The sequence below is a fragment of the Paenibacillus profundus genome (genome assembly GCF_021369635.1).
GTDB lineage: Bacteria > Bacillota > Bacilli > Paenibacillales > Paenibacillaceae > Paenibacillus_B > Paenibacillus_B profundus.
Genome location: NZ_JAJNBZ010000018.1, coordinates 1 through 105,951, shown reverse-complemented (window position 1 = coordinate 105,951; position 105,951 = coordinate 1). Strand labels below are relative to the sequence as shown.

Below are 105,951 nucleotides of genomic sequence, written 5' to 3'. Positions count from 1 at the left end.
AAGAAAATATATAGTTGGTCATGCGGGTAATGCTCCTTAGCTTCAATCTCCCATTCGATCAGAAAAGAAAATATATAGTTGGTCATGCGGGTAATGCTCCTTAGCTTCAATCTCCCATTCAGTCAGAAGAAAGAGCATGTAGTTATACGTGTAATGTCCCTTGCCTCCATTCCCCCATACAGTCCGGCTGGATAGAGGTATAAGGTATTACATGAAGTTCTATGTAGATAACAGCTAATTACAATGGTATTGAATCAGAGACGTCTTATGGGCATGCCGCGTTCTGATGGAGAGGGAGAACGAAGCAAAGGGGGTACAAGGCCTTCCTTTGCTTGCAAAGGAGAACATGTAGATGGGCATCATAGGTACAATGTCCCTTAGCCTCATTCTCCCGTAAAGTCAGAATGGATGGATAACGTCGAAGATAAGGTTCCAGTGCCGTTCCGTAAAGATATTAGTCAAGAAGTGGCCAATTACGATGGGAATGAAACTAGAGACATCTCTGGTTATGCCGTGACCTGATGGATTGGGAGAACAAAGCAAAGAGGCCTATGAAGCAAATCCCCGTCAGATTGATCGTTCCCCCGGCACGTACGGCACACTTCGTGTAATTATAAACACTGCTGTTCATAAGCAATGCTATGGATGGAAATTCTGGTTTAGGCTCATTAGCGGCGAGCGAACAGTACTTTCGATCCAAGGAAGCTGCCAGACCGGCGACCCGACTTCATGTGGCAAGGGGCAACCGCAAGCTCTGCTATCGGGCTCAATTAGAGCACTCTGTCGCTTGCAGAGAGCTCTGTGGCGAGCCGCTTGGCGTCCGGGCCCGCACCGCACAGCAGCGCAGAGCTGCGCGCATGCTGCCATGGCATGCCGATGACGTACAGCCCGTTCACGGGGGTGCGATGCCCAGTGTACATAAGCTGGCCATGTTCGTCGAACAAGGAAGGGATCTGCAGCCAACGGTTGTCATTGCGGAAGCCGGTGGCCCAGATGACGGTGGCAGGCTTGCAGCTCGACCGATCCTTGAACAGGACGGCAGTGCCTTGTTCATTAATGCCGACGGCTTCCGGCTTGAGCTGAAGCTGGTCTGAGCGAATAGCTTCCCGCAACGCATACCCGAATATAGGGTCTCCCTTGCGTCTGAGCCAACGAGCGCGTCTCCCGTCCGCTTGCGCATGGAGCAAAGTCAGCTTATCCATCCATTCGAAGGTGCTTCGGTTAAGGATATGGAGCGGGAGCTGGCGGATAGTTCCACGTAAGGCAAGGGAGGTCGGGTGAGACTTGGACAGCTCCACCGCAATGTGTGCGCCGGAGTTACCGCCGCCCACGACGAGCACCGGACCTGACGGCAGCTGTGATGGACGCTTATATTGGCTGGAATGGAGCTGCATGACGTTGTCATGCAACGATTGAGCCCAATCTGGAATATAAGGCGTACGGAACGGCCCGGTTGCGAGCACAAGTCGTCTGCAGCGAATAGGCTCGTCTTGTCCATGCAGGTATACATGGAATGTTGCGCCGCTAGCTGAAGAGGCAGCGGCAAGAGCCGGATCGTGCTCGACTCGTTCGACTTGGCTTCCGGTCCTCACAGACAACTGCCAATGCTTGGCATAATGCTCCAGATAGTCTGCGACTTCATCACCCGCAGGAAACCCATCTGGATCTCCTGCCATGGACAGCCCGGGCAGTTCGCTATATTTTCTCGGTGTGAACAATACGAGCGAATCGTATCGTTCGCGCCAATTGTCGCCAACTCGCTGGTGGCGTTCTAACAGGAGGGTGGATAGTCTGGGCTGGAGCAAGCTCAACTGCGCGCCTAAAGCAAGTCCTGCTTGCCCTGCACCGATAATGACCACATCAATTATTGGATTTGACTGAAATGTATGCATATATGCTCACCCGCTATCTAGTCTATTTTTTAATCATTATAACATTCAAAATAATGTTTGAATATATTTTTGCGGTATCAGCTCTAAAATATCTCTATACCGGTCTGCCGAAACAAAATAGTGCAGAAATAAAATATTTATAGGTTATCGCTCATGTTGTTCGCTTTCCCCATTTATGGGCTTACCTGTTTTGTGATACAATAACAGATACGTGATTTTGTGATGAGAGGGCTAAAAATATGAGCAAATCGTTATCAGAACAATTAAAGCAAGAAGTGGAGAAACGCCGCACTTTTGCGATCATTTCCCACCCTGACGCAGGTAAGACCACGCTGACAGAGAAGCTGTTGCTGTTTGGGGGCGCTATTCGCCTGGCAGGAACGGTAAAAGCTCGTAAAGCGAACAAGCACGCGACGAGCGACTGGATGGAAATCGAGAAGCAGCGGGGAATTTCCGTTACTTCTTCGGTAATGCAGTTCGATTTCAACGGACACCGGATCAACATTCTCGATACGCCGGGTCACCAAGACTTCAGTGAAGACACATACCGTACGCTTACAGCTGCGGACAGCGCCGTCATGCTTATTGACGTGGCCAAAGGGGTCGAGGCGCAAACGATTAAGCTGTTCCAAGTGTGCGCGAAGCGAGGCATCCCGATCTTTACGTTTATTAACAAGCTGGATCGGGAAGGACGGAATCCGTTCGAGCTGATGGAAGAAATCGAGCAGGTGCTCGGCATTCGTTCGGTTCCGATGAACTGGCCGATCGGTATGGGGCGCGAGCTGTGTGGCGTCTATGATCGGATGAAGAAGCAGGTGGAGCAGTTCCAAGGGGACGACCACTCTGTCATCAAAGTAGAAAAAGTCGAGGATTACCGCGATCCGGTCATTCGGGAAATGGCGGGCGATTATTTGCATGATCAATTGTGCGAAGAGCTCGAGCTGCTCGATGTGGCGGGCGATGAATTCGATTACGAGAAAGTGAAGCGTGGCGAATTGACTCCGGTCTTTTTCGGCAGTGCGATCAATAACTTCGGCGTACAGACATTTCTGGAGAACTTCCTGCAATTGGCGCCGAAGCCGGAAATCCGTCAATCGACGGAAGGGCCGGTTGATCCGACCGATGAGAAATTTACAGGCTATATTTTCAAAATTCAAGCGAATATGAATCCGGCACACCGTGACCGTATTGCTTTTTTGCGTATTTGTTCGGGCAAATTCGAACGCGGCATGAGTGTGAAGCACGTGCGCGCGGGCAAAGAGATCAAACTGGCGCAGCCGCAGCAATTTCTGGCTCAAGACCGGGATATTGTTCAGGAAGCGTTCCCGGGAGATATCATCGGCTTGTTCGACCCGGGCATCTTCCGCATCGGAGACAGTCTGAGCCAAGGTTCGGAAGTGACGTTCGACGAAATGCCGACGTTTTCTCCGGAGATTTTTGCACGGGTTACAGTTAAAAATGCTTTGAAGCATAAACAGTATCAAAAAGGTGTAGACCAACTGACGGAAGAAGGAACCATTCAAGTGTTCCATGCGACGGGCGTATTCGACGAGACGATTCTGGGCGTCGTCGGTCAGCTCCAGTTCGAGGTGTTCGAATACCGCATGAAAGCGGAGTACGGCGTTGAAGTGCAGCTTCTGCGTCTGACGTATCAATTTGCGCGTTGGGTGGCAGGGGCATCGCTCGATCCGTCGAAGTTCCGTATTAACTCGCAATTGGTGACAGATAAGAATGGAAATTATGTCGCGCTGTTCGAGAATGAATATGCGATGCGCACGGCAATGGACAAAATGCCGGATGTGACATTTTCGGAGACCGCGCCATAAACGGAGAACTGCAATACTAGAAGTGAAGCAAGACCCGCTGTTATATCAGCGGGTCTGTTTCTCATTCTTGAATCCACATGCCTGTGAAGGATGGCAGCAAGACAGTTCCATCAGCTTCTTGCCGGAGCATACGAAGCACTTCTTTGCCGAAGAACCAATCTGAGAGCGATTCAGCCTCATGGAGATTCGGAAAGCGAAAGTCAGTTTGTAGGATGGTATGACGAAAATGATATCGTTCCTCCATAGCTTCGATATAGCCGCGTAATGCGGGGAGAACTGCGGGGGCGTCGACACCGGTGCCGAGCGTTTCCCAGATGACTATGCGCCCACCCGGCCGCAGAATGCGACGGGCCTCTTCCATGATGGACGGCAGCATATTGTTCTGATGCTCGTGCTCCTCGCTGCAGGCGTAGCATATGGTCCAGCCAGCTAGCACTAAGTCGACCGAACCAGCAGCTAGAGGGAGACGATGATGCGGTGCCGTCACGGTACGCACCATATTGGCCCGCACGCTGTTATAATGTCCATCCTTCACATCACGTCGCACATTCGCTTCCAATTGTCGCAACATGGAAGCAGAGGCGTCACAGGCGGTGTATTCCGCTAACCGAGGAGCATATTGCAGCACGAGGCGTGTCAAGCGTCCTGTGCCCGCTCCAAGCTCTGCAACGCGGCCATATGCTTCCGATTGCAGAAGCTTACTGAGCGCGTGCCTCAATTCCAGCTTATCGTCTTCGCACTCGATGAGACGATCATATTGAGCTGCTTGATGCTCATAGATGGAGACATGATCGGGAACGGCAATATGGTCCGGTGCTCGCTGCGATGCCATCGTTCACACTCCTTTCTTTTTTCGCACAACAAGCAAATGCATCAAGTGATTGAGCTGAGCGGCGGTTACCTCGTAGCGCTGCTCCAACCATGAGATTAAGCGGGAGCGATCCGCAAAAAACTCGTCGTGAATCGCTTCAACGGAACACGTATCTCCCTTTGCTTCCAGATCAGCAATAAATGCTGCCCGGTGCGCTTGATCAATGAACATTAGATCGGCAACAACGAGACGCCCCTCTGAATCTAGCAGTCGTCCCATCTCTTCAAGGGCGATTTCTTTCTGTTCATCTGTCAAGTGATGGAGCGCATAGCTTGTCACGATAAAATCGAACTTCTCGTCTGCAAGCGGCAAGGCCATCATATTGCCTTGAAGGAGCCGGATGGATGGCCATTTCTCCTGACAGCGCTCCAGCATCGCTGCAGATTGATCCACCCCTGTCATCTCTGCTTCAAGGAGCAGGCAGCGCCCCGCTAAGTTGCCTGTCCCTATACCTACTTCCAGCCCGCGCTCTCCCGGCTTCGGAGCGGCTTCTTGGCATACGCGATCCAAGATCTGTTCGTAATCGGCATGTACTCTGAGCGGGTCTGTATTCACGTACACGGCGTTATCGTATTGAGTAGCCTGCGCATCGAAATTCCAGCGATCGGTCCAATCGCTGCGCAGCTTCTGATAGCGGCGTGATTGTTCGCCAATATGATGCAGTTTTTTCACAACAACCTCTCCTTTTTGGTTATGATCCATATCGAGTAAATTATCCAGTAGACCAAGCAAGCGCTTCAGCTCCGTATATTGTAAAGCAAGTACTTGACGCTTCTCTGTTAAATAAGGACGTAATGCCTCCATTTGACCGGCTTCTGCCTCATCGATACAACAACGAATGTGCTCCAAGGACAAATTGAGTTCGCGCAATGCACTGATAGTACGCAATCGGTCGATGTCTGCTTCTCGAAACACGCGATAGCCATTATCTTCTTGCTTCATAGGGGACAGCAGCCCCTTCTGTTCATAAAAACGCAGCGCCCTTGTCGTCATGCCCAACGCCGCCGCTGCTTCTTGGATTTTCATGCATTCAACTCCTTTTGCCATCATTGTACCGCTTGACGCTGCGTCAAAGTAAAGACATCTACGATAAAAATAAAAATAATAGCTTGATAACTCGTTAAACAACGGAAAAAGACACGGAATAGGCGCCGGCTGGCACGAGCCGATCCTTTTCCGTGTCTGAGGTTCATGAGTCTGCGGTAAACAAGAAAAAAGTATAGGTTATTGTGGGCCTTGTCCTTCGTGCAGCTTATGCTGCAACGTATCGACAAGTTGTTGACGCATTGTATTGTCGCTTTCTTTCCAGATCATTTCGAACAATACGCCAAGTCCAGGAAGCGCACGTTCGTCATAATCGATAGAGCCCTCGATCATTTCGATAATGTCCGCATCTGGCTTATTCGTTACTTTTTGGACGATGGCTTGACGCAAATTAAGGGTGACGGCCATTGGGTATTCCTCCTTCCTTCACGTTCCGCATGTTCGCCGGTCTGTTCGTATACATATAGCCGAAGTCCTGTTTTATCCTTTTTCTCAAAAAATGGGGGCGTGAGTCGCACAAGATGTACGCAAGACACGGTTACACTACATACAGAAGGTTACCTTGCGGCTTCGCGTATAACGTTCCCTAAGGTTTTCGTCCTCATGCATCGATTGTCAGACAGACAAATTTCAACAAACGGGATGAGCATGGTATAATAATTGCATTGATAAGTGTCGGTATATGGGGAAGGTGAGTCTATGGCTGCAAAAAAACAATTTGCAATTATTGGTATGGGGCGATTCGGTTCCAGCATTGCGCAAAGCTTAAGCAAGATGGGCTTTGAAGTGCTTGCAATCGATTCGAGCGAACAGAAAATACAAGAAGTCGTAAATATGGTGACGCATGCCGTATCCGCAGATTGTACAGATGAGGAAGCGCTTAAAGCGTTAGGTGTCCGTAATTTTGACGTTGTCGTAGTGGCCATCGGACAGGATATTCAAGCCAGTATTTTAACGACATTAATATTGAAGGATCTCGGCGTGCCGAAAATAGTGGCGAAAGCGCAAAATGAGCTGCATGGTAAAGTGTTAAGCAAAATTGGAGCCGATAAGGTAGTGTTCCCGGAACGAGACATGGGGACACGGGTAGCGCATAATCTGATTTCTCCTAATATTTTGGATTACATCGAGCTGTCGGATGACCACAGTATCATTGAAGTGCGCGCATCTTCGCTCATGGTTGGCAAGAACTTGAAGGAATTGGACATTCGCGCCAAATACGGCTGTAACGTGATGGCGATTAAAAATAATGGTAAGACAAATATTTCTCCTTATGCGGAGGATCGCATCAAAGAGGGCGATATATTGGTCATTGTTGGCCTTAACGATCATTTGCACAATCTGGAGTTGGCATATTCCGAATCATGAGAGAACAGACAATTACATCGCTGCAAAATATAAGAGTGAAGCAATGGGCTCAGTTGAAAGAGCGCAAGCATCGAAATAAGGAAGACCGGTTCATCGTAGAGGGAATCCATCTCGTGCTTGAAGCACTTCGTTCTGACGCCAACGTCGAGACGGTAGTCTACGATTTGGAAGCCGGCATTCCGCAAGAATTGATCACATATGGGCCCAGCAATATTTATAATGCTGCCTTAGGCAAGGCTCAAGACGACAGTGCTGCCCCTGTTAACGTGGAATGGATTGCGGCTACGGACGCCATTATTCGCAAATGCTGTGATACAGATACGCCCCAGCCTGTTTTTGCCGTGGTGCAGAAACGGGAGGCAGATGGGCTGCAAGCTTTGCTTGGCGCCAAGTCTGCGCTTGTCGTAGTCGTCGATGGAGTGCAGGATCCCGGCAACTTGGGAACGATTATACGAACGGCTGATGCGGTCGGGGCGGACGGCGTGGTCATAGGTAAAGGAACGGTCGATCTATACAATGCTAAGACCGTGCGTTCTACTATGGGATCGTTATTTCATCTGCCAGTTGTGGAAGGGAATTTAACGGCACTGCTGCCGGAAGCGAAAGCCTGCGGGGCGCGGCTTGTGAGCACAAGTCTGCAGGCGTCGCATTCGTGCTATAGCTACAATTATTGCGCTGCCACCTGGATCATCGTGGGGAATGAAGGTCAAGGCGTATCTGACGCGGTGCAGGCGTTGGTGGATGACACCATCATCATACCGATGCGCGGTCAAGCCGAATCGCTGAACGTCGCGATGGCGACGACCGTGCTGCTGTACGAAGCGATGCGTCAGCGTCATTATTCTAAATAAGTGCCTCATGCGGCAAAATACTGTGCGCAAACCGACACTGGCCTTAGTATAATACGTTTAGCCCCCCCAGCATGAAACGGGCTTTTTATGATAACGAAGACGGGGACAGGAGTGGGAACGAATGCTCTTGCTCCCGTTTTTTCGCTCCATCGATACCTCTTTTTTCAAAGGAATATAGGAAGGGAGAGTATGTTGATAATGGCAGAACGAACTAGAGATATCGAGGTTGTTCCTTACGATGCGGAATGGAAAGAACAATTTAATAACATTAAAGAAATGATTACCGGTTACATCGGTGATTTCATTTTGAAAATAGAGCATGTTGGCAGCACCTCTATAGAAGGATTAGCGGCTAAGCCGATTATTGATATAGACGTAGTCATTGAGAGCTACAGCGTGTTGCCTGAAATTATTGATCGTTTAGCCAAGGAAGGATTTGAACATCAAGGAAGCTTGGGAGTGGAGGGCCGGGAAGCCTTCCAAAGAACATTTGACGACGGGTATATGAAATACCACCTTTACGTATGTCCAAAAGACGGAAAAGGATACTTGGAACATATTGCATTGCGTGATTATCTTCGCGCCAATGAAGCTGCCCGCAATGATTATCAATCGTTAAAATTACAACTGGCGCAAGTTTATCGCTATGATATTGATAAATATGTCCATGCAAAAACGAAATTTATAACAGATATTTTACATAAAACAATCTATCGCCATTAAAAAACGAAAAGAAAAAGGTATCAACAGAGTGAAATCACTCCATTGATACCTTTTATTAATTATTGCACCAACCTTGCACTTGCCAGATCTGTGTTACCCAGTCTTCGTAAAAGTCCGGCTCGTGAGAAACAAGCAGAATTGTGCCTTTATATTTTTTGAGTGCCTCTTTAAGCGCATCCTTGGCACGAACATCCAGATGATTCGTCGGCTCATCCAATACAAGCACATTGCTTGCTGTCAGCATCAGCTCACATAAACGAACCTTACTCTGCTCTCCGCCGCTTAATGAGCTTAGCGGCTGCCGTATATGCTTGTCTGTGAGGCCAGACATTGCTAATGTTTGCCGAATCTCTTTTTGCGTCAAATCAGGCCGGTATGACCATAATTGTTCGAGCGCTGTGAGGGTTGAAGCGAAATCCTCTTGTGCAAAGTAAGCTGCTTGTACTCGTTCGCCTAATTGCACAGTGCCGCTTATCGGCTGCAGATGCCCTAATAATGTTTTGAGCATTGTGGATTTTCCGATTCCGTTATAGCCAACGATCGCAATTTTTTCACCGCGTTTGATTAGTAAATCAATCGGTCCGAACAGTGGCTCTGAATAGCCAATCTGTATATTTTTTGCCTCTATAATCCGGTTCACGGGATCGGTGTTTACTTGAAACATGAAACGAGGCTGTGGCCCAGATGTCGGTCTATCGATGCGGTTTATTTTCTCGAGCACCTTTTCACGGCTTTTCGCTTGCTTAGCTTTCCGATTTCGATTTTTTTGTATAAAGCTTTCCAGCCTGTCAATTTCTCTTTGCTGCCTTTCATATCCAGCTTGAATCTGTTGTTTGCTTTGTTCGTAGCTGCTGAGAAATGCTTCATAATTCCCTGTATACCGCTTGAGCGTTAGATGCTCTAAATGGTAGATCACAGTTGTAATTTCATTTAAAAATCGTTCGTCATGCGACACAACAAGGTAAGCATGTTCGTAGCTTTTTAAATATCCGATAAGCCAATCAATGTGCGAGTCGTCCAAAAAGTTTGTCGGTTCATCAAGCAACAGCACATGCGGCTCTTCTAATAGCAGCTTACCTAATAACAGCTTCGTACGCTGGCCTCCGCTAAGCTTCTCCACATCGCGGTCTTTGCCTAGCTCTAAAATGCCCAATCCGGCAGCAATTTCTTCTATTTTCGCATCAATCTGATAAAAATCAGAATGCTCCAGTTTATTTTGCAGCTCACCATACTGTGCCAGCCATCGTTCGAGTTCATCATCCGCTTCAGCCATTTTCTCTGCGATTTGCAGCATGCTTTGTTCTATCTCATACAGATGAGCAAAGGCGCTTCGCAAATATTGCATAATGGTAGTACCCGGCTTCAAATCAATGTGCTGCTGCAAAAAGCCAATGTTAACATGAGGATGCCATTCCATCGTCCCTGCATCAGGCAGCAGTTCTCCAGTCAAAATGCGCAGCAGTGTCGATTTGCCAGCTCCGTTGCTTCCGACGAGTCCGGCGTGCTCTCCTGGAAGCAATCGAAAACTGATATCTTGAAATATTTTTTTATCGCCGTACATATGGGTAACTTGTTCAACAGTTAATATACTCATTTTATTCTCTCCTTTTCGCTTCACGTTCAAAGCCAACCGAGAGAACAGCATCTTAAAGATCGTATTCAATTTGTAACATTCAAAATAAACAAAAAATGGGTAAGGTGAACGCACACCTTACCCATTACAAAGCTATCTTGTAAGAAAGGAATATGGTTCTTTATCTACTGTTCTTCGGTTGGCTTAGATGAAAAATGGGCAGATCTCTCCCGTGCTAAGCCAAATTCCGTTTTAGAACAGTTGATAAAATCATCATTTCCTTTCCACCTCATTAGAAATTTATAGTTATACGTTAGCAAGTATACGTAGCTGCCAGCTGTTATGTCAAGATAGTTTGGGTTCCCCGACAAGCTCACGGTCCATGGACAGGACCGTTCTTCTTTTTTTGTGGCTGTCCGCATACACTGGGAACGTACAGACTGCTCATTTCAAGCCGAGCCAGAAGGGGGGGGATATGATTTGAGCAGATGGCGGCCAGGATGGCGCTCGGGATTTCGTACGCGCAGATGGCAGCTGCCCCAAATATCGTTCAGCAAAAGGCGCGCTTCCGGATGGCGTTCAACAGGCTGGCGCAAAGGTGTCCGCCCGTTGGGAAGCGGAAACGCGAACACCGCGCTGCAGTGGCAAAATCGGCCGGCTAAGCCGCGCCGCAAGCGGAGGCTATTCTTTATTGCGCTCGTAATATTTGTGCTGCTGTCGGTGCAAATGTTCGTCTATGTGGATAAAAATGTACGGGGGCCGTTAATGCATCTTGCGAAAATACGGGTGAAGCAAATTGCGACGCAGGCGATTAACAAAGCGATAACCGAGCAGGTGATGCGGGGCAGAGAGCTCAATAAATTAATCGAATGGAAGACGGATTCACGCGGCAAGGTGACCAGTGTCGCCTTAAACTACAATGAGCAAATGCGAATTACGGCTGATACGGTCGATGTCGTTCAGTCGACGCTGAATCAAGCGAATGAGCTCAAGGATCATATTCCGGTCGGTCAAGCGTTGGGCAGTCCGCTGATCGCATCGTTCGGGCCGCGCATTCCGGTGCGGATGGAGCCGCAAGGAGCAGCGAAGGTCGAGCTTAATACCCGTCCTATGGACGTCGGCATCAATATGGTAATCATTGAAGTCTATATAAAAGTAGTGGAGGAAGTGGCGATTGTCATTCCATTCGATTTGGAGCCTGAGGTGGTGGAGACGGAAATCCCGATTTCCTATCTGCTCGTCGTAGGCGATGTGCCGATGTATTATTATGACGGCAAAGGACAACCGGTTGGCACTAACCGTGAGAAGGCGCCTGCGCTGTCATTGCCGATGCAGTCCTCGCCAGGGGGGGCGATAGGCACATCTGTGCCTCAGGACGGCGTCAGCGTTCCTTCACAGACAGAGACGCATACAGAGCCTTCACAGCCAGTTGAGGCAAATACAGAGCCATCTGTGCCTGTGCAAGGACAGGGACACGAGTAAAGTGAAGGAAGCAGCCCAGAGGCCGCTTCTTTCGTTTCAATTCTCGTGCGCCAGCGCATTTATGGCTGCATGCGGCACTACTTTTTTATCTCTTTTGCAGGTTTAGCAGTAGAATCTTGCTTCACTTTTTTCGGCTGTTTCAGCTTTCGCTTGTCCGCTTGCTCCCATTGATGCAGCAGCGGGTACGGATCGAACGCGTATTCCACCAGCCCCCGATCTCGGTAGACGCCATAATGCAAATGCGGCGGGAACTTGCCTGATGTCCCCGGCTTGCCATACCCTGAGCTTCCGACCCACCCGATCGTTTGCCCTGGAGTGACAATATCACCGATTTTAATATTCTTCTCATAGCCGGATAGGTGGGCGTAGTAGTGATACAGGTTGTTCAAATCGCGGATTCCAATTCGCCAACCGCCGTAACGGTTCCAGCCTTTCACCTCAACAATGCCGTAGCAGGTGCTGCGCACGGGCACTCCATAACCAGCAAATATATCGGTGCCTTCGTGAATTCTGAATCCGCCGTAATGCCGTCCCATGCCCCAAGTGCTGCGGTATGAATAGGTGGACTTTACTGGCAGCGGGAAAGCGTGTTCGAACAGCTGCAGTTGGTCAAAATGTTCATAGATGCGTGCGAATTGTTTCACCCGCTGCACTGCTCTGGGATTGGAATAATAATTCCATAAACCCCTGCCGAAGTCGTCCTCGTGCGGCCCGTAAGACCCAATTAATGAAGCGACACTGTACAGCAGGTCGGTATCGTTGTTAGCATCGGCACGTTCATCTCCTGAACCGTCGCGCCCAACCCCTTTGAACAATGAGATCGATTTCGGATTTTGATCTTCAATATCCGGGTTCATGAGGCCTACCCATTTCGGGGGCTCGACGAAAACGCCGGTTAACCGTTTTGGATGCTCTCGTTTTTTTTGATTGGCCTTCGTCAATGTTCGTTCGTATTGATCGATAGCCGCCAGACGATACCAGGGTATACCGGTGACCACGCTCATTTTTTCATATAAGTCTCGTCGTTCCCTCCATACCTCGCCACCTGAATCGGCTGTTGCAGGCAACTCATCTGCAAAGGTGCGCACCGACATTTCGTTACGGCCCAAGGAATGCGCTGGCGATGCGCCAAGCGGTGAGCTAAAGCAAATCGATAAGGCAAGACTTGCAAGCAATACAGATGCAACTTGTCTCATACGACATTTTCCTCCTTCTTCCATATCCGAAAGGAATGATTTAATGTTAGAATGTGCGTTGATAGCCTTTTTATCCAAGGCGATGGACACGCAGGTATGGATTTTTGAGGGTTCATGGTATAATACTGAATTAGGTCAAGGTTAAGCGAACAGAGAAGGAAGGGTACACTTCATGAAAACGATAGAGCAGAAACCAGACTGGATACGCATCAAACTGACCACGGGAGAGAATTACACCGAGATTAAAGATATGATGCGCTCCAAGACGCTGCATACGGTATGTGAGGAGGCGCGTTGTCCGAACATATACGAGTGCTGGGCTAATCGCACGGCAACGTTCATGATTTTGGGTGATATTTGTACGCGTGCTTGTCGCTTCTGTGCAGTGAATACTGGTATGCCGACTGAATTGGACTTGCAAGAGCCAGAACGTGTGGCTGAAGCCGCTGAACGCATGGGCTTACGGCATTGCGTCGTTACTTCCGTCGCCAGAGATGATCTGCAAGACGGAGGAGCTTCTATCTTTGCGGAGACGATTCGCGCGGTTCGCCGCCGGATGCCATTGTGCAGTGTAGAAGTGCTTATCCCCGACTTCATGGGAAATTGGGATGCGCTCCGTATCGTGATGGACGCCAAACCAGATATTTTGAACCACAATGTGGAAACAGTAGAACGGATGTCAGATCGTGTGCGGGCCAAGGCGAAGTACGAGCGCACTCTAGAATTGCTGAAGCAAGCGAAGGCGATGCAGCCGCAAATTCCAACAAAATCAAGCATTATGCTTGGTGTTGGTGAAGAGTGGGATGAAATATTGCAGACGATGGACGATTTGCGTGCCGTAGATTGTAATATTTTGACGATTGGACAATATTTGCAGCCGACTAAGAAACATTTGAATGTTGAAAAATATTATCGTCCGGAGCAATTTGCAGAGTTGAAGGACGAAGGATTGAAGCGCGGATTCAGCCATGTCGAATCAGGACCGCTTGTACGCAGCTCCTACCATGCGCATGAACAAGTGAAATCTGCTCATCAGACGATGGCTTTATCCCAAGCCTAGGCATATCGCAAGCCGCGGCATGTGGACCCGGGGTCAAGAGGCAGCGCGCTCATCCGTTCGTGCTTGAGCCTGTCATCGACGGGGAAGGGGGAATCACGGACGTGATTCAAGTTGGAGGCAGAACGTACGAAGTAATTCAAGAACACAAAGATGCATGGAATCCGGAGGCGTTCCGAAGCCGGTATAGCGAAGTGTTGGAACGGTATGATTACATACTGGGCGATTGGGGTTACAGTCAGCTTCGCTTAAAAGGCTTCTTTAGGGACAATCATCCGAAGTCCACTAAAGAATCGGGCGTATCCAGCATGATGGATTATATTAATGAATATTGCAACTTCGGCTGTGCTTACTTCATTCTTGAGAAGGTCAGCAACAAAGATGCGCGCTTGCGTTCGGGTACTGACCAAGGGGATGAAGCGGAGCAGGAAGGCGCAGCTGCATTGGAAGATACCGGTGAAGAAGCGGCGCCGCAAGCGAAGCAAGGCATATCATTGCAGCCGAAGACGGCCGCCAACGAAACTTCAGCCGAGCAGACTCCAAAACCAGCCTCGTCGGAGCGCAAACCGCGTCAGCATCGCAATCGCCACAAGCATAGCGGTAAGGGCTCTGCAGCGCCGAATGCGCACGCACAACAGCGCAGCTCAGCGGAGTCGAAAGAGCCGCGTGAAGCGAAGGAAGTTCGTTCATAACCCATTCATCAACAAGCCTTGCCGAGCGGAAATTTGGATAAGGCTTGTTTTCAATGAATTAGAATGCCCTACATCTGAAGCGGGTACAGCTTCAGCTTGCAAAAAAAAGGTGCGTCCTTTGATAAGGTCGCACCTTTTTTCGTATGCAAATTATACATTGTAGTGTCCGTGCTCATCATAGCCGAGAAACGCCTCGCGCACGCGATTCCAGAACGGAAACGGCCGGTAGCGAATGAATGTAACGGTCTGATCAGCAACCCGGCAGCGAATCGAGCGAAAGTGATCAATTGGGATGTTCACATGATCGACCGTCAACAACAGCTTCTGCTTCTTGCGTGGATGAATGTCGAAATGGTGATGCTTAGGCAAAATAAGCGACGATCCGAGTGTGCGGAACACGCGGTTGTTGATGGATGCTATCTCGGCAAGCTGAATGGACGGGATGGAGGGGTGCACCATAGCCCCGCCAAGGCTCTTGTTATAGGCCGTGCTGCCGGACGGGGTGGATACGCATATCCCATCTCCGCGGAACATCTCAAATAGTTCGTCATTAATATCGATTTGAGCGACGAGCGTGTTCTCGACGCCCTTCAATGTAAATTCATTTAAGGCAATGTATGTTCTCTTGCCGGTATCTTCGCCATCCAATTGCAGCTCAATGAGCGGATACTTGACGATACGCGGATAAATCTGGTCCTTCGAACGGTTCTCGGCCATCAACTGAACGAGCAGTTCGATTTCATTCGGCTTCCAATCAGCGTAGAAGCCAAGATGACCGGTATGAATGCCGACGAATGCGATTCGATCAAGTTGTCCAACATAGCGGTGAAAGGCTTGGAGCATCGTTCCGTCACCGCCGATCGATAGAACAATCTCAGGCTCCTCATCATCACAAATGAGACCTTGGCCGTTAGCTAAACGGTGAAACGTCTCGGTCAAAGAGACAGAGATGTCGTCTCCTCGGTTTAATACTGCGTATTTCAAGGCGCTGACTCCTTTGTTATGCGGTAATGTAATGTATAACCGTGTTATAGAACACATCAACTCCATATTATACGTTCCGCATGAGGAATACAATCGCCATTTCGGGTAAAGTGACGATAGCGATGGAAGTTATCTGCGATTCAAGCGCATCGTCTCGATCAAGAAGGAGATAAGACACATCAAGATGAAGAAGAGCGCTGCCAGCACAAGACCGACTCTCATTGAACTCCAAGCGGTCTCCCAAGGAGACATCCATGCAGCCGAGTGCCCTTGATATGGAAGCCAGGTGGAGAGCTGCGGTTCCAATCGCATGAGGAGCGGATATAACCAATACGCGGCCACAGCAGCCCCCACACTATGGACAAGCCTGGCGAACAGAAATGGCATATACCTTAAATCGCTTTGGTTCATTATACTCGCGATTTGAGCATGGACCGATAGTCCGGCCCAAGACAGCACCCAAGCGGCTGCCACCACCTGTGCATGGGTTCCGGCAGAGACGGCTGCGCCTGCGCTCTTTGCACCTAAGGTGACTTCAAATAAACCTCCCGTGAAAGCGGGAGCCAGATCCGGAGATAAGTGAAAGGTTTGCAGCAGGAGCTGAAGCAGATGTTCCCAGAATGGCATAATTCCAATGACGGCGAGCAAATCCATGACAACGGAAAAGAAGACGACAAGTCCACCGACAACGATCATCAGCTTAAGTGAGGAATCGACTGCTTCTTTGAGCAGGGTTCCTAACGGTCTGCCATCCTGCTTCCTTGCTTCATGCATGGCATGAAAAGCTCTCCGGAAAATGAAAGTTCCCTTGATATTACCAACCCCTTTTGCAGGAGAAGTGTTGTCCATTGGGGTAAGTGGTGCATGCGGTGCGTAGAATCGCATCACAATTCCGACGAGAAGCCCAGAGCCATAATGGGCGAGTGCTAGTGTTAAGGCGAGGCCAGCATTTCCGAAGAAGCTGACCGCCACAGCCCCAATGAGAAAGATCGGATCGGACGAGGTTGTGAATGCAACGAGTCGCTCGCCTTCTTCGCGTGTAATTAAATTTTGTATGCGCAGCCGTGTCGTCAGCTTGGCACCTACCGGGTATCCGGAAGCATAGCCCATCGCGACTACGAAGCCCCCGATGCCGGGGATGCGGAACAAAGGGCGCATGACGGGATCAAGCAGCGTCCCGATAAAGTGCACAATGCCAAAGCCTAGCAGCGCTTCGGAAATAATAAAAAAAGGCAATAGTGAAGGAAACAGCACGTCCCACCAAATGGATAGGCCACGTGTGGCTGCGTCCAAGACAGTAGAGGGATGCGCTGCCATTAGGATAAGAAATAGGCCACATACACCTGCGATAAGCAGTGGTGCCAAATAAGAACGGCTTGTCCTGCGTTTCATGGGCACTCTCCTTTCACGGGGCCTGCACGAATACTCCATTCAAACATATGATGACATAAAGGCAAACATGCCACACCAAGCAGCTGCTGAAGTATCTACAGTCTGATTTTGTAATCAAAATGTAAAGTAAACGCTTGCAGAAGGACGTATATTTTTGGGTACCATTGTGATAAAATAAATATAAAGAACGATGAAACGCGTAGAAGTTCGTTAGGGGTGATGAGGATGAGTATAATCGCTGGCATCCTTGTTTGCGCTTTCGTCTATGTCATTCGAGAGTCGTTAATGGGACCGCAGGAAGAGGATTGGGAAAGATAATTCAATTACGTCACGGCGCTGATCACTATTCAGCGTTTTTTTGTGCAATTATACCCTTGTGGCGGTGAGCATTAGCGTAAATGAATTGAAAACGTAGTGCTTTTATAATAAAGTGATGAGCAGAGACTACTAATTATTATAGGGCTGAAGGAGGGGAGTCCGAAGTGTTATCCCTTCTTATGCCAAAAGACAGGAGTGCGTATGGAAAGATATAAACAGACGATATATGAAGCGATCGGGGGGGAAGCGACTGTTCGACGAATAGTAGAGGCATTTTATCCGAACGTGCAAGCTGATCCTCTAATCGGTCCGCTGTTTCCGGAAGATATTATGCCCGTCATGGAGAAGCAGTTCATGTTCCTGACACAATTTTTCGGGGGACCGTCACTCTTTTCCGATGAATACGGACATCCGATGATGCGGGCGCGTCACATGCCGTTCCCGATTACCCGCGAACGTGCAGATGCGTGGTTAGGGTGCATGCGTGAGGCGTTGATAGAGATCGGCTTGGAGCCTGCGCTGCGAGACATGGTGTTGGAACGCTTGTCGGGACCTGCTTATCATTTCATTAACACCAATTAGTTCACAGCATAAGTTCCGATAATGTGGTAAAGTTCCCTCATCACTTACATATTAATCAGCAAGAAGGAAGGGACACTTTAATGGAGGTTGAACCACTTTACCTATTACAAGTCGAATGTCCATATTGCAAGAACACATTCCAATCGTCACGCGTAAGGTCGCGTTTTAAAAAGCCGATTCATATCGACAGTGATTTTTGTCCGCATTTCGGTGAGGATAAAGTGAATCCCGACTTTTACGTCGTGCGAGTCTGTCCAGAATGCGGCTGCGCCTCGACAGAGAATTCACTGAAGCAATGGCTTCCTACCCATCGGAAAGATTTTGAAGAAGTTGTAGCTTCCCAATGGAAATCGCGGGAATACGCAGGCGAGCGTACATGGGAACAAGCGTTGGAAACTTATAAGCTCGCCTTGCTGACCGCCCAGACGATCGGAGAAAGCAAGCGCGTCGTTGCCGGTCTGCTGCATCACATTGCATGGCTGTATCGCTATCGGAACGATACGAAGAACGAGCTGCGCTATCTGCGTTTTGCCCTGGATTCGTATATTAGTGTATTCGAGCATGAATGGCGTGACCAGAACGATGCCCGCCTCATCTATATTATCGGTGAGTTGTACCGCCGGCTGGGTGATCTGAATGAAGCTGCAAAGTGCTTCGGCCGGATTATTCACGACAAGCGCATAATGGATGCGGCGATGATTCGCGCGGCACGCGAGCAGTGGGCCGCCATTCGGGAGCAGATGGCGGAGGAAGGGAATACGCCGCCTGTCGTTAGCATCGGCGGGGGATTCACACAATAATGTTCAACTGGCAAGCTGGTTCCTGAAATTATTAGGGAGCCAGCTTGCTTATTGTTGTCGAGCTCAGGAGTAAGATCCATTGGAAAACATACAGCAGGATGTGGCGATTGCGGGGCTATAAGGCGCTTGGACTGCATTTTATCCAATGGATCTGGCTTGTTTCAGCGGTTGCTGTTGAAAGAGTGCCAAAACACTGGATGAATTCCAATGGAACCTGCCGTACAGAGGGATATGTCACTATTTCACTGTACGAAATCCAATGGAGATTGAGACTAAGTGGACGTACAAGCCTTTATCCCTGCTTTATATCTGTGAAGAGAGATGTGCCGTCAGATGAATAACATCGAATACAGTCAATTATGGAAGATTATTGGTTCGGCTAATATAACTTTAATTCCCCCGTCTCCTGCTTGCCGTTCCAGTTTATTGTTAATTTAATAGGTTCCTCTATTTTTCTTTGACCTATCACTCGGGTATTCGAGATGAGTTTAAATGGGGTTGGGGCAGGTTCTCCCATGGTGCCCGATGAATGCAGGGTCTTGCTTTCGAATTGATAACTAAAATCTGTAATCGATTGCTCATTTCCTAAATACTTGACTTCATATTGAAGCTGCTCCAAATTTCCTCGTTGAATGATTGTAACTTCCCAATTTTCCGTCTTCCCCATAAACTTCGTATTGCCTGAGCATCCGAACAGGAGCAGAAAGGTACAAAAAATAAATAAAATGGTGAAAATTTTCTTTTTCATATTAATCACCTTTCATTTTTGAAAAAAGGTATAGAAAAATCCCCTTATCACATTCCAGTTGGCTTGTTACACCAAGGTGCTTTACCAATGTCTACGATAAGGGGTGTAGTTCATCAAACTTCATGTTTAACGAATCTGGCGGTCAGCCAACAAGTAATCGCTATCCACATCTACGATGACGATACGGTTCCGGCAGCATGGAAATACGAGCAGCCGTTTCTTGCCGTCGCGAATATCCGGCAGTTCTTGCGGTTTCAATGGGAGCAAGACATTATCTTTATGACAGAAGGGGCAGCTTGAAATATAAATATCTCCCATGATGTGATCGTAAGGCAGCGTATTTTCTAATGGTATCATTTCGGATTCTCCGTCGAAGCATGATCATCGGCAGCAGAAGACTCAGCTTCGGCTTGGGCCAACTCGGCAAGCTTCTTCAATAAAATATGCTGCGGCATATGCATAAGCTGCTCCATGGGGACGCCGAGCGCTTTCGATAACTTCAACGCGGTATCCGCTGAGATTTGCAAAGGTCTCATGCGCTATAATCCTCCCTGTGCGAGTAAGTTTAATTTTGGTATAGTTTAGTTATACACGGTCAAGGTGCAAAACTCAAACAGTGCGTGTTCAAAAAGAGCTTTTGAACAACCTCATATGCCTTCCGTTACCAATAATATTCGCAGAAAGGTGTGTATGGCATGAAACAACCTTTAAGCCAAACGTGGGACTTGGATGTCATTTTCTCCGGGGGCGCTGAGTCCGAAGCATTGCAGCAATCGCTTGCAGCCGCAGAACAGGATATCGCGGCACTGACTGGCAAGCTTAAGGAAATGTCTGCTCCGCAAACGTTGGAGGACACGAAGGAACTCGTACATATTACTGGACAACTGCAAGATGTAAATAAGCGCCTCCATGAAGCTGGAGCTTATGTTGGCTGCCTTACAGCGCAAAACATTAAAGACAAGAAAGCGATTCAATTGTCTGGCCGCATTCAAACACTGGGCGCGCAGCTGCTTACAGTCGATACGCTGTATGATGAACTGCTGCGCAGCATGCCGGACGAAGTGTGGGCTGCTTTTGTGAAGCTTCCTGACAACGAGGGCATCGCCTTCAACTTGAATGAGCGCCGCGAATGGGCCCGGGAGAAGATGTCCCCCGAAAAAGAAGCGCTCGTCGGCGATCTGGCTACAGACGGCTATCACGGCTGGTCGGAAATGTACAACACGGTCATTTCGCATTTCCGCATCGATTATGAAGAAGACGGCAAAAAGGTACAGCTTTCCGCGGGTCAAGCACACAACAAGCTGTCGCATCCTAACCGCGAAATCAGAGAAGAAATGTTCAAGCTATGGGAAGAAGCATGGAGTGAGAAGGCAGACTTCTGCGCAGATGCGTTGAACCGTATCGCCGGCTTCCGCTTGAAGCTGTATGAGCATCGCGGATGGGATAGCGTCTTGAAAGAGCCGCTTGCGATGAATCGCATGTCAGAAGCGACGCTGGACGCTATGTGGAATACGATTGTCCGCAATAAGCCGAAGTTCGTAGCCTATTTGGAGCGCAAAGCGAAGCTGCTGGGCGTAGAAAAGTTGACGTGGTGCGATGTGGAAGCGCCGCTTGGCGGGACGCAAGCGACCATATCGTATGACGAGGGCGCGAATACTATCGTCGAGCAGTTCGGTAAATTCAGCCCGCGCATGTCGGAGTTCGCCGTGCAGGCGTTCGAGAACCGTTGGATTGAAGCGGAAGACCGTCCTGGCAAGCGTCCAGGTGGATTCTGCACCTCGCTTCCGGTCGTTAATCAGACACGTATTTTCATGACATATGCAGGTACGCCTTCCAATGTTTCTACGCTGGCGCATGAACTGGGTCATGGCTATCATCAATACGTGATGGACGGATTGCCAGCGTTTGCGCAGCAGTATGCAATGAACGTCGCAGAGACCGCATCGACTTTTGCAGAAATGATCGTATCGGATTCTGCTGTGAAGCAGGCGAAAGACGAGCAAGAGAAGTTGGCCTTGCTTGAAGACAAGATTCAGCGCTCCATTGCTTTTTACATGAATATACATGCTCGCTTCTTGTTCGAAACGCGCTTCTTCGAAAAACGCAAAGAAGGACTTCTGTCTTCCGAACAGCTGTGCTCCTTGATGGAAGAGGCGCAAAATGAAGCATTCTGCGGTGCCCTAGATTCGCTGCACCCGCATTTTTGGGCATCGAAAATGCATTTCTACTTCACTGATGTTCCGTTCTATAACTATCCGTACACGTTCGGTTATCTGTTCAGTACTGGATTGTATGCGCGTGCTTTACAGGAAGGCGAATCATTCGCTGCCAAATACGATGCGCTGCTGCGTGATACAGGTGTCATGACAGTCGAAGAGTTGGCTGAGAAGCACCTTGGCGTCGATTTGACGAAGCCGGATTTCTGGCAAACCGCAATTGACGTTACGCTCAAGGATGTTGAATTGTTCTTGCAAATGACGGAATAAGCTAGAAGCACGGCGGCATTTCCTCATAGGCTGCAGGAGCACAATTAGAGCTACCTGGAAAGGAAAGACATCATTGTGACATCGAATCGCTTATTAAAGCTGTTTCATGCTTTGTTCTATTCCACCAATGCGTTGCTCATCCCTTATTTGCCGCTGCTGTTGCGGGAGCGGGGATTTCAATCTTTGGAAGTGGGGACGTTGCTTATGCTGGGGCCTTTCCTGGCTGTGTTCGCCCAACCCGTCGCCGGGCTGGTGAGCGACCGTATGAAAGCGATTCGACCACTCCTGCTCGGTTTATGGATTGGAAAAGGAATTGCCGCTGCCTGCTTGTTTCTGTCGACAGACCGCATTACGGCGGCAATCAGTCTGCTTGCACTGTATATCTGCTTTCTGCCGGCTGTTTCATTGCTTGATACGCTGACGGTGAAGTCGGCGACAGCGTTAGGGCAGTCTTACAGCTCGATTCGAATGTGGGGCTCGGTGGGATTCACGTTGACCGCCATCGTGATGGGGCAGATGTTTGATTTGTGGGGCGGCGTCGACGCGCTGTTCTGGATGTACTTGCCGATATGGGGCGGCTTGCTCTTGAGCATGTTCTTGCTGCAAGAACCGCCGCAAGAAGCGGCGGATACGGATACCGCTGTAAATGCAGCCGTGCTGAAGAAGGCACTCTCCGTCCCTTCGCTGCTCCTCTTCCTGGCGCTTATCTTTGTCATTGCGATGCCGCACCGCATGAATGATGCCCTGTTGTCACTTCATATGAATGACTTGGGAGCCTCGTCGATGCAGGTATCTTGGGCCTGGGCGGTGGCCGGATTTAGCGAAATTATCGGCTTTGCCCTCATGACCAGGCTAATGCAGCGCAGCCGGATGCTGACGCTCTTGACGCTGGTCAGCGCGCTATATGCGATAAGATGGCTCTTATACGCCCTTGTGACAGACCCATGGGTAGTTGTCGTGCTGCAAGGAGCGCATGCGGTGACGTATGCGGCGTTATGGGTGCTTGCAATCGAGTTCGTCGTACAGCTTCTGCCGAAGCAATTGGCCGCTACTGGTCAAGCGCTGCTCGGCATGGTGTTCCTAGGACTTGCCGGCATTGCTGGAGGAATGAGCGGGGGAGCGTTGCAGGAAGCGTATGGAGGTCAGGCGATGTACTTATACGGCTTCGTCTGCGGGGTTATAGGCACAGCTGGTTTCATGCTGTGGTTGATTAGAGAACGCAAGCGTTCCGTTCGCCCTGAGGAGCAAATGATAGGATGACCGCCGTGAGCTGGCAAAAAGCTGCAGATCTTGATGATCTGCAGCTCTTTTTTTGAACGGAAACGAAATTAATAATGTAACATAAAAACAGGCGGCCATTGGCGGCTGCCTGTTTTTATGTTGTAAACTATTCATTTTACAATTTGAATACTTGAAATGTACGCTGCAACTGCACTACTTTAAGCTGCAGTTCCTCGGTAGTCTCCACCATCGCTTGCACGGAGGAGATCTGTTCATTCATGGAAGCGGACACCTGCTCGGTTCCGGCGGCGGACTGCTGCGTAATCGCAGAAATATTCTCAATGGAGCTCGAAATCGTCTTGGCTCCGTCCAGCATGCTGTCGCTTTCATGGGCAAAGGCTGCAATCTGTTCCGTAATGAACTGGATGCTCTCTACAATATCATTAAAAATGCGTTCGGTTTCCCGAATCAATTCTGTCTGTGTATGTACAACTTCTTCATTGACATGAATATTCGTTATCGCTTGCTTGATGCCTTGTTCAATTCCTTTGACAAGCGTAAACACTTCCTTCGTGGAAGCGGTCGATTCTTCAGCAAGATTCCGCACTTCTTGAGCAACTACGGCAAAGCCTCTGCCGTGCTCGCCAGCACGCGCCGCTTCAATGGAGGCGTTCAAAGACAATAAATTCGTCTGTTCGGCGATCTCCGAGATGGTGCGGGTGATTTTGGATATCCCTTCGGTCTGGCGGGCCAACTGCGTAATTGCGGTTGCCACGTGATCAGTCGCTTCAATATTCCGCTGCATTCCTGCACTTTGCGTGTCTACGGCTGTCCGGCCTTTATCCACCAATTGCAAGGTCAGGGCGGAGCGCTCGTTCATTTCTTTGGTGGAATGAGTATAGGATTCGACTTTATGTTCGATTTGCTTGATAGAATCCGACATAGCGGATATATCTTCGGATATTTCAGCAGCGCCAATGGCAAGCTCGTTCGACGAAGAAGCCACCTGCTCCATTACCATTTTCATGTTCTGGTTCTTATGATACATATCTCGTCCAGAATCAGAGACGTGACGGGATATGTCAGTCGTCTGCTGTAAAATTTCACGCAGCTTGATGACCATCGAATTAAAGGAATGACCGAGCTCTCCTAAGGCATCGCTCGTCGTCACCTGAACGGTCTGGGAGAAATCTCCCTTCGCAATCTGCAATGCGGATCGGGACATCTCCATAATAGGTTCGGTCAGTGATTTCTCCAACATGTTAATGAACGGATAGCTGATCCCTATAAGGATGACGAGGGTAATTAGTCCTGGTATGAGCGAAGCACCACTTGTAAGCAGTACAAACGTAGTCAATGCGAACAAGCCCACGATACCATAGCAGCCAATTAACAGCTTATGCTTAAAGTTTAACGTATTGAACCAATTCATATGACCGCTCCTTTATATGTCCCAAGAGATCCATAATATAGCATGCTAGCATCATTATAGCATCGCCTCTGTACAGGGTCTATGTAAATGTTAGCAAAAAATCAAACATTTATTATACTATTGTCGTTTGAAATCAATAAAAATCTAAATATGTATATATGTGTTGAAAATAGGAAAAAGATCCCTTATAATGAGTCTTGAGAACCATTTCTTGGGATGGTGAAGCCATTTTTATAAAGGAGGGAATTTGTGAGATGAAGACTAACGGAATGCCTTTGGCTAGGCAATTAAGCCTGGTGTTTGAACAGTTGGAATCTGAGTTGATTGGACTAACTGGAGGTACAATCATTGTCTGCATTCGCAATGATGTGGTGGGAAAGTTCGGCGTGAAGCACGATGCGCTGGAGAGCAGCAACGGTGTAATCAAGCCCCTTAGACAGGGATTGACCTTACGTCATGTCGCCTCGTTTCGTCAGACTGCGATCGATGCTCTGAAGCATAAGAAGCAATGGACTCACGGTGAAATCGTATTCGACTTTGCTGTTAAGCAGGATACGCTGCATATCAGCACATGGTTCGAGTCGAATTATAATTTAATACATATGCTTGATAAGCAGGATACTCACACATATAAGCGCGCTTCCTGAACCGCATTACATAAGCCAAGAAGCTCTCTATCCTAGGAAAGAGAGCTTCTTTAACATTGGTGAGTAAGTATGCTTGCTCACCTCGCAGGCACGGTTGTGGCCGCAAATGAGAGGCCGGGCAAGCCGTAGCTGCTGTGGTTGCTTAAGTATGGACGATGCAGCGGCATAGCTGCACTGCAGCTATTAGCGAGTGCGGCCCGCCAATTGTTGCTCAGCCATTTGAACAAGACGCTTTGTAATATATCCACCGATGGAACCCATATCACGGGATGTGTAGTTTCCATAGTAACCGTCTTGTGCGATTGGAATGCCCAATTCTTGAGCAATTTCATACTTCATTTGTTGAAGAGCTGCTGTAGCTTGTGGTACTACCAAGTTGTTAGAGCGGCTTCCTTGTTGTTGATTCACTGGCATGTTGTTCACCTCCTTGTGTTTGTTAGTATGGAAAGCTAGAGTGGAAATATGCGATGAAAAAAGCTAACTCGTTCATGTAAATAATGCCAAGTCGAGGGACCGACTTGGCATCGTTAAAGTTCGTAATTATGGATGTTGAATTTCAAGATCGAGCACTAGTGTGATCGGCTCATTCGGCTTCAAGTCGATTAGACCGGTCGTGTCATTATCAAATGGAAGGTTAGGGGCATCGGTCAGCCATGTATACGGCTCGACGCACACGATTTCATCCGCAACTCCACGCGTGTAGAGCACCCAGTGCTTGAAGAACGGACGGTTGCCTGCATAACGGATGCGATAGCCGTCATCCCGTGTCAGCCAAGCCTCCGGCTTGTCCGTCCCGATGCTGAATACCGTGTCGAAGTTAGTGCCCCGCAGGTTCATTCCATTAAGAAGCTGTTCATTCTTGCCTAACGGTATGGTGTTGCCTGTAGTTATTAGCTCTTCATCAAGCTCATAAATACCGCTTACCGGAACCTGCAGCGTCCAGCGATTCGGTTCGCCGTCGATGAGGAACCAAGTATGCGTTCCGAACCCGAACGGTGCCGCTTGACCTCCTATGTTGGTCACCGTCAAGTGCTGAGATAGTGTGCTTCCTTGCAGGATGAACGTCAATTGAAATTCCAGCGGAGTCGGATATTGACGCATCCAATTATCATCGTCTGCTGTATGGAATTGTGCCGTGACCACTGCCTGCTCATCGTCCGCTTCCGCGCGAATGACGGACCATGGCTGTAAGCGGTGCAGACCATGAATATGGTTATCGTTCGCTGTATTTTGGTCAAACTGGTACGACACGCCTGCGTATTCGAATTTCCCCCGGCGAATCCGTCCCGGTGGCATCAGCATCGGGATGCCGAAATGGTATGGCTTCGTCATATAATAATCGAGATCGCTCTCCGCTGGTGCACGCAGGATGTCGCGCTGCGCCGCTTTGTCCCATAGCCGGATGACATTGCATCCAAGCTCGGGAAGCAGTGTCGCTTCCAAGGTGTCGCTGTGCATAATGAACGTGTCATAACCGTTCCATTGGCCCTTCGTAATCTGATACATATGTATTGGCTCCTTTATACAAATGAGTTTGAGCGCTTCTGCGTTAAGATTCATAATAACAAATCCGTTCCGTAAAGTCATATGACTTGATGTACACGAGACGATTGACAAATGGGGAGTTCTTCGCTATTCTAGTGGCTAATCAAGTACGCAATGCCTTGACTAAGGCGGCGTCATCTAGTTGAAAGCGATGATAAGGACAAGTAAGCGATACGTTATGCTTCAGAGAGCCGGTGGAAGCTGTGAACCGGTGCTGGCGTAGCTGCCGAATGGACCTTTGAGCGCTGAGCCGAACCGGTGCGATATTCGCACGACAGTAGGCTTGGCCGCATCCCGGCGTTATCGGGTAGAGGTTTGCGCAACCCATTATTTTTATGCTTTAGGTTGATGCAATTAAAAGAGGGTGGCACCACGGTCTTTCGTCCCTTGACGAAAGGCCTTTTTGTATTTTTTTGGCGCTGTGAAGTTGAAAGGAAAAGGAGAGTGAACAGGATGAAACGTGTATTATCGGGCATCCAACCAAGTGGTCAATTAACGATGGGCAATTACATCGGAGCGATTCAAAATTTCGTGAAGCTGCAGCATGAGCATGAATGCTTCTTCATGGTCGTAGACCTGCATGCCATTACGGTCCCTCAAGATCCAGAAGCACTGAGAGAACAGACGGAATCGGTCGCTGCACTGTATATTGCGGCAGGCATCGATCCGAATAAGGCTGCTATTTTCCTGCAATCGCAGGTGCCGCAGCATGCAGAGCTCGGATGGTTGTTGACGACGTTGACGTATATGGGTGAACTGGAACGAATGACGCAGTTCAAAGACAAATCGGAAGGAAAGGAATCGGTTGGTGCCGGGTTGTTCGTCTATCCGTCTCTAATGGCGGCAGATATTTTGCTCTACAATGCAGACCTTGTTCCTGTCGGGGACGATCAGAAGCAGCATTTGGAGCTGACTCGCGACATCGCGAACCGATTTAATCATCGCTTCGGCGATTACTTTACCGTGCCAGCGACCTACACTCCGGAAGTGGGCGCACGAATTATGTCATTGGACGATGCGTCGAAGAAGATGAGCAAGAGCAATCCGAATGCGGGAAGCTACATTGCGCTGCTGGATGACCCTGCTGTCATTCGGAAGAAAATTAGCCGAGCTAAGACCGACTCCGAGGCTGTCGTCAAATACGACCCGGTCAATAAACCGGAAGTCAGCAACCTGCTTAGTATTTATTCCCACGCTGCAGGAGTGCCGATTGCAGAGATTGAAGCGAAATATGAAGGCCAGATGTATGGACCGTTCAAGAAGGATTTGGCGGAACAAGTCGCTGCGCTTATCGAACCACTGCAAGCCCGTTATCATGAAGTGCGCCGTACGGGAGAACATCACGAGGTGCTACGCCGCGGTGCCGAACGTGCCCGGGAAGTGGCAGAGAAGACACTTGATGAAGTGAAGCGCCGTATGGGATTTGTGCTTCCTCAATAAGTAAGTCGACCAGTTGACTGAATGATAGTCGTGTGGCTACAACAATAAAGCAAGAGGCCTCTTGAAGGAGCGATTCGCTTCGGAAGAGGGACTCTTGCTTTTGTTTATTCATTCGCGGAGGATGTGGATTGGCGACGCAGTCTTGCCTTCGTCACAAAGCCAAACCCGATATTGCACACGGCCAAGACTGCAAACAAGACGACAAGCCATGCATTGTAGCTCAAGGAGATGGCGGTGGCCGTCAAGAGGCCAATAGAAGAGAAGGCGAACCATAGCGCCAAGCCTTTACTCATGGGGATCGCTCCTTTTGGATAGAAATTGAGTCGAAAACAAGTATAACATTTCGCAGGTCGGATAAAATAAGTTTGCAAGCTTGCACAACTAGAAGCGCCAATGTGAAAGGAGATTCACCCTATGTCTAATCAATCCCGTTCCAACAATTTGGTCGTTCCTCAAGCCACTGCAGCACTGCAACAAATGAAATACGAAATCGCTCAAGAATTGGGCATTCCGATTGCGCAAGACGGCTACTATGGAAACTACACATCCCGTGATATGGGTTCCATCGGTGGATATATTACAAAGCGTCTTGTGCAAATGGCTGAGCAACAATTGTCCGGCGGAAATCGCTAATAGCATGCATTGAAGTTTCGAGGCTACTCCTGCGCGCGGAGTAGCTTTTTACCATTAAGGAAAGTTCAAGTTCTGTGAAGCGTTAAAGCGACCCAAGCACTCCTTGTGGCGATTGATTCGTGATATTGGACAAATTGTTGCAAATGATGGTCATATTCCCTTAGCTTTACGGCATAATCAGTATATCACATAACGGACTTCAACAGATTTATTGCAGGACAGCATTATAGACGGAAGAGGGGCCTGCCCAAAAGTAGATTTTTAATCGAAATAGACAAACTTCTTCTTGACTAACGCAGCAAAACAGACGGGTCATCCTTGGACCGTCTGTTTGTGTTTGTTGACATCAGCCTGCGGCAAACAGCATGTAGACTGTACATTGTCCGGCGGATCCGGCTTCTTTATTCCAATCCGTATCGTTTGACGGTGCGGGTATGACTTAACCAACCGATGAAGTAGTCCAATGTTTCGTACTTCAAATTCATCATGACGATGGCCACCAATGGATACTGCTTGCGGTGGCGATACCTTACATCTACCCAACGTACGGCATAGCCGTATCCGGTATGCTCCACGGTAGCGCATGCATAGCTGGAGAAATAAAGCAGTGCCCGCACGGCAGGGTGAGACTTGGATGCTTCAACGGCGGGATGATCGTGACATACCGCTCTTTCCGTCCAATGAAGAATGCCCCGCTTCCAATGGCCGATCATAAAAGACCCGTTCGGACTCCGCTTTACTACATTCCATCTCGACAGGGCTACGGTCGGAATTATCGTGTATATTTCTCCTTTTTCATACTCCTTATCAAGCAGAGGCAATTGTCGTTCCACTTGTCGGTGAACATGGGTTCGCCATACATAGTAAGTGATAAGCAGCAGATATAGAGCGGGAAACAGCACGCGTGGAGAGAGGATGCCGAATCCCCAGAGCGCGATCGCAATAAGATGCGTGGAAAAAATGATCGGATCGAACAAAGCGATGATGTTCCATGATATCCATCGTTTCGTAAACGGCCAGACCGCTTGGGTGCCATATGCATTGAAGACGTCCGTCAGGACATGCAGACACACGGCCAAGCCTGTCCACAGCAATACATGCGTGAAGGATGCGCCTTTATTGAGCCATGTCAGCACACCGGATATTAGGAAGGACCATACTGCAATCATTGGCAGCGAATGGGAGTACCCGCGATGCTGGCGAATATAGAGAATATTGCTTTTCCATTTTAGGGCCGTATCGGCATCAGGCGCCTGGGAGCCGAGCAGCACGCCGAAGAAGACGGCAGTCGCAGTTGCTGGCTCCGATACGACGAGGGGGTCCCACTGGGACAGCCCGGCCAATCCGAGTCCGATTATGGCATGTGTGCTTGTATCCATCATTAATCACCCACTTGTATTGTGGACAACTTTGTTCCAAAATATGACTCATGGGTTCATAAGAAGATAAAGAAAGGGTGGTCAAGTTGAATCGAATCATTTTTGTAGAATATCGGATTGCTCCAGAGCTCCGGGAGACCTATCTGTCTCTCGTAAAGAGACAGCTGCAGAGCCACACGAATGCGGTGTTGTATGAAGGAACGGATCAACCTAACGTTTTTGTTGAACAATGGTTGAACACATCCCATGAGGATTATGTTCGCATGAAAAAATTGCGGCTTGAAGAAAGCAGTGAATGGGATGAAATTACGGCATGTATTCCAGGGGGCAGGGGGAAATTGCATATTTGGGAATTTGAGGAGCTTAATAAACATTGTGAATAAAAGGTCAAGGCCTTGTCAAATTATTGAACGACATTGTCATGTGCTGGACATTTTTGCTATGATAAAAATTACAGCAGATGCACAACTTTTCTGCTCTTCTCTGAACACAACAAGGAGGAAAGGGTCACGTGGATAAACAAATGACTTGTCAGGCTCCTTCCGATGCCGTTATGCTATCGCCGGGACCGATGCGGGTTGGATTATGGAGAGAGTTTATTCTGCTAACGAAGCCGGGAATTATACGCTCCAATTTATTGGCTACGTTTGCGGGCTTCTGGGTGGCAGCTAAATGGGACATTCCCTGGATGACCTTGCTGTGGGTGCTGGCGGGAACGACGCTCGTTATGGCATCCTCATGTGTATTTAACAACTATTTCGACCGTGATTTCGATATGAAGATGGAACGCACACGCAACCGAGCGCTTCCTACGGGTCGATTGCAGCCTCAGGTCGTACTCTGGTATGCGATTGGATTGGGAATCGCGGGATTATTATGTTTATTTTTACTCATTAATCCACTTGCAGGTTGGCTCGGTTTAATAGGCATGTTCGTATATGACGTCGTCTATACGCTCTGGCTGAAACGGACATCGACATGGAGTACATCGGTAGGCGGAATCTCGGGAGCGATGCCGCCGGTTATCGGCTATGTGGCCGTTACTGGGTATGTTGATATTGGAGCGGTTCTGTTCTTTGCTGTATTGTTCTTGTGGCAACCGCCTCATTTCTGGGCGCTCGGTATTCGGCGTGTGGAAGAATATCGCGCAGCAGGCTACCCTTTGCTGCCGGTCGTCAAAGGGATTAAGCGCACGAAGTGGCAGATGATTCCTTATGTTGCGTTGCTTTTGCCCGTATCCTGGTTATTTTATGCCTACGGCTACGTTAGTCTTATTTACGGCATTGCAGGAACTGTGATTAACCTTATTTGGTTGTATTTGTGCATAGCAGCACTTCGGAGTAACAATGACGAGGTGTGGGCTAAGCGCAACTTCATCTTCTCAATCAATGCATTGATGCTGCATCTGATTATTCTTATCTTGGATACAATGGGGAAAGCCTGATTCATGAGTTGAGAATTACAGAACATGGGAGAGTAACGGGGGATCGAGCGATGTCACAATGGGCGAAGAAGTATTCTTTTCAAATTTTTCTGATGGCGTTAGTCCTTGTATTTGCTGTCGTAGCGGCCATTCTGTACTGGCCTCGCGGGCCGGAACTGCCGCTTACGGATAAGACGGCACCGGATTTTACAATGCAGAACGTAGACGGTAACACGGTTAGCTTGGCCGATACGAACGGCAAAGCGCGGTTGTTCTACTTCTACTTCACCAATTGTCCGGATGTGTGTCCGCCAACGACATACATGCTGTCCGAGGTTCAGCAATTGTTGAAGGATAAAGGCGTATTTGGCAAGGATGCAAGCATTGTGTCCATATCGTTCGATCCGGAGCGGGACACACCGGAAGCGATTCAAGAATGGTCTAAGAAATACAATGCTGACTACAGCGGCTGGTATTTCCTTCGCGGTGACGAGGCGGATGTGGCCAAGATGATGCCAGCCCTCGGTTCGAGTGTCATCAAGGACGAGGACGGCAACTTTACTCATTTGAATGTCATTACGCTGGTGGATCAGGATGGCAACATCCGCAAATACTACAACGCCAATGATCGTGAAACTTCGTCACCTGAGATCATTGCGAATGACGTTATGAGTTTAGTGAAGTAGCAGCATAATGAATCAAGCAAGCGGGGATGGGTCCGGATACATGATGTATTCGTCCAGCCCCGCTTTTTCTAATTGCTGGATTAAATAATCATCGGGAGTGCCCTCCACCCCCGCATAACCACGCCGGGTATATATATGTTCGGCATCGGGAAACGTATCCCGCAGCACGCCCCGTATACGCTTGCCAGAGGCATCATTATCCATAAACAAATAGACCGGCTTGTCCCCCGCCTCTTTGTGCAGCGCTTCAGTCCGTTCCGTATTCAATGTGCCGTATGTGCACAAGATGCAGACCTCATCATTCAAGAGGCGGCGCAAGCGGCTGCGGTCGTTCTTTCCCTCTACAATGATTGCAATTTCCATGGCGTTCACCTACTAATATATAAAGTTCATTTATGTATCGGTTTTGACTCCTAGTGTAACATAAACCCATCCCCGCCTTGCAACGTTCCAGCCGCTACCCTCGTACATATGAGAAAACCTCTATCGAGGCTTTTCGAAGATGAGCGACCGCGTGTAGAGCTAGATGGTAAAAAACGGCCTGCCTAGGGGACAAGCCGCATGAGGAGAGAGCGAGAGGATATTAAAGCAATGGTGCGCGGAGAATGATCACAAGCAAGATGTACAGAACGAGGATTGTGCTTGTTGCTGTCCAGAAGCCTATTCCGCAACCGGCGGTGATTGGCGCTACGGGTGTCGGTTCAGGACCACATGGATCAAAACAATTTCCCATCTCGTTTCACCCCGCTTTCGTCGATAGTCTGTTATCACAATGCTATACTATGTCAGATGTCACGGAGTGTTCTGTGCTTCTACCCAGACCGCTCCGATTTAGGTTAGCGCCCGGTATGTCCCTCATGTTGTTATGTACGCGGGGATGTTGCCTGAGGCTGTTGCGTGTGCAGCCTGCCGTGTGGTATAAACGGATGTCTGGCTGGAAGCATCGTGACTGCCAGCATGAGAAACAGAAAAGCGATAAAATAAGGTGAAATCGTGTCCCGTATTTGTCCGGCAAGCATCGGGCCAAGAAAGGAACCGATGGAAGAAGCGATGGACAGGATGGAGAATATACGTCCATAGCGGACACCTCCGCTAAGCTGTATTAAATGAGCTGATAAAGCGGGAAGTATAATTCCCTTGGTCATCCCGATAAAAAACAGTGTTGCCATCAACGGGATCGGCCAATGGATAGCGAGCCCGAAGAACAGCAACGATAACCCGAATGCGCCCATCCATGTGCGGGTAAATGCAGGGTATTGGTTCAAGAACAGCAGGCTGAGTGTGAATAAGGCGCCGAGGCTGACAGCGGAGAATAAGATGCCTGTCTTCATTATGGACTCAAGCGCGTCAGCCATAAGCGGAAGCTCGAAGAACAAGATGCCTTGCGAGCAGGCAATAGCTAGCGGCATAAAGTAGAAGCGCCACGGTACCGCAGGCGCTTTGTCGTTGGCGGTCACAGGAGTTGACGTGTTTTCGCTCTGAGCGGGCGTCTTATGCATGTCGCTTTCTTTAATATCTTGGATAAAAAACCATGCCAGCGCACCGACGAAGACAAGCGCGATGCCAAGCGCTTGGAACGCCATTGAGAAGCCTATCTTGGCGACGAGATAGGCCCCGGCTGCCGGAGAGACGACGGAAGCTAGCGTATGTACAAGGCCGTTGCCAGCCATAAGCTTGCCTTGCTGCACATGATCCCGCGCCATACGGGCGAGCAACGTCAAGCAGGCCGGAGACAGAAAGGCAAGCACGAACCCGCTAATCGAGCGCAGCACGAGCAGCTGCCACGGATTGACGACATGGGCTTGCAGAATCATGATGATACCGGCACCGATAAGGCTCAGTACAATAAAAATCCGGCTGCCGAATCGGTCAATTCCGTAACCGGCCATTACATTGCCCGGCAAATGGGTAAAGGAGTACATGCCCATCATCAATCCGATAAAGGACGGGGCCGCGCCTAACGAAATGGCAAACGGGGTCAATATCGGATACTGCGCATGCAGATCAAAAAATGCAACAAATAAGAACAAGTAAAGCCAAAGCACAGAGCGCAAATCAGTCACCTCCAGATCGCTATGGTATACTTGTACGTCGAAATGGACGAACTTATTACTTTTTCAAAGGCAGTTCAAAAGTTTTGGCCGGACATACTGCTGGTCTTACTGTTGCAACAATTGGGAATGATGTATAATACGCAAAGACGCAAAGGAAAGGATGGTTACCTAGTGAATCAAATGGAAATGTGGTTTGAATTTATAAAGCAAAATTGGCTTGTCTTCCTAATCGCACTCATCGTGTTGTTCGTCATCGTAAGCTTCGTGAAGACGATGGTCAAATGGGCACTTGTCGTCGTTATTGTAGCGGCGGTAGCCGTATATAGCGGCATTACATGGGACGATGTGAACAATGTCGTGACTACGGTGACGGATGAAGCGGTGGATAAGCTGAAGGACCAAGCGGTGCAGGCAATGATGGACGAAGCGAAGCAGGCTGACTTCACCACCAATGAAGACGGGACGTATACGATTAAGACGTCGAATCTTGAAATGAAAGGGACGCCGAACAGCGGCAAGGTGAACGTCTCCTTCCGTGGCGTATCGCTAGGTGAATGGGACATGAACGATTCGATACGCCAATTCATTCAAGCGGCGAAACAGAATAAATGAATTCGGGGATAGTGTGGGAATGGAATGCCGTGACGATCTTGCTCCTCGTCATTGTCATTCTCTCCGTACTGCAAGGGGTGACGAGAGGCGCTACAGGGTCCATGCGTCACCTCTTCTTCTTTGTTATGGATTCTTTGTTTACGTTCATGTCCCTGTTCATCACCTTTCATATGGTGCTATGGATCTCTCCGTATGTTCAGCGTCAATTCGTGGAGTGGAACATTACGATTCCGTCGCATTCATTGGCTTGGTGGGAGCAAATGTACTATACGTTTATTACCGGAATGCGCGATTTTGCCCTGCTGCGCTTTGCGATTCTGTTCATGCTCCTCTATTTAGTCGTGCGGATGATATTGGCGTGGATCGGAGCGCATACCGTATTACGCGGAGGCGCTGAATCGGCAGCGGGAAGCCGTGGGGAAGCACAGAAATCAGGAATCATATACGTGCTCCAGAAGGCTGTGAATTGGATTGTCGGAGCCGTGCTGGGCAGTGCTGTAGGGATAGCGCGCGCATTCTTCGTCATCTTGGTGCTATTCGCCTATGTCACTCTGCAGCCCGATACAAAAGCAAGTGATATCATACAAGCTTCGTCCGCATATCGCACCGTAGCCAGTCGGGTCATTGAGCCATTGGCCGGAGACTTCATTGCAGAGCAGCTTCCTGTGTTTACTTCTCAAGTGGAGAAGGAATTAGGCGCGTTAATGCAGCGGAAGTACGAGGTAATCGACAATCAAATTCCGGCCGATATCGAGCAGGCTGCGCTTGAAATTGTGCGTGGCGCGACGACGGATGAAGATAAAGCGCGCCGGTTATACGACTGGATCGGCAGTCGAGTGCAGTATGATTGGGATAAAGCCCGTCAGTATGAGACGAAGCGCATCTGGAAGGAGCAGGGGCCGGAAGATACGTTTGCATCCAAACAGGGCGTATGTATCGACTACGCACGTCTGTATGCAGTTATGGCGCGCGTGGCCGAACTCGACGTGAAAGTGGTGACGGGGCTCGGCTATAACGGTAATGGCGGCTATGGCCCGCACGCGTGGAACGAAGTATGGCTGCGCGAGGAGAAACGCTGGATACCGCTGGATGCAACGTGGGCAAGCTCCGGTGATTGGTTCAATCCGCCGAAATTCGATGCGACGCATATCCCGGACAAGCTGCTTTCCGCCAGTAATATGACCTCGCATTGATACTTTGAATATTGAGGAGCGGATATGGTAAAATAGACAGGATTGTAAAGTAAAGCAAGAAAGGATGATGAGGCTTGAGTCATCCACATGCGGATGATCCGCAGAAGCGTGAACTCCATAACCGCCGGAATTTCTCGTTTCGGTTGAACTTATTCTTTTTTATAACCTTTGTCGTATTTACCGTACTTATCGTGCGGTTGGCGATATTGCAATTCGTAGAAGGTCCAAGCCTGAAGGAGAAGGAATCGCAGCTTGGGTTCCGGGAGACGGCGATTCCGCCGCTGCGGGGCACGATATGGGACGCTTCCGGTAAGACAAGGGTGGCGTATTCTACGGCGACCCAGTCGCTCTATTTCAATGTGGAGAAGAACTATGGGGATCCTAAGAAGGCGAAGCTGACGGAGGTTCAGCAGAAGAACCGGGAAGAGGCGCAGCTCTTGGCAAAACAGCTCGCCGAAGTGTTCAACAGGCTCGGTACTCCGAGCGAGAAGCCGTTAACGCAAGATGTCATTTATAATGAATTGATGGATTTAGAAGGGAAGAGATATTTCGTATATGTGCCGCGCCTCATCAAGACCGGTCTGACGCAGAAGGAAATTGCGTATTTTCTCGAGCATAAGCCGGAATTCAAAGGCATCGACATTGTCGAGGACAGCGTACGCAACTATGATCCCAATTCGGTGGCCGTGCAGACGGTGGGCTACTTGAAGAAATTCAAAGGGGTGCGCGAGGACTCTTCCTATTACAAGGAAAAACATGAAAAACGCAATGAGCTGTCAACCGAAGAGCGGTATTTGGAATATGAAGATGTCGGCTTCGACGGCATTGAGCTCATGTACCAAGACGAGCTGCGCGGCTTGAACGGCGTCAAGAAGTTCCCTGTCAACGTCGCTGGACGCATTATCGGTCCAATGGAATTGACGAAGCCGCAGAGGGGCAACGATCTCTATTTGACGATTGATAAAGAGATTCAGGAACGATCGGAAACCGCGATTATGGAGCATTTGAAGAAGCTGCGCAATTCGTCCAACCGGTTCGAATCGGCTCCGAACGCCCGTACCGGCTTTGCCGTCGCGATGGAAGTGGACACAGGCAACGTGGTCTCCATTGCGAGCATGCCTGACTACGACACGAACGTGTGGAAGAACGGATCGATAAGTCCTGAAAATTATCGAAGTAATCAGTATTTTATGGGCAACGGGGCAATTCGCGAAGTGCAGGCGCCTTATGAGGATGATAAGGAGCGGATGAAGCATCCGAGCTCACTCGTCTATCTCGGCTCGACGATGAAGCCGTTAACCGTACTCATTGGCTTGCAGGAGGGATTTTTCGGCCCATATTACAGATATACTGATTATGGGTATGCGGAGATTGGCCGTAAAGGCTACGAGCGGAAGATATGGAACTCGAGCCGCCGTTCTTGGGGACCAGGAATGACGCCGGCGTATGCACTGGAGAAATCATCCAACGCCTTTATGGTCGACATGATCGGGAAGCGATTGTACAGCATGCCGGAGAAGGACGGCAAGAACGGTCTGCAAATATGGGACGAATATATGGAAGCATTCGGTCTCGGCGTGAAGACAGGCAGCGGTTTGCCGGGAGAGATTCCCGGGCTGAAGGACTACATCGCCGATGCGGAAAAGTATAGTGCCCAGTCTGCGTTGGCAAGTGCTTCATTTGGCCAATTAGGGAAGTATACGACATTGCAGCTTGCGCAATATACGGCGACGCTCGCGAACCATGGCAAGCGCATCAAGCCGCAGTTCATCAGCAAAATTGTGGATGGGGAAGGCAAAGTTGTCAAAACGTTCGGCCGTGAGGTGTTGAACGAAACCAAATTCAATGAATCATATTGGGATGTCGTCGAGCAGGGGATGCTGAAGGTCGGCGCTCAAGGCTTCGATGATTTCCCTTATCAGTTCTACCGCAAGACGGGTACGTCCGAGCAGGATGTTGGCGGCGGGAAGCGTGTTGAGAATGCGGTGTTCATCGCGTATGCGCCTGCGGATAAGCCGAAGCTGGCGGTGGCCGTCGTCGTGCCAGAAGGCGGATACGGTTCATACGGGGCTGGTCCGATCGCACGTGAAATCTTCGATGCGTACGATGAAGAATACGGCTTGGACGGCGTGCCGAAGAAGAAGGCGAAGACGGGTGCTGCGGAATCAGAGACAGCAGCGGATGAATAAAGAAGACAATGCTACAAGACAGATATACTGACATAACAAAAATAAAAAGACTTTGTCCACTATCCGGAAAGCGCACCAGTAATGGGGTGTCCGCATACGATATGACAAAGTCTTTCCTTTTTTTTGCTGAAAAAGTTGCATCGGTAAAACATTTTTTCATATATTTAAAAAATAAGGTCTATAACAAAATTTTTGGGAGTATCAAAATTATCACAATTAGGGGAACCGAAAAGATAGGAGAGTGCAGGTAGAATGACTAGGAAAATGGGGAAAGCGGCAAGTACAGTGAAATGGAATTCGGCGTTAAAGAGATTAGTTATGACGGTGTTGTTCCTGAGCGTAGTATTCGCTCTAATGGCCTGCGGCAATACGAACGAGGGGAAACAGGCAGAGGAAGGCATGAAGGCTGCCGTGAGGGACAGCAAGCTGAATGTGCCCCCTACGATCGGAATGATTGCGGACGTCGTCAAAGAAGAAGGCGGCGAGCATGTGGATGATATCGGCTTAATGGGGCCGAGTGTCGACCCGCACCTATAGTAAGCGCCGCAGGATGGCGGAAATGAAGGCATGATTTGGATACGGGGAATGCCCCTTGCTCGATACATTCGGGCAATGGGGCTTTTTTTCGTATGACGTGGTGCAAGATTCGATGTCGAGTCTGCCTGCAGAACCACTTCGTGATCAAAAGGGGGCTTTCTAAGCAACCTCTAGTTAGAGAGTTAAATAGGAAGGAAGTCTTTGTTGTAGCCGCATCGTTATGATACAATGTCGTTATGCAAATTTACGTATGACAAACTTCAACATATTCAAATATACAAGCTTCGACAAGAACGACGGCAACGAGTCTGAAGCGGGACAGCCAGAACTAGGAGTGAATGCTGAAATGAGTAAATATACATTGTTGGCCCTTGATATGGACGGAACGGTTTTGGATGAAGATCAGAACATCAGCACTGAAACGGCGGATGCGATACATGCTGCGCGCGATGCCGGCATCATTGTCATGTTCTCCACAGGACGGGCGTTTCAGAACGCTCAGCCTTATGCAGAGGAGCTCGGGTTAGAGTCGCCGATGGTGACGGTAAACGGCAGTGAAGTATGGAAAAATTCGAATGAGCTGCTTGTGCGTCACCTGCTTGACCGCGATGCGGTCAGCAAAATGGTGGAGATGTCAGAACAGTATGATGCTTGGTTCTGGGCTTACTCCACAGAGCGGCAATATAATCGAGAGAACTGGGATGCCGATATTGACGCAGAGGAATGGCTGAAATTCGGCTACTTTACGGAGGATGACCAGGTTCGGGAACAGCTATGGAAAGAGCTGCGGGCGATGGGCGGACTGGAATTGACCAATTCTTCACCGCATAATATAGAGATCAATCCGATTGGCATCAGTAAAGCGTCGGGCATTCAGACCGTGTGCGATCTGCTCGGGTTTTCGATGTCACAGGTGGTTGCCGTAGGAGATAGCTTGAACGATCTGGCGGTAATTCGAGCGGCAGGACTTGGCGTTGCCATGGGCAATGCGCAGGATGAAGTAAAGAAAGCGGCGGATGTCGTCGTACGTTCGAACAATGAACATGGTGTGGCTCAGGTAATCCGGGAATATGTATTGTAGAAAACCTATGAGAGGCGTCTGTCTATGACCATCCTTGCTTGGATATGTGTGATCGCATTATTTATTCTTGGCATGGCGGGTGCGATCTATCCGATTCTGCCGGGAGCATTAGCCATCTATGCAGCCTTCTTTGTATATGGCTTGTTCGTCAGCTTCGAACCGTTCGGATTCTGGTTCTGGACGATACAGACACTTATCGTCGCCGTGTTGTTCATAGCTGATTACGTCGTCAATGCATGGGGCGTGAAACGGTTCGGCGGATCACGCGCTTCGATTATTGGCAGTACGGTCGGAATTCTGATCGGGCCGTTCGTTATTCCGGCGTTCGGCATCATACTGGGGCCGCTTCTCGGCGCGTTTATCGGGGAGATTATTGCAGGAGCTAACGTTGAGAAATCAGCTAAGTCGGCTATTGGAGCGGTCGTCGGTTTGTTTTCAAGTATCGTGGTTAAATTTGCTTTGCAAATTGGGATGATTATTCTGTTCTTCATTTGGGTGTTCATGTTCTAATGTAGAAGAGCGGTTCAAAAAGGTCACTTTTCAGCACCGAGGGGGCTTTTTGGACAACCTCTAGAAGAGCTTCGACAGAGGCTCTTCCTGCTTGTATGACCTGATGAGGTACGGGCTAGCATAAAGAAAGAAGGGAAACGTTTGGCAAAGGAATCATTTATAAAAGGAACGCTCATCATCGCCGCTGCAACGTTAGTGGCGCGTGTGCTCGGCTTATTCCAGCGCGTGCCGCTCGAGCATATGCTAGGTTCCGTCGGGAACGCATCGTTCGCGGCTTCGCAGACGGTATATCTTATGATACTTGCCGTTGCGACGGCGGGTATTCCAAGCACACTGAGCAAAATGGTCTCCGAACGCTATGCGCTGAACCAAGTGCGTGAAGCGGAGCGAGTCTATTATGCGGCGCTCTTATTCGGATTAGTCTCAGGCGTCGTCGCGACGGCCCTGCTGTTCATATTTGCACCGTTCTATGCAGACATGATCCAGTTGCCGGAAGCCGCGCTTGCCATTCGTGCGTTAGCGCCGGCGCTGTTGTTGTTCCCGGTCATCGCTATGATGCGCGGTTACACGCAAGGCCGCAACATGATGCAAGCGAGCGGAGTGTCTCAGATCGTGGAGCAAGTACTCCGCGTCGTGACCGCGATCGGACTTGCCTTCGTGCTCATGCACAACGGAGTATCCCAGGAATGGACGGCAGCTGCAGCTTCCTTCGGCGGTGTGCTGGGAAGTGTCGGCGCCTTCATCATTATGGTGTATTACCTCGGCAAGCTGCGCCAGGCAGACCGTAAGGCAGGTGTCCGTGCGCGTCGCACCGGGGCTAAGAAGGTTCCTTTAAGTGATATTTTCCGTTCGATCTTTGCTTTGTCAGTCCCTATCGTACTGTCTTCACTGGCTGTTCCTGCGGTGAATTTTATCGATACGTCCATTACGATTCCGCTGCTGGCTCCGGATCTCGGACAGGTAGAAGCCGCGCATTTATATGGTATCCTCGGGCAAAGGGCACAATCGATTGCAGGCATACCGCCGATTTTGGCGATTGCGCTCAGCACTTCGCTTATCCCGGTCATTTCTGCGGCGTTTGCCAAGCGGGACTTGAATCATTTGAAACGCCAGACCTCTTTGGCGATGCGTATTTCTGTACTGAGCGGCATGCCGATCGTATTGGCCCTTGCGGTCGGAGCATACTCTGTCAACGGCTTCTTGTTCAGTACACTGGATGGTGCGGGAATTATTGCCATGCTTACTTTTGGAACCATTTTTCAAATTACGATGATGACGTCGAGCTCCATTCTGATCGGACTTGGTAAGCCTTATATCGCTATGATTAGCGTAACACTTGGCATTATTATTAAATTGCTCGCCAGCTTTGGACTTGTTCATTTCTTCAGCATTTACGGCATCATTGGCGGCACAGCGATAAGCTTCCTTATCATTACGTGGCTTAATCTTCGCGTCATGAAGAAGGTAGTTCCGTTCGATGTGCTCGGTAATCGTTGGCCGGGCTTTCTGCTCACCGTTGTGTTGGCCGGCGGCATCGGCTTCGGAGTCGAGAAACTGGGCGAGCAGTTGGTCGGAATACTGCCGGCCAAGCTAGTATACATGTTCACAGCTGGTATTGTAGCTTTAGTCGTCGTAGCCTTGTTCGTAGTTGGACTGGTTGCTTTCCGCGTCGTGCGTCAGGATGAACTTGGGAGCTATCCGCGTCCCGTTCAGAAGGCGCTGCGTCCATTAATGCGACTGCAAGGCGGCTCGACACGGGGGCGTTCGCGGAGATAGAACTGCAAAAAACAAGACTGTGCCTAAGAGAGCTTAAAGGCGCAGTCTTTTTATTATAAAAACGTGAGGCTATAAAATAGCTGGACCGGAAATAAATGTTCAATTTATTATAAACATATCGAACAGCGAATGATACAGGTTACAAAGGAATTGGTGTGAAAAAATGTTAAGTATAACAGATTACTTTCTGAGTGCGGTTTCACAAACCAAGTTCGAAATGTCTCCTCTAATGGAAGCGAAGTTCATGGCAATAAGTAATATGCCAAGGTAATATATTGGAAATCCTATTCCATCATGCGACCCTTCAAAGGGGCATTGTCCTATAGGTGACGCTTGTAAATATTAAAGCATTAGACTGTTGAATCTACACATGCGGATCCGTTTTGAAGATATTCTATATTTTTCACTATCACGAATATACTGGTTAAAATAAATAAAAATTGAAGTGATAGGTATAAAAAGTAAATATAATTATATTTACAAATTTATATATTGTGTTAATATCTACCTTAAGGAGGTGGTTTATGGGATTTTTCTACCTTGCTTGATCGAACTGAGTAGACGGTTTAAGACCTGTTGGTTTTTACAGTTCAACCGTTACGTTCGATCTTGTTGTACACGCACATGTATTCTGTCCTACACTTTTCTTCTTCGAAAGATTCTTCAGATGTAGTTTTCTTGTGAAAACACTTGTACTTCTCGACTGAAAAACGTTGCCTTTAGAATACACATCACTTTGATAATGGGAAAAAATACTTGGTTTTGTAGTTTTAAAACGATTTTTCAGAAATTAGAAATTAGGTTCTTTCAACACACCTAAGATATCACTTGAAAATAACGCGAAAAGGGTGAAGGTTTTGAAAAAAGTAATTTCTTTTTCACTGTTATTTTGTTTGTCTTTGGTGCTTTGTTTACCGACTTTTGCAAATTTTGAGACTCCTTCAAATGTAGAATTGCTAGAAAGACTTGGCTATAACGAAAATGATTTTTCTTTAAAAAGTCTCCATCAAAATACATTGAGATTTGCTCAATTAGGTTTTTCTAAAGAAGAAGTGAAAGACTTTACTCAATATGATTTAGAGTATCTTAATGAATTAGAGGGGCAATTATTGGCTTTGGACAGAAAGTACTTGAAAAAAGACGAAAATGGGTTTATTGAAGTAAATAAGGAGTCATATGAGCAGGCAAAAGAAGAACAATTCAGATTACAAAGTATTTGTGATACTTCTTCACAAAATTGTTCTGACACAGAGCCAACTTCAAATTGGATGAGACTTACAACTACTGTCTCAAGAATCAGTGGAACTAATCCACAGGAATATTTGATTAAACATGACTTTGCATGGGCCAAAAAACCTTTCTACAAATATAAAGATGCTGTCGGTGTGGCGCATCATGTCAGTATGACTCCAGTACAAAACAGTGAATATTTAAAATATAGTAGGGATGATTATTACTCGAGAAACCCTATAATTGGACTTGGACCTTGGACTTATGATGGTGTATCTGATCAATATAAGTGGTCGGCAGAGGATAAAACGGGTGGCATTGGATTTGAATTTCAACTAGCTAGTGATAGTGCCCAATTAATTAATGGGAAACAACATAAATATGAAAATCATAGAGGTACCGTAGCATATCGGGCGATCAGAAATAATAGCTCTTATACCTATGCTGATTTATCTGGGCATTATATTCATACAGAATCAAGTATATCAGGGGCGTTAGGAGTAGATGCCAGAGGAACTGGTTCGTTCACTATAAGCGCAAATGTTTCGAAGGATGAGGCTATACAAACTGGAGTTTCGTTTAAATACTAGAAAAGTTAAAAATAGATCCCTTCGTAAATGAAGAGGGGATCTATTTTTAACTGGTCGCCTGATGTAAAAGTATGGAATGTATGTACTCACTGTAGTGTGAAGAAACAGCAAAAGCAAAGTGTATACGGACAACTTCGTAGATATAAAAACTAAATCAAATGTGTTTTCGGGTGGAGAATATCAAGTCTGTTTCATTTATGAGTCAACTCCACTTATTAGTTAAGTAAGGAGTAAAAAGGGGGAGGAGAAATGAATGTGGTTATAATTGTCCTTTTAGTTGTTATTATTGGTTTGCTTTTGCATATAAATAATAAGATTCCGCCAAGAGATTATGTTAAAGAAGCTATAAATAACGATCAAAAGCAGAAAGATACTAAAGAAACACGTTAGTTACAGTAATGATGTAATAAACATTTTCGTTTCTTCACCTAAAAATAAGACCTTAAAGAATATTTAAAACGGCTTAGCCCCTTATTATTAATTGGGTTCTAAGCCGTTTTTCATTATAATTGTTAAAAATCGCGTTCGATTTTAATGCAACGTATTAGTCAGGTAGCAATTGGGCAGTTGCAGAACCTGTAATTCCCTTTAATTACCTTCTTCTTTTTTTCTGAAAAGTATAAAAACATTATCAATATTTCCGATATACGAAAAGTGTCTGACTTTTAAGATTGGCAAAGGGGATTTTACATTGAAATACTATAGAAATTGGGCTCAATCGATTCAACGTTCTCTACATAAAAAAATTATTCTCCTGCTCACCTGCTTCATTATCGTTCCTACGATTGTCCTCATCGTTATCTTAACGTTAACGGCATCATACAACACGAAAAACATGATGTATGACGAGGTCAATGAAGCGACACAATCCATTTCGCGAATGCTGAATCAGACTTATGAGACGAATGGGCATTTGGTAAGCAGTCTGGCGGCCAGCATAAGCGAGAACTCGCAGGATGTGACGCGGATTAAACATCGGGTCACGGACCTGACTTCAGACATCAGCAACATATTGTTTGCTTATGTCCTGCTTGGAGATAAATATATCGACAACAGCGGCAGTGAGATTGACATCAATGAAGCGAAAAAACGCGAGTGGTATCAATTGGCCAAAGAGCATGAAGGCGAAGTCATCGTCTCCAAGCCTTATCAAGATATGATTACGGGACAAATGATTGTGACGTTCTCCCGTTCGTTACCGAATGGGGAAGGGGTTGCAGGCATTGATGTCTCGATCGACAATTTAAATCAATCGGTTAGCCAATTCAAGGTGGGGGACAGCGGGTATATCAGCCTAATTGATAAGGACAATCACGTGCTATCCCATCCGGTACATAAGCAGGGCTCCCAACTGGACAGAGAGCAATATAAAGAGCTGCTATCAGACGAATATGGCAAGTATATGTCGAACGCTGACGGCAGACATGAATTCATCAGCTATGATAAGCGAAACAAACTCGGGATTAACATCGTCTCGGTCTTGAGTCGAAGTGAAATTAACGCCCAAGCGAATGAAATCGTGATTATCGCTTCCGTGTTTCTCGTCGTATTGATCGGTCTTATCGGTTTATTTCTGTGGAAGTTCGTTCGTAACATCATACGCCCCGTCGTGCGGATTCAGCAAATGACAGAGCGGATTGCAGACGGTGATTTCTCTGTTCGCGTTCTGGTAGACGGAAGATTGGACGAAATTGGCCGTCTGGAAAAGAACTTCAACTCGATGACGCATTCCTTATCCGACATTATGGCGCAAATACGTGAAGTATCCGAAGTGGTTGCGGCTTCCGCCGAGGAGCTATCCGCTAGTTCGGAGGAGAACGTAAGCTCCTTGCAGGAGGTCGCGGCCTCCTATCAGCAAGTGTCGACTCAATCGGCACTGTTGGATGAACGCTTGAATACCGTAACGGCACAAGCGCATCAATCTGAATCACAGCTGCATCGTGTCGTAACACTCGTAGGCAGTTCCTCTCATGCGGCACAAGAGATGAGCGAGTGGGCAGCGAGTGGAGGAAAGGCACTGGACAGCGTGCGCATGCAGATGGATGCCATTACGCAGAACACGGAACAGGCTAAGGCGGAGACAGAGCGATTGAATGAGCAATCGCATCACATACATCGTATCGTTGCCTTTATCCAAGAGGTGGCTGCTCAAACGGAGCTGCTTGCATTGAACGCAGCTATTGAAGCGGCTCGCGCAGGTGAACATGGGCGTGGCTTCGCAGTCGTAGCGGGCGAAGTGCGCAAGCTGGCGGAGGAGACGAAGGAGGCCGCCGGGAAGATTACGGGCATGGTGCAGCAGATTAGGGAGCGTTCTGACTCTGTATGGACCGCCATGCAGAATGGAGTAGAGTCCGTGGCCGTTGGACAGCAGTTAACCGAATCGGTAACGAATAGCTTTACAGATATTTTCCAAGCGATCGATGAAATGAACGTTCAGTTGAATCACGTGACGGAACTGGGTTCGCAGCTTGCGTCTTCGAACGCTGACATGATCGAATCTTTCGATGCCGCGAGCGAAATGACGAATGGTACGTTAATGGAAATGGAGACAGTCGCAGCAGCAAGCGAACAGCAAAATGCAGCAATGCAGGAAATGGCGTCATATGCGAATCATTTGGCAAGCATTGCTGATGATTTGCAGCAGTTATCTGCACGCTTCAAGTCATAAATATACGGGCACGCGCACAACATTACAGATATCCGCCAATCCTAAAGGCCGTCAGAGTGATTTTACCCTGACGGTTTTTCTATTGTGGATAATGACTGGATTCTGTCCAATGGATTTGAAGGTTTAGGCTGATAACATGGTGAACCATTGGAAATAATCCAGCAGAAACATGCTCAAACGGCTGAACTCAAGGCTTAATTACGATTTGACTGGAAGATTTCCAGTGGAAAGGTGAGTTTACGCTTGAAAACAGGCAGAAGACTGTACGTATTCCAATGGAACGACTGTTTGGCGGATGATGCAGCAAGAATAGCAAGAATAGCAAACTGCACAACAGCAGCATCAACAGGGAAACAGCACCAGTAACAGCACCAGCACCAGTAACAGCACCAGTAACAGTAACAGCAATAGCAACAAAAATAGCAATAACAACAGCAATAACAACATCAACAGCAGGACGTATGTTCGGCTTGCATCCATTGATCTGCTCTTTCATCCACTCTCCCATACTCTCAGACCACGCGGCAAATTCCTTGCACCTTAACACAGTCTTGTTCAGTTTACTTAGTCTTCTACTAAGTCTCGCTCAGTCTTGCTTAGTCTCGCTCAGTTCACTCAGTTGCGTTCAGTCTCTTCGGTAACCCACTTGCGAACACGAGATGTTTGCAAGGAACACTCGTAGGGGGCCTGAGCTTGACGAGAAACCCGAAATATATTGAGAAAATTGAGAATAAAAAAGAATGGTGGGGTATTTTCACCATAGTCGCTGCTAATTCAATTCAATAAGGATAAGAGTATACAAAAGTGACACGGATTCAAGGGCAATCGTCAGGTTTCTCCAGCGGATCCCCTCTATTTTTTGATTTCAAGGGTTTCTCGATAGTGTGACACCCAGGGGGGATTTTTTTCATGCTGTCGACTGCAACTGATTTGTAACCGCCATCCTGTTTACTGGAAGCGACTCTAGTACGAACAATGAGGTGGACGACTTGAATGAAGTGATCATTGCGAGTGCCGTGCGCACTCCAATCGGAGCGTTTCAGGGCAATTTCCGGGATATGGCGGCAGTGGAGTTGGGTGCGGTTGTCATGGAGGAAGCTTGTAAACGTGCGAATATTGCAAGTGAGCAGATAGACCAGGTTTATATGGGCCAGGTGCTGCAGGCCGGGATTGGCATGAATGGCGCAAGACAGGCAGCAGTGAAGGCAGGAATTCCGGTGTGCGTTCCGGCAACGAACGTGAATCTTGTATGCGGGTCAGGTATGCAGACGGTGATGCTGGGAGCGCAATGCATACGATCTGGAGATGCGGGCGTAATTATGGCGGGCGGCATGGAAAATATGACGCATTCCCCTTATTTGCTTAAGCAGGCGCGTCAAGGCTACCGATACGGACATGGGGAGCTGGTTGATTCGGTGCTGCTTGACGGACTGACGTGCGCCATCATCAAGCAGCCGATGGGAGTGACGGCGGAGCGCCTTGCCGAGCGCTACGGACTGACACGCGAGCAGCAGGACGCCTTTGCGCTGCAAAGTCAGCAACGCGCGGAAGCAGCGATGCGGGACGGGCGCTTCGAAGAGGAGACCGTTGCGATATCCATTGCGGACCGCAAGGGGAGCGCGCGGCTTATCGCGACCGATGAGCATCCGCGGCCGGGATTGACCATGGAGGCGCTTGGGAAGCTGAAGCCCGCCTTCAGCGCACAAGGTACGGTGACAGCGGGCAACTCGTCAGGCATCAATGACGGTGCGGCTGCTGTCGTGCTGTGCAGCTCGGAGGCTGCTGCTGCGCATCAGCTCGCGCCTATCGCTTCCATTCGCGGGTATGCCGCTGTCGGGCTTGAACCGGAGTGGATGGGGCTTGGCCCGGTTCCCGCCATCAAGCAGGCGCTCCTCAAGGCAGGCTTGCGTCTGCAAGATATCGGCCTGTTCGAAATCAACGAGGCGTTCGCGGCCCAAGCGCTAGCCGTGATGCATGAATTGGAACTTGAACCAGAGCGAGTGAACGTGAACGGCGGCGCCATTGCTCTCGGCCATCCTATCGGGGCGAGTGGAACGCGGGTGCTAGTTACCTTGATTCATGAGATGCAACGCAGACAAGTTCGATATGGCGCAGCAGCTCTCTGTGTGGGAGGCGGTCATGGTGTCGCTGTTGTTGTCGAACGAGGCTGAACAAGAACGGAGGGATGAAGCTGTGCATGATAGTGCAGTTCACTGGTTCGATAAACGGTGCCTGCATACACCGGATCGGATTGCAGTGGTGGACTGGAAAAGCGGGCTCCGTCTCACCTACCGCAGCCTTCATCTTCGCTCGGAGCGCTTGGCTGCCGCATTGCAGTCTTCCAACATTAAGCTGGGCGACCGCGTTGTCATCCTGCTGCACAATCAAGCGGAGATGCTGGAAGCTATGCTCGCCTGCGGGATGCTCGGTGCCATTGCGGTGCCATTGAATTGGCGGTTATCGATTCCGGAGCTCGACGAAATCATACTGGACTGCGAGCCGCAGGTGCTGTTGTATGACGATGAAGATGCGGATATAAAGCGGATTATGTCAGGGCTTCAGCTAGTATCCTGCGTCCTGTTGTCTGTAGCGGTTGTTGAATCAGATAAGGAATCAGATAAGGAATCAGATAAGGAATCAGATAACGAATCGGACAAGAAATCGGATAAAGCGTCCAATGTGAGTTCAGCAGGAAATGCGAACGGTGACATCGGTTCAGCGGGAGAGCATTCAGCTGGTGAACGTACGCTGGTGCAACGGGCGGCTCTGACACTTGATGATGCGTGGATGATGATATATACCGGCGGCACGACTGGAAAGCCGAAGGGGGTTGTGCTGACCCACGGTTCGGTATTCTGGAATGCGGTCAACACCGTCATCAGTTGGCAGTTGACGGAAGATGACGTTACACCGACGATTCTCCCAATGTTTCATACCGGCGGGATGAACGCACTGACGCTGCCGATGCTGATGGCGGGGGGAACAGTCATCGTAGTGCGATCGTTTCAGAGTGAGGATATGGTGCGGCTGTTGAACGAAGAACGGTGTACGATAGCGCTCATGGTGCCGACCATGTACCATATGCTTATTCAATCCGACGAGTTTGCACGGTCGGCGTTTCCGACGATGCGAACGTTCCTGTCTGGAGGAGCTCCCTGCCCGTTGTCGGTATATGATGCCTTCAAGGCGAAGGGCCTCCCGTTCAAAGAAGGTTATGGAGCGACCGAATCGGGACCGAACAACTTCGTGATTGACCCGCTCATCGCGGCACAGAAACCCGGATCCGTCGGTCTCCCGATGCTGTTCAGCGAGGTGAAGCTCATCCCAACGGAAGGAGATGCTTTACTAATGGATCAGGTCGGGGAGCTGGCGCTTCGGGGAGGGCATCTGTTCTCGCATTATTGGAACAACCCGGAGGCCACGTCTGGCGCATTGCGGGAGGGTTGGTTCTTGACGGGCGATCTGGCTAAACAAGATAAGGAAGGTTATTTTTATATTGTCGGGCGCAAAAAAGATATGATTATTACCGGTGGAGAGAACGTGTATCCGCTGGAGGTGGAGCAGACGCTGGCAAGCTATCCGCACGTCAAGGAGGCGGCTGTTATTGGCCTGCCTGACGATAAGTGGGGAGAGGTCGTTGCAGCGGTAATTGTAGCTGACGAAGTCACTTCTGTTACGGAAGCTGACCTTATCGTTTTCTGCTCTGCCCGCATCGGGAAATATAAAGTGCCGAAGCGGTTCATGTTCGTCACAGAGCTGCCGAAGACGGCGGTGGGCAAATTGGACAAAAAACAAATGAAGCAATGGTTCAGCGGTTGACGCAGTCAGCCGCTCATTTTTTTGTGAAAAAACAGTGGAAATCAAATCAAATATGCTACAATAAACAGGAGAATGTTGGAAAAGAGAGGTTCTGCATGAAAGAAGGACGCGTGCTTAAAATGAAGTTGATGCCGCCACCTTTGAAAAAGCAGCTGCTTCACCGTCCTCAGATAGCCAAGCGGCTCTCCCGCATACCGGATTACCCGCTCACCGTATTGACATCAGGTCCGGGATTCGGCAAGACGACGGCGCTCTCCGCATTTCTTCGTTCCTCTGACATGACGTATGCATGGTACGGCGTATCTCCCCAAGACAATGACTTCATTCCTTTTGTATCTCATATCGTCTACACGCTTAGGCAAGCGGTTCCCGAATTCGGAGAGACGATGCTTGCCGAGCTAAGAAGCGGAAACCGGAGCAGCAGCGAGGACATCTATGCGCTGGCAGATTTGTTTCTGAATGAACTTACCGAACTTCAACAGCTGACAGTGCTCATTATCGACGACTATCATCTCGTGGAAGCAACCGACAGCATTGAGCAATGGATGCAATATGTGCTCACTTATTTGCCTGATTGCGATAAACTGAGCTTCGTCCTTTCCTCCCGTTCACGCCCGCAATGGGAAGGGCTGGCCTCTATGCGAATCCGTGGACATTTACTTGAACTCACCAAAGAAGATCTCACCTTTAACGAAGAAGAAATCGATGTTCTGTTCAGCGATTATTATGATTACCCGTTGACGAAGCGGCAAATCCATCAGGTGTACGAGCAAACGGAAGGATGGATCATTGCGGTCCAATTCATTTGGCAGCGCTTACTTTCATCAAGTGGATCGTTGGATGAGGTGCTCGAGGCTCCGCGGGAGACGATGGAGGACCTGTTCCAATTTCTGGCGTTGGAGCTGTTCCAGAAGCAGCCGTCCTCCATCCGCACGTTCATGCTGGAGACGAGCATCTTTGACGAACTAACCGGAGAGTGGTGCGACGCGGTATGCGGAAGGCACGGCTCTTACGCCATGCTGCTTCAGCTGTGCGGAAGCGGGCTGTTGACGGCGATTGACGATCGGCAGTTCCGTTATCATGCTTTATTTCGGGAATTTCTAGCGGAACAGCTCAGGAGGCAGCCTGAGTGGCACGGTTCCTTGCTGAGGCAGGCGGTGCACGTCTTTGCCGCCCGCAGACGATACGATCTTGCGATGACGCAAGCGGTTGCGCTGCAAGATCAGGATGAAATGGCGCTCCTGCTGCAGGACGGAGGCAGTGAACTGATACAGAACGGCCATTTGGAGCTTGTCTATACCTCATTAATGAAGCTGCCGGAACGCATTAAGCATCGTCATCCCTATTTGCTTGTGCTTCAAGGCGATATTTTGCGTTATCACTGTCAATATGAAGCGGCATTTGAGCAGTATCGGCTGGCAGAGTATGGAGCCGGAAGCGTAGGCAACCGGATGGTGCAGATGATGGCCCTCGAAGGGCAGTCGCTCTTATATTTGGATACGATTCGGCCGGGAATGGCGGAGCCGCTGCTTGAGCGGGCCATTGCGCTGGCGGAATCATTGTGCGGATATTACCCGCCATTAGAGCAAGAAGGAGGAGCAGATTGGTTTGCGCCGTCTGGGAACCAACCTAATGCAAATATTCAAGCCACGACCGCCCCTTATTACTCGGCGTGGCGTGGCCATACAAGAGAACGGCAGCGGCTGGCGCGGCTGTATGCGATGATGGCGGAAAATATGCTGAACGCTGGCAGAGGGATGGAAGCGCAGATCTGGTATGACCGTGCGATTGGCGTGGAGCAGGACAGCCGTGACTGGCTCTTGGAAGCAAGGCTATGTCTGCGTACTGGACGGCTTCGCGAAGCGATGGCGAAGCTGATGCGAGCGCAGCATTTGGAACGAGAGGAAGGGACAATATACCGAGGACTCAGCTATCATCCGAAGACGCTGTCGCGCTCCCATCGCGAAATTGATCTGCTGCTGTCGCTTATCGACAGCATGTGCGGCGAACCGCCCTCGGCTAAGCGGGCAGCGGAAGCAGGCATGATGCACGGCATTCGCTTGAAGGCGCCGTTCGTGGAAGCGTGCGGCTGGATGAGAATGGGACACGCCGCGCAATTGATGGGCACTTACGATGCCGAGGTGGCATCGGATTGCTATCATGCGGCGCTGACCATCATGGAGCGGCTGGAGGTGAAGCGGGGGAGTGCAGAGCCGTATATGGGATTATGTTTGTTGTTCGGCAAAGCCCGCTCGGCGGAAACCGCGCTTCGTTACGGCCAGACCGCTTGGGATGAAACGCAGAGCGCGAACGACGGCTGGCTGACCGCGCTCATTCGGTTGAGCATGGGGATAGCGCTGTTCTACGCCAACCGCTGCGAGGAAGCGGAGCAGGTGTTCCGTGAATGCGGTGAGCGCTTCGTCGCATGCGGAGACAAATTCGGATGCGCGTCCACGGAAATGTGGCAGGCGCTGACAGCCTATCGCTTGGAGCAGGACGGCTGGTTTGCGGTCTCGATGGAACGCCTTTTGACACTGGTCGAGCAGGAAGGGTACGCATTTCTCTTTACACGGCGCACCTTGTTCGGTCCAAGCGATACGCAGCAGCTCATTCCACTGCTCATTGAAGCTGTGCGGCTGGGCCTATGCCGCGCCTATGCTGCTTCACTGCTGACAGAGCTTGGAATGGACCGCTTGACCTATCATCCCGGCTACACGCTATATATCGATACGCTAGGCGAATGCCGCGTTCGCCTCGGAGATGTGGAACTGGAAGATAAAGATTGGCAGCGCGGTAAAGCGAAGGAGCTGTTCCAGTTGCTGGTCACCCGTCGCCATCGCCCCTTAACGAAGGAGGAACTGTTCGTCCAGCTGTTCCCCGATGCGGAAGAGAAAGCGGCTAATCGCGATTTCAAGGTTGCTCTCAACGCATTGAATACCGCTTTGGAGCCTCATCGCCGCGCCCGAGCTACGCCTTACTTCATCATTCGCCGGGGCTCGGCCTATCAGTTGAATCCGGCTGCAGGCTGGGTGCTCGATGCGAATCGATTCGAGCAATCGATCGTGCACGGGCTGGAAGCGAATGATGCGGATGAGGCGATCCCCCTTCTGGAAGAAGGGCTTCATCTGTATCAAGGGGACTATTTGCCGGAACGGCGTTATGAAGATTGGTGCATCGAGGAGAGAGAACGATTACAGGTGCTGTTTATGCGCGGAGCGGAACGGCTCTCTCTCTATTATGTCGAGGTGGAAGCTTACGATAAGGCGATACGATGGGCAGAGGCGATGACGGTCAAGGACCGCTGCTGGGAAGAGGCGTACCGCATCATGATTTCATGCCATCTCAGGCTGAATAATCGCATCCAGGCGCTGAAATGGTACCGCAAGTGCGCCAAAGCTCTGCAGGATGAACTTGGCATCGAGCCTATGCCAAGTATTCGAGAATTGATGACTTCGTTAGTAGTGCAAGGGGGCTTTGAAGACAACCTTTAGAAGTCCGGTGAAATAGTCACGACAAACTGCAAATGTGCAGGTCAATGGAGTATCGAGCGCCGTTTACCTTGAGCAATCTGCATAAGTGCAGTACAATTTGGCCGTTTTTGGCCATACTCCGGTTTTGGGGCTGTTTACATGTACTTTTACATCTTATGGCCGTTATTCACCATACTTCTAGTAGAATGAAAAGATGATGTGCAACTCATTTGTAACCGAACCCTCTTATGATGAACGGGAATTGAATCGTAAGGGGGTTTTTTGTGTGTCTATGAATTTCGGTATCTCTCACCGATTGTCACGCGCTTGTATGTTCGGACTGCTTGCATTCGTCCTTCTTTTTGCTACCGCATGCGCAAGCAGCGGCGGAACAGGCGCGGGTGCAGACAATGGCGGCAATGCATCGGGCAGCAGATCCGGCAGTAATTCCGGAGAGAACAAAGATAAGGATGGCGAGGCCAAAGGCGCAGAAGCCGCCGATAACCCACCTATTAGAATTGGCGTCCTCGCTTCGATGACAGGCGCGCTGGAAAGCTACGGCAAGCAGAGTACACGCGGATTCGAGCTCGGCATTGATTATGCTACTCAAGGTACGAAGACGGCAGCCGGACGGAAAATTGAATTCATCATCGAAGATACGGAGACGAAGCCCGACGTGGCGGTGAAGAAAGCGACCAAGCTGCTCGAGACCGATAAAGTTGACTTCCTCGTCGGTTCCTCCAGCTCAGGCGATACACTTGCCGTGCTTCCGCTTGCAGAGGAGTATGAGAAAGTGATGGTCGTTGAACCGGCAGTTGCCGACAGCATCACCGGCGAGCTGTGGAACAAATATGTGTTCCGCTCCGCGCGCAACTCTTCGCAGGATGCGGTGGCTGGTGCCGCGGCGATTGCGAAGCAGGGCGTGAAGATTGCCACCTTCGCTCCTGATGGCGCGTTCGGCCGCGACGGCATTAAAGCGTTCACGGAAGCAGCAGTCAAGCTTGGAGCGGAAATTGTAGAGGAACAGTACGCGGACGCAACGGCAACCGACTTTACTGCGAACATTCAGAAGATCGTGAGCGCCAAGCCGGATTATTTGTTCGTCGTGTGGGCCGGAGCGAACACGCCATGGAAGCAGCTGCAGGATATGAAGGTGAGGGAACAGGGCATTAAGATATCAACCGGCGCGCCGGATATCGCATCGCTTAAGACGATGCAGGAGCTGACCGGAATGGAAGGATTTTCGGTCTACTATCACACACTGCCGAACAATGACGTGAATAAATGGCTGGTGGAAGAGCATAAGAAACGGTTTAACGGCGATTTGCCGGATCTGTTCACGCCGGGAGGCATGTCTGCCGCGATCGCGATTATCGAAGCGATTAAGAAAACCGATGGCGAGATGGACACGCAGAAATTGATTGCGGCTATGGAAGGAATGAGCTTCGAGTCGCCAAAAGGCAAGATGACGTTCCGAGCAGAGGACCATCAAGCGCTGCAGACGCTGTATGCGGTTAAATTGGAGCAGCAAGATGGGATCGATTATCCGGTTCCGGTGCTGATTCGCGAGCTGTCTCCGGAAGAAACGGCTCCGCCAATACGCAACAAACGCTAGTCAGGAGGTGGGGTCATGAGTGGAAGGAGAACGGATCAAGCAGATGACATGATATTGGAAACCGAAGGGCTGACGATTGCATTCGGTGGTCATGTGGCCGTTCAAGAGGTCAGCTTGAAGGTGGAGCGCAACCGCTTCAAGTCCATTATCGGACCGAACGGCGCGGGCAAGACGACTCTATTCAATCTGCTTAGCGGACAGCTGCGCCCGACGGCTGGATATGTGCGCTTCAAAGGTAAGGACATTACGCCGCTTGCTCCGTTTCAACGCACACGCTTAGGAATGGGGCGTTCCTTTCAGATTACGAACGTATTCCCCAACTTGACCGTGCTCGAAAATGTGCGGCTAGCCGTTCAGTCGCAGCAGGGTGTCCGCTTGAACTGGTATGCTTCGGCGAAAGCGTACCGCAGGTTCGAGGAGGAGGCGAAGCATTGGCTTGATATGGTGCTGCTTGGCAACCGGATTGGCGTAATGGCTAACTACCTCGCTCATGGGGAGAAGCGCAAGCTGGAGCTGGCGATGCTGCTCGCGCTGCAGCCGGATCTGCTGCTGCTCGACGAGCCGACAGCCGGCATTTCCATTGAGGAGGTGCCAGCCATTCTTGAAGTCATCCGCAAAGTGAAGGAAGCGGGCAACCGCACGATTGTGCTGATCGAACACAAGATGGACATGGTGTTGGATTTATCTGATTCTATCGCAGTGCTATTCAATGGCAAGCTGCTGGCGGACGGCCGCCCAGAGGATATTATGAACAATGAGACGGTTCAAGCGGCTTATTTGGGAGGGTTGTACGATGACGCTGTTGCAAGTGCGGGGGATTGAGACGCATATTGGTCAATATCATATTTTACAAGGCGTGACCTTCGAGGTGGTGCCAGGGGAAATCACGGTGCTGCTTGGACGCAACGGCGCGGGCAAGACGACGACCCTCCGCTCGATCATGGGGCTGAATCCGGTATCCAAGGGCGAAATTAGCTTTCAAGGCGAACGTGTGGAAGCGCTTCCGACGCATCGGATATCGCGGCAAGGCATCGGATATGTTCCAGAGGATCAAGGGATCTTTCCCGATTTGACCGTAGGGGAAACGATGCGCATTGCGATGAGGCTGAACGACGACCACACGAAGGCACGGCTTGAATGGGTGCTGGAGCTGTTTCCGGATTTGCATAAATTCTGGGGGCGCAAGAGCGGGCTGTTAAGCGGAGGACAGAAGCAGATGCTGGCGATTTCCCGGGCTTATGTGAACGATAATCGGCTGCTGCTCATCGATGAGCCGAGCAAGGGGCTGGCTCCGATTATGGTGGAGAAGCTGATGCTTGCTATTGAGCAGATGAAGGCGAAGACGACTGTGCTCTTGGTGGAGCAGAATTTCATGATGGCAAGCCGCATCGGACATCGGTACTACTTGATGGATGAAGGACGTATCGTCTCTGAAGGAATGATGGCGGAATTGCAGCAGGATGAAGCGACAAGACGCAAATATTTGGGCATCGCATAGCAAGCCCGTGAACGGAGGGACACGAATATTGAATGGCATCATTAACTTACTCGTAAACGGGCTGGCGACGGGGATGCTTATCTTCCTGTTGGCGTCGGGGCTTACGCTCATCTTCGGGTTGATGAGCGTGCTGAATTTTGCTCATGGCGGATTGTTCGCTTGGGGAGCGTATGGAGGGGTATGGCTGTATGCTGCGACGGGTTCGTTCTTCGTTGCCATCTTAGGTGCCGTTGTCATCGGCATGCTGCTTGGTCTCGTGCTGGAGCGGCTTGTCATTCGCCCGGTGTATGGCAATCATATTCAGCAAATTCTCGTGACGTTAGGTGCCATGCTCGTCTTAAGCGAGCTGCTGAAGGTAGTGTTCGGCCCGAATCCTCTCAAGGCAGATGTACCACCGCTTTTGAACGGCAGCTGGGAGGTAGAGGGCGTCATTTTAATCAAATATCGGTTGTTCATCATCTGTATTGGAGCGATAGTATTCGCCGGATTGCTGTTTGTATTAAAGCGGACGAAAATCGGTCTCATTGTGCGAGCTGGCGTCATGAATCCCGAGATGGTGCAAGCGTTGGGCATTCCTATCCGCCGCGTTTTTACGCTGGTGTTCATGGCGGGAGCCGGCTTGGCAGCGCTTGGCGGCGCACTCCTGGCACCGTATTCGGGTGTTATCTTCGCCGAAATGGGCATGCAGTTCGCTATTCTGGCCTTCATCGTCGTCGTCATCGGCGGCATGGGCAGCATTCAGGGCTCTGCATTTGCGGCGCTGCTCGTTGGCTTATCAGGAGCATTTATGGCTTACTACGTGCCGGAATTGTCGCTTGCGGCAAATATGCTGCTTATGGTCATTGTGCTGCTCATTAAGCCGTCGGGATTGTTCGGAGCAAAGGGGTGAGCGGGATGAGAACGTCAAAAATCGGAACGATATGGTTCGTTATTTTTGTCGCTGGCCTGGCGGCGTTGCCTTTTATTAATGATTCGCGCAGCTTTCTTATTTTGATGACACAAATATGCATCTTCGCTGTCTTTGCGATGAGCTATGACATATTGCTCGGATTTACTGGCATCGTATCATTCGGCCACTGCATGTTTTTCGGAATCGGCGCCTACACGAGCGGGGTAATGCTCGATCGCCTCGACGCTTCCATCGGAACGCTTCTCTTGTCCGTCTTGGTCGGCGTGCTGCTGTCTGCTCTGCTCAGTTATATTGTGGGGATGCTGTCCTTGCGGTTGAAAAGTCATTTTTATGCGATGTTGACACTCGCGTTCTCGGGACTTCTATTAGTGCTGGCTGAGAAATGGCGCTCGCTGACGAACGGCAATGACGGCTTTACGTTTCCGATACCGTCCGTGATGAAGGACCGGACTGTCCTGTATTTCACCGCGCTGGCGGTCATGGTGGTTATGTTCCTGCTGCTGCGCCGCTTTACGCAATCCCCGGTCGGCCGGGTGCTGCTGGCCATTCGGGAAAATGAACAGCGAACCGAGTCGCTCGGCTATGAGATCGTTCATTATAAAGTGTTTGCGACCGTCGTTGCAGGTATGGCGGCCAGTATAAGCGGTTCTCTGTATGTGCTGACATTGCGATTTGTCAATACGACTGTCTTCGGGATGGATATGACGCTGAATGCTCTGTTAATGACGATTATCGGCGGGGTAGGCACGCTGTTTGGCGCGATTATTGGCGCTTCCATTATTGAATGGGCGCATCACGGATTATCGGAATTGGCCAAGTTCCATCCGATTTTTGAACGGTGGATTATCTTTTTCGGCTTGTTGTACATCGTGGTTGTGCTGCTGTTCCCGGCAGGAATTGTTGGCACGCTGCGCCTCTGGTGGCTGAAGCGCAGAGGACGCCGACTTGAGCAATCACTGCAGGCTGATTCCAATGCGATTCGGAAGGAGGGGGCGGGATGACGGCGGGCGACAGTAAGGAAGCATACGGCAAGCATGAGCGGGCGAATGCATGCAGTCTCCAAGGAGAGCAAGGCGGTGCAGCGGAAGGCGGTACGGCGGTCGGTTCGTTTGTCATCCGCTGCCAAGCGCACCACGATGAAGCTCTGTGTGACGCTTGGCGCATTCGGGTCACTTATGTCCAAGGTCAGGAAGAGATGACGGTCGCTTCATGGGAAGAGGCGGTGCTCTTCATGCAGCAGCGGATGAAACGGGGGATGGAATGACATGAACGTTAACGCGAATACAGCAGATGACGTGGTTCGGCTGCTTTCGGTAGGAGTCTACATACCGGAAGGCCGGATGACGAGTGAGGATATCGCGCAGGCGTCCGGTATACCGCAGGAGATCGTCGAGACGAAGCTCGGCATTCGGCAAAAACCGGTCCCCGGACCGGAAGACCACCCTTGCGCGATGGGAGTGCGTGCGGCACAGCAAGCGTTAGAACGGGCGGGCATCGATCCCGCAGAGATCGACCTCGTTATCTACATCGGCGAAGAGCATAAGGAGTATCCCGTATGGACCGCTGCTCTTAAGCTGCAGCATGATATCGGAGCCATCAATGCATGGGGGTTCGATCTGGCGTCCCGCTGCTGCACGACGCTGATGGCTGTAAAGACGGCGAAGTCGATGATGCGGGGTGATGCGCGCATTTCGACCGTTCTGCTAGCAGGCGGATACCGCAATGGCGATTTGATTGATGTGACCGATCCTTATACGCGTTTCATGATCAATCTCGGCGCCGGCGGCGGGGCAATGATATTGCGCCGGGGCTCAGATGCTGGCACCGCTTATCCGGAAGTGTTGGAGACGGCGATTATAACGGACGGGTCCTTCGCCGAAGATGTCATCATCGCGGCGGGCGGGACGAAGCAGCCGCTGACGGCGGAGCTTATCGCGCAAGGGGAGCCGCGATTCCGTGTGCCTGACCCCGAGCGCATGAAAAATCGATTGGACGCCGTATCGATGGACCGCTTCGCCGAAGTGGTGGAATGCTCGGTACGTGACAGCGGATATAGCATCGACCAGGTTGGCTTTATCGGTCTGCTTCATATGAAGCGTTCGGCGCATGAAGCGGTGCTCCGGGCGTTAGGCATTCCAGACCGAAGGTCGGTATATTTGGACGAATTCGGACATATTGGTCAATTTGACCCGATGATTTGCATAGAGTTAGGCATGAAGCAAGGGCTGATTCATCCGGGAAGCGTAGTGGTGCTGGCCGCGGCAGGTATCGGCTATGCATGGGGGGCGCTCACTTTGAAATGGGGGGAAGTCCAATGAAGGTAGAGTTGAAATCGGTGCTGCTGCCGAACGGGGAAACGCTCGGATATCGCGAACGCGAAGGTGGAGATGAAGTCGTCCTGCTCATTCATGGCAACATGAATTCTTCTTATCATTGGGATGTGATGCTGGAGCAACTGGATGCGCGCTACAAGCTGTATGCGATCGATTTGCGAGGATTCGGCATCTCGACGTACCATCAACCGATTCGTTCCCTGCAACAATTTTCTGAAGATGTGAAGCTGTTTGCCCACGCAGTTGGACTGAAACGGTTCGCCGTCATGGGCTGGTCCACAGGTGGCGGTGTAGCGATGGAGTTGGCTGCAGACTGGCCGGATGCGGTCACGAAGCTGATTCTGCTGGCCTCGGTATCCACGCGCGGGTATCCATTCTATGAAGACGGTGAGAATGGGCTGCCAGATGTGACAAAGCGGATTGCAACCTATGAAGGCATTGAAGCATTGGCGCGCAATCGATCGGTATGGGACGCGAATGCACGGGGTGACCGTGCATTCATGAAGCTGCTGTATGAGTCGGTCATCTATGACAAGAATCGCCCTAAGGAAGCGCGCTATGAAGCGTATATCGACGATATCCTGACGCAGCGGAACTTGATGGATGTGTATTATGCGTTGAATACGTTCAACATCAGCGTATTCGACAACGAAGCTGCGGCAGGCAGCGGCGCGGTGAAGCGGATTGCAGCGCCAACGCTCGTGCTTCGCGGAGAGAGGGATATGGTCATTAACGAAGCGATGACGACGGAGACGCTGGCAGACTTGGGAGACATTGCGCAGTTCATATCGCTGAAGAATTGCGGGCATTCCCCGCTCGTCGATGATTTACCGCAGCTGCTGCAAGCGATGGAAGCGTTCTTGTCAGCGGAGGCATCGATCTCCACTCATCACCATTAATATCCGCATGACGAGTGCGGATTGTCGGCAGACAGGAGGATTCATTATGAAGCTTACCGATAAGACGGTAATTATTACGGGCGGAGCAAACGGCATTGGCGAAGCGGCCGTCCGGTTGTTCATGGAAGCAGAAGCGAATGTTGTCATTGCGGACTTCAATGAAGAGGCGGGACTTCGATTGCTGAATGAGCTTGGACCGTCTGCGGCCGAGCGTGCCATCTTCGTTAAGAGCAATGTAGCGGAGCCCAAGAGCGCACAGCAGCTCATGGAGCAGACGATGGAGCGCTTCGGTGCGATTGATGTGCTGATCAATAACGCGGGTATTACCCGCGATGCGATGCTGATGAAGATGTCGCCGGAACAGTGGCAGGATGTGATTGACGTGAACTTGAACGGGGTGTTCTATTGCACCCGATACGGCGCTCCTTACATGGCGGCCCAAGGACATGGCAAGATCATTAACACGTCCTCTATCGTCGGCGTGCAGGGGAACATCGGGCAGACGAACTATGCCGCGACTAAGGCCGGCGTCATCGGAATGACGAAGACGTGGGCGCGAGAGCTCGGATATAAAGGCATCTGTGTGAATGCGGTCGCGCCGGGATTTATCGCGACGGAGATGGTGGCGAAGATGCCAGAGAAGATCGTCGATGGCATGCGGGATAAAGTACCGCTGCGCCGTCTGGGCCGGCCGGAGGATGTGGCTCAAGCCTATCTGTTCCTGGCGTCCGACGCGGCGAATTATATTAACGGCGCTGTCATTGAAGTGAACGGAGGGCTATCTATTTGAACGGTGTTCCTATTATGCCGAAGACACGGGCGCCGCGGCAAGGCGTCCGCTTCATGAACGCGGATGAAGCGGTGCGCCTCATCGCCGACGGGATGACGGTCGGGATAGGGGGATTCGCAGGCTGTGCGAATCCAGAAGCGCTAACGGCGGCGCTGGAGCGGCGTTACTTGACGGAAGCAGCGCCATCTGCACTGACGATCGTGTACGCGGCAGGTCAAGGCGACGGGGTGGCGCGCGGCGTGAACCATCTGGCCTACGAGGGGCTGGTGAAGCGCGTTATCGGCGGCCATTGGGGCTTGGCTCCGCGCCTTGGCGCTTTAGCGCTTGCCAACCGGATTGAGGCTTATAATTTCCCCCAAGGCGTAATCGTGCATTTGTATCGCGATATTGCTGCCGGGCGCTGCGGAACGGTCACGCATGTCGGTCTGCACACGTTCGTCGACCCGCGAGCGGAAGGAGGCAAGCTGAATGCAGCGACAAGGGAAGAGTTGGTCGAGCTTGTTCAGCTCGGCGGACGTGAACAGCTGCTGTACCGGGCCTTCCCGATTCACACGGCCTTGCTGCGCGGCACGACGGCGGATGAGCGCGGCAATATCTCGATGGAACGAGAAGCCGTAACGCTGGAAATGCTGGCGCTCGCCCAAGCGGCACGCAACAGCGGCGGGCTGGTCATCGCCCAGGTCGAGCGCAAAGTGCCGGCCGGCTTGCTTGACCCGAAGCAGGTCGTCATCCCGGGTGTGTTCGTGGATGCCGTCGTGCTGGCGGAGCCGGAAGAGCATGCGATGACGTTCGCCGAACACTATAACCCGGCATATGCGGGCGGTGACAGTGCATCCCGGGCAGAGCCGCCTCCTATGGACAGGGACGAACGCCTCGTCATCGCCCGCCGCGCCTTGCAAGAGATTCCCCCGCATAGCGTGGTGAATCTTGGCATCGGCCTGCCCGAAGGCGTCGGTTACGCCGCTTGGGAGGCCGGACGCGGCGATCTGACGCTGCTGCTCGAATCTGGACCCATCGGCGGCACTCCGGCGCGGGGCCTCAGCTTCGGCGCATCCGCGCACCCCGAAGCCATCATTGACGAGCCGTCGCAGTTCGACTTCTTCGACGGCGGAGGCCTGGACGTGGCTTGCCTCGGCATGGCGGAGGCAGACGCGCAGGGCAACGTGAACGTGAGCCGCTATGGCGGCAAGCTAACGGGCTGCGGTGGCTTCATCAACATAAGCCAGAACGCGAAGAAGCTGGTGTTCTGCTCGACATTTACGGCCGGCGGCCTGCAGGTGGAGTTCGCAGACGGCGGCTTGCGCATTGTTCGCGAAGGCAGGCACCGCAAGTTCGTGCGGCAGGTGGAGCACCTGACGTTCCATGCCGCATATGCGGCGTCGCGCGGCATTGAGGTTCTGTATGTGACGGAGCGCGCCGTATTCCGGTTAAGCCGCGGGGAATTGGAGCTGATCGAAGTGGCGCAGGGCGTTGACGTTGCGGAGGATATTATTGCACGAATGGACGTTCAGCCCCGTCTCAGTCCTCAGCTGACGACGATGGCTGCGAAGTTGTTCAGGTAAGATGCAGCGATATGGATAAGAATGAGAAAAAGGACCTTGGCCATCATCGTAAACCGACGGTGCAAAGTCCTTTTTCCTATATGAAGTCATTATTAACATCAGCTAACATCAGCAGCCATCAATCGAGCAGGAGTCGGTCGAGGAAGCAGACGGTTGAGCTGCATCCTTCCGTGTGGCCTCGTCACGTGCGATCTCCAATGTTTCCTTGGATTGGATTCCTTGCAGAACCCGGTCGCCGACGAAGAACGTTGGAACCGCTCGTACGCTCTCTGTCTGCCGGAGTCCTTCTTCGTGCTGCTTGGCATAGCGCTCATCTTGCAGCGCAGACAAGAATGAATGGGCGTCCAGACCGATTTGCTCCGCCACTTGGGCAAGCACCCCAGACTGGGAAATGTCCAGTCCTTGCTGCCAATACGCTTTAAAGACGCTGACGAAATAGTCATTGCCTTTGCCGTGCTCCTTCGCATAGTAGAAGCCGATATGAGCCAAACGGGTACGCGGAATAGGTGAGATGTCCGGCAGACTGATGTCTACTCCCAATCGCTCAGCAATTGGCAGAACGCTTTGCTTCATCGATTGCTGTACATACGCGCTGTTCGGATCAAGCGGTACGCTGCCTTCCGGACGCAGTTCATACGGAATCCATTCGATGTCATCAGGTTGAAATGTTTCTTCCACTGCCTTCTCTCCCAAAAAACAAAACGGACAAACGAAGTCGGAAACGATCTTGAGTTGAGCCATAAAATCATTCCTCCATGTCATCTTTACTTTATTATAGTAAGCAATTTAAATATATACAAGCACTTACTTTTAGTAACGATAATAGTATACTATGCAGCTCATCTTGTCGATATTTCCTCAACAAGCCCCTGTTCAAAGCAACAAGGGCATGAGGGATGAGGTTCTGTAATGAATTTCAGCAAGTTGTGATTAGCTTGGTTGAATGAATCCGGCTAGCGAAGCAGTTTCCTTCCATAGCCGATCATGCGGCAAAGTCATGTCAATATGCAGAGGAGGACGTGTCGGCTGCATATGCTTCAGCATCCGATCGTCGATGAACCAATCGCCTGGTTCGATCGGAGTATAGGGCTCGTCCTGCCATACATCGGTAAGGCTTGGGCTATACGCGCGGTGAGCGCTTGGGAGCCTGACATGTTCTGGAACCGCTGCTTTCTTCGTAAATATATGCGGCCAATAATCGGATCGCGAGCCGGTATGCGGTACGGCACGCATATAGCGCAAGGCGCCTCCGTAAATTTCAGGAGTATGGAATAACAAGGCGTACAGCTTGCGGCCGAAGAAGATTCGCTCATTTACATCAGAGAAATCTTCAAGGGTCAAGCCGACTAGAGGCACGGCCTCGTGTTCTTTCAACGACGGGACGCCAAGGGGAAAGATGACTTGATTCATTTGCATCCATCCATGTAGTCGAAAGTCCCATTTATTAATAACGTGTTCCCGATAATCCGGATGCTGCACGACTCTGCCTTCGATAACATTCTGTTCATTGACGATAAGGGCGGTAGTTAAGAGCGAACTGTTCGGCTGAACCCAGAAGCTTTCCCAAAACGGTGTCATAAAGGCGGATATGTCAAGTGTGGGCAGCAAGTGAAACAAGCTTTTGCCCTCGCGGCGGCTTGCTGCATAGAGCAAGAGTTGAGGATACGCATCGTGAAAAATAAGCGCATTGGATCGTTCAAGCAAACGATACGCCCACAGGCGATGATTCGCGCTCATAATGCGCGGCAGCCATTCACCCTGCAGGTCGGTCATATTCCAACCGCCATTACGCGACACCATATGGGCAAGAAAGGCCCAATGCAACTCAGGATATGATTTGTAGATGCGCCCGTATGCTGCCGTTCGGGTGACGTTATTCCGGTTCGCCATGCGAACGGAGTTTCGAATGTGACGCAGCAGCATCGATTCCTCCGTGGTTAAAGAAGAAGCGGCTGCTCTTCTGCCGCTGACGAACTGTTGCCGCTGTCGTTCCAGCAGAATGCGGTTCACGTGTTCCTCCGTGCGCTTTGCCGCGGCACGATTCCATTCGAGCGTGCGGCTCTCGCGCATGAGCGTCACCCGATTATGCAGTTCAGTCCATGTCATCCGCATAGCATCGTAAACTGTGCCAGCTGCTTGACGCATCATTTGCACAGCGTGCCGCCACCGCTTGGACAGATTGGAAAGCATCGGGAAGCCTCCTTTTGTTAAAGTGCGTAATCGATAGGGCTGCTGAAAAATAACAAATTTAATGCATTTCCTTCTCAGTATGTCCAATTTCAAGCGAGGACGTACACTCAGCGTGTTTGACTTTTCGCAAGCATTTGTTATATCTTGAACTGAACAAAGTAGGGAGTGAAGCGCTATGGAGAAAATACAAGCCGTCGAACGGTTCCAGGAAGTAATCGCTCAATCTCAGACAATTATTGCAGTATTTAAGACCTCCTGGTGTCCGGATTGTCATTTCATCGATCCGTTCATGCCGGAACTTGAAGCGCAATTTGAAGGCAAGGCGACTTTCGTCGAGGTCGATGCAGAGCAACTACTCGATGTGGCGCAGGAACATCATATACTGGGCATTCCGAGCTTCGTTGCTTTTAAAGACGGGAAGGAAACGATTCGATTCGTCAACAAGCTGCGCAAGACACGCCCGGAAATCGAGCAGTTCGTAGAGCGGGCCCTTGCGGTGTCCGAAGCAGTATAACTGGATAGGAAAGCATGATCCGTCCCATTTGCGGACGGATTTTCTTGTTTAGAGGAGTAAGAAGGCGATGGGCTGCTGCTGAGTGTAATATTTGTCACAATTTAGCCGTACATTCATTTAGGAAATCTTGTATAATGGGAGACGGACTGGAATACTTTTCTTATTATTTATAATGAACGGCTTCAATTATGAACAACGGGTCAGGTGAAACTAGTGAATTCAAACATCTACCGTAGAATGAAACAATTGGCTTACGTTACATGCATCGGAATGTTTCTTGTCGTGCTGAACGGAGCATTGGTAACGAAGACGGGATCCGGAATGGGGTGCGGTTCGGATTGGCCGCTCTGCAACGGCAAATTTGTTCCCGCTTACACGATTGAATCCATGATTGAATATTCCCACCGTTTCGTCACTGGAATTGTCGGTCTGCTCGTCTTGGCCTCGTTCATCTTCGTTCTGCGCGCTGCGAGAGACAAACGCGATGCGGTAAGCTACGCTTTCCTTACGCTATTATTTACGATTATTCAAGCGATTATGGGCGCTCTGGCTGTTGTGTTTACGCAATCTCCACCCGTAATGGCGCTTCATTTCGGAATTTCTTTGCTCGCCTTTGCCTCTTCCTTCCTGTTGTGCGTCGTGTTGCGTCGGTATGAACGGGGAACTGTAGTACAGGCGGATCAAGGCCGTCCGATTCGTGCGGAATTTCGATACGGGGTCTGGTTTACTTTGCTTTATACCTACATTGTTATCTATGTAGGCGCATTCGTACGGCATACCGATTCATCGGGAGGCTGTATGGGATGGCCGCTCTGCAACGGGGAATGGATACCTGAATTGTCCGGTGGGACGGCGATTGCGTTTTGGCATCGTGTAGCGGCGGCGCTGCTGTTCATCGTAGTTGCGATTATGGCTCATTTTGCCTACCACAACCATAAGGATAACCGGGAAATTCAATTGTGCGGCATATGGTCGCTTGCGCTCTGCGCAGCGCAAATCATCAGCGGGGCATTTGTGGTCCTTTCAATGCTGGATGCCAACCTGTTCCTGTTGGCAAGCTTGCTGCATACGACGCTCATTTGCGGGTTGTTCAGCGTTCTGTGCCATATGAGCATCCGCGTCTGGCAGCTTAGGAAGTAATAAGAAGACATACATACATCAATGCTAAGGGCATAAGACCCACGAGTTGCAATATGTAAAAGAAGCAGGTCGCTTGACGTTTTTCGGAAGTTGTTCCGGTTAGCGTGATTCAAGCGAGCTGCTTCTTTTATTGGGAAATGAAAGGTTATCAATTGCTTCAGTCATTCATTTTACGCTCCTTCTTGCATGTTGCGGGTTTCATTGGCGTGCGTGCCGAACAGGACGACCGAAGCAGCTGCTTTGGCTGCGGCTAACCAACGAACATTCCAAGGTTTGCGTACTGCCATTTGATTGTTTTTCATGAACATCTACCTCCTCAATTGTGGTTCGCGTTTCATTTGATGTCTTTATTGTATCGGAGACGGACGACAGGTACCATGGAATCAACTTACGCCTAGCTTACAATGTCGTAAGTTGTCTAACAGGCACGCTTTAGGTTCGGATGAAAAACAGATATACTTATAGAGGAAACATGTAATTTATATGTAAGAAACGTCAACCCAAACGATAACGGAACATTTCAAGGAGGGCTCGTATTGTCTTTTTCTAATATTCGTGATTTCATCCACATGCTAAAGCGAGAGAATGATTTGGCAGTGATCGAGACGGAAGTTGATCCGTATTTAGAGATTGCCGAAATTCACAGACGCGTTATCGCTGAAGGCGGTCCTGCCCTTTTATTTACAAATGTGAAGGGCAGTCCTTTTCCGGTCGCGACCAATCTGTTCGGAACGATGCGGCGGGTCGATCTTGCTTTCGGACCGCGTCCAGAGCAGTTTGCGAACAAGTGCATCGAGGCGATTCACCGCTTGATGCCGCCGTCGCCGAAGAAGTTGTGGGAAGAGCGCGGCCTAGTGAAGGATCTGCTCGGCTTGACGAAGGTGGGCATGAAGGAAGTTACGCCGACGCAAGCGCCGATTATGGGAGTGAAGCGTACGGATAAGCCGATGCAAGGTCTTCCTGCTTTAACGAGCTGGCAATTGGACGGTGGTCCGTTCATTACACTTCCGCTCGTCTATACCGAGCATCCCTTACATAAAGGAAGCGATCATAACCTCGGCATGTATCGCATTCAAATATACGATGAAGAGACGACTGGCATGCACTGGCAAATTCAAAAAGGCGGCGGTTTTCATCATCATGAGGCGGAAATGCGCAATGAAGCGCTTCCAGTGTCCGTAATTGTCGGTGGACCTCCTGCGCTTATTGCAGCGGCCATTGCGCCGCTTCCTGAGAAGCTGCCTGAGCTATTGATGACCTCGTTCGTGATGGGTGAACGCCTTCCAGTCGTAGACAGCGGCTTTGAAGGACACCGTATTCCGGCTGAAGCGGATTTCGTAATTCAAGGCTATGTGCCGCCGCATGTCCGCCGCATGGAAGGGCCGTTCGGTGACCATTACGGCTATTACTCATGGGCGCACGAGTTCCCGGTGCTTAATGTGAAGCAGATGTATCACCGCAAGGATGCGATCTATCCGGCGACGGTTGTAGGCAAGCCTCGTCAAGAGGACTATTACTTGGGCGAATATTTGGTAAGGCTGTTGTCCCCGGCGTTCCCGCTCGTCATGCCAACGGTGCGCAAGGTGCATCCATATCCAGAAACGGGCGTCCATTCCTTGGCCGCCGCCGTCGTGCGCGAAAGCTATTCACGTGAAGCGCTTCTGTCCGGCTTCCGCATTCTCGGTGAAGGCCAGCTCAGCTTGACGAAGTTCCTCATGCTGACGGATCAGCCCGTTGACCTAGAGAACTTTGCTGAGCTGACCGAAGCGGTGCTCGAGCGATTTAAGCCAGAGAGCGACTTGTATGTGATGAATAACACGTCGCACGATACGCTCGATTATACCGGGCATAAGCTGAACCATGGCAGCAAAGGCATTCTGCTTGGCGTAGGCGATCCGGTGCGGGAACTGCCGCATACGTACGAGGAGGGCGAAATTGGCGAGATTCATGATGTCGCCGTCTTTTGCCGCGGCTGCTTGACAGTAGCCGGCGCTTCGTATGAGGCAGAGCCGCAGCTGGCGGAACGCGTATTGGCGCGTCTCACGGAGAAAGAGACGAAATGGCCGCTTGTGTTCTTAGTGGATGATGCCCAAGTCGCGAACGGACAGCTTTCGTTTCTATGGACGGTATTTACGCGATTTAACCCTGCATCTGATATATACGCGGGAATGGAAGTCCGCAATCACCATCTTGCCTATAAATTACCGATTGTCATCGATGCGCGCATGAAGCCGGGTTACCCAGACGAATTGTTCCCGCGTGAAGATATCGTGCAACAGGTTGACCAACGTTGGAAAGACTATTTCCCGAACGGATTATAAGCGGTTGTTGAACGGGGCCTCTTATAATCACGGATCCATTCACGTGCTAGTATCGACAAGGAGGAGTTCCATGCTGCGCATTCTGTTCGGTGAACCGCCCCGTCAGGACGAAGGAGAATTGCAGGAAGCCATGGCGTTGATGGAGCGCTACTTGAACGTTGTGCGCAAGCAAATGGACAAGCAGGGCGATCCGGAGCACTATTGGCGCAAAATTGAAATCTGGACCGTCGGGTTAAAGACATCCTTGGATGAGCTGGAACAAAGCGTTTATGCTTCCGATAAGTTTGCGGAGCGCGTAACGAAGCGATATCAAGCGGAGATGGACGATGAGGAACTGGATGATTACTATCGGCATGTCTATTTCTACAAGAACGGATTCATTCGCGTCTTCTCCATTTTGGACAAGCTCGGTACGCTCCTGAACACGGTGCTGCAATTGGAGACGGAGAAGGTGAAGCATCGTTTTTCTTACTTCACGGTTCTGCGTCAAATCCGGTTCAAAGGCAGCCATCCGCGCTTGGCCGAACGGTTAACCGCCTTGAAAGATCAGTACGGCGATGCTCTTCAGCGTCTCCGCAAGCGCCGCAATACGGAAATTCACCATATGAATGCGGAAATGCAGGATGATTTATGGCAGCGCCACCGCAGCTTAAGCGATAAAATCAAGCTGGAGGATATCCAAGCGAATTTGCAGGATTTACAGGATGGTTTCCATATGGCATGCGAAACGTTGCTGATCGCCTTTGAGGAATTGTGCAAACTGGAAAAATGAAACGTAAGGTAAAAAAAGTTATTTGACAACTTTCAAATGCTGGATTATACTCAATTTAAATTTCATAACCGTTTTCTTATCAAGAGTGGCGGAGGGACAGGCCCTGTGAAGCCCGGCAACCGATCTTGCAACCCGGTCAATATGACGCTTCGGCGCGTTATATGCTTGCAAGATGTCAATGGTGCTAATTCCTTCAGAACGTGACGGTTCTGGCAGATAAGAAAAGGGAGAGTTGCGAACAACCGCCAGTTTCAACTGCAAGAGACAGCGAATCGACGTAGCCCCCTTTTGGCATCTGCCAAGAGGGGGCTTTTTATATATAATCCTGTATAATACATTCACGGGCTGTCCGATTATGAATAAGCTGACAGCCAATAACGCGTATGCATCATGCATACGCGATGCATAAAGGAAGGTGACGATTCCATTGATTCGTTTGGAACATATAAGCAAACAATATGATGCGAGAGGCAAAGCAAGCGGACCGCTGGCGCTGGACGATGTAAGCCTGACAGTGGCGGATGGCGAAATTTTCGGCATTATCGGCCACTCCGGGGCAGGCAAGAGCACCTTGCTGCGCAGCATTAATCTGCTGGAACGGCCGACATCCGGAACGGTGACCGTTGACGGCGTCGAGCTGACGAAGCTAACTCAGGGAGGGCTGCAGCAGCAGCGCCGCAAGATAGGCATGATTTTTCAGCATTTTAATCTGCTGTCATCTGCGACGGTATTTGACAATATCGCCTTTCCGCTGCAGCTTGCACACACAACGAAAGAAAAAGTGCAGGCGAAGGTGGACGATTTAATCCGTCTCGTCGGACTGGAGGAGCACCGCGATAAATATCCGGCGCAATTATCTGGCGGACAGAAGCAGCGGGTTGGCATCGCACGAGCTTTGGCTAACGATCCAAAGGTACTGTTGTGTGACGAAGCGACTTCGGCGCTCGATCCGCAGACGACCAACGCGATACTTGACCTGTTGCTCGATATTAACCGCAAGTTCGGCATTACGATTGTGCTCATCACGCACGAAATGCACGTCATCCAAGCGATATGCGACCGCGTCGCCGTTATTCATGCCGGTGCAATTGCGGAACAGGGTAAGGTCATCGACGTATTTCTGAAGCCGGAGCATCCGGTGACGCGTGAGTTTATTCTAGAAGAGCGCAATGATGCGGAGCTCCAGCCTTGGGCAGCTTTCAAGACGCAGGCGACCGAACATTCCCGCGTGGTGAAGATCAATTATTTGGGCGACGTGACGTACGCGCCGGTGCTCCATCAAGTATTGACTGCAGCCGGTGTCGGCTTCGCCATTCTGCAAGGTACGATCTCGCGCATGAAGGACGTTCCATACGGCCAGTTGGTCGTAAGACTTGACGGAGAGAAGACGGCCGTGGAACAGTCGCTCCTGTCGTTGCGGGATAAAGGCTTGGAAGTGGAGGTGATTGCATAATGAAGCTTGATTTCTCTACAGTGAACTGGGAAGAAGTAAGCACGGCCACGACCGATACGCTGACGATGATGCTCTTTTCCGTATTGTTCACCTTCATTATCGGACTTCCGCTCGGCGTACTGCTTTACTTGACAGGCAAATCGAATAGGGCAGCGGCCAAGCCGGTGTACGCGGTGGTGTCATTTATCGTCAATATTCTACGCTCGGTGCCGTTTGTTATTTTGATGATTGCCATTATCCCGCTTACCCGGATTATTATAGGGACTTCGATAGGTGTGGAAGGAACAATACCGCCGCTCGTCATCGCGGCTGCTCCGTTCTTCGCCCGTCTGGTCGAAACGTCGCTAAGAGAAGTGGATCGCGGCGTCATCGAGGCAGCGCAAGCGATGGGGGCATCGACATGGCAGATTGTGCGCAAGGTGCTGCTCCCGGAAGCGATGCCTGGACTTATTGCCGGCACGACGATTACGGCGGTTACGCTGGTCACTTATACGGCCATGTCAGGAATGATTGGCGGTGGCGGTCTAGGGGATCTGGCTATTCGCTACGGTTATCACCGTTACGAATTCGAAGTGATGATTGTATCGATTGTCGTGATGGTGCTGCTCGTGCAGGTGCTGCAGTGGATTGGCGATGCGTTGGTGCGCAAGTTTACCCGCAAATAAGGCTTGGGAAGCCCGCTCTTTGGAGCTTCAACATATAGTGAGTGTTCAAAAAGGTTAAGAGTATTTTGAACAACCTCATAAATACAAAAAATTCAATTGGGGCAGTTTGGAAGGAGAAGGTGTTGGCAATGAAAAAGTGGACTTATGTATTGACTCTCGTAACGTTAGTAATGGTGCTGGCCGCATGCGGAAGCAAGCCGGCGTCAGACAACAATGCAACGAACGCCTCAGACAATGCGGGCGGCGAAACGACGAAAGTGGTCGTCGGCGCATCTCCGGTTCCGCACGCAGAAATTTTGAATCATATCAAGCCGCTGTTGAAGGATCAAGGCATTGAATTGGAAATCAAGGAATTTACCGACTATGTTCAACCGAACGTACAGGTGCATGAGAAGCAGCTTGATGCGAACTTCTTCCAGCATAAGCCATACATGGACAACGAAGTGAATACGAAGGGCTACAAGCTGGTTAGCGTCGGTAACGTGCATGTGGAGCCGTTCGGCGCGTACTCCAAAAAAATTAAATCCGTCGATGAGCTGCAAGACGGTGCTACGGTCGCTATTCCTAATGATGCGACAAATGGTGGACGTTCCTTGCTTTTGCTTGAGAAACAAGGCATCATTAAGCTGAAAGAGGGCACAGGCCTTGAAGCGACAGCTCGCGACGTTGCAGACAATCCGAAAAATCTGAAGTTCAAAGAGTTGGAAGCCGCAATGCTGCCGCGTGCGTTGGATGAAGTCGATATGGCGCTCATCAACACGAACTATGCACTGCAAGCTGAATTGAATCCGACGAAGGATGCGCTGTTCATCGAAGATAAAGATTCACCGTATGCAAACATTTTGACGGCACGTGAAGATAACAAAGACAGCGAAGCAATTAAAAAATTGGTTGCCGCGCTTCAATCCGACGACGTGAAGAAATTCATCGAGGACAAATATAAAGGAGCGATCGTTCCAGCGTTCTAATTATTGCTGTTGAATGGAACATACTCGCATAGCCTTGGCGCTTTACGGCATATTCATTGAAAAGATGAGCAGCCTTGACGCCAAGGCTTTTTTACATTGTTGGAGCCTGTTCCATCCCTTGCCTCGATCTCCCCTTCATTCAGAATGGCAGCCCCCCTTCCTTTTCAAACGAGAACATGTTGTGGCTTCTGTGCAATGGCCCTTAGCTCCATTCTCCCGTACAGTCAGTCAGAGCGCGTCACTGCACGAACGAAGCATTACGATGCTCTTAGCTTCAATCTCCCATACAGTCAGGAGGGATAACGTGGAGGATAAGGGACATGACGTATCGTATAGGTACCATCCATAACGAGGCCGATCACGATGAGAGTGAATCAGAGTGGCAATTGGTTGTGCCGCTTCCTGATGGAAGGGGAGAGTGAAGCAAAAGGGTGGAGCTGCTTACCTCGATTCAGGATGACGATCCGGTCCGATAATTGGGTTCTGTTGTTCTCCCCTCATAAATAATCTATACTGGACATGGATGTTCTTTGAAGCGCCGGGAGGAGGATTGCGACGTTGGAACAGCAGCGTAAGATTGCCCTGATTACGGGGAGCGCCAAGGGCCTTGGCAAGATGGCGGCCATGACGTTAGCCGATGCCGGACACGATATCGTCTTGAACTACGTGCATAGTATAGAGGAAGCGGCGAAGCTGAAGCTGGAAATTGAAGCGAAGGGTGTCCGTTGTAGTGCCATTCAAGCCGATATTTCAAAAATGGACGAAATTAAACGGCTAGTATATACGATGAAGGATGAGATGGGTCCCGCCGACATTGTCGTAAACAATGCCGGACCGTTTATACGGGAGCGCCGTTTGTTTGCTGATTACACGGAAGAAGAGATTTTATATTTGTTAAACGGAAATTTGACGGGTGTCATACTGCTCGATCATCTGCTGCTTGATTCGATGCGGCGCAAAGGCTGGGGACGAATCATTCATTACGGATTCGGACATGCTGGAGAAGCGCGCTCATGGCCGCATCGTGCCGTATATGCCGCGGCCAAGGTCGGACTCGTCTCCTTTACGAAGACGCTTGCCGTGGAAGAAGCCCCGCACGGCATTACGGTAAACATGATTTGCCCTGGAGATATCCGAGGTGATAATAAAGAGCGGCGCATCGATGAGGTGCAGGACGTTAAGGATGAGGAAACGCCGCGCGGCCGTCCGGGAACCGGTGAAGACGTAACCCGGGTGATCCGCTTTCTATGTGAGGAACGATCGGATTTTATAACCGGCAACATTATGAATGTATCCGGCGGGCTGGACCCGATACGGGCCAACATTGGCAGCCTGATGTGAGCGTGGAATAATGATACATAACGTAATCTTAATGCCCCCATTTCGGTAAGGACGTGAGTCGTCGATCTTATCGGATGGAGGGCGTTTTTTCATATCGTTATTGACATAGATAGGTGGTAGACAAGGATGAGCCGACTTACGAAAGAATTGGCGCAGGAAATTGTAACACGCACGATGCAGGTTATTCATTATAATGTGAACGTCATGGATGAACGAGGGCGAATTATTGGTTCCGGCGACCGCTCGCGCTTATATCAGAAGCATGAAGGGGCGCTCATTGCGATCGAGCGGAAGGGACGATTTGAAATTGATGAGGAAAGCGCCCGCAAGCTGCAGGGGGTGCTGCCTGGCACGAACTTGGCCATTCAATTCCAAGGCGAAGTCGTTGGGGTCATTGGCATTACGGGTGATCCGAACGAGGTGACAAAGTATGGAGAATTAGTGAAAATGACAGCGGAAATGTATCTGGAGCAAGCCGATCTGTTGGAAAAGGCCCAATGGGACAAGCGGATGAAGGAAGATTTTCTTCTGTCCGTCATTCATGCGGACAGGAAGGATATTGCAATGCTGCGAATTCAGGCGGAACGGATTGGCTTCCATCCGGATAAGGCGCGGGTCGCGTGCATTATGGAGCTGAGAGGCGAGCATGACGCCGATTCGCTGCCTACGCTCAAGCGGGTGGTGGAATTGCTGGAGGGACGGCAAACCATCGACTTAATCGCCATTCGCAATACGCATCAAATCGTGCTATTTAAGCCCCATCTCCATCCGAGACAGCCCAACACCGACATTTGCGAAGGCATCGGGCAAATTCGCAGGCTGCTGGAGGACAAGCAGATCGCGCCGCTCTGCATTGCCGTTGGCAAAGCTTACTCAGGCATCGATGGCATGATCGCTTCATACCGTTCCGCCCAAGATACAATGCGGGCAGGGCAAGCGATTCTCCCCGATCAGACGGTATACTATGGCGAAGATATGCCGAACGAGACGGTATCAGCCAACGTGAAGCCTTCTTGGGTTGTGGAAGAGCTGCATCAGTTGTGGCGGGGGTTTGTGCAGGAGGATAAGAGCGGAGAGCTGCAGCAGACATTGCAGGCTTACTATGAGGAGAATGGCGAACAGCAGCGCGTAGCAGAGCGGTTAGCGATTCACCGTAATACGCTTCGTTACCGTCTGCAGCGTATTCATGATGTGGCTGGCAAAGATCCGAAACGTTTTCGCGACTTATATACGCTGATGACGGCCCGCTGGTTGAGCGCACTGGAAGAGAAAGAGCCGGAAACAGACAACGTCTGGAAAGGGCAGAGTTGAATTGTGCATTTGAACAAAAAACACGTTCATTAAAGCGCTGTATTTCATTTTCGTGCATGATGAAGCGCTTTCAGATTACAGGTACAGTAATAGTACAAAGAATTGCTACCACACCTTAGGGGGATTGAACTATGGACGTATCTGTATCTGTACTCGGTGCTTTGACGGCATTGATCGTGGCCATTGTGCTTATATTGCGTAAAGTCCCGCCAGCCTATGGCATGATGATTGGGGCGCTTGCCGGTGGGATTGTTGGCGGAATCGGGTTGGTTGATTCTGTGAACTTGATGATGGATGGCGCGAAGGGGATGATTCCGGCCGTGCTGCGCATCCTGGCAGCCGGTGTGCTTGCCGGCGTCCTGATTGAATCGGGCGGCGCGAAGACGATTGCCGAAACGTTAGTCCGCAAGGTCGGCGAGACACGCGCGCTGTTCGCGCTGGCGTTCGCGACGATGGTGCTGACGGCGGTCGGCGTATTCATTGACGTCGCGGTCATTACGGTAGCGCCGATTGCGCTGGCGATTGCACAGCGCGCGGACTTGTCCCGCATGGCGATACTGCTCGCCATGATTGGCGGCGGCAAGGCCGGCAACATTATGTCGCCGAATCCGAACGCGATCTCGGCGGCGGAGGCGTTCAACATTCCGTTGACATCGATGATGATGGCAGGGATTGTACCGGCCTTGATCGGACTCTTCGTCACTTATATGATTGCGAAGCGGTTGTCCAATAAAGGTACGAAGATTGCGGCACAAGAAAGTGTGGATAATGGGGAGCAGCAGCTTCCAAGCTTTCTTGCAGCGATGATGGCTCCGATAACGGCCATTGCTCTATTGTCGCTTCGTCCGTTGGCGGGTTGGGTCATCGATCCGATTATTGCCTTGCCGGTCGGCGGCTTAGTCGGTGCCCTGTGCATGGGCCGCATCAAGCAGATTAACCAATATGCAATATCGGGCTTGGGCAAGATGACCGGCGTGGCTGTCATGCTGCTCGGCACGGGCACGCTGGCTGGCATTATATCCAATTCGCAATTGAAGAACGTGATTATCGACAGTCTGGCTTCTTCCGGCTTGCCGGCTTACTTGCTTGCGCCGATAAGCGGTGCGTTAATGTCATTGGCTACGGCTTCGACGACGGCAGGAACAGCGGTAGCGAGCTCAGTGTTCGGCTCGACGATTATGGAGCTCGGCGTTGCTTCCTTAGGGGCCGCAGCGATGATTCACGCCGGAGCGACCGTCTTTGACCATATGCCGCACGGCAGCTTCTTCCACGCAACGGGTGGCAGCGTCAATATGGCGATGAAGGAACGCCTGCGTCTTATCCCGTATGAAACATTAATCGGTCTGGTACTGGCCATTGTATCGACGTTGGTGTTTGGCGTGTTCGGTTGGTTCCTGTAACAAGATCTGAACGGTTCTGTAAAGGTTAATAGGGAGGGAGTGGAGAGAATGAAGGTTATTATTGCTCCAGACTCATTTAAAGAGAGCTTATCCGCATTAGAGGCATGTCATGCTATAGAGAAGGGATGGCGCAAGGTATTTCCCGATGCGGAAGTTGTAAAGGTGCCGATGGCTGACGGCGGGGAAGGCACGGTGCAGTCGTTGGTGGATGCAACAGGAGGACGATTGATTCATTGTGAAGTGACGGGACCGCTCGGCACGCCTGTGAAAGCGTTCTATGGCATGCTTGGCGACGGCAAGACGGCGATTATCGAGATGGCGGCGGCATCGGGCCTGGCGCTTGTACCGCAGGAGCTGCGCAATCCGTTAGTGACGACGACGCGCGGGACGGGGGAGCTCATTGTGTCGGCGTTGAACGAGGGAGTGAGCACGATTATTCTCGGCCTCGGCGGCAGCGCTACGAACGACGGCGGCGCGGGGATGGCACAGGCGCTTGGGGTGCGGCTGCTTGCCGAAGATGGCTTCGACATCGGCCAAGGCGGCGGAGAGCTGCAGCGTATTGCCCGCATCGATATGAGTGAAGCAGATCCAAGGCTGAAGCAAGTTACATTCGTGGCGGCTTGTGATGTGGATAACCCGCTAACCGGAGAGAGAGGCGCTTCGGCCGTATTTGGTCCCCAAAAAGGAGCTGGAGCGGACATGGTGCGGCAGTTGGACGACAATCTCGTCCATTATGCCGCTATGATTAAGGAATATTTGGGGAGCGACGTGGAACAGATTCCAGGTGCAGGAGCTGCCGGAGGGCTTGGCGCTGGCGTGCTGGCTTTCTTGGGAGCAGAGCTGAAGCGGGGCGTTGACATCGTCATCGAAGCGACAGGACTTGCTTCGCAGGTGAGGGACGCGGATCTCGTCATTACGGGTGAAGGCCGAATTGACAGTCAGACGATTTACGGCAAGACGCCGATGGGGGTCGCCAAGACGGCCAAGCTATACGGGGTGCCGGTCATCGGCCTCGCGGGCACGCTGTCGGATGGACATGAAGTCGTGCATGAGCATGGCATTGACATGGTGTTTACGATCGTGCCTGGCGTATGCAGCTTGGACGATGCGATGAGACAAGCCGCTGGCAATATGGAACAGACGGCACGCAACATTGCTATGGCGTTAAAGTGCGGCAGCAATCTAGCGTAATACCATGGTGATATGAGGCGGATGCTTCCTTTTTGGAAGGGGCCGCCTCTTTTTTGACCATTAAGGAATGATTAAGTTCTGTGAAGCGAAAATGTGAAACCAAATATTCCCCATGGCGTTAAAACCAACCTTTAAACGCGGTCGCTCATCTTAGAAATGCCTCGATAGAGGTTTTCTTATCACTATTTATTGCTTTTGGGGAGGATTTCAAGCCTATAGCTATTTTAATTTCGGTCACAAAAATTTCATGGCGCAGTTGCCGAAAATGATGAATTTCATGCTGACTTACGTTACTCTTAATAGAAGACAACTCCAATTTTTTAACGAACAATACGATCTGAACAACCTCATTCTCAAGGGAATAGGGGAGTTGGCTTGTTTCTTTCTTTGCTCGACTAATCTACCTCTACATCGATAGGAGCGGGAAATGATGGAATTCAGGGTAAAAGATTTGTTTCAAATTGATACATTGAAGCAAGCGTTTGTAGTCAGCGGCAAGCAGGGCCTGAACAATCCGATTCGCGGAGTAACAATTATTGAGGCTCCGGATATTGCGGAGTGGATTAACGGGGGGGAATTGCTGCTGAGCAGTCTATATCCGCTGCAATCATACAATCATAGCGAGCAGCAAGACTTCATGGCACAGTTATCCGAGAAAAAAGTAAGCGCTTTAATTATAAAAACGGGCAGATTTGTCCACGACATCCCTTCCGGCATCATTCAAGCTTCGGAGACGCACCATCTGCCCGTCATTCAAATTCCGAAAGAAGTTCCTTATCGTGAAATCATGTATCCGGTTATGGAATCTCTCTTTAACAACCAAGTGATCAAACTCAGGTATTTTAAAGAAGTTCACGATCGATTTATTGCACTTACACTTGCTAATAAAGGATCGGGGAACATTATCAATTCCCTCAAAAGGTTGATTGGAAATCCCGTCACCCTGTACGACCGGAACTTCTGTTCCATATCGGCGACCGATCCGCATTTGGTGCAGTATGAGGTACTGGAACGCGAGGAAGCTGATGCTGCCCGGATAGATACGGAATTTCCTTATTATCGGCAGCGTGCCATCTATCCGGAATGGGGCGGCAGAACGTGCGACCATTTTGTCATTCCGGTTGAAACGGTGAATCATATCAAGATCCACCTCGTTATCCATGAGACGTGCAAAACAGTGGAAGCGCTTGATTTCGTTGCGATTGAGAACGCGGCCACCTCCTTATCGCTCGAGCTCGTCAAGCAATACGCCGTGGCAGAAGTGGAAATGAAATTCAAAGATGATTTAATCGATGATTTGCTGCACGCTAAGATTGAATCGCTGCAGAGCGTATATCAGCGGGCCAATTTGATCGGCTGGGATTTGAACAAGACCTATGTCGTCGTGTTGTTCCGTCTGCGGAGCATGGATGCTTGCAATGAGAAGGAGATGGACCTGTACGGTTACCACAATCCTTATCACCGCATGCTGCATGAATTAATTCAGCAGGAGCTTCCGGAAGGCACCATCCGGAACCGGAGCGATCAACTTATTGTGTTATGGAATGTTGAAAGCGCTCACGGGGATAAATTAGCCTGTGTGCGCACGATTAAAGAGGCGGCTAAGAGCATCCAGCAATCGATTTGCAAGCGTGTACAGCATCTCGATTTGCAGGTTGGCATCGGAAATGCGGCCTATGAGATATCCGAGTTGCCCAGAAGCTATAAGGAAGCCCAGGATGCTTTACAGCTTGGGACGATGATTAAGGGCAAATCTGCGATTGCGGCTTTTTCGGATTTGGGCATATACCGATTACTCTGTCAAATCGAGGATGCTGACGAGCTTGCGAAATTTATTCCGCATTCGTTAAAAAAATTGCTCGCCTACAAACAGCCGAACCGGGAAGATTTAATCAAGACGCTGCAAACGTTTTTACAGCACCATCAAAACGCTGCCAAAACAGCAGAGGATCTGTACGTCCATTATAAGACCGTGACCTACCGAATTGAACGCATTAAGGAGATTACCGGTATTGATATGGATGACCCAGATGAGATGCTATCTGTGCAGGTCGGGTTGAAAATTCTCGTCCTGCTTGGCGATAGGCCTCTATCTTTATAATCAGAGCAAGCAGGCGTGTGATCACGGAACAATATGGCCTTTGACATTCAGGCTCCGCTTCATGAGGGTAAAACCGCTCTCATGGGACGGAGTTTTTTTTGTTGATCTTTTTTATCCTGTTTGGATAAAAAAGAGGGACGTTTTTTATCGAGATGCCTCGATGTTATTCCTTATTAAAGCGTTTACAATCAAGATGCAAGCAAAAACGGCCATAAATGGTTGCGCCACGGATAAGCGGAACGCCGTTTATCCCGCTTGGATAATGCACACATCTTACAGAAAGGACAGATACAATTATGGAAAATATCCAAACGGAAACCGTTCGCCTTGTCGAGTGGCTGAGCCAGTTCGGCAATGACCCGGATGGAGGCGTCTCGCGCCTGCTGTATTCCAAGGAATGGACGGCTGCACAGAAAGCATTGGAGCAGTACATGCAAGAGGAAGGGTTCACCACTTATTACGATGAGATTGGCAATTTGTACGGACGGTTGGAAGGAAGCCAACACCCCGATGAAACGATTATGAGCGGTTCCCATGTGGATACGGTGCGCAACGGCGGGAAGTATGACGGGCAATATGGAATCATCGCCGCTTTGATGGCGATGCGGGCCTTGAAGCGGCAGTATGGTCAACCGCTGCGCACGTTGGAAGTGGTATCGTTTGCAGAAGAAGAAGGCAGCCGGTTTCCTTATACGTTCTGGGGGAGCAAAAATCTTATGGGCGTGGCGAAAAAGGAGGATGTCCAAGACATCGCCGACTTTAATGGCGTGCCTTTCACGGAAGCGATGGAGCAAGCGGGATTCCGCTTCCGCGATGGATCGGCGGAACCACGCACCGATATTAAAGCGTTTGTCGAACTGCATATTGAGCAGGGCAGCGTGTTAGAACACGAAGGCCTGTCGGTCGGCGTTGTTCACAGCATCGTCGGCCAACGGCGCTTTACCGTCGAAATCTCCGGAGAAGCCAACCATGCCGGAACGACGCCAATGGGATACCGCAAAGACGCCGTTCATGCGGCGGGCCGGATGATTCAACAAATTCTGGATCAAGCGCAAGCGCATGGTGATCCGCTTGTGACGACGGTAGGAAAGATTGAAGTGAAGCCGAACGTGGTTAATGTCGTGCCGGGCAAAGCGCTGTTCACCTTGGATATCCGTCATACGGACAAAGCGGAACTGATCCGATTCTCCGACGAAGTGACAGAGTTGATGAAACGGACCGCGCGAAAAATCGGGGTGGAGTTGAACATAGAAATGTGGATGGATGAGGATCCCGTTCCGATGAACAACCGGATTCTCGATGTATTGGAACGGCAATGCCGGGAACACAACATTCCGTTCAAATCGATGCACAGCGGAGCAGGACACGATTCTCAGATTATGGCGAAGTTTGTGCCTACGGCGATGCTGTTCGTTCCAAGCCGCAAGGGGATCAGTCACAATCCGGAAGAGTACACCAGTCCGGAGCAGCTTGCAGACGGCATAGAAGCTTTGACCCATGCACTGTATGAGTTGGCGTACCAAGCATGATTGGCAACGAAAGACAGGCACAAATCGATTTGCGCTGAGGAGAGTGGGTAATATGAGGGACGCAAGCGAACAGGGAAAATGGGAATATTGGAAAAAAGTCATCGTTATGCTTTGTCTCGGATGGACGGTCATTTGGATTTACCGCACCATCTTGAATCCGATTCTTCCCGAAATTCAACGTGATTTGAATGTTACATCAGACGCGAGCATGGGCCTCATCTTCAGTGTGTTCTTCTTCGCCTATACGATGATGCAAATTCCGTCGGGGTTGCTGGCGGACAGGTTCGGACGGAAGACGATAATCATTCCGGGATTTATCCTGTTTGCCGTTGGGGCTGTTCTCGTCGGGTTCTCGACCTCGCTCATGTTCATTTTGGTAGCGAGCTTCATTACGGGGTTAGGACAAGGCACTTATTACGGTCCTGCATATTCCATCTCGTCGGAGACGATCCCGAAGGAGAAGCGGGGCATTTCCACGGCTATCATTAACAGCGGTTCCGCCATTGGTATGGCCATCGGCCTCATCGGTTCGAGCTTCCTTGTGAAGGATGCCGGCTGGGATTGGCGGGTGCTGCTCTTTATTACGGCAGGTTTGGCGTTCATCTTAATGCTGGTGTTCGCGAAGAACATCAAGAAGACCGCGGTGCTGTCCAAAGCGGCAGCGGCGGATTCGGAGGAGGATGTCCAGGATAAGGCGACATTAAAGCGGCTGTTAGCCAATCCGAAGATGATTGCCTCCTATGTGCTTTATTTTGCGACTTGCTATGGCTATTACATGATTGTTACATGGCTTCCGTCTTATCTGCAGGAAGAACGGGGTTTTCATGGGACAGCTATCGGCTTTGCAGCCGCTCTGGTTGCGTTCAGCGCCGTACCCGGCGCCTTGCTCTTCAGCCGGCTGTCCGACAAGTTCATGCACAAAAAGATTACGTTCATCATCATTTTGGAACTGCTGGCGGCAGTCATGTTATATTTGACCGTTTCAGTTAATACGAACACCTTGCTCATCATCTGTCTGATTCTGTACGGCTTTCTCGGCAAGCTGGCCGTTGAGCCTCTCTTAATCTCGTATGTGGCGGATATCGCGCCGAAGCAAGGGATCGGGACGACGTTCGGTTTCTTCAACTTTTTCGGCATGATGTCATCGGTCGTAGCTCCGTTCGTCACCGGCCTCATATCTGATGCGACGGGCAGCAAGGTATTGGGCTTCTATCTGGCAACCATCATCATTGTCGTCGGGGCGGCGGTTATGCTGCTGGCTAACGTGAAGAAGACGCCTAAGACGTCTTGATACTTCTGTTCTCAAAATCTAATATTCTAAAATTCGTAGTGCAAATGGGTTCATTAGAAAAAGGAGAGTGTGAAACATGGGTTATCCGCAAGATTTGTTATCGAGCCGTTCCATTATCAAACGCGGCAACTTCGCCTTAATTCCGCCAGAAGGATTGGTCAAAAATATCGTACCTGGCTTTGAACAATGCGATTTGACGATATTGGCCTCCCCGCGACTCGGCGCCAAATTCGTCGATTATGTGGTGACGATGCACGAGGGGGGCAAGAATGCACAAGGTTTCGGCGAAGCTGGCGTAGAAACATTCGTGTACTGTATGGAAGGACAGGTGAAGGCTTCCGCCAATAAAGAGTCATTCTCACTGAAGGAAGGCGGTTACTTGTACTGTCCGCCGGGCGTGAAGCTGTACTTGGAGAACGAGTTGGCTGAAGATACGCGATTGTTTTTGTACAAGCAGAAATATACGCCGCTTGAAGGGAGTACCTATACCCCATGGGTCGTTGCAGGGAACGTGCACGATATTGAGGCGATCGATTACGACGGCATGACGAATGTCAAGCTGAAGGACTTGCTTCCAACTGACCTCGCGTTCGATATGAATTTTCATATTTTGTCGTTTGAGCCGGGCGGCTGCCATCCGTTTGTGGAGACGCATTATCAAGAGCACGGGGCGATTATGCTATCCGGTGAAGGTGTCTACAATCTGGACAATGAATGGATTCCGATTAAAAAAGGGGATTACTTGTACATGGGTCCTTACGTGCCGCAAGCGACCTACGCTGTAGGCAGAGAATCGTTCGCCTACTTGTATTCCAAAGATTGTAACCGGGATGCGTCCCTATAGAGCGATATGGATCAACCGCTTCCTGTTGCTGGCCAGACCTAGCTCGGTCCAGCAGCAGGCAGAAGGCGGAATACATGCAAAGAGGGAATTGACATGAGAGTAACCAAACAGAAACTGCATGAGCTTATCCGAACAAAATTGTCCCGTGCCGGATTGTCTGTCGATCATGCGGATATAGTGGCGGACGTGCTCGTTCATGCTGATGTCCGCGGCGTCCACTCGCACGGCGCCATGCGGGTCGAATATTATGCGGAACGCATTGCGAAAGGCGGAACGAACGTAAATCCTCGCTTTACGTTCGAGAAGACAGGGCCGTGCTCCGCCGTGTTCGACGGGGATAACGGCGCTGGGCATGTCGCGGCTAAGCAGGCGATGGAAGAGGCAGTGAATATTGCCAAGGAACATGGCGTTGCCGTGGTTGGGGTAAGACAAATCGGGCATAGCGGATCGCTGTCCTATTATGTGCAGCAAGCGGCGCGGGAAGGGCTAATTGGCATCTCTGTCTGCCAATCCGATCCGATGGTCGTGCCTTTTGGAGGGGCCGAACCCTACTACGGCACGAACCCGATTGCCTTCGCTGCTCCTGGTGAAGGAAGCACGATCATGACCTTCGATATGGCGACTACCGTCCAAGCTTGGGGGAAGATTCTACACGCCCGTTCGAAGCACGAGACGATTCCGGATACGTGGGCGGTGGATGAACGCGGCGTGAGGACGAGTGACCCGTTTCAAGTGCACGCGCTGCTTCCGATTGCAGGCCCGAAAGGGTACGGGTTGATGATGATGGTCGATGTGCTGTCTGGCATTCTGCTCGGTCTGCCATTCGGCAATCAGGTAAGCTCAATGTACCACGATCTGACCGAGGGCCGGAATCTGGGACAGCTTCATATTGTGCTTGACCCGTCCTTTTTTACCGATTTAGAAATATTCCGGCGCAACATTTCGAAGACGATGCGTGATCTGAACGGCATCAATCCAGCGCCTGGCTTCGAGCGCGTTCTCTACCCGGGGCAGAACTATGACCTGATCGAGCAGGAGAACGAAGCTAACGGCATTGAGATTGTAGATGAGGTATATGACTATCTCGCGTCCGATGTCGTTCATAACAACACTTACGATCATAAAGATCCCTTTGCCACGTAACACGTGCATTACAGGAATGTCATTACAATAAAAATGGACAACCAGAGGTGAACCAGAATGCTGCATACGATCATTAAAAAAAATTCGTATCAAGATTCAGTCAATTTGATGCTTCTGACCAATCATATTTCTGCGCTTGAAGGCGTAACGCAAGCGTCCATCATGATGGGAACGCCGGCCAACAAGGACATTATGCGCAATTCCGGATTGTATACGGGTGAGCTGGAGCAGGCTGGAGCCAACGACATGTGCATTGTCATCGATGCGGAGGCGCAAGGCAAGCTGGATCATATTCTCGCTGCCGTTGACAGCTTTTTAAGCGACCAATCCGTCAGCAGCGGCCAGTCCGCAATCGAGAGCGTCCGCTCGTGGGAGCGCGCGCTGAAGGAGAGCCCGGATGCCAATCTGGCCATCATTTCGGTACCAGGCCAATATGCGGCGGCAGAAGCGGGAAAAGCGCTCGATCACGGCCTGCATGCCTTCGTCTTCAGCGACAATGTGCCGGTGGAAGAAGAGTTGAGTCTGAAACGGAAGGCGCATGAAAAAGGGCTGCTCGTGATGGGGCCCGATTGCGGTACGGGTATTTTGTCAGGCGTTCCGCTCGCCTTCGCGAACCGGGTGACAGCGGGCAATATCGGCATCGTCGGCGCATCGGGCACCGGCATTCAAGAGGTGACGACGCTGATCGACCGCATGGGCGGCGGCATCAGTCACGCGATTGGTACCGGAGGACGTGACCTCTCGGAAACCGTCGGGGCGATTACGATGCTGGACGGTATCTGCGGACTGGCGCACAACGACCGGACCGAAGTGATTGTCATCGTATCCAAGCCACCGGCCAAGGCGGTGCGCGATAAGGTTGTGGGCCAGCTGCAAGGGCTGTCCAAGCCGGTGGTCACGCTCTTCCTCGGAGAGAAACCCGCCGCGCATGAAGGGAATGTCTATCAAGCCTATACGTTGGAGGAAGCGGCGATGATTGCGGTCGATCTGGCCAAAGGCGCCGCAGTGAAACCGTTATATAGCTTACCGCTCGAAGTGCCGGAGGCAGCATTGAATCCGGGGCAGACCTCGATTCAGGGCTTGTATGCCGGCGGCACATTGGCTGCCGAAGCGGCCATGCTCATCGCGGATGCGCTTCAACTGAAGGACGGGCTTATTCATGAAGCGGGTTATGTTCTCAAATCGAACGGTCATGCCATAGTTGATTTGGGCGACGATATGTACACGCAAGGCAAGCCGCATCCGATGATCGATCCGGCTACTCGGATTCAGCATATCGAGAAGGCTGCGCAAGACCCAACCACGGCGGTTATATTGTTCGACGTCGTACTGGGGTACGGTGGCCATGACGACATGGCGAGTGTGCTGGCGCCGGCTATCGAGAAAGCGGCAGCCAAGGCACAGACGGAGGGGCGCAAGCTCTACTTTGTGGCCGCTCTGTGCGGCACTCGTCAAGATCCGCAGTCTTATGAGGAGCAGAAGCGCAAGTTCGAACAGGCGGGCGTACTTGTCAAAGAGAGCAACAATCAAGCGGTACGCACCGTGCTGGCCATGATGAAGCTCGGCCTCGAAGAAGTGCCGAAGGCGCACCGTCCAGCAGCAACGACTATCTCCGAAGGGTTCTCTGCATCTGCCGCAGTCGAAGCGCTGCTTGGAGGGAAGCCGTCCGTCATTAACGTGGGCTTGCAGAAATTTACGGAAGCCATTACTGCAAGCGGTGCCAAGGCGATCCAGTACGATTGGAGGCCGGTTGCGGGCGGCAGCGTAAAGATGCAGCGCATATTAAGCCAGTTGAACGATTACCGGTTTACGAATTAACTGTGAATCAACTGCGAATTAACCGCGTCAACGATGAACTATCGACGTCGCGGATGAACAGCCGGGAGGGAATCTCATATGAAATATCAGACAATTGATGAAGCCAATCAGGCGGTTATTGATAAAATTGCCGGCGGAACGCCGTTTCTCGTCGATGTGGTGCCGGCACGCACCGTCATTCCGGAGTTGGAAGGCAAGACGCTGCTGCATGCGGGTCCGCCGATAGCATACAAGGACATGACGGGTCCGATGCAAGGCTCATGCGTAGGCGCCGCTTTATTCGAGGGCTGGGCGAAGGATGAAACGGAGGCCCGCAGCATGCTTGAACGGGGCGACATCCATTTCATCCCGTGCCACCATGTCAAGGCAGTCGGCCCTATGGGAGGAATCACATCAGGAAATATGCCAGTATTCGTAGTCAATAACCGTTCCGAAGGCAATGAGGCTTACTGCATCATGAATGAAGGCATCGGCAAGGTGCTGCGCTTCGGCGCCTATTCGGAAGAGGTCGTCACCCGCTTGACATGGATGAAGGACGTGCTTGGTCCGGTGCTTTCCCGAGCGCTCAAGGCGACGAAGGAAGGACTTAACCTGAACGTCATGATCGCGAAGGCGATTACGATGGGAGATGAATTCCATCAACGCAACATTGCCGCTTCGCTCGTCTTTTTGAAAGAAATCAGCCCTTATATCGTCAATCTCGATATGGATAAGCAAGAGATGCGGAACGTTATCAAATTTTTGGCGGACACCGATCAGTTCTTCTTGAACATTATGATGGCAGCGACCAAGGCCGTGATGGATGGCGCCCGCACGATCGAAGCAGGCACGGTCGTCACCGCCATGTGCCGGAACGGAAGAGACTTCGGAATCCGCATCAGCGGCATGGGAGACGAATGGTTTACCGCACCCGTAAACACGCCGCAAGGGCTCTTCTTTACCGGATATTCGCAAGCAGACGCCAATCCGGACATCGGCGACAGCGCCATTACGGAAACATTCGGCGTCGGAGGGATGGCAATGATTGCCGCGCCGGGCGTTACGCGGTTTGTCGGCGCCGGGGGATTTCAAGATGCCTTGGCAACGAGCAACGAAATGGTCGAAATTTCAATCGACCAGAACCCGAACTTTACGGTCCCGACCTGGAACTTCCGTGGCATTTGCCTCGGTATCGATGCCCGGAAGGTAGTGGAAACAGGAATTATGCCTGTCATTAATACCGGTATCGCCCACAAGGAGCCGGGGGTGGGGCAGATTGGCGCCGGTACGGTCCGTCCGCCTGTCGAATGCTTTGAGAAAGCGCTTGAAGCTTATGCGTCCAAGCTCGGACTTCTGTAGCGCACCGCTGTATACGTCGTGTCTCATGGGGGAGGAGATGCACGCTCAACTTGCGGCACTCCTCTCCCGAAGGCCGAGCGGCTACGTCCACAGCATATTCGAGAACGGCATCAACTTGGCTATGGGAGACGCGCTAGTATTTGTCGGGACGGCGAAGAACGGCAGACTTCCCTTCGGCATTCATATGGGACAAGAGAGCGTGAGAAGGCTGCGCTTCTATGTCAGGCGCAACGACGTCATTGCCGGGACGCCAGACATCATTCAATTTCATCATCCAACATACCCGCTTACGCTTGATCTTTCTCAAGCCGTGCCGTTCCGCAATGAAATCCGTGCCGAGCGTTACCGGATGAATCGTGATTTATTTCACGTCTGTTCATTTATGGAAACATGTCTCTCTTGGGGTGTGCCGACCGGACTCGATGTGGAATGGGACCGCTTTCTCGCGCATGATTATATGCCAGATGACCCGCAGTACGTCACGGTACAGCATGCGGAACAACTGCTTGACGCCTTGCTTTCCGGGGAAGTCCGAGTCATTGAGTCGCATTTGCGCTATTTTCTCGGGCGCGGGAAAGGATTGACGCCATCGGGCGACGACTTTCTTGTCGGATTGTTGGCCGTTCATAGGTTAACCGAAGCTTTTCATCCAGCGTTTTTGACCATCTTGCGTCATATTGTGGAAAGAGAAGCCATCACGACGGATGTAAGCAAAGCTTATTTGCTCCATGCGCTGCATGGCCGATTCAGCGACACAGTAACCCAGGTGTTGAACGCGATGATTACGGAAGATACATCTCATTTTCAAGCCAAGCTTGCACAATTGCTGCACACCGGACACAGCTCCGGGATTGATACGGCATTCGGGATCGCCAATGCCATCATAGCCCTAAGGAGGTATGAATATGTCAGAACGAGTTGTGATTGCATTGGGGGGCAACGCCATTTTGCAGCCTCATCAAGAAGCAACCTATGAGAACCAGCTTGAAAATGTACGCAGCAGCAGCGAAGTTATTGCCGATATCGTGCAAAAGGGCTACGAAGTAGTAATTACGCACGGCAATGGTCCGCAGGTGGGGTTGATTTTGCAGCAAAATGAAGAAGCGAAAGAGGTTGTCCCTCCTTTTCCGTTAGACGTGTGCAACGCGGAGTCTCAAGGATTGATCGGCTATATGCTCGATCAATGCTTGAAGAATGAGCTGCGGAAGCGGGGATTGCCACAGCAGGTCGTCAGTGTGCTGACGCAAACGCAGGTGTCTCAGGAAGATGAAGCCTTCCGGCATCCGACCAAGCCGATTGGCACCTTCTACAGCGGAGAAGAAGCCAAGCAAATGATGCGGGAGAAAGGCTGGAACATGCGGGAAGATGCGGGCCGGGGGTGGAGGCGCGTCGTTCCTTCGCCGCAGCCGCAATCCATTTTGGAAGCGGAGACGATTATGAAGCTTGTGGAGAGCGGGGTGATTGTCATTGCTTCCGGCGGTGGCGGCATACCCGTTGTCCAAGAAGCGGATGGCACGATTAAAGGCGTCGAAGCGGTGATCGACAAGGACCGCAGCGGCCGCAAATTGGCTCAGGAAGCGAACGCCGATATTTTTATGATGGTGACCGATGTGAAGAATGTGTTTATTCATTACGGAAAACCGGAACAGCAGGCGCTAGGACATGTCGGTACGTGTGAAGCGAGACGGTATGTCGGGGAGGGGCATTTCTCCACCGGCAGTATGGGACCGAAGATGGAGGCGGCCATTTCGTTTGCGGAGCAGGGCAAACACGCCATTATATGTTCACTTGAAGATGCCGCTCTGGCTCTGACAGGAACAGCCGGGACGCATATCTCCTAATCTCATCGGTATAAACAAAGAGGCTGTAACAAGCGGCAACCTGCCGCTTGCATACAGCCTCTTCTCAATTAAAATACTTGAACAACTTCCTTAACGCCTTCCACTTCTTCCACCAAAGCGCGTTCGATACCCGCTTTTAATGTAATGGTGGAGCTAGGGCAGCTGCCGCAAGCGCCCATCAAGCGCAGTTTTACGATACCGTCCTCAACGTCGACCAATTCAACGTCGCCGCCGTCACGTTGCAGAAACGGGCGCAGTTTATCTAACACTTCCAGCACTTCGTCGTACATGCCGACTTGTGTATTTTCGCTCATCTTTGCCAACTCCTTTCATCCATGCTGCTTTTATTATATTATAAAGCTAACTGAATTCAAAGGCGCAAGATGAAAGAAGGGGATAAAGTCAATGCGACCGATCATAGAATTCTGCGTCAACAATATGCATCATGGAACAGATAGCGTTATGAAGCGCTTCGAACAGAATCCAGAATATGACGTTCTGGAGTATGGGTGTCTCGGCCATTGTGGAGAATGTTATATGTTTCCTTTCGCTTATGTCAACGGAGAGATCGTAGCAGCGGAAACCGCTGAGGAGCTATATAATAAGATTATGGCAAAAATTGAAGAACTACAAGCATGGGAGCAGTTGGACGTCGATTGACGTCGCTGCTCCCTTGTTTGTTTATCCTTTATGATGCTTGGACATCCATAATACTCCGCTTTTGATGACACGAGGCACATAACCAACGACGGCACGTTTGCCAACAACGCCGAATCCGGATTTCTTGCCGAGTGCGCCGAGGACACCCTTCAGCTTAATTTTACCAAGGTTCGGCGTTTCTCCCTGCCACATCGCCCGCATGACGTGAGCAATCTGCTCGCCTTGGGCTCCCGCCGCTTGCGCGCTCGGAGAGAAAGGCAAGCTTGCACAGTCTCCGACGACATACACGTTCGGATAATCCGGAATTTGATGGTACGGATTAATGATAACTCGCCCTTGTGGATCCTTCGGTACAATGAGCTTCTGTACCGCTTCCACTGGTTGAATGCCTGCGGTCCATACGGTCACGTGAGAATGAATTTCTTCTTCCCCATCATCGGTGCGATTGTAGATAACGCCGTCTTCCAAACGGCTGACGTTAACATGGGAACGCAGCTCGACCCCGCGTTCATTGAACCAGCCGGACACGAAGCGCGAGAGCTTCTCCGGGAAGGAGGACAGCACGCGCCCACCGCGGTCCAAAATGCGAATGTTCAAGTCAGCTCGGCTCTCGCGCAGTTCCGCAGCGAGTTCAACCCCACTTAGACCGCCGCCGACAATGTTGACTTGTCCGTAAGGCTTAATGTCATTCAACAGCTGATAGGTGCGTCTTGTGCTCGCAAGCGATTGAATGCTGTTGCCGAACTGCTCGGCACCCTCAATATTATGGTATTTGTCAGTACAGCCGAGTCCTATGACCAGATGATCATAGCTGAGCGGCTCGTCGTTGCTAAAATGGAGAAGCTGCGCGTCCAAGTCAATCGCTTGCACGTTGCCATAATGGATGTGTACACGCGGATCGCTCGGGAACTGAACGCGAATCTCCATGTCCGACACCGCCCCGGCAGCCAGTGCATAATATTCTGTCTTTAAACCTTGATAGGGCATACGGTCAACCAATACAAGCTGTACATCAGAAGGCAGCTCGCCCTCAAGCAAACGCCCGATGATGGCCAAACCTCCGTAGCCGCCTCCTAAAATGACGTATCGTTTCATCCTTTCGACTTCCCCCCATGATGCCGAATATGTTAGAAAGATGTGTGCCGCCGCTAGCGGCGAGTACGTCGTATGGCCCCACTGTCTGTCTAGGTTGCCGATTCTTACGTTGTCTATCCAATAATGACATCAGGTTCCTCTATCTCTATATCCTAATTCTGAACACTAAAAATCAAAATTAGTAATTACTCGTACACTTTCACTTCGTTATAGAACGTATCACGCTCTACCGGAATGCGACCTGCCCCTTTGATCAGCCAAATCAGCTCATCGCGTGTCAAGCCTTCTGGAGTGAGCGCGCCTGCCGCATGGCTGATTCGCTCCTTCACGATAGTGCCATGCACGTCCGAAGCGCCGAAAGTGAGCGCCACTTGGGTAAGCTGTGTCCCGATATTAATGAAATACGCTTTAATGTGCTGAATGTTATCCAACATGAGACGGCTAATCGCGATCGTCTTCAAGTCCTCGTACGCCGAGTTGCGGCGTTTAATGCTCGCCTTCGGGCTCTTCGGCTGCATGGAGAGCGGAATAAATACGAGAAATCCGTTCGTCTCGTCCTGCAGTTCGCGAATTTTGATCATATGGCTTACACGATCTTCATGCGATTCGATTGCGCCGTACAGCATCGTCGTGTGTGTCTTCATGCCGAGCTGGTGCGCGGTGCGGTGCACCTCCAGATAACGGTCTACGCCGGCCTTCTCAACACGCATCTTCTTGCGGTACTCGTCCGACAAAATTTCAGCGCCGCCGCCCGTCAAGGATTGAAGTCCCGCATCCATCAATTGGCGCAGCACTTCCTCAATGCTCAAGCCGCTGATGCGGGTATAGAAATCAATTTCTGCGGCAGTATACGCCTTGAGCGTCACATTCGGATAAGTCTGATTCAGGATACGCAAGGAGTCCACATAGTATTGGAACGGAACGTGCGTGTTGTGTCCGCCTACAATGTGGAATTCACGCACGTCAGGATGAATGTGCTGATCAACGAAGTCAATCATTTCCTGTCCGGACAGCGTGTACGAACCGTCTTCGCCTTGATCACGGCGGAAGTTGCAGAATGCGCAGTGCGCTTCGCAGACATTCGTAAAGTAGAGCGACATATTTTCAATAAAATACACTTTTTTGCCGTTCTTGCGCAGATTCGCAAGGTTGGCCAATTGACCTAAGGTTAACAAATCGTCTGTCTCGTATAAATATACGCCGTCTTCCAGCGTCAAACGTTCACCGCGTTCAACTTTATCCGCGATTGCAGCCATGCGGGCATCCGCATGTCGTATCATGACTGTGGTCATACACAGGCCTCCTTTGTTATTCATGCCTTGCATTGCTAGTGGCAACATTGCGAATGACACTATGAAGCATGTCCGGTATTTGTTTTCGGTCTCCAAACAAAATAAAAACTCCGCGGCGGAGACGTTCCGTCGGAGGATTGCAGTGAGACGTATCACATTAGCTAGTCATTTCCATTATACTCTTGCCTATCAGATGGGGCAATACATGTGAGGATCTAGAAGGGTGGATTTTCCATCAACTTCGTTCTCTTGTATCTGCCAAGCTGGATGGTTATACTTAGAAATACGAGGAGGGATTAGAATGATTACAATCAGCGATATTGCGGTTGAAAAAATACAAGAAATGATGGCTCAAGAAGAAAATGCGGGTTTGTTCCTGCGTCTAGGCGTGCGCCCAGGCGGTTGCAGCGGATTCTCATACGGAATGGGCTTTGATGATGAAGAGAACGAAGCGGACGTTCATATGGAAGTGAGCGGCATGAAAATCGTCATTGATAAAGAAAGCATGCCGTATTTGAATGGCCTCGTCATTGACTTTAAAGAATCCGGGATGTCGGGCGGATTTACTATCGACAATCCGAACGCCATCGCCACATGCGGGTGCGGCTCGAGCTTCCGTACGGCGAAGGATGAGGGCAAGGCGGAGAAATGCGACGATTAAGCTAGCACTGTTAATGACAGACCTCTCTAATGGTTAATGTTGAATTAATCATTAGAGAGGTCTTTATTTTGAATAGCATATGGTTGTGCTATAAACGATACGCTGTCACGTTCTTCTCTCCACTCTCCCTCTCGTTCAGAAGGGGCATCCCTCCGTATGGTGAGCTTAACTTTGGTATACATGTCTCTAGTAACATTGCTTCTCAGACAATGCAGCAACATCACCTTTATATCACAACGCCTACAGTTGGAGACGCTCCTCCCAATATTACATCAACCGTTCGACTACACCATAGAGCGTCTGGGCGATGCTGGAATCGTTGTTGCTGAGCGGAGGGGAGAGTGATCGGAAACGCCGAACGGAAAGAGTACCGCCTCTCCAATATCTTGAGATAAGTAACGAAGCTGTATCAAACTCTGAACAAGAAATTCAATAGTTCAACTTATATAGTATGAATTATTTTTCTAAGTAAGCCCCATTGGAAAATATGCAGTCAAATGTACGGATTGGACGGTCGAACGGCACGTGGACTGTATTTTGTACAGTGGAATTAGCTGTTTTTAGCGAACGCAGCGAAATGAGTGTGAATGGATTAGATAAATTCCAATGAAGTCTGCCTGCACAGAGATTTACATGCTATTTCATTGGATAAATCCAATGGAGGATGAGACAAGCTAAGAGAGGGGATGCCCCCTCTCCTGAAATAATCCACAGTTCGAATTACTTACTTACGAAGCTTCCTATTCGACAGTGGGCAGTTATGTCGCTATTCTTTTATTTTTTTGCCGAGCAGCACCATAAACCAAATGATAGAAGCGCCAAGTATGGCATGTCCCAAGCCCGCGATGTGATTTAATCCGTTCATATCCGTTCCGTTTACTTGTAAGACGCCGCGGACTGTCATAGCGATTAAGGTAACAATGAGACCGCCGTTATATACGAAATACCATGGACCGAACGAGCGTGTTTCGTGGACGCGGAAGGTTTTGGCGAGCAGCGTAAGAATGAGAAAGAACATAAATCCTAACACCAAAATGTGCGTATGCAGCGGTTTGAGTGTCGTGTAGGCCGTGTATTCGTTTATTTTAGTAAACTCGCGAAAAAAGATACCCGCCACTAAGCCGAGAATAGCGTAGGCAAAAGAAGTTACATATAGTTTTCTCAACGTGATGATCTCCTTTTCAATTAATGCGATTATGTACCGCTTGTAGCGAGTATAATCGAGAACTGTGAACTGAAGATGAATGGACTGTTACAATGTCTCTAACAGCCGTGTCTTTCATATCTCCCTTACCGGAAGCCTGACCGAAAATGCCGCTCCCGCGCCGGTATTGTTTGTCGCGCGAATGGTTCCTTCGTGCAATTCAACGATTCGTTTCACGATTGATAACCCAAGTCCGGTTCCGTGGGCATTTCCCTTTCGTTTGTCATACTTGTAAAAACGATCAAATAAATAGGGGAGCGCCTCTTCGGGGATTCCTTCACCCGTATCCGAAAATATCACCTCTACTTCATGCAGCAGTTTCCTACATTTTATATGGAGCTGGCCTCCGGGTTCAGTGAATTTGATCCCATTGCTCAACAAATTGCTCCACACTTGATGAAGCAGACCTGGATCACCATGAATGACGACCTCTTCAAGCTCCAGATTCAGCTGTAAATTCTTCTCGCCCCATTGAGGCTCCTGCACGATAATGATTTGTCTCAACTGCTCGTCCAACCGAAAGGGGGCGTGCTTCAGCGCTTCTTTCCCTCTCTCCAGCGCCGCGAGGGTCAAGAGCTGTCGCCCTAGACCAGACAGCCGAGAGCTCTCATCATCGATAATCTGCAAATACTTCCGTTCTTGCTCCGGCGGGAGCGGGTGATCCAACAGTTGTCGGGCCAAGCCACGAATGGAGGTTAACGGAGATTGGATCTCATGAGAGACGTTCGCCACGAATTGCTTCTGCATGGCGTCCACCTGTCCCAGTACGGCAGCCATGCGGGTAAATCTGCGCGCTAGCACACCGATTTCATCTTTGCGTGTAATGTCGAGTTGAACGTCGTAGTTTCCATTTTCCAGCTTCATCGTCGCGTCAGTAAGCCGATGAAGAGGTCGTACGAGATAGCGGGTCTTGATGGCAATGAGAACAAGGCTAATGACAAAGGTGCCGATGAGCAGTACAGCGACTAATATACGCACTTCTTCGGTCTGCTGCACCATATCCGGCCGCACGAACAAGGCATGTCTTTCTCCGGCGAGCTCGGCTGGAGTTCCGTAGCTTAGCTCGAGACGGTTCTCAAACACAGTTGGAACAAACCAGTTTTGCTTGTGGGTGCGCATGCCTTGATAGGTTCCGCCCTTTAACACGGTGTCGATAATTTCGGGTGTCAACGATACGTCATCGAACGCCCTTCCATATGTCTTGATGTGACCGGCCTCGTCAATGACATAGAGCTGATAGCCGAGCTTGGACAATGAATCGAGCAGTTCATCGACAGAAGAAGGGCTGTTGGTCATCTGTTCGCCGAGCTTAGATAGCGCAGCCCCGACCTTTTCCATTTTAAGTTCGTAATTTTCGGTTAGAGTGTGGCTGTATGCAAAATTAGCTGCGAAAAATGCGGAGGCAAAGCTAACAAGCACGATCACGACGGAAAACAGGACAATGCGCGTATATAACGTGTTCATGCATCACGTACCTCCAATTTGTATCCTAATCCCCGAATGGTGACGATATGAAAGTCACTGCTGCTATCGTGGAAGCGTTCACGCAGCCGCTTGATATGTACGTCAATCGTGCGGACGTCGCCCTCGTAGTTGCTGCCCCAGATCCAATCGAGCAATTGATCGCGTGTAAAGATGCGGCCAGGATAGGCGGCCATTTGGGCGAGCAGCTCGAATTCTTTGCGCGGCAGCACGTGTTCCTGCCCGTCCACCATCACGGTATAGCTTTGTCGGTCAATAATGGTATGCGGAAAGCGGATCATAGAATCGGATACAATCTGATATCTTCGCAACAAAGCTTTCATGCGGAAGAGCAGCTCTTTCGGTTCAAATGGCTTGACCACATAATCATCGGTTCCTGCGGCAAAGCCTGTTTCTTTATCCTCCAGCTCGCCCAAGGCGGTCAGTAGAATGACGGGAATATCGTATGACGCCCTAATTTCGGAGCAAAGCGCCCAGCCGTCTTTAACCGGCATCATCACATCGACGATCGCAAGATGCGCGGTCTCGTGCTCCAATATCTTTGCTGCCGTCTGTCCGTCGGCCGCTTCGAACACGTGATACTGTTCCGATTCGAGAACGAGGCGCAGCAATGCGCGAATATTCGGATCGTCGTCTGCCACTAGAACGTTGATTTTCATAGGTTACAACCTCCTGAGGAATACAATCTTATGATATCCGCCTGCGGCAGCGGTTATAACGAACGAAATCCTTGACACCCGCAAGCGGATACCAAGGATTTCGGAACGTAGCTACATAAACGTCTTATTGATCATGATGGAGACAAGATAGAAGCAGAATAGGGAGAAGAGCCAGCATCCTATCCCAAGAACTCGCTTATGCTTCTTCCAAAATTGAAATCCGATCGCCAATATTCCAACATTCACGAGTACTAACACAACGGACATGGATACAATGGCTACCCAATATAACACTTCAAATACAGCTGCGGTAGTCATGACGGTCGCTCCCATCTTCATAAATGCGTAACTCATCATTTTTCATTCATCTTATACGATACCATCCGAAACTTGGAAAAGACAAGCATCATTACTTCTCACTCTACTCTAGTCTATTAAAATAAGGCAGAAGCCGTGGACAATCATACAAGAATAGTGAAAGGCCTCTGAGTATGTATAAGTATAATGATGAAAGGAGATGCACGCATGGAAAGCAGACAACTGGCGAGCAAGTGGCTCAAGACCGAGGCGCTATTATCGGACGCTCGCGCTGCCGCTCATATTCCGGCGACACGCATTTATAATTCATCCAACTTGCACCAAATGCTGAATCAGTACGGGTTTGTTGTCATCAAGCCGGTCGTGGGCGGCGGCGGGGCGGGGGTTATTAAAGTGACGAAGGAAGGAGCGACCTACCGGCATACGTATATGTCGCGTACCCGCTCTTTTAACGACTTCGACGCCTTGATGCGTTCGTTAGCTTCTGTGAAGAGAAAGCGAGCGTATTTGATCCAGCGCGGTATTCAGTTGGCAGCAGTCGGCGGGCGCCCAATCGATTATCGCGTCAAAGTCGTCAAGAAGAACGGAAAATGGGTATTTCGCTCCATGGTAGGAAGAGTGGCGCGGAAAGGATTGTTTGTGACGAACTTATGCAAAGGCGGCTCGATGCTTACTGCGGCTCAGGGCATCGGACGTTCGCTATCCAGTGGTCGAGTTCGATCGAAAAAAAGCGAAATGCGGCAGTTGACCCGAATGTGCACAAGTATTTTGGAAGGGAAATATCCGGGGATCGGTCAGCTCGGGTTTGATTACGGTATCGACCGCTCAGGCCGAATTTGGATATTTGAAGTAAATACGCGTCCACAATAACGATGCTGTCATGTAAATCTATTTTGCTATTACTATATGATAGATTCCATTTGTTGTGCTAGGCAATTTGATTAAAGATTTTTATTATAGACACACCAAAAAAGGGTGTGAATAATACTATCCACATCATCCCCATTGGGCCAGAACGATTTTCGACGGTTATCAACAATTTAACCACAATTTTTCCACAACCACCTGTGGATAATGGAAACGCTTGTTCTATTTTTCGCACCCGTGCTATGATGAGAACGGACAGGAAACATTTAGGAAAGGTTGTGATTGAGATGGCTTTGCTTTCCGATGAGCTGCTTATGGATTCCTATGAGCAAGCAATCCAGCTTCAATTGGATCATGAATTCATCTCTTTGCTGCTTAAGGAAATTCGAAGACGCCGCCTTCATCCGACCCTCTTCCAGAAGCCGGTACGCAGATAGAATGACCGGAGCTTTGCCGTGACTTTACTCCCACGCCATTCCATTGATATGCATCATGGTATGGCAATGCTCACAGTACACTATATGCAAGCATAACTTGTTCGTAGAACCGTCTGCCTGCATTGTGAAGTGAGCTTCGGATAGGTCATCCGGTTGATAGGGGGCGTAAGGTCCCAAATAATCCTCTAGTTTGCCGCTGTCGATAGCTGGGTTCAAACAGTTCGGACATTGAAACACAGGACTGATTATGCCGTTGCATAGTGGACAAACATGAAACAAGGGTATCCGCCTCCATTAGATAAAGATGTAGGAGTAGGATACCCTTTCTTTCGTTCTATCATGATATTAAAATTATTGTCGGCAGACTTCGTTACATCTTCATGTTGCTGCTGTGTCCCGGAGAAAGCTTCGCTGTCGGATCAATGTACACTTTGGCGTTATTGATTGCCGTTGGAGCTTCGCCGAAACCTACGGCGATAAGCTTCAGCTTGCCAGGATATGTTGTCACGTCACCCGCTGCGAAGATTCCTGGAATATTTGTTTCCATACGGGAATCGACCACAATGGATCCGCCCTCAATCGAGAGACCCCATTCAGAGATTGGGCCGAGGGACGATACGAAACCAAAGTTAACGATGACGGCATCGACATCGATGTCGAGCGTTTCTTTCGTCTTCATATCCGCAATCGTAACGCGTTCGATGCGGCCGGCTTCACCGTGAAGGTGCGTAATCTCTTTCGGCGTCAATATTTGAACCTTGGAGTTCATCAACTGTTCTACGCTATGCTCGTGCGCACGGAATTTGTCACGACGATGAATGAGCGTTACTTGCTCCGCAATCGGTTCAAGCATAAGCGCCCAGTCTACGGCAGAGTCGCCGCCGCCGCTGATGAGTACGCGTTGGCCTTTGTACTGCTGCAGGTCACTGACAAAATATTGCAGATTTGACTTTTCGTACTGCCCTGCATCAGGCAATTCCAAGCGGCGAGGCTCAAAAGCGCCCACTCCAGCTGTAATAATGACCGCCTTCGCTTGGTGGACTCCTTTATCTGTTGTTACTTCGAACAGTCGCTCGTCACGTTTCTCTACCCGCAGCACCTTCTCTTCCAGGCGTACGTCCGGATGGAAATGGTCCATCTGTTGTTTCAATTGATTTACGAGCTCTTGTGCGGTTACTTTAGGGAAGCCAGCAACGTCGTAAATGTATTTCTCTGGGTAAAGCGCAGCCAGTTGTCCGCCAAGCTGCGGCATGCTTTCGATAAGGCGAACGGAAGCTTGGCGCATGCCGCCATAAAATGCGGCAAACATTCCGGCAGGACCGCCCCCGATAATTAAAATATCTACTACATCTTGTTGCGATGTAAGTTGCGAATTCAAAGCAGAGCACCTCCAATGGCGATGTCTGACCATGTGATTATGGTCATTGTGTAATTAGGCACATCTATCATTATAAACCTAGTGGAGCAAGAAGGAAACTATACTTTTCGAAAAATTCCCAGAATGTGCAAGCTAGAAAAAAATTTAATTAAACCGCTTACATTATGGGGAACAGCTAAAAAGGTGCTTGTAATTTAGCTGGAAACTCGATATCATTGCATGTGAATTGTATACAAATTGTCGAGAATTTGTCGATGTTGGACAAATTGATGACCATACACGCTTTATCTTAGAGTATACGGGTTGTTTTAAGGTAAATAGTTCATAATAACGTTGTGTTTGGTTGATGATTTGTATAACATCACATAGAGAGAGATATAGGCAAGCTATGTTTTTTTTTGTGGAGTTTTTCACAACTGCGCAATGATTGATGAGGATAAACGGAGTATGAGGAACTAAAGTTGCTTAACCGAGAGGATAAGGAACCGACACAAAATGATTTACCTGATTGGAAGGAGCATATACGATGAGCAACATACCTAAAATCGTAATTCTGGGCGCGGGTTACGGTGGCATCATGGCAGCGCAACGCTTGCAAAAGGAATTGAACTATAATGAAGCGGACGTAACGTTAGTCAACAAGCATGACTATCATTACTTTACGACTCATTTGCATATGCCGGCTGCCGGAACGGACTCTTACGACAACGCTCGAGTGTCCATCTCGAAGCTAATCGATGAGTTCAAAATTGATTTCGTCAAGTCGACGGTCAAAGAAATCCGCATTCAAGATAAGAAGGTTATTCTTGAAGACGGGACGCTGTCGTATGACTACTTGGTTATCGGTCTTGGCGGAGAGCCGGAGACGTTCGGTATTCCAGGACTTGGCGAGTATGCGTTCAGCATTCGTAGCATCAACTCTGTTCGCGTTATCCGTGAGCATATCGAGCATCAATTCGCCCTTTACAAGCAGGACGAGTCACGCAAGGACCGTCTGAACTTCATCGTTGGCGGCGCGGGCTTTACCGGAATTGAATTCGTAGGCGAATTATCCGACCGTGTTCCGCAGCTATGCAAGCAGTTCGATGTGGATCCGCAACTGGTTAATATCTACAATGTCGAAGCGGCGCCGTCTGCCCTTCCGGGATTTGATCCGGAATTGGTAGAATACGGGATGGATGTGCTGAAGAAGAAGGGCGTAACCTTCAAGCTCGCCACTGCGATTAAAGAATGTACTCCTGAAGGTGTAATGCTTGCTACTGGCGAAGAAATCAAAGCGGCTACGGTCGTATGGACCGGGGGTATCCGCGGCAACCGTCTGATTGAACAAGCCGGCTTTGAAGCGATGCGCGGCCGCGTGAAGGTTGATGAACATTTGCGCGCTCCGGGACATGACAATATCTTTATTATCGGCGATAACTCGCTGATGATTAATTCGGAGAACGATCGCCCGTTCCCGCCAACGGCGCAAATGGCGATGCAGCAAGGTCCGGTGTGCGCAAGCAACATCGTGGCTTCAATTCGCAACCAACCGCTAAAGAAATTCGAATACCACAACAAAGGTACGGTAGCTTCCTTGGGTAAAGGCGAAGCAATCGGCGTAGTTGGCAAGAAAAAGCTGAAAGGTTTCTGGGCTGCTCAGCTTAAGAAAATCATCGACATCCGCTGGCTGTTCATCGTCGGAGGCATCTCGCTTGCGCTTCGCAAAGGGAAATTCTTCTAAGCCATGCGTCACTGCAGCGTGCAAGTGCGCGGGCTCTTAACCCGCGATGAATTGGAGCGTTACAATGCTTTAATGGAAGTCGGGGGCTATTTAGAGCAACAGGACCGATATGATTTGGCTTATACGGTGCAAAAAGAAGTCGATCTGCTCATTCAACCGGCGATCGAACGGCTGAAGGAAAAAGGCCGCATGCGTGATCGTATGACGGCACAATATTTGGCTTCTTTAGATGATGAAGACAAGGAATGATTAGGGATGGTCAAGCCGTCGCCGCAGCTTATTGCGGTGGCGGTTTTTTCATATTGTAGAGTCGGTCTTCCGTATAATGGCCCTTAGTTCCATTCTCCCATGCAGTCAGAAGGGAGAATGTTTGAAGATAAGGCGCATGGCATGGCGTTAGTATTACATGCCGTGAAGCGGCCCGTTATACTGGGAGTAAAACAGAGTCGTCCTTGGGCGTGCCGCCTCCTGATGAAAGGGAAGAATGGAGCAAAGGGGCGGATAATATGAATCACCGTCAGTCTGAACGCGTCACTGCTGCACGAACGTAACATTTCGTTCACGGTGAAGAGACAATGCCTTGCTTCAAAAGAAAATGCGGTGTGTTTGCGTCAGGTTAAGGAAATAGAGACAAGCATCCCGAAGCAGAACGGATTCGATTGAATTTGAAATAATAAATAATTATCAATAATGATATAAAAGATTGATTTTTTCTATATCATAAATCGTGCTATAGTGTAACCAATCAGCTGATGCCGCGAGCTCAAACCGTATAATGTGTGCTTGGAAATTAGGTAGGAAATACAATTCGGAGGTGGAAGCTTTTGCGTATCACGCCAATTGAAAGCGGTACCAATGTATCCGGCCGATTGGATCGTCTGCCGATTGGTTCGATTCATCGAAAGACGTTAATGGCGCTTGCGTTTATTTATTTTTTTGAGTATGCAGATTTGAATACATTCTCTTTCGTAGCTCCCGTATTGAAAAAAGAATGGGGGATGTCGGTCACCGAGATTGGTTGGGTTACGTCGAGCTCCTTTCTGGGGATGTTCATTGGTTCGGTATTTGGCGGGTGGTTCGCGGATAGATTCGGAAGGAAGCGGGCCATCATCATAATGACGTTATTCTTTTCGATATTTTCTATGATTACGGCTCTGGCATGGAATCCTGTTATACTCGGAATACTCCGTTTTTTCACCGGTGTGGGAGTGTCGGCGGCACTGATCAATTCGAGCACCTATATCAGTGAGTTTTTTCCTTCCGCTTCCCGCGGCAAATTCCAGGGCATCGCACTTGTCGTTGGTTTATTGGGCATTCCAGTGACCGGATGGATTTCGACTTGCTTCATTTCCTTAGGCCCCCACGGATGGAGATATGTTTTTTATAGCTATTTCCGTGTTTTTGTATGGCACGACCCTAAATCCAGTGTTCCTGATTGTGTTCGGGTTCTTGGTAAATATGATTGAGAGAACGTATTCCTCCAATTTATACACGTATACATCGGAATTGTATCCTACACATATCCGTGCATCGGGTTATGGACTTACTTACGGATTGGGGAGATTCTCTAATGTGTTTGGCCCGGTGCTCATCAGCTTTATGATCCTCGGGTTTGGAAGCTCTAGTGTATTCACCTTAATATCCCTTTGTTGGATTGGTTCGGCTATGGCATTGAGCTTTGGTCCCAAAACGAACAAGCGCAGCTTGGACGAATTAGAAAGCGACGCAGATAGCGGCGAGCCGCTCAAGCAAGCCCGGCCGATATCCGCAATTGTTAACAACGATTGAGCTAAAGACCAAGAAGAAGATATAAGAAGAGCTTGTGCGCTTGTCACCTTATCTTCTTCTTGGTGCTTCCGAGTCAAGATTTTTGATGAAATCAACAAATTCCTTCATTAGAGATAGATAAAGCGATTCCTTCTTGTAGATCATCCATGATTTCCGTTTTAATGGAACACCATGCTTGGATGTCAAATTAATTTTGTATAAATCCTCTTGACCGCCGAGCACGATAGTCGGCAAGATGGCATATCCGAGTCCGTTCAACACCATTTCTTTTCCTGTCTCCATTTTGTCGACTTCCATGGCTATGCTCGGAGGTTGCGAATACCGTTCCTTCCACCACAGGTCTATCATATTTTGCAGCGAAGGCTCCGTTTTATAATTGATTCTTGGCAGGTTGGGCAGATCGTGAAGATGAATTTCGTGTTTTGAAACGATGCATATGTTCTCCTCCATCATTAAGTGCTTATCATCCGGCCAATCGTAATCTCCCCGAATCATTCCGATATGCACATGTTGACTATACACGGAGTGAACGAGATCCGAGCTCCAATCCGTCATGACCCTCACTTCCACATCTGGATACTGTTCTAGAAATCGTTTAAGAATGGCAGGAAGTATATAAGTGGCAATATTGCTGGCGACCCCTAACCGAAGGATTCCCGTTACCTTATTATCCATATTCCATAGGTGTTCTTTGGTTTGCCGCAATTGCAGCCGCATTTCTTTCGCATATTTGACAAGATATTCGCCCTGAGCCGTAAATTGAATTCCTCTTCTTCCCCGATTTACAATTTTAATCCCGAATTCTTTTTCTAGCTGCTGAACCCGATAAGTTAATGCAGGTTGAGAAATGTAGAGCTGCGCAGCCGCCTTGGTGATGTTTTGTTCGTTGTGCAGCGTCTCCAATATGAGCCAATCTTTATCCTCCATCTTACAGCACCTCCATTTAGATATTGAAAAAAATTATTGAAATTAATAAAACATCAATATTTTATTTATTCCAAATACAGTAATACACTTAAAATGAAAAGTCAATTATTCACTGCTCGGCGGATTCCGAGAGAATTCGAATAGAGGCAAGGAGTGATTTTCAATGTATAGCTTCGGACAATTGGTGAAAATACCAGCTGTGATTATGCGAGGGGGGACAAGCAAAGGGCTCATATTACGCAGATGTGATCTCCCGCAAGATTCCGCGTTACGGGATCAAATCATTTTGCGCATGTTTGGAAGCCCGGACAGCAGCCAGATCGATGGGTTGGGCGGGGGGACCAGCCTCACAAGCAAGCTTGCGCTGATTGGGCCTCCTTCAACACCGAAGGCCCACATCGATTATACCTTTGGTCAAGTCAGCCTCGAAAAAAATGTGATCGATTATAAAGTAACTTGCGGAAATTTGCTCGCGGCGGTCGGACTCTATGCTGCAGAAGAAGGCTATGCAACGTTGACCGAACCGATAACAGAAGTCCGTATCTATAATACGAACATCGATAAAATTATCGTGGCTGAAATTCCGGTAGAACAGGGAGCAATTAAATGAGCATTTTGCAGTAATCTAAGCCCTTGCTACACAAGGACTTTCAGCAATAAAA

The 105,951-nt window shown here is 50.1% G+C and carries 101 protein-coding genes, 1 riboswitch and 1 other annotated feature; of the genes, 69 read left to right on the top strand and 32 right to left on the bottom strand.

Annotated elements, in window-relative coordinates:
- Positions 1 to 770 precede the first annotated feature (770 nt).
- Positions 771 to 1,892, bottom strand: a complete 1,122-nt coding sequence (locus tag LQV63_RS19700) for a flavin-containing monooxygenase (protein WP_233698001.1) — start codon at positions 1,890 to 1,892, stop codon at positions 771 to 773.
- A gap of 239 nt (positions 1,893 to 2,131) precedes the next feature.
- Between LQV63_RS19700 and LQV63_RS19695 the strand changes: the two genes are divergently transcribed.
- Positions 2,132 to 3,718 (top strand): peptide chain release factor 3, encoded by a 1,587-nt coding sequence (locus tag LQV63_RS19695; RefSeq protein ID WP_019423830.1) that lies wholly within the window; start codon positions 2,132 to 2,134, stop codon positions 3,716 to 3,718.
- A gap of 61 nt (positions 3,719 to 3,779) precedes the next feature.
- On the opposite strand, the gene LQV63_RS19690 is transcribed toward LQV63_RS19695, so the two are convergent.
- The 3 genes from LQV63_RS19690 to sspI all read right to left on the bottom strand — a co-directional run bounded on the left by LQV63_RS19690 (position 3,780) and on the right by sspI (position 6,041).
- Complete coding sequence (locus tag LQV63_RS19690) at positions 3,780 to 4,550, bottom strand: class I SAM-dependent methyltransferase (RefSeq protein WP_233698000.1); 771 nt, start codon at positions 4,548 to 4,550, stop codon at positions 3,780 to 3,782.
- A gap of 3 nt (positions 4,551 to 4,553) precedes the next feature.
- Positions 4,554 to 5,615, bottom strand: coding sequence for a MerR family transcriptional regulator (locus LQV63_RS19685; RefSeq protein ID WP_233697999.1), 1,062 nt, complete (start codon positions 5,613 to 5,615; stop codon positions 4,554 to 4,556).
- A 198-nt stretch (positions 5,616 to 5,813) separates the two neighbouring features.
- Positions 5,814 to 6,041, bottom strand: a complete 228-nt coding sequence (gene sspI, locus LQV63_RS19680) for a small acid-soluble spore protein SspI (protein WP_019423827.1) — start codon at positions 6,039 to 6,041, stop codon at positions 5,814 to 5,816.
- A 291-nt stretch (positions 6,042 to 6,332) separates the two neighbouring features.
- On the opposite strand from sspI, the gene LQV63_RS19675 reads away from it, so the two are divergent.
- The 3 genes from LQV63_RS19675 (at position 6,333) to LQV63_RS19665 (ending at position 8,575) form a co-directional block, all read left to right on the top strand.
- Positions 6,333 to 7,001 (top strand): potassium channel family protein, encoded by a 669-nt coding sequence (locus LQV63_RS19675; RefSeq protein WP_019423826.1) that lies wholly within the window; start codon positions 6,333 to 6,335, stop codon positions 6,999 to 7,001.
- Entirely contained in the window at positions 6,998 to 7,852 is an 855-nt protein-coding gene (locus LQV63_RS19670) for a TrmH family RNA methyltransferase (protein WP_233697998.1), read from the top strand. Before LQV63_RS19675 ends, LQV63_RS19670 begins: the two co-directional genes overlap by 4 nt.
- A gap of 198 nt (positions 7,853 to 8,050) precedes the next feature.
- Complete coding sequence (locus LQV63_RS19665) at positions 8,051 to 8,575, top strand: GrpB family protein (protein WP_233697997.1); 525 nt, start codon at positions 8,051 to 8,053, stop codon at positions 8,573 to 8,575.
- Between the two features lie 55 nt (positions 8,576 to 8,630).
- Here the strand turns inward: LQV63_RS19665 and LQV63_RS19660 are convergent, their stop codons facing one another.
- The gene (locus tag LQV63_RS19660) at positions 8,631 to 10,169 is read right to left on the bottom strand and encodes an ABC-F family ATP-binding cassette domain-containing protein (RefSeq protein ID WP_019423823.1); all 1,539 of its coding nucleotides are present in this window, start codon (positions 10,167 to 10,169) and stop codon (positions 8,631 to 8,633) included.
- A 459-nt stretch (positions 10,170 to 10,628) separates the two neighbouring features.
- Here LQV63_RS19660 and yunB point away from each other — a divergent pair, with 459 nt between their 5' ends.
- Complete coding sequence (yunB, locus tag LQV63_RS19655; RefSeq protein WP_019423821.1) at positions 10,629 to 11,630, top strand: sporulation protein YunB; 1,002 nt, start codon at positions 10,629 to 10,631, stop codon at positions 11,628 to 11,630.
- 77 nt (positions 11,631 to 11,707) lie between these two features.
- Here the strand turns inward: yunB and LQV63_RS19650 are convergent, their stop codons facing one another.
- Positions 11,708 to 12,826 carry a M23 family metallopeptidase gene (locus tag LQV63_RS19650; protein ID WP_233697996.1) on the bottom strand — a complete coding sequence of 373 codons (1,119 nt, stop codon included), beginning with the start codon at positions 12,824 to 12,826 and terminating at the stop codon, positions 11,708 to 11,710.
- A 172-nt stretch (positions 12,827 to 12,998) separates the two neighbouring features.
- On the opposite strand from LQV63_RS19650, the gene lipA reads away from it, so the two are divergent.
- Both lipA and LQV63_RS19640 read left to right on the top strand, forming a co-directional pair.
- On the top strand, positions 12,999 to 13,886 hold the full coding sequence (gene lipA, locus LQV63_RS19645) for a lipoyl synthase (RefSeq protein WP_019423819.1): 888 nt from the start codon (positions 12,999 to 13,001) through the stop codon (positions 13,884 to 13,886).
- A gap of 101 nt (positions 13,887 to 13,987) precedes the next feature.
- A complete protein-coding gene (locus tag LQV63_RS19640; RefSeq protein ID WP_233697995.1) occupies positions 13,988 to 14,575 on the top strand; it encodes a YutD family protein in 588 nt (195 codons plus the stop codon).
- A gap of 150 nt (positions 14,576 to 14,725) precedes the next feature.
- On the opposite strand, the gene LQV63_RS19635 is transcribed toward LQV63_RS19640, so the two are convergent.
- Together LQV63_RS19635 and ylbJ are read right to left on the bottom strand one after the other, a co-directional pair.
- A complete protein-coding gene (locus tag LQV63_RS19635; protein ID WP_019423817.1) occupies positions 14,726 to 15,559 on the bottom strand; it encodes an NAD kinase in 834 nt (277 codons plus the stop codon).
- A 129-nt stretch (positions 15,560 to 15,688) separates the two neighbouring features.
- The gene (gene ylbJ, locus LQV63_RS19630) at positions 15,689 to 16,951 is read right to left on the bottom strand and encodes a sporulation integral membrane protein YlbJ (protein WP_233697994.1); all 1,263 of its coding nucleotides are present in this window, start codon (positions 16,949 to 16,951) and stop codon (positions 15,689 to 15,691) included.
- A 519-nt stretch (positions 16,952 to 17,470) separates the two neighbouring features.
- Between ylbJ and LQV63_RS19625 the strand changes: the two genes are divergently transcribed.
- Together LQV63_RS19625 and LQV63_RS19620 are read left to right on the top strand one after the other, a co-directional pair.
- Positions 17,471 to 17,851, top strand: a complete 381-nt coding sequence (locus LQV63_RS19625) for a globin domain-containing protein (protein WP_019423815.1) — start codon at positions 17,471 to 17,473, stop codon at positions 17,849 to 17,851.
- 80 nt (positions 17,852 to 17,931) lie between these two features.
- Positions 17,932 to 18,651 carry a DUF2225 domain-containing protein gene (locus LQV63_RS19620; protein ID WP_019423814.1) on the top strand — a complete coding sequence of 240 codons (720 nt, stop codon included), beginning with the start codon at positions 17,932 to 17,934 and terminating at the stop codon, positions 18,649 to 18,651.
- 379 nt (positions 18,652 to 19,030) lie between these two features.
- On the opposite strand, the gene LQV63_RS19615 is transcribed toward LQV63_RS19620, so the two are convergent.
- From LQV63_RS19615 to LQV63_RS19605, 3 genes are all read right to left on the bottom strand, one after another.
- Positions 19,031 to 19,399, bottom strand: coding sequence for a hypothetical protein (locus LQV63_RS19615; RefSeq protein WP_233697993.1), 369 nt, complete (start codon positions 19,397 to 19,399; stop codon positions 19,031 to 19,033).
- 126 nt (positions 19,400 to 19,525) lie between these two features.
- Positions 19,526 to 19,756 carry a hypothetical protein gene (locus LQV63_RS19610; protein ID WP_019423811.1) on the bottom strand — a complete coding sequence of 77 codons (231 nt, stop codon included), beginning with the start codon at positions 19,754 to 19,756 and terminating at the stop codon, positions 19,526 to 19,528.
- Positions 19,753 to 19,935, bottom strand: a complete 183-nt coding sequence (locus LQV63_RS19605) for a YycC family protein (protein ID WP_233697992.1) — start codon at positions 19,933 to 19,935, stop codon at positions 19,753 to 19,755. Before LQV63_RS19605 ends, LQV63_RS19610 begins: the two co-directional genes overlap by 4 nt.
- A 159-nt stretch (positions 19,936 to 20,094) precedes the next feature.
- On the opposite strand from LQV63_RS19605, the gene LQV63_RS19600 reads away from it, so the two are divergent.
- Both LQV63_RS19600 and LQV63_RS19595 read left to right on the top strand, forming a co-directional pair.
- Positions 20,095 to 21,885, top strand: coding sequence for a M3 family oligoendopeptidase (locus LQV63_RS19600; protein WP_019423809.1), 1,791 nt, complete (start codon positions 20,095 to 20,097; stop codon positions 21,883 to 21,885).
- A gap of 75 nt (positions 21,886 to 21,960) precedes the next feature.
- The gene (locus tag LQV63_RS19595) at positions 21,961 to 23,145 is read left to right on the top strand and encodes an MFS transporter (RefSeq protein ID WP_233697991.1); all 1,185 of its coding nucleotides are present in this window, start codon (positions 21,961 to 21,963) and stop codon (positions 23,143 to 23,145) included.
- A 136-nt stretch (positions 23,146 to 23,281) separates the two neighbouring features.
- Here the strand turns inward: LQV63_RS19595 and LQV63_RS19590 are convergent, their stop codons facing one another.
- Complete coding sequence (locus LQV63_RS19590) at positions 23,282 to 24,538, bottom strand: methyl-accepting chemotaxis protein (RefSeq protein WP_233697990.1); 1,257 nt, start codon at positions 24,536 to 24,538, stop codon at positions 23,282 to 23,284.
- 254 nt (positions 24,539 to 24,792) lie between these two features.
- On the opposite strand from LQV63_RS19590, the gene LQV63_RS19585 reads away from it, so the two are divergent.
- Entirely contained in the window at positions 24,793 to 25,185 is a 393-nt protein-coding gene (locus LQV63_RS19585) for a hypothetical protein (protein WP_019423806.1), read from the top strand.
- A gap of 183 nt (positions 25,186 to 25,368) precedes the next feature.
- On the opposite strand, the gene LQV63_RS19580 is transcribed toward LQV63_RS19585, so the two are convergent.
- A complete protein-coding gene (locus tag LQV63_RS19580) occupies positions 25,369 to 25,599 on the bottom strand; it encodes an alpha/beta-type small acid-soluble spore protein (protein WP_019423805.1) in 231 nt (76 codons plus the stop codon).
- Between the two features lie 126 nt (positions 25,600 to 25,725).
- Complete coding sequence (locus LQV63_RS19575) at positions 25,726 to 26,691, bottom strand: aldose 1-epimerase (protein ID WP_233697989.1); 966 nt, start codon at positions 26,689 to 26,691, stop codon at positions 25,726 to 25,728.
- 181 nt (positions 26,692 to 26,872) lie between these two features.
- Positions 26,873 to 27,121: a binding site (T-box leader), on the top strand.
- 62 nt (positions 27,122 to 27,183) lie between these two features.
- Between LQV63_RS19575 and trpS the strand changes: the two genes are divergently transcribed.
- Positions 27,184 to 28,170, top strand: a complete 987-nt coding sequence (gene trpS / locus LQV63_RS19570) for a tryptophan--tRNA ligase (RefSeq protein ID WP_019423803.1) — start codon at positions 27,184 to 27,186, stop codon at positions 28,168 to 28,170.
- Positions 28,171 to 28,274: 104 nt separating this feature from the next.
- Here trpS and LQV63_RS19565 read toward each other — a convergent pair whose 3' ends face one another.
- Complete coding sequence (locus tag LQV63_RS19565; protein WP_019423802.1) at positions 28,275 to 28,463, bottom strand: DUF5325 family protein; 189 nt, start codon at positions 28,461 to 28,463, stop codon at positions 28,275 to 28,277.
- Between the two features lie 121 nt (positions 28,464 to 28,584).
- Here LQV63_RS19565 and LQV63_RS19560 point away from each other — a divergent pair, with 121 nt between their 5' ends.
- Positions 28,585 to 28,803, top strand: a complete 219-nt coding sequence (locus LQV63_RS19560) for an alpha/beta-type small acid-soluble spore protein (protein ID WP_019423801.1) — start codon at positions 28,585 to 28,587, stop codon at positions 28,801 to 28,803.
- A 401-nt stretch (positions 28,804 to 29,204) separates the two neighbouring features.
- Here LQV63_RS19560 and LQV63_RS19555 read toward each other — a convergent pair whose 3' ends face one another.
- Positions 29,205 to 30,182 (bottom strand): metal-dependent hydrolase, encoded by a 978-nt coding sequence (locus LQV63_RS19555; protein ID WP_026011294.1) that lies wholly within the window; start codon positions 30,180 to 30,182, stop codon positions 29,205 to 29,207.
- Positions 30,183 to 30,259: 77 nt separating this feature from the next.
- Between LQV63_RS19555 and LQV63_RS19550 the strand changes: the two genes are divergently transcribed.
- The 3 genes from LQV63_RS19550 to LQV63_RS19540 all read left to right on the top strand — a co-directional run bounded on the left by LQV63_RS19550 (position 30,260) and on the right by LQV63_RS19540 (position 32,291).
- Positions 30,260 to 30,565: a hypothetical protein gene (locus tag LQV63_RS19550; protein ID WP_019423799.1), complete on the top strand. Its 306-nt coding sequence runs from the start codon at positions 30,260 to 30,262 to the stop codon at positions 30,563 to 30,565.
- 128 nt (positions 30,566 to 30,693) lie between these two features.
- Entirely contained in the window at positions 30,694 to 31,626 is a 933-nt protein-coding gene (gene cyoE / locus LQV63_RS19545; protein ID WP_233697988.1) for a heme o synthase, read from the top strand.
- A gap of 50 nt (positions 31,627 to 31,676) precedes the next feature.
- Positions 31,677 to 32,291, top strand: a complete 615-nt coding sequence (locus tag LQV63_RS19540) for an SCO family protein (protein ID WP_019423797.1) — start codon at positions 31,677 to 31,679, stop codon at positions 32,289 to 32,291.
- 12 nt (positions 32,292 to 32,303) lie between these two features.
- Here the strand turns inward: LQV63_RS19540 and LQV63_RS19535 are convergent, their stop codons facing one another.
- From LQV63_RS19535 to LQV63_RS19525, 3 genes are all read right to left on the bottom strand, one after another.
- On the bottom strand, positions 32,304 to 32,654 hold the full coding sequence (locus tag LQV63_RS19535; protein WP_233697987.1) for a toprim domain-containing protein: 351 nt from the start codon (positions 32,652 to 32,654) through the stop codon (positions 32,304 to 32,306).
- Between the two features lie 220 nt (positions 32,655 to 32,874).
- Positions 32,875 to 32,973: a YjcZ family sporulation protein gene (locus tag LQV63_RS32110; protein ID WP_233698015.1), complete on the bottom strand. Its 99-nt coding sequence runs from the start codon at positions 32,971 to 32,973 to the stop codon at positions 32,875 to 32,877.
- A 181-nt stretch (positions 32,974 to 33,154) separates the two neighbouring features.
- Positions 33,155 to 34,345, bottom strand: a complete 1,191-nt coding sequence (locus LQV63_RS19525) for an MFS transporter (protein WP_233697986.1) — start codon at positions 34,343 to 34,345, stop codon at positions 33,155 to 33,157.
- 171 nt (positions 34,346 to 34,516) lie between these two features.
- Here LQV63_RS19525 and LQV63_RS19520 point away from each other — a divergent pair, with 171 nt between their 5' ends.
- From LQV63_RS19520 to LQV63_RS19475, 10 genes are all read left to right on the top strand, one after another.
- Positions 34,517 to 34,957, top strand: a complete 441-nt coding sequence (locus tag LQV63_RS19520) for a hypothetical protein (protein WP_026011293.1) — start codon at positions 34,517 to 34,519, stop codon at positions 34,955 to 34,957.
- Positions 34,954 to 36,150 carry a transglutaminase domain-containing protein gene (locus tag LQV63_RS19515; RefSeq protein WP_233697985.1) on the top strand — a complete coding sequence of 399 codons (1,197 nt, stop codon included), beginning with the start codon at positions 34,954 to 34,956 and terminating at the stop codon, positions 36,148 to 36,150. The genes LQV63_RS19520 and LQV63_RS19515 overlap by 4 nt, the downstream gene beginning before the upstream one ends.
- Positions 36,151 to 36,224: 74 nt before the next feature.
- Complete coding sequence (locus tag LQV63_RS19510; RefSeq protein WP_019423792.1) at positions 36,225 to 38,339, top strand: peptidoglycan D,D-transpeptidase FtsI family protein; 2,115 nt, start codon at positions 36,225 to 36,227, stop codon at positions 38,337 to 38,339.
- Positions 38,340 to 38,591: 252 nt separating this feature from the next.
- Positions 38,592 to 38,876: a metal ABC transporter substrate-binding protein gene (locus LQV63_RS31835; protein WP_325175906.1), complete on the top strand. Its 285-nt coding sequence runs from the start codon at positions 38,592 to 38,594 to the stop codon at positions 38,874 to 38,876.
- Positions 38,877 to 39,222: 346 nt separating this feature from the next.
- Positions 39,223 to 39,957: a Cof-type HAD-IIB family hydrolase gene (locus tag LQV63_RS19500; RefSeq protein WP_026011292.1), complete on the top strand. Its 735-nt coding sequence runs from the start codon at positions 39,223 to 39,225 to the stop codon at positions 39,955 to 39,957.
- 24 nt (positions 39,958 to 39,981) lie between these two features.
- Positions 39,982 to 40,467 (top strand): DUF456 domain-containing protein, encoded by a 486-nt coding sequence (locus LQV63_RS19495; protein ID WP_019423788.1) that lies wholly within the window; start codon positions 39,982 to 39,984, stop codon positions 40,465 to 40,467.
- A 141-nt stretch (positions 40,468 to 40,608) separates the two neighbouring features.
- Entirely contained in the window at positions 40,609 to 42,243 is a 1,635-nt protein-coding gene (locus LQV63_RS19490) for a putative polysaccharide biosynthesis protein (protein WP_233697984.1), read from the top strand.
- Between the two features lie 857 nt (positions 42,244 to 43,100).
- Complete coding sequence (locus LQV63_RS19485) at positions 43,101 to 44,063, top strand: hypothetical protein (protein ID WP_233697983.1); 963 nt, start codon at positions 43,101 to 43,103, stop codon at positions 44,061 to 44,063.
- Between the two features lie 249 nt (positions 44,064 to 44,312).
- Complete coding sequence (locus LQV63_RS19480) at positions 44,313 to 44,453, top strand: hypothetical protein (protein WP_233697982.1); 141 nt, start codon at positions 44,313 to 44,315, stop codon at positions 44,451 to 44,453.
- Positions 44,454 to 44,754: 301 nt separating this feature from the next.
- The gene (locus LQV63_RS19475) at positions 44,755 to 46,731 is read left to right on the top strand and encodes a methyl-accepting chemotaxis protein (protein WP_233697981.1); all 1,977 of its coding nucleotides are present in this window, start codon (positions 44,755 to 44,757) and stop codon (positions 46,729 to 46,731) included.
- 187 nt (positions 46,732 to 46,918) lie between these two features.
- Here the strand turns inward: LQV63_RS19475 and LQV63_RS19470 are convergent, their stop codons facing one another.
- Positions 46,919 to 47,227, bottom strand: a complete 309-nt coding sequence (locus LQV63_RS19470; protein WP_233697980.1) for a hypothetical protein — start codon at positions 47,225 to 47,227, stop codon at positions 46,919 to 46,921.
- 493 nt (positions 47,228 to 47,720) lie between these two features.
- On the opposite strand from LQV63_RS19470, the gene LQV63_RS19465 reads away from it, so the two are divergent.
- The 13 genes from LQV63_RS19465 (at position 47,721) to LQV63_RS19405 (ending at position 63,627) form a co-directional block, all read left to right on the top strand.
- Positions 47,721 to 48,902 (top strand): acetyl-CoA C-acetyltransferase, encoded by a 1,182-nt coding sequence (locus LQV63_RS19465; RefSeq protein WP_233697979.1) that lies wholly within the window; start codon positions 47,721 to 47,723, stop codon positions 48,900 to 48,902.
- Positions 48,871 to 50,550: a class I adenylate-forming enzyme family protein gene (locus LQV63_RS19460; protein WP_233697978.1), complete on the top strand. Its 1,680-nt coding sequence runs from the start codon at positions 48,871 to 48,873 to the stop codon at positions 50,548 to 50,550. The genes LQV63_RS19465 and LQV63_RS19460 overlap by 32 nt, the downstream gene beginning before the upstream one ends.
- Positions 50,551 to 50,645: 95 nt before the next feature.
- Entirely contained in the window at positions 50,646 to 54,041 is a 3,396-nt protein-coding gene (locus LQV63_RS19455; protein WP_233697977.1) for a BTAD domain-containing putative transcriptional regulator, read from the top strand.
- A gap of 271 nt (positions 54,042 to 54,312) precedes the next feature.
- Complete coding sequence (locus LQV63_RS19450) at positions 54,313 to 55,635, top strand: substrate-binding domain-containing protein (RefSeq protein ID WP_233698014.1); 1,323 nt, start codon at positions 54,313 to 54,315, stop codon at positions 55,633 to 55,635.
- A 15-nt stretch (positions 55,636 to 55,650) separates the two neighbouring features.
- Complete coding sequence (locus tag LQV63_RS19445; RefSeq protein WP_019423779.1) at positions 55,651 to 56,457, top strand: ABC transporter ATP-binding protein; 807 nt, start codon at positions 55,651 to 55,653, stop codon at positions 56,455 to 56,457.
- Positions 56,429 to 57,133 carry an ABC transporter ATP-binding protein gene (locus LQV63_RS19440; protein ID WP_019423778.1) on the top strand — a complete coding sequence of 235 codons (705 nt, stop codon included), beginning with the start codon at positions 56,429 to 56,431 and terminating at the stop codon, positions 57,131 to 57,133. Before LQV63_RS19445 ends, LQV63_RS19440 begins: the two co-directional genes overlap by 29 nt.
- 28 nt (positions 57,134 to 57,161) lie before the next feature.
- Positions 57,162 to 58,022: a branched-chain amino acid ABC transporter permease gene (locus tag LQV63_RS19435; protein ID WP_233697976.1), complete on the top strand. Its 861-nt coding sequence runs from the start codon at positions 57,162 to 57,164 to the stop codon at positions 58,020 to 58,022.
- A 5-nt stretch (positions 58,023 to 58,027) separates the two neighbouring features.
- The gene (locus LQV63_RS19430; protein ID WP_233697975.1) at positions 58,028 to 59,044 is read left to right on the top strand and encodes a branched-chain amino acid ABC transporter permease; all 1,017 of its coding nucleotides are present in this window, start codon (positions 58,028 to 58,030) and stop codon (positions 59,042 to 59,044) included.
- Positions 59,041 to 59,307 (top strand): hypothetical protein, encoded by a 267-nt coding sequence (locus tag LQV63_RS19425; protein WP_019423775.1) that lies wholly within the window; start codon positions 59,041 to 59,043, stop codon positions 59,305 to 59,307. Before LQV63_RS19430 ends, LQV63_RS19425 begins: the two co-directional genes overlap by 4 nt.
- Before the next feature lies 1 nt (position 59,308).
- Positions 59,309 to 60,361, top strand: coding sequence for a 3-oxoacyl-ACP synthase (locus LQV63_RS19420; RefSeq protein ID WP_233697974.1), 1,053 nt, complete (start codon positions 59,309 to 59,311; stop codon positions 60,359 to 60,361).
- Positions 60,358 to 61,275 (top strand): intracellular short-chain-length polyhydroxyalkanoate depolymerase, encoded by a 918-nt coding sequence (phaZ, locus tag LQV63_RS19415; protein WP_233697973.1) that lies wholly within the window; start codon positions 60,358 to 60,360, stop codon positions 61,273 to 61,275. Before LQV63_RS19420 ends, phaZ begins: the two co-directional genes overlap by 4 nt.
- A 46-nt stretch (positions 61,276 to 61,321) precedes the next feature.
- The gene (gene fabG, locus LQV63_RS19410; RefSeq protein ID WP_233697972.1) at positions 61,322 to 62,065 is read left to right on the top strand and encodes a 3-oxoacyl-ACP reductase FabG; all 744 of its coding nucleotides are present in this window, start codon (positions 61,322 to 61,324) and stop codon (positions 62,063 to 62,065) included.
- Positions 62,062 to 63,627: an acyl CoA:acetate/3-ketoacid CoA transferase gene (locus LQV63_RS19405; RefSeq protein WP_325175905.1), complete on the top strand. Its 1,566-nt coding sequence runs from the start codon at positions 62,062 to 62,064 to the stop codon at positions 63,625 to 63,627. Before fabG ends, LQV63_RS19405 begins: the two co-directional genes overlap by 4 nt.
- A 108-nt stretch (positions 63,628 to 63,735) precedes the next feature.
- Here the strand turns inward: LQV63_RS19405 and LQV63_RS19400 are convergent, their stop codons facing one another.
- A complete protein-coding gene (locus LQV63_RS19400) occupies positions 63,736 to 64,368 on the bottom strand; it encodes a DsbA family oxidoreductase (protein ID WP_233697971.1) in 633 nt (210 codons plus the stop codon).
- 189 nt (positions 64,369 to 64,557) lie between these two features.
- Positions 64,558 to 65,817, bottom strand: coding sequence for a DUF2515 family protein (locus LQV63_RS19395; protein ID WP_019423769.1), 1,260 nt, complete (start codon positions 65,815 to 65,817; stop codon positions 64,558 to 64,560).
- A 175-nt stretch (positions 65,818 to 65,992) separates the two neighbouring features.
- Between LQV63_RS19395 and LQV63_RS19390 the strand changes: the two genes are divergently transcribed.
- The gene (locus LQV63_RS19390; RefSeq protein WP_233697970.1) at positions 65,993 to 66,331 is read left to right on the top strand and encodes a thioredoxin family protein; all 339 of its coding nucleotides are present in this window, start codon (positions 65,993 to 65,995) and stop codon (positions 66,329 to 66,331) included.
- Between the two features lie 237 nt (positions 66,332 to 66,568).
- Positions 66,569 to 67,471, top strand: a complete 903-nt coding sequence (locus LQV63_RS19385; protein ID WP_019423767.1) for a COX15/CtaA family protein — start codon at positions 66,569 to 66,571, stop codon at positions 67,469 to 67,471.
- Between the two features lie 170 nt (positions 67,472 to 67,641).
- On the opposite strand, the gene LQV63_RS31510 is transcribed toward LQV63_RS19385, so the two are convergent.
- Positions 67,642 to 67,773 carry a hypothetical protein gene (locus tag LQV63_RS31510; protein ID WP_019423766.1) on the bottom strand — a complete coding sequence of 44 codons (132 nt, stop codon included), beginning with the start codon at positions 67,771 to 67,773 and terminating at the stop codon, positions 67,642 to 67,644.
- Between the two features lie 234 nt (positions 67,774 to 68,007).
- Between LQV63_RS31510 and LQV63_RS19380 the strand changes: the two genes are divergently transcribed.
- The 18 genes from LQV63_RS19380 (at position 68,008) to arcC (ending at position 90,798) form a co-directional block, all read left to right on the top strand.
- A complete protein-coding gene (locus LQV63_RS19380; RefSeq protein WP_233697969.1) occupies positions 68,008 to 69,792 on the top strand; it encodes a UbiD family decarboxylase in 1,785 nt (594 codons plus the stop codon).
- A 70-nt stretch (positions 69,793 to 69,862) separates the two neighbouring features.
- Complete coding sequence (locus LQV63_RS19375) at positions 69,863 to 70,564, top strand: Cthe_2314 family HEPN domain-containing protein (protein ID WP_233697968.1); 702 nt, start codon at positions 69,863 to 69,865, stop codon at positions 70,562 to 70,564.
- 73 nt (positions 70,565 to 70,637) lie between these two features.
- A riboswitch (SAM riboswitch) is annotated at positions 70,638 to 70,787 on the top strand.
- Between the two features lie 204 nt (positions 70,788 to 70,991).
- Positions 70,992 to 72,017 (top strand): methionine ABC transporter ATP-binding protein, encoded by a 1,026-nt coding sequence (locus LQV63_RS19370; protein WP_325175904.1) that lies wholly within the window; start codon positions 70,992 to 70,994, stop codon positions 72,015 to 72,017.
- The gene (locus tag LQV63_RS19365; protein ID WP_019423762.1) at positions 72,017 to 72,682 is read left to right on the top strand and encodes a methionine ABC transporter permease; all 666 of its coding nucleotides are present in this window, start codon (positions 72,017 to 72,019) and stop codon (positions 72,680 to 72,682) included. The genes LQV63_RS19370 and LQV63_RS19365 overlap by 1 nt, the downstream gene beginning before the upstream one ends.
- 128 nt (positions 72,683 to 72,810) lie before the next feature.
- On the top strand, positions 72,811 to 73,650 hold the full coding sequence (locus tag LQV63_RS19360) for a MetQ/NlpA family ABC transporter substrate-binding protein (RefSeq protein WP_233697967.1): 840 nt from the start codon (positions 72,811 to 72,813) through the stop codon (positions 73,648 to 73,650).
- 615 nt (positions 73,651 to 74,265) lie between these two features.
- The gene (locus LQV63_RS19355; RefSeq protein WP_051004543.1) at positions 74,266 to 74,991 is read left to right on the top strand and encodes an SDR family oxidoreductase; all 726 of its coding nucleotides are present in this window, start codon (positions 74,266 to 74,268) and stop codon (positions 74,989 to 74,991) included.
- A 126-nt stretch (positions 74,992 to 75,117) separates the two neighbouring features.
- Entirely contained in the window at positions 75,118 to 76,302 is a 1,185-nt protein-coding gene (locus LQV63_RS19350) for a sugar diacid recognition domain-containing protein (RefSeq protein WP_233697966.1), read from the top strand.
- Between the two features lie 131 nt (positions 76,303 to 76,433).
- Complete coding sequence (locus LQV63_RS19345; protein WP_233697965.1) at positions 76,434 to 77,702, top strand: GntP family permease; 1,269 nt, start codon at positions 76,434 to 76,436, stop codon at positions 77,700 to 77,702.
- Between the two features lie 48 nt (positions 77,703 to 77,750).
- Positions 77,751 to 78,893 (top strand): glycerate kinase, encoded by a 1,143-nt coding sequence (locus LQV63_RS19340; protein WP_233697964.1) that lies wholly within the window; start codon positions 77,751 to 77,753, stop codon positions 78,891 to 78,893.
- A gap of 430 nt (positions 78,894 to 79,323) precedes the next feature.
- A complete protein-coding gene (locus LQV63_RS19335) occupies positions 79,324 to 80,994 on the top strand; it encodes a PucR family transcriptional regulator (RefSeq protein WP_325175907.1) in 1,671 nt (556 codons plus the stop codon).
- A gap of 296 nt (positions 80,995 to 81,290) precedes the next feature.
- A complete protein-coding gene (gene allC, locus LQV63_RS19330) occupies positions 81,291 to 82,523 on the top strand; it encodes an allantoate deiminase (protein WP_233697962.1) in 1,233 nt (410 codons plus the stop codon).
- 52 nt (positions 82,524 to 82,575) lie between these two features.
- Positions 82,576 to 83,814, top strand: a complete 1,239-nt coding sequence (locus LQV63_RS19325) for an MFS transporter (protein WP_233697961.1) — start codon at positions 82,576 to 82,578, stop codon at positions 83,812 to 83,814.
- A gap of 76 nt (positions 83,815 to 83,890) precedes the next feature.
- Complete coding sequence (gene allE / locus LQV63_RS19320) at positions 83,891 to 84,658, top strand: (S)-ureidoglycine aminohydrolase (RefSeq protein ID WP_233697960.1); 768 nt, start codon at positions 83,891 to 83,893, stop codon at positions 84,656 to 84,658.
- 93 nt (positions 84,659 to 84,751) lie between these two features.
- On the top strand, positions 84,752 to 85,801 hold the full coding sequence (allD, locus tag LQV63_RS19315) for an ureidoglycolate dehydrogenase (protein WP_233697959.1): 1,050 nt from the start codon (positions 84,752 to 84,754) through the stop codon (positions 85,799 to 85,801).
- A gap of 57 nt (positions 85,802 to 85,858) precedes the next feature.
- A complete protein-coding gene (gene fdrA, locus LQV63_RS19310; RefSeq protein ID WP_233697958.1) occupies positions 85,859 to 87,619 on the top strand; it encodes an acyl-CoA synthetase FdrA in 1,761 nt (586 codons plus the stop codon).
- Between the two features lie 78 nt (positions 87,620 to 87,697).
- Positions 87,698 to 88,957, top strand: coding sequence for a YlbE family protein (locus tag LQV63_RS19305; RefSeq protein ID WP_233697957.1), 1,260 nt, complete (start codon positions 87,698 to 87,700; stop codon positions 88,955 to 88,957).
- A 37-nt stretch (positions 88,958 to 88,994) separates the two neighbouring features.
- Positions 88,995 to 89,933 carry a DUF2877 domain-containing protein gene (locus LQV63_RS19300; protein WP_267934114.1) on the top strand — a complete coding sequence of 313 codons (939 nt, stop codon included), beginning with the start codon at positions 88,995 to 88,997 and terminating at the stop codon, positions 89,931 to 89,933.
- The gene (gene arcC, locus LQV63_RS19295; RefSeq protein WP_233697956.1) at positions 89,863 to 90,798 is read left to right on the top strand and encodes a carbamate kinase; all 936 of its coding nucleotides are present in this window, start codon (positions 89,863 to 89,865) and stop codon (positions 90,796 to 90,798) included. Before LQV63_RS19300 ends, arcC begins: the two co-directional genes overlap by 71 nt.
- 68 nt (positions 90,799 to 90,866) lie before the next feature.
- On the opposite strand, the gene LQV63_RS19290 is transcribed toward arcC, so the two are convergent.
- Positions 90,867 to 91,112, bottom strand: coding sequence for a NifU family protein (locus tag LQV63_RS19290; RefSeq protein WP_019423746.1), 246 nt, complete (start codon positions 91,110 to 91,112; stop codon positions 90,867 to 90,869).
- 91 nt (positions 91,113 to 91,203) lie between these two features.
- Between LQV63_RS19290 and LQV63_RS19285 the strand changes: the two genes are divergently transcribed.
- Positions 91,204 to 91,458: a YuzB family protein gene (locus LQV63_RS19285; protein ID WP_019423745.1), complete on the top strand. Its 255-nt coding sequence runs from the start codon at positions 91,204 to 91,206 to the stop codon at positions 91,456 to 91,458.
- A 21-nt stretch (positions 91,459 to 91,479) separates the two neighbouring features.
- Here the strand turns inward: LQV63_RS19285 and LQV63_RS19280 are convergent, their stop codons facing one another.
- Both LQV63_RS19280 and mqnE read right to left on the bottom strand, forming a co-directional pair.
- Complete coding sequence (locus LQV63_RS19280) at positions 91,480 to 92,553, bottom strand: NAD(P)/FAD-dependent oxidoreductase (RefSeq protein WP_233697955.1); 1,074 nt, start codon at positions 92,551 to 92,553, stop codon at positions 91,480 to 91,482.
- A gap of 185 nt (positions 92,554 to 92,738) precedes the next feature.
- The gene (gene mqnE / locus LQV63_RS19275) at positions 92,739 to 93,845 is read right to left on the bottom strand and encodes an aminofutalosine synthase MqnE (RefSeq protein ID WP_233697954.1); all 1,107 of its coding nucleotides are present in this window, start codon (positions 93,843 to 93,845) and stop codon (positions 92,739 to 92,741) included.
- A 301-nt stretch (positions 93,846 to 94,146) separates the two neighbouring features.
- Between mqnE and LQV63_RS19270 the strand changes: the two genes are divergently transcribed.
- Positions 94,147 to 94,506 (top strand): HesB/IscA family protein, encoded by a 360-nt coding sequence (locus tag LQV63_RS19270; protein WP_019423742.1) that lies wholly within the window; start codon positions 94,147 to 94,149, stop codon positions 94,504 to 94,506.
- A gap of 766 nt (positions 94,507 to 95,272) precedes the next feature.
- Here LQV63_RS19270 and LQV63_RS19265 read toward each other — a convergent pair.
- From LQV63_RS19265 to LQV63_RS19250, 4 genes are all read right to left on the bottom strand, one after another.
- Complete coding sequence (locus tag LQV63_RS19265) at positions 95,273 to 95,671, bottom strand: DUF2871 domain-containing protein (protein ID WP_233697953.1); 399 nt, start codon at positions 95,669 to 95,671, stop codon at positions 95,273 to 95,275.
- Positions 95,672 to 95,785: 114 nt separating this feature from the next.
- Positions 95,786 to 97,174: a sensor histidine kinase gene (locus tag LQV63_RS19260; protein ID WP_233697952.1), complete on the bottom strand. Its 1,389-nt coding sequence runs from the start codon at positions 97,172 to 97,174 to the stop codon at positions 95,786 to 95,788.
- Positions 97,171 to 97,851, bottom strand: a complete 681-nt coding sequence (locus LQV63_RS19255) for a response regulator transcription factor (RefSeq protein ID WP_233697951.1) — start codon at positions 97,849 to 97,851, stop codon at positions 97,171 to 97,173. The genes LQV63_RS19260 and LQV63_RS19255 overlap by 4 nt, the downstream gene beginning before the upstream one ends.
- 111 nt (positions 97,852 to 97,962) lie before the next feature.
- Entirely contained in the window at positions 97,963 to 98,208 is a 246-nt protein-coding gene (locus tag LQV63_RS19250) for a hypothetical protein (protein WP_233697950.1), read from the bottom strand.
- 168 nt (positions 98,209 to 98,376) lie between these two features.
- Between LQV63_RS19250 and LQV63_RS19245 the strand changes: the two genes are divergently transcribed.
- Together LQV63_RS19245 and sda are read left to right on the top strand one after the other, a co-directional pair.
- Complete coding sequence (locus LQV63_RS19245; RefSeq protein ID WP_233697949.1) at positions 98,377 to 99,039, top strand: YheC/YheD family protein; 663 nt, start codon at positions 98,377 to 98,379, stop codon at positions 99,037 to 99,039.
- Between the two features lie 284 nt (positions 99,040 to 99,323).
- Positions 99,324 to 99,473 (top strand): sporulation histidine kinase inhibitor Sda, encoded by a 150-nt coding sequence (sda, locus tag LQV63_RS19240; RefSeq protein WP_019423736.1) that lies wholly within the window; start codon positions 99,324 to 99,326, stop codon positions 99,471 to 99,473.
- A 370-nt stretch (positions 99,474 to 99,843) separates the two neighbouring features.
- Here sda and LQV63_RS19235 read toward each other — a convergent pair whose 3' ends face one another.
- Positions 99,844 to 100,884, bottom strand: a complete 1,041-nt coding sequence (locus LQV63_RS19235; protein WP_407672944.1) for an NAD(P)/FAD-dependent oxidoreductase — start codon at positions 100,882 to 100,884, stop codon at positions 99,844 to 99,846.
- Positions 100,885 to 101,377: 493 nt separating this feature from the next.
- Between LQV63_RS19235 and LQV63_RS19230 the strand changes: the two genes are divergently transcribed.
- From LQV63_RS19230 to LQV63_RS19215, 4 genes are all read left to right on the top strand, one after another.
- Positions 101,378 to 102,574 carry an NAD(P)/FAD-dependent oxidoreductase gene (locus LQV63_RS19230; RefSeq protein WP_019423734.1) on the top strand — a complete coding sequence of 399 codons (1,197 nt, stop codon included), beginning with the start codon at positions 101,378 to 101,380 and terminating at the stop codon, positions 102,572 to 102,574.
- Between the two features lie 3 nt (positions 102,575 to 102,577).
- A complete protein-coding gene (locus LQV63_RS19225; RefSeq protein WP_019423733.1) occupies positions 102,578 to 102,823 on the top strand; it encodes a hypothetical protein in 246 nt (81 codons plus the stop codon).
- Positions 102,824 to 103,398: 575 nt separating this feature from the next.
- On the top strand, positions 103,399 to 104,040 hold the full coding sequence (locus tag LQV63_RS19220) for an MFS transporter (RefSeq protein WP_233697948.1): 642 nt from the start codon (positions 103,399 to 103,401) through the stop codon (positions 104,038 to 104,040).
- Entirely contained in the window at positions 103,949 to 104,362 is a 414-nt protein-coding gene (locus LQV63_RS19215) for an MFS transporter (protein ID WP_233697947.1), read from the top strand. The genes LQV63_RS19220 and LQV63_RS19215 overlap by 92 nt, the downstream gene beginning before the upstream one ends.
- Before the next feature lie 48 nt (positions 104,363 to 104,410).
- Here the strand turns inward: LQV63_RS19215 and LQV63_RS19210 are convergent, their stop codons facing one another.
- Entirely contained in the window at positions 104,411 to 105,289 is an 879-nt protein-coding gene (locus LQV63_RS19210; protein ID WP_019423730.1) for a LysR family transcriptional regulator, read from the bottom strand.
- Positions 105,290 to 105,452: 163 nt separating this feature from the next.
- Between LQV63_RS19210 and LQV63_RS19205 the strand changes: the two genes are divergently transcribed.
- Positions 105,453 to 105,899: a PrpF domain-containing protein gene (locus LQV63_RS19205; RefSeq protein WP_233697946.1), complete on the top strand. Its 447-nt coding sequence runs from the start codon at positions 105,453 to 105,455 to the stop codon at positions 105,897 to 105,899.
- Positions 105,900 to 105,951 lie beyond the last annotated feature (52 nt).

Bases quoted from the DNA above. Each gene is read 5' to 3' on its own strand.
- LQV63_RS19355 (WP_051004543.1), top strand. From the start codon at position 74,266: ATGGCGGCCATGACGTTAGCCGATGCCGGACACGATATCGTCTTGAAC.
- LQV63_RS19535 (WP_233697987.1), bottom strand. From the start codon at position 32,654: ATGGAAATTGCAATCATTGTAGAGGGAAAGAACGACCGCAGCCGCTTG.
- LQV63_RS19360 (WP_233697967.1), top strand. From the start codon at position 72,811: ATGAAAAAGTGGACTTATGTATTGACTCTCGTAACGTTAGTAATGGTG.
- LQV63_RS19390 (WP_233697970.1), top strand. From the start codon at position 65,993: ATGGAGAAAATACAAGCCGTCGAACGGTTCCAGGAAGTAATCGCTCAA.
- LQV63_RS19335 (WP_325175907.1), top strand. From the start codon at position 79,324: ATGGAATTCAGGGTAAAAGATTTGTTTCAAATTGATACATTGAAGCAA.
- LQV63_RS19225 (WP_019423733.1), top strand. From the start codon at position 102,578: ATGCGTCACTGCAGCGTGCAAGTGCGCGGGCTCTTAACCCGCGATGAA.
- LQV63_RS31835 (WP_325175906.1), top strand. From the start codon at position 38,592: ATGACTAGGAAAATGGGGAAAGCGGCAAGTACAGTGAAATGGAATTCG.
- allC (WP_233697962.1), top strand. From the start codon at position 81,291: ATGGAAAATATCCAAACGGAAACCGTTCGCCTTGTCGAGTGGCTGAGC.
- allD (WP_233697959.1), top strand. From the start codon at position 84,752: ATGAGAGTAACCAAACAGAAACTGCATGAGCTTATCCGAACAAAATTG.
- phaZ (WP_233697973.1), top strand. From the start codon at position 60,358: ATGAAGGTAGAGTTGAAATCGGTGCTGCTGCCGAACGGGGAAACGCTC.
- LQV63_RS19575 (WP_233697989.1), bottom strand. From the start codon at position 26,691: ATGTATCAGATTACGAAGGGCCAATGGAACGGTTATGACACGTTCATT.
- LQV63_RS19260 (WP_233697952.1), bottom strand. From the start codon at position 97,174: ATGAACACGTTATATACGCGCATTGTCCTGTTTTCCGTCGTGATCGTG.
- LQV63_RS19250 (WP_233697950.1), bottom strand. From the start codon at position 98,208: ATGATGAGTTACGCATTTATGAAGATGGGAGCGACCGTCATGACTACC.
- LQV63_RS19615 (WP_233697993.1), bottom strand. From the start codon at position 19,399: ATGAAAAAGAAAATTTTCACCATTTTATTTATTTTTTGTACCTTTCTG.
- LQV63_RS19610 (WP_019423811.1), bottom strand. From the start codon at position 19,756: ATGATACCATTAGAAAATACGCTGCCTTACGATCACATCATGGGAGAT.
- fabG (WP_233697972.1), top strand. From the start codon at position 61,322: ATGAAGCTTACCGATAAGACGGTAATTATTACGGGCGGAGCAAACGGC.
- LQV63_RS19585 (WP_019423806.1), top strand. From the start codon at position 24,793: ATGAAGACTAACGGAATGCCTTTGGCTAGGCAATTAAGCCTGGTGTTT.
- LQV63_RS19620 (WP_019423814.1), top strand. From the start codon at position 17,932: ATGGAGGTTGAACCACTTTACCTATTACAAGTCGAATGTCCATATTGC.
- LQV63_RS19210 (WP_019423730.1), bottom strand. From the start codon at position 105,289: ATGGAGGATAAAGATTGGCTCATATTGGAGACGCTGCACAACGAACAA.
- LQV63_RS19425 (WP_019423775.1), top strand. From the start codon at position 59,041: ATGACGGCGGGCGACAGTAAGGAAGCATACGGCAAGCATGAGCGGGCG.
- LQV63_RS19565 (WP_019423802.1), bottom strand. From the start codon at position 28,463: ATGAGTAAAGGCTTGGCGCTATGGTTCGCCTTCTCTTCTATTGGCCTC.
- LQV63_RS19445 (WP_019423779.1), top strand. From the start codon at position 55,651: ATGAGTGGAAGGAGAACGGATCAAGCAGATGACATGATATTGGAAACC.
- LQV63_RS19420 (WP_233697974.1), top strand. From the start codon at position 59,309: ATGAACGTTAACGCGAATACAGCAGATGACGTGGTTCGGCTGCTTTCG.
- arcC (WP_233697956.1), top strand. From the start codon at position 89,863: ATGTCAGAACGAGTTGTGATTGCATTGGGGGGCAACGCCATTTTGCAG.
- sda (WP_019423736.1), top strand. From the start codon at position 99,324: ATGGCTTTGCTTTCCGATGAGCTGCTTATGGATTCCTATGAGCAAGCA.
- LQV63_RS19665 (WP_233697997.1), top strand. From the start codon at position 8,051: ATGGCAGAACGAACTAGAGATATCGAGGTTGTTCCTTACGATGCGGAA.
- LQV63_RS19305 (WP_233697957.1), top strand. From the start codon at position 87,698: ATGAAATATCAGACAATTGATGAAGCCAATCAGGCGGTTATTGATAAA.
- LQV63_RS19290 (WP_019423746.1), bottom strand. From the start codon at position 91,112: ATGAGCGAAAATACACAAGTCGGCATGTACGACGAAGTGCTGGAAGTG.
- LQV63_RS19440 (WP_019423778.1), top strand. From the start codon at position 56,429: ATGACGCTGTTGCAAGTGCGGGGGATTGAGACGCATATTGGTCAATAT.
- sspI (WP_019423827.1), bottom strand. From the start codon at position 6,041: ATGGCCGTCACCCTTAATTTGCGTCAAGCCATCGTCCAAAAAGTAACG.
- LQV63_RS19560 (WP_019423801.1), top strand. From the start codon at position 28,585: ATGTCTAATCAATCCCGTTCCAACAATTTGGTCGTTCCTCAAGCCACT.
- LQV63_RS19600 (WP_019423809.1), top strand. From the start codon at position 20,095: ATGAAACAACCTTTAAGCCAAACGTGGGACTTGGATGTCATTTTCTCC.
- ylbJ (WP_233697994.1), bottom strand. From the start codon at position 16,951: ATGAAACGCAGGACAAGCCGTTCTTATTTGGCACCACTGCTTATCGCA.
- LQV63_RS19255 (WP_233697951.1), bottom strand. From the start codon at position 97,851: ATGAAAATCAACGTTCTAGTGGCAGACGACGATCCGAATATTCGCGCA.
- LQV63_RS19650 (WP_233697996.1), bottom strand. From the start codon at position 12,826: ATGAGACAAGTTGCATCTGTATTGCTTGCAAGTCTTGCCTTATCGATT.
- LQV63_RS19590 (WP_233697990.1), bottom strand. From the start codon at position 24,538: ATGAATTGGTTCAATACGTTAAACTTTAAGCATAAGCTGTTAATTGGC.
- trpS (WP_019423803.1), top strand. From the start codon at position 27,184: ATGAAACGTGTATTATCGGGCATCCAACCAAGTGGTCAATTAACGATG.
- LQV63_RS19460 (WP_233697978.1), top strand. From the start codon at position 48,871: ATGGTGTCGCTGTTGTTGTCGAACGAGGCTGAACAAGAACGGAGGGAT.
- mqnE (WP_233697954.1), bottom strand. From the start codon at position 93,845: ATGACCACAGTCATGATACGACATGCGGATGCCCGCATGGCTGCAATC.
- LQV63_RS19480 (WP_233697982.1), top strand. From the start codon at position 44,313: ATGAATGTGGTTATAATTGTCCTTTTAGTTGTTATTATTGGTTTGCTT.
- LQV63_RS19605 (WP_233697992.1), bottom strand. From the start codon at position 19,935: ATGAGACCTTTGCAAATCTCAGCGGATACCGCGTTGAAGTTATCGAAA.
- LQV63_RS19340 (WP_233697964.1), top strand. From the start codon at position 77,751: ATGAAGGTTATTATTGCTCCAGACTCATTTAAAGAGAGCTTATCCGCA.
- LQV63_RS19385 (WP_019423767.1), top strand. From the start codon at position 66,569: ATGAAACAATTGGCTTACGTTACATGCATCGGAATGTTTCTTGTCGTG.
- LQV63_RS19515 (WP_233697985.1), top strand. From the start codon at position 34,954: ATGAATTCGGGGATAGTGTGGGAATGGAATGCCGTGACGATCTTGCTC.
- LQV63_RS19270 (WP_019423742.1), top strand. From the start codon at position 94,147: ATGATTACAATCAGCGATATTGCGGTTGAAAAAATACAAGAAATGATG.
- LQV63_RS19365 (WP_019423762.1), top strand. From the start codon at position 72,017: ATGAAGCTTGATTTCTCTACAGTGAACTGGGAAGAAGTAAGCACGGCC.
- LQV63_RS19205 (WP_233697946.1), top strand. From the start codon at position 105,453: ATGTATAGCTTCGGACAATTGGTGAAAATACCAGCTGTGATTATGCGA.
- LQV63_RS19400 (WP_233697971.1), bottom strand. From the start codon at position 64,368: ATGGCTCAACTCAAGATCGTTTCCGACTTCGTTTGTCCGTTTTGTTTT.
- LQV63_RS19300 (WP_267934114.1), top strand. From the start codon at position 88,995: ATGCACGCTCAACTTGCGGCACTCCTCTCCCGAAGGCCGAGCGGCTAC.
- LQV63_RS19345 (WP_233697965.1), top strand. From the start codon at position 76,434: ATGGACGTATCTGTATCTGTACTCGGTGCTTTGACGGCATTGATCGTG.
- LQV63_RS19470 (WP_233697980.1), bottom strand. From the start codon at position 47,227: ATGAAAGAGCAGATCAATGGATGCAAGCCGAACATACGTCCTGCTGTT.
- LQV63_RS19230 (WP_019423734.1), top strand. From the start codon at position 101,378: ATGAGCAACATACCTAAAATCGTAATTCTGGGCGCGGGTTACGGTGGC.
- LQV63_RS19690 (WP_233698000.1), bottom strand. From the start codon at position 4,550: ATGGCATCGCAGCGAGCACCGGACCATATTGCCGTTCCCGATCATGTC.
- fdrA (WP_233697958.1), top strand. From the start codon at position 85,859: ATGCTGCATACGATCATTAAAAAAAATTCGTATCAAGATTCAGTCAAT.
- allE (WP_233697960.1), top strand. From the start codon at position 83,891: ATGGGTTATCCGCAAGATTTGTTATCGAGCCGTTCCATTATCAAACGC.
- LQV63_RS19245 (WP_233697949.1), top strand. From the start codon at position 98,377: ATGGAAAGCAGACAACTGGCGAGCAAGTGGCTCAAGACCGAGGCGCTA.
- LQV63_RS31510 (WP_019423766.1), bottom strand. From the start codon at position 67,773: ATGAAAAACAATCAAATGGCAGTACGCAAACCTTGGAATGTTCGTTGG.
- LQV63_RS19580 (WP_019423805.1), bottom strand. From the start codon at position 25,599: ATGCCAGTGAATCAACAACAAGGAAGCCGCTCTAACAACTTGGTAGTA.
- LQV63_RS19495 (WP_019423788.1), top strand. From the start codon at position 39,982: ATGACCATCCTTGCTTGGATATGTGTGATCGCATTATTTATTCTTGGC.
- LQV63_RS19685 (WP_233697999.1), bottom strand. From the start codon at position 5,615: ATGAAAATCCAAGAAGCAGCGGCGGCGTTGGGCATGACGACAAGGGCG.
- LQV63_RS19500 (WP_026011292.1), top strand. From the start codon at position 39,223: ATGAGTAAATATACATTGTTGGCCCTTGATATGGACGGAACGGTTTTG.
- LQV63_RS19215 (WP_233697947.1), top strand. From the start codon at position 103,949: ATGTTTTTTATAGCTATTTCCGTGTTTTTGTATGGCACGACCCTAAAT.
- LQV63_RS19235 (WP_407672944.1), bottom strand. From the start codon at position 100,884: ATGGTCAGACATCGCCATTGGAGGTGCTCTGCTTTGAATTCGCAACTT.
- LQV63_RS19670 (WP_233697998.1), top strand. From the start codon at position 6,998: ATGAGAGAACAGACAATTACATCGCTGCAAAATATAAGAGTGAAGCAA.
- LQV63_RS19695 (WP_019423830.1), top strand. From the start codon at position 2,132: ATGAGCAAATCGTTATCAGAACAATTAAAGCAAGAAGTGGAGAAACGC.
- LQV63_RS19555 (WP_026011294.1), bottom strand. From the start codon at position 30,182: ATGGATACAAGCACACATGCCATAATCGGACTCGGATTGGCCGGGCTG.
- LQV63_RS19285 (WP_019423745.1), top strand. From the start codon at position 91,204: ATGCGACCGATCATAGAATTCTGCGTCAACAATATGCATCATGGAACA.
- LQV63_RS19350 (WP_233697966.1), top strand. From the start codon at position 75,118: ATGAGCCGACTTACGAAAGAATTGGCGCAGGAAATTGTAACACGCACG.
- LQV63_RS19540 (WP_019423797.1), top strand. From the start codon at position 31,677: ATGTCACAATGGGCGAAGAAGTATTCTTTTCAAATTTTTCTGATGGCG.
- LQV63_RS19455 (WP_233697977.1), top strand. From the start codon at position 50,646: ATGAAAGAAGGACGCGTGCTTAAAATGAAGTTGATGCCGCCACCTTTG.
- LQV63_RS19660 (WP_019423823.1), bottom strand. From the start codon at position 10,169: ATGAGTATATTAACTGTTGAACAAGTTACCCATATGTACGGCGATAAA.
- LQV63_RS19395 (WP_019423769.1), bottom strand. From the start codon at position 65,817: ATGCTTTCCAATCTGTCCAAGCGGTGGCGGCACGCTGTGCAAATGATG.
- LQV63_RS19430 (WP_233697975.1), top strand. From the start codon at position 58,028: ATGAGAACGTCAAAAATCGGAACGATATGGTTCGTTATTTTTGTCGCT.
- LQV63_RS19700 (WP_233698001.1), bottom strand. From the start codon at position 1,892: ATGCATACATTTCAGTCAAATCCAATAATTGATGTGGTCATTATCGGT.
- LQV63_RS19675 (WP_019423826.1), top strand. From the start codon at position 6,333: ATGGCTGCAAAAAAACAATTTGCAATTATTGGTATGGGGCGATTCGGT.
- LQV63_RS19325 (WP_233697961.1), top strand. From the start codon at position 82,576: ATGAGGGACGCAAGCGAACAGGGAAAATGGGAATATTGGAAAAAAGTC.
- LQV63_RS19280 (WP_233697955.1), bottom strand. From the start codon at position 92,553: ATGAAACGATACGTCATTTTAGGAGGCGGCTACGGAGGTTTGGCCATC.
- LQV63_RS19625 (WP_019423815.1), top strand. From the start codon at position 17,471: ATGGAAAGATATAAACAGACGATATATGAAGCGATCGGGGGGGAAGCG.
- lipA (WP_019423819.1), top strand. From the start codon at position 12,999: ATGAAAACGATAGAGCAGAAACCAGACTGGATACGCATCAAACTGACC.
- LQV63_RS19450 (WP_233698014.1), top strand. From the start codon at position 54,313: ATGAATTTCGGTATCTCTCACCGATTGTCACGCGCTTGTATGTTCGGA.
- LQV63_RS19375 (WP_233697968.1), top strand. From the start codon at position 69,863: ATGCTGCGCATTCTGTTCGGTGAACCGCCCCGTCAGGACGAAGGAGAA.